97 protein-coding genes, 3 tRNA genes, 2 pseudogenes and 3 riboswitches (1 of these 105 only partly in view) are annotated in these 114,483 nt (G+C 72.1%); of the genes and pseudogenes, 50 read left to right on the top strand and 52 right to left on the bottom strand.

The window, feature by feature from the left end:
* The 3 genes from FLL47_RS30075 to FLL47_RS30065 form a co-directional block, all read right to left on the bottom strand.
* Positions 1-1,101: the 5' portion of a cobyrinic acid a,c-diamide synthase CobB gene (locus FLL47_RS30075; RefSeq protein WP_144125012.1), read on the bottom strand. The gene continues 318 nt to the left of window position 1, outside the view; the window shows 1,101 of its 1,419 coding nt (coding positions 1-1,101); the start codon lies at positions 1,099-1,101; the stop codon falls past the left edge of the window.
* Positions 1,102-1,150: 49 nt separating this feature from the next.
* Positions 1,151-1,765, bottom strand: coding sequence for a cob(I)yrinic acid a,c-diamide adenosyltransferase (gene cobO, locus FLL47_RS30070; RefSeq protein ID WP_144125009.1), 615 nt, complete (start codon positions 1,763-1,765; stop codon positions 1,151-1,153).
* 82 nt (positions 1,766-1,847) lie between these two features.
* A complete protein-coding gene (locus FLL47_RS30065) occupies positions 1,848-4,040 on the bottom strand; it encodes a putative cobaltochelatase (RefSeq protein WP_246158834.1) in 2,193 nt (730 codons plus the stop codon).
* Between the two features lie 148 nt (positions 4,041-4,188).
* A riboswitch (cobalamin riboswitch) is annotated at positions 4,189-4,351 on the bottom strand.
* A gap of 220 nt (positions 4,352-4,571) precedes the next feature.
* On the opposite strand from FLL47_RS30065, the gene FLL47_RS30060 reads away from it, so the two are divergent.
* The 3 genes from FLL47_RS30060 to FLL47_RS30050 all read left to right on the top strand — a co-directional run bounded on the left by FLL47_RS30060 (position 4,572) and on the right by FLL47_RS30050 (position 9,060).
* Positions 4,572-6,020, top strand: a complete 1,449-nt coding sequence (locus tag FLL47_RS30060) for a trypsin-like serine protease (RefSeq protein WP_342780359.1) — start codon at positions 4,572-4,574, stop codon at positions 6,018-6,020.
* A gap of 92 nt (positions 6,021-6,112) precedes the next feature.
* Positions 6,113-8,065, top strand: a complete 1,953-nt coding sequence (locus tag FLL47_RS30055; RefSeq protein ID WP_425457776.1) for a M14 family metallopeptidase — start codon at positions 6,113-6,115, stop codon at positions 8,063-8,065.
* 74 nt (positions 8,066-8,139) lie between these two features.
* Positions 8,140-9,060 carry a GNAT family N-acetyltransferase gene (locus FLL47_RS30050; RefSeq protein WP_144125007.1) on the top strand — a complete coding sequence of 307 codons (921 nt, stop codon included), beginning with the start codon at positions 8,140-8,142 and terminating at the stop codon, positions 9,058-9,060.
* A 9-nt stretch (positions 9,061-9,069) separates the two neighbouring features.
* Here FLL47_RS30050 and FLL47_RS30045 read toward each other — a convergent pair whose 3' ends face one another.
* The 4 genes from FLL47_RS30045 to cobN form a co-directional block, all read right to left on the bottom strand.
* Positions 9,070-9,900 (bottom strand): DUF6585 family protein, encoded by an 831-nt coding sequence (locus FLL47_RS30045; RefSeq protein WP_144125004.1) that lies wholly within the window; start codon positions 9,898-9,900, stop codon positions 9,070-9,072.
* 1 nt (position 9,901) lies between these two features.
* Positions 9,902-10,258 carry a hypothetical protein gene (locus FLL47_RS30040; protein ID WP_144125001.1) on the bottom strand — a complete coding sequence of 119 codons (357 nt, stop codon included), beginning with the start codon at positions 10,256-10,258 and terminating at the stop codon, positions 9,902-9,904.
* 48 nt (positions 10,259-10,306) lie between these two features.
* Positions 10,307-11,164, bottom strand: coding sequence for a DUF6585 family protein (locus tag FLL47_RS30035; protein ID WP_144124998.1), 858 nt, complete (start codon positions 11,162-11,164; stop codon positions 10,307-10,309).
* 97 nt (positions 11,165-11,261) lie between these two features.
* A complete protein-coding gene (gene cobN / locus FLL47_RS30030; protein WP_186315987.1) occupies positions 11,262-14,912 on the bottom strand; it encodes a cobaltochelatase subunit CobN in 3,651 nt (1,216 codons plus the stop codon).
* A 57-nt stretch (positions 14,913-14,969) separates the two neighbouring features.
* Positions 14,970-15,103: riboswitch (cobalamin riboswitch) on the bottom strand.
* A gap of 39 nt (positions 15,104-15,142) precedes the next feature.
* Between cobN and FLL47_RS30025 the strand changes: the two genes are divergently transcribed.
* The 6 genes from FLL47_RS30025 (at position 15,143) to FLL47_RS30000 (ending at position 20,272) form a co-directional block, all read left to right on the top strand.
* Positions 15,143-15,508 (top strand): DUF2784 domain-containing protein, encoded by a 366-nt coding sequence (locus FLL47_RS30025; protein ID WP_144124996.1) that lies wholly within the window; start codon positions 15,143-15,145, stop codon positions 15,506-15,508.
* A gap of 91 nt (positions 15,509-15,599) precedes the next feature.
* A riboswitch (guanidine-I (ykkC/yxkD leader) is annotated at positions 15,600-15,729 on the top strand.
* Between the two features lie 52 nt (positions 15,730-15,781).
* Complete coding sequence (locus tag FLL47_RS30020) at positions 15,782-16,954, top strand: agmatinase family protein (RefSeq protein ID WP_144124993.1); 1,173 nt, start codon at positions 15,782-15,784, stop codon at positions 16,952-16,954.
* A 26-nt stretch (positions 16,955-16,980) separates the two neighbouring features.
* Positions 16,981-17,988, top strand: a complete 1,008-nt coding sequence (locus FLL47_RS30015) for an ABC transporter substrate-binding protein (RefSeq protein WP_144124990.1) — start codon at positions 16,981-16,983, stop codon at positions 17,986-17,988.
* The gene (locus FLL47_RS30010; protein ID WP_144124987.1) at positions 17,985-18,905 is read left to right on the top strand and encodes an ABC transporter permease; all 921 of its coding nucleotides are present in this window, start codon (positions 17,985-17,987) and stop codon (positions 18,903-18,905) included. The genes FLL47_RS30015 and FLL47_RS30010 overlap by 4 nt, the downstream gene beginning before the upstream one ends.
* 46 nt (positions 18,906-18,951) lie before the next feature.
* Positions 18,952-19,731 (top strand): ABC transporter ATP-binding protein, encoded by a 780-nt coding sequence (locus FLL47_RS30005; protein ID WP_144124984.1) that lies wholly within the window; start codon positions 18,952-18,954, stop codon positions 19,729-19,731.
* 67 nt (positions 19,732-19,798) lie between these two features.
* On the top strand, positions 19,799-20,272 hold the full coding sequence (locus FLL47_RS30000; protein ID WP_144124981.1) for an NUDIX hydrolase: 474 nt from the start codon (positions 19,799-19,801) through the stop codon (positions 20,270-20,272).
* Between the two features lie 120 nt (positions 20,273-20,392).
* On the opposite strand, the gene FLL47_RS29995 is transcribed toward FLL47_RS30000, so the two are convergent.
* From FLL47_RS29995 to FLL47_RS29970, 6 genes are all read right to left on the bottom strand, one after another.
* Positions 20,393-20,734 carry an HIT family protein gene (locus FLL47_RS29995; protein WP_144124978.1) on the bottom strand — a complete coding sequence of 114 codons (342 nt, stop codon included), beginning with the start codon at positions 20,732-20,734 and terminating at the stop codon, positions 20,393-20,395.
* On the bottom strand, positions 20,731-21,438 hold the full coding sequence (locus FLL47_RS29990; RefSeq protein WP_144124975.1) for a class I SAM-dependent DNA methyltransferase: 708 nt from the start codon (positions 21,436-21,438) through the stop codon (positions 20,731-20,733). Before FLL47_RS29990 ends, FLL47_RS29995 begins: the two co-directional genes overlap by 4 nt.
* A 97-nt stretch (positions 21,439-21,535) precedes the next feature.
* Positions 21,536-22,066, bottom strand: a complete 531-nt coding sequence (locus FLL47_RS29985; RefSeq protein ID WP_144124972.1) for a hypothetical protein — start codon at positions 22,064-22,066, stop codon at positions 21,536-21,538.
* A gap of 92 nt (positions 22,067-22,158) precedes the next feature.
* Positions 22,159-23,793: a nickel/cobalt transporter gene (locus tag FLL47_RS29980; RefSeq protein ID WP_144124969.1), complete on the bottom strand. Its 1,635-nt coding sequence runs from the start codon at positions 23,791-23,793 to the stop codon at positions 22,159-22,161.
* Complete coding sequence (locus tag FLL47_RS29975) at positions 23,790-25,094, bottom strand: tetratricopeptide repeat protein (protein ID WP_144124966.1); 1,305 nt, start codon at positions 25,092-25,094, stop codon at positions 23,790-23,792. Before FLL47_RS29975 ends, FLL47_RS29980 begins: the two co-directional genes overlap by 4 nt.
* 111 nt (positions 25,095-25,205) lie before the next feature.
* A complete protein-coding gene (locus tag FLL47_RS29970; protein WP_144124963.1) occupies positions 25,206-26,864 on the bottom strand; it encodes a DUF4331 domain-containing protein in 1,659 nt (552 codons plus the stop codon).
* A 247-nt stretch (positions 26,865-27,111) separates the two neighbouring features.
* Here FLL47_RS29970 and FLL47_RS29965 point away from each other — a divergent pair, with 247 nt between their 5' ends.
* The 3 genes from FLL47_RS29965 (at position 27,112) to FLL47_RS29955 (ending at position 30,426) form a co-directional block, all read left to right on the top strand.
* A complete protein-coding gene (locus FLL47_RS29965; RefSeq protein ID WP_144124960.1) occupies positions 27,112-28,461 on the top strand; it encodes an efflux RND transporter periplasmic adaptor subunit in 1,350 nt (449 codons plus the stop codon).
* Entirely contained in the window at positions 28,458-29,180 is a 723-nt protein-coding gene (locus FLL47_RS29960; RefSeq protein WP_144124957.1) for an ABC transporter ATP-binding protein, read from the top strand. The genes FLL47_RS29965 and FLL47_RS29960 overlap by 4 nt, the downstream gene beginning before the upstream one ends.
* A gap of 64 nt (positions 29,181-29,244) precedes the next feature.
* Positions 29,245-30,426, top strand: a complete 1,182-nt coding sequence (locus FLL47_RS29955) for an ABC transporter permease (protein ID WP_144124954.1) — start codon at positions 29,245-29,247, stop codon at positions 30,424-30,426.
* A 109-nt stretch (positions 30,427-30,535) separates the two neighbouring features.
* Here the strand turns inward: FLL47_RS29955 and FLL47_RS29950 are convergent, their stop codons facing one another.
* From FLL47_RS29950 to FLL47_RS29930, 5 genes are all read right to left on the bottom strand, one after another.
* Complete coding sequence (locus FLL47_RS29950) at positions 30,536-30,928, bottom strand: PPOX class F420-dependent oxidoreductase (RefSeq protein ID WP_144124951.1); 393 nt, start codon at positions 30,926-30,928, stop codon at positions 30,536-30,538.
* A 36-nt stretch (positions 30,929-30,964) separates the two neighbouring features.
* Complete coding sequence (locus tag FLL47_RS29945; RefSeq protein ID WP_144124948.1) at positions 30,965-31,243, bottom strand: DUF6510 family protein; 279 nt, start codon at positions 31,241-31,243, stop codon at positions 30,965-30,967.
* Positions 31,244-31,259: 16 nt separating this feature from the next.
* Positions 31,260-32,024: a ferredoxin reductase gene (locus tag FLL47_RS29940; protein ID WP_144124944.1), complete on the bottom strand. Its 765-nt coding sequence runs from the start codon at positions 32,022-32,024 to the stop codon at positions 31,260-31,262.
* Positions 31,994-32,590 carry a molybdopterin-dependent oxidoreductase gene (locus tag FLL47_RS29935; RefSeq protein WP_222106274.1) on the bottom strand — a complete coding sequence of 199 codons (597 nt, stop codon included), beginning with the start codon at positions 32,588-32,590 and terminating at the stop codon, positions 31,994-31,996. The genes FLL47_RS29940 and FLL47_RS29935 overlap by 31 nt, the downstream gene beginning before the upstream one ends.
* Positions 32,591-32,815: 225 nt before the next feature.
* Positions 32,816-34,099, bottom strand: coding sequence for a citrate synthase (locus tag FLL47_RS29930; RefSeq protein ID WP_144124938.1), 1,284 nt, complete (start codon positions 34,097-34,099; stop codon positions 32,816-32,818).
* Positions 34,100-34,308: 209 nt separating this feature from the next.
* Here FLL47_RS29930 and FLL47_RS29925 point away from each other — a divergent pair, with 209 nt between their 5' ends.
* Positions 34,309-34,824 (top strand): nucleoside deaminase, encoded by a 516-nt coding sequence (locus FLL47_RS29925; RefSeq protein WP_222106269.1) that lies wholly within the window; start codon positions 34,309-34,311, stop codon positions 34,822-34,824.
* 158 nt (positions 34,825-34,982) lie between these two features.
* On the opposite strand, the gene FLL47_RS29920 is transcribed toward FLL47_RS29925, so the two are convergent.
* The 3 genes from FLL47_RS29920 to FLL47_RS29910 form a co-directional block, all read right to left on the bottom strand.
* The gene (locus FLL47_RS29920; RefSeq protein WP_144124935.1) at positions 34,983-35,984 is read right to left on the bottom strand and encodes an NAD-dependent epimerase/dehydratase family protein; all 1,002 of its coding nucleotides are present in this window, start codon (positions 35,982-35,984) and stop codon (positions 34,983-34,985) included.
* 64 nt (positions 35,985-36,048) lie between these two features.
* Positions 36,049-38,307 (bottom strand): SF1B family DNA helicase RecD2, encoded by a 2,259-nt coding sequence (recD2, locus tag FLL47_RS29915; RefSeq protein WP_144125341.1) that lies wholly within the window; start codon positions 38,305-38,307, stop codon positions 36,049-36,051.
* A 63-nt stretch (positions 38,308-38,370) separates the two neighbouring features.
* On the bottom strand, positions 38,371-39,750 hold the full coding sequence (locus FLL47_RS29910; RefSeq protein ID WP_144124932.1) for an FAD-binding oxidoreductase: 1,380 nt from the start codon (positions 39,748-39,750) through the stop codon (positions 38,371-38,373).
* A gap of 171 nt (positions 39,751-39,921) precedes the next feature.
* Between FLL47_RS29910 and FLL47_RS29905 the strand changes: the two genes are divergently transcribed.
* Positions 39,922-40,620, top strand: a complete 699-nt coding sequence (locus FLL47_RS29905; protein ID WP_144124929.1) for a hypothetical protein — start codon at positions 39,922-39,924, stop codon at positions 40,618-40,620.
* Positions 40,621-40,626: 6 nt separating this feature from the next.
* Here the strand turns inward: FLL47_RS29905 and FLL47_RS29900 are convergent, their stop codons facing one another.
* The 3 genes from FLL47_RS29900 to FLL47_RS29890 all read right to left on the bottom strand — a co-directional run bounded on the left by FLL47_RS29900 (position 40,627) and on the right by FLL47_RS29890 (position 42,536).
* On the bottom strand, positions 40,627-40,911 hold the full coding sequence (locus FLL47_RS29900; protein ID WP_144124926.1) for a hypothetical protein: 285 nt from the start codon (positions 40,909-40,911) through the stop codon (positions 40,627-40,629).
* Positions 40,905-41,213, bottom strand: a complete 309-nt coding sequence (locus tag FLL47_RS29895; RefSeq protein WP_246158832.1) for a hypothetical protein — start codon at positions 41,211-41,213, stop codon at positions 40,905-40,907. The genes FLL47_RS29900 and FLL47_RS29895 overlap by 7 nt, the downstream gene beginning before the upstream one ends.
* 126 nt (positions 41,214-41,339) lie before the next feature.
* Positions 41,340-42,536: an LCP family protein gene (locus FLL47_RS29890; protein ID WP_186315986.1), complete on the bottom strand. Its 1,197-nt coding sequence runs from the start codon at positions 42,534-42,536 to the stop codon at positions 41,340-41,342.
* Positions 42,537-42,696: 160 nt separating this feature from the next.
* On the opposite strand from FLL47_RS29890, the gene FLL47_RS29885 reads away from it, so the two are divergent.
* Complete coding sequence (locus FLL47_RS29885; RefSeq protein ID WP_144124920.1) at positions 42,697-42,903, top strand: CsbD family protein; 207 nt, start codon at positions 42,697-42,699, stop codon at positions 42,901-42,903.
* 88 nt (positions 42,904-42,991) lie between these two features.
* Here FLL47_RS29885 and FLL47_RS29880 read toward each other — a convergent pair whose 3' ends face one another.
* Positions 42,992-43,174 carry a hypothetical protein gene (locus FLL47_RS29880; protein WP_144124918.1) on the bottom strand — a complete coding sequence of 61 codons (183 nt, stop codon included), beginning with the start codon at positions 43,172-43,174 and terminating at the stop codon, positions 42,992-42,994.
* A gap of 131 nt (positions 43,175-43,305) precedes the next feature.
* On the opposite strand from FLL47_RS29880, the gene FLL47_RS29875 reads away from it, so the two are divergent.
* Positions 43,306-43,707, top strand: a complete 402-nt coding sequence (locus FLL47_RS29875) for a hypothetical protein (RefSeq protein WP_144124915.1) — start codon at positions 43,306-43,308, stop codon at positions 43,705-43,707.
* 75 nt (positions 43,708-43,782) lie between these two features.
* Positions 43,783-43,938, top strand: coding sequence for a DUF6131 family protein (locus FLL47_RS43185; RefSeq protein WP_186315985.1), 156 nt, complete (start codon positions 43,783-43,785; stop codon positions 43,936-43,938).
* Positions 43,939-43,997: 59 nt separating this feature from the next.
* Here the strand turns inward: FLL47_RS43185 and FLL47_RS29870 are convergent, their stop codons facing one another.
* Both FLL47_RS29870 and FLL47_RS29865 read right to left on the bottom strand, forming a co-directional pair.
* Positions 43,998-45,098, bottom strand: coding sequence for a hypothetical protein (locus FLL47_RS29870; RefSeq protein ID WP_144124912.1), 1,101 nt, complete (start codon positions 45,096-45,098; stop codon positions 43,998-44,000).
* Positions 45,099-45,280: 182 nt separating this feature from the next.
* Positions 45,281-45,736 (bottom strand): hypothetical protein, encoded by a 456-nt coding sequence (locus FLL47_RS29865; protein WP_144124909.1) that lies wholly within the window; start codon positions 45,734-45,736, stop codon positions 45,281-45,283.
* A 114-nt stretch (positions 45,737-45,850) separates the two neighbouring features.
* Here FLL47_RS29865 and FLL47_RS29860 point away from each other — a divergent pair, with 114 nt between their 5' ends.
* On the top strand, positions 45,851-46,495 hold the full coding sequence (locus FLL47_RS29860; protein ID WP_144124906.1) for a TetR/AcrR family transcriptional regulator: 645 nt from the start codon (positions 45,851-45,853) through the stop codon (positions 46,493-46,495).
* A 127-nt stretch (positions 46,496-46,622) separates the two neighbouring features.
* Here the strand turns inward: FLL47_RS29860 and FLL47_RS29855 are convergent, their stop codons facing one another.
* Both FLL47_RS29855 and FLL47_RS29850 read right to left on the bottom strand, forming a co-directional pair.
* Positions 46,623-47,504 (bottom strand): diacylglycerol/lipid kinase family protein, encoded by an 882-nt coding sequence (locus FLL47_RS29855; protein WP_144124903.1) that lies wholly within the window; start codon positions 47,502-47,504, stop codon positions 46,623-46,625.
* Complete coding sequence (locus tag FLL47_RS29850) at positions 47,504-49,072, bottom strand: FAD-binding oxidoreductase (protein WP_144125335.1); 1,569 nt, start codon at positions 49,070-49,072, stop codon at positions 47,504-47,506. The genes FLL47_RS29855 and FLL47_RS29850 overlap by 1 nt, the downstream gene beginning before the upstream one ends.
* Positions 49,073-49,128: 56 nt before the next feature.
* Between FLL47_RS29850 and FLL47_RS29845 the strand changes: the two genes are divergently transcribed.
* From FLL47_RS29845 to glsA, 5 genes are all read left to right on the top strand, one after another.
* Positions 49,129-50,658 (top strand): glycerol-3-phosphate dehydrogenase/oxidase, encoded by a 1,530-nt coding sequence (locus FLL47_RS29845; protein WP_222106268.1) that lies wholly within the window; start codon positions 49,129-49,131, stop codon positions 50,656-50,658.
* Between the two features lie 109 nt (positions 50,659-50,767).
* Positions 50,768-52,333 (top strand): FAD-binding oxidoreductase, encoded by a 1,566-nt coding sequence (locus FLL47_RS29840; RefSeq protein ID WP_144124900.1) that lies wholly within the window; start codon positions 50,768-50,770, stop codon positions 52,331-52,333.
* A 155-nt stretch (positions 52,334-52,488) separates the two neighbouring features.
* Positions 52,489-53,367 (top strand): DUF4132 domain-containing protein, encoded by an 879-nt coding sequence (locus FLL47_RS29835; RefSeq protein ID WP_144124898.1) that lies wholly within the window; start codon positions 52,489-52,491, stop codon positions 53,365-53,367.
* A gap of 11 nt (positions 53,368-53,378) precedes the next feature.
* Positions 53,379-58,208: a hypothetical protein gene (locus tag FLL47_RS29830; RefSeq protein WP_144124895.1), complete on the top strand. Its 4,830-nt coding sequence runs from the start codon at positions 53,379-53,381 to the stop codon at positions 58,206-58,208.
* Positions 58,209-58,374: 166 nt separating this feature from the next.
* Positions 58,375-59,715, top strand: a complete 1,341-nt coding sequence (gene glsA, locus FLL47_RS29825; RefSeq protein WP_144124893.1) for a glutaminase A — start codon at positions 58,375-58,377, stop codon at positions 59,713-59,715.
* 44 nt (positions 59,716-59,759) lie between these two features.
* On the opposite strand, the gene FLL47_RS29820 is transcribed toward glsA, so the two are convergent.
* The 3 genes from FLL47_RS29820 to FLL47_RS29810 are packed head-to-tail and all read right to left on the bottom strand — an operon-like array spanning position 59,760 to position 64,844.
* Positions 59,760-61,619 carry an SLC13 family permease gene (locus tag FLL47_RS29820; protein ID WP_144124890.1) on the bottom strand — a complete coding sequence of 620 codons (1,860 nt, stop codon included), beginning with the start codon at positions 61,617-61,619 and terminating at the stop codon, positions 59,760-59,762.
* Between the two features lie 7 nt (positions 61,620-61,626).
* Positions 61,627-63,312, bottom strand: coding sequence for an AbgT family transporter (locus FLL47_RS29815; RefSeq protein ID WP_144124887.1), 1,686 nt, complete (start codon positions 63,310-63,312; stop codon positions 61,627-61,629).
* Entirely contained in the window at positions 63,309-64,844 is a 1,536-nt protein-coding gene (locus tag FLL47_RS29810) for a leucyl aminopeptidase (RefSeq protein WP_144124884.1), read from the bottom strand. Before FLL47_RS29810 ends, FLL47_RS29815 begins: the two co-directional genes overlap by 4 nt.
* A gap of 135 nt (positions 64,845-64,979) precedes the next feature.
* Between FLL47_RS29810 and speB the strand changes: the two genes are divergently transcribed.
* The 4 genes from speB to FLL47_RS29785 all read left to right on the top strand — a co-directional run bounded on the left by speB (position 64,980) and on the right by FLL47_RS29785 (position 70,854).
* A complete protein-coding gene (gene speB, locus FLL47_RS29805) occupies positions 64,980-66,014 on the top strand; it encodes an agmatinase (RefSeq protein WP_144124881.1) in 1,035 nt (344 codons plus the stop codon).
* A 213-nt stretch (positions 66,015-66,227) separates the two neighbouring features.
* Complete coding sequence (locus tag FLL47_RS29800) at positions 66,228-66,845, top strand: class I SAM-dependent methyltransferase (RefSeq protein ID WP_144124878.1); 618 nt, start codon at positions 66,228-66,230, stop codon at positions 66,843-66,845.
* A gap of 340 nt (positions 66,846-67,185) precedes the next feature.
* Positions 67,186-69,525 carry a glycoside hydrolase family 6 protein gene (locus FLL47_RS43180; RefSeq protein ID WP_246158830.1) on the top strand — a complete coding sequence of 780 codons (2,340 nt, stop codon included), beginning with the start codon at positions 67,186-67,188 and terminating at the stop codon, positions 69,523-69,525.
* 396 nt (positions 69,526-69,921) lie between these two features.
* Positions 69,922-70,854, top strand: a complete 933-nt coding sequence (locus FLL47_RS29785) for an MEDS domain-containing protein (RefSeq protein ID WP_144124875.1) — start codon at positions 69,922-69,924, stop codon at positions 70,852-70,854.
* Between the two features lie 44 nt (positions 70,855-70,898).
* On the opposite strand, the gene FLL47_RS29780 is transcribed toward FLL47_RS29785, so the two are convergent.
* The gene (locus tag FLL47_RS29780) at positions 70,899-71,945 is read right to left on the bottom strand and encodes a LacI family DNA-binding transcriptional regulator (RefSeq protein ID WP_144124872.1); all 1,047 of its coding nucleotides are present in this window, start codon (positions 71,943-71,945) and stop codon (positions 70,899-70,901) included.
* An 80-nt stretch (positions 71,946-72,025) separates the two neighbouring features.
* On the bottom strand, positions 72,026-72,529 hold the full coding sequence (locus FLL47_RS29775) for a hypothetical protein (protein ID WP_144124869.1): 504 nt from the start codon (positions 72,527-72,529) through the stop codon (positions 72,026-72,028).
* A 129-nt stretch (positions 72,530-72,658) separates the two neighbouring features.
* Between FLL47_RS29775 and FLL47_RS29770 the strand changes: the two genes are divergently transcribed.
* The 3 genes from FLL47_RS29770 (at position 72,659) to thpR (ending at position 74,973) form a co-directional block, all read left to right on the top strand.
* A complete protein-coding gene (locus tag FLL47_RS29770) occupies positions 72,659-73,915 on the top strand; it encodes an MFS transporter (RefSeq protein WP_144124866.1) in 1,257 nt (418 codons plus the stop codon).
* Between the two features lie 85 nt (positions 73,916-74,000).
* Positions 74,001-74,300, top strand: a complete 300-nt coding sequence (locus tag FLL47_RS43175; RefSeq protein WP_186315984.1) for a DUF2795 domain-containing protein — start codon at positions 74,001-74,003, stop codon at positions 74,298-74,300.
* An 85-nt stretch (positions 74,301-74,385) separates the two neighbouring features.
* A complete protein-coding gene (gene thpR, locus FLL47_RS43170) occupies positions 74,386-74,973 on the top strand; it encodes an RNA 2',3'-cyclic phosphodiesterase (RefSeq protein ID WP_186315983.1) in 588 nt (195 codons plus the stop codon).
* 155 nt (positions 74,974-75,128) lie between these two features.
* On the opposite strand, the gene FLL47_RS29760 is transcribed toward thpR, so the two are convergent.
* On the bottom strand, positions 75,129-77,600 hold the full coding sequence (locus FLL47_RS29760) for a hypothetical protein (RefSeq protein ID WP_144124864.1): 2,472 nt from the start codon (positions 77,598-77,600) through the stop codon (positions 75,129-75,131).
* 276 nt (positions 77,601-77,876) lie between these two features.
* Between FLL47_RS29760 and FLL47_RS29755 the strand changes: the two genes are divergently transcribed.
* Both FLL47_RS29755 and FLL47_RS29750 read left to right on the top strand, forming a co-directional pair.
* On the top strand, positions 77,877-78,386 hold the full coding sequence (locus FLL47_RS29755; protein ID WP_144124861.1) for a SigE family RNA polymerase sigma factor: 510 nt from the start codon (positions 77,877-77,879) through the stop codon (positions 78,384-78,386).
* Positions 78,383-79,192, top strand: coding sequence for a hypothetical protein (locus FLL47_RS29750; RefSeq protein WP_144124858.1), 810 nt, complete (start codon positions 78,383-78,385; stop codon positions 79,190-79,192). The genes FLL47_RS29755 and FLL47_RS29750 overlap by 4 nt, the downstream gene beginning before the upstream one ends.
* A gap of 67 nt (positions 79,193-79,259) precedes the next feature.
* Here FLL47_RS29750 and FLL47_RS29745 read toward each other — a convergent pair whose 3' ends face one another.
* From FLL47_RS29745 to FLL47_RS29725, 3 genes are all read right to left on the bottom strand, one after another.
* Positions 79,260-79,844 carry a hypothetical protein gene (locus tag FLL47_RS29745; protein ID WP_144124856.1) on the bottom strand — a complete coding sequence of 195 codons (585 nt, stop codon included), beginning with the start codon at positions 79,842-79,844 and terminating at the stop codon, positions 79,260-79,262.
* A gap of 554 nt (positions 79,845-80,398) precedes the next feature.
* Positions 80,399-81,010, bottom strand: a complete 612-nt coding sequence (locus FLL47_RS29730; protein WP_144124849.1) for a hypothetical protein — start codon at positions 81,008-81,010, stop codon at positions 80,399-80,401.
* 254 nt (positions 81,011-81,264) lie between these two features.
* Positions 81,265-81,609, bottom strand: coding sequence for a hypothetical protein (locus tag FLL47_RS29725; RefSeq protein ID WP_144124846.1), 345 nt, complete (start codon positions 81,607-81,609; stop codon positions 81,265-81,267).
* A 331-nt stretch (positions 81,610-81,940) separates the two neighbouring features.
* Here FLL47_RS29725 and FLL47_RS29720 point away from each other — a divergent pair, with 331 nt between their 5' ends.
* Complete coding sequence (locus FLL47_RS29720) at positions 81,941-82,249, top strand: hypothetical protein (protein WP_144124843.1); 309 nt, start codon at positions 81,941-81,943, stop codon at positions 82,247-82,249.
* 1,121 nt (positions 82,250-83,370) lie between these two features.
* Here FLL47_RS29720 and FLL47_RS29715 read toward each other — a convergent pair.
* Positions 83,371-83,446, bottom strand: a tRNA-Lys gene (locus FLL47_RS29715).
* A gap of 313 nt (positions 83,447-83,759) precedes the next feature.
* Here FLL47_RS29715 and FLL47_RS29710 point away from each other — a divergent pair.
* Both FLL47_RS29710 and FLL47_RS29705 read left to right on the top strand, forming a co-directional pair.
* Positions 83,760-85,031, top strand: coding sequence for a L,D-transpeptidase (locus FLL47_RS29710; RefSeq protein ID WP_144124840.1), 1,272 nt, complete (start codon positions 83,760-83,762; stop codon positions 85,029-85,031).
* 160 nt (positions 85,032-85,191) lie between these two features.
* On the top strand, positions 85,192-86,499 hold the full coding sequence (locus tag FLL47_RS29705) for an Ig-like domain-containing protein (protein ID WP_425457777.1): 1,308 nt from the start codon (positions 85,192-85,194) through the stop codon (positions 86,497-86,499).
* 45 nt (positions 86,500-86,544) lie between these two features.
* On the opposite strand, the gene FLL47_RS29700 is transcribed toward FLL47_RS29705, so the two are convergent.
* Together FLL47_RS29700 and orn are read right to left on the bottom strand one after the other, a co-directional pair.
* A tRNA-His gene (locus FLL47_RS29700) sits at positions 86,545-86,620 on the bottom strand.
* A gap of 97 nt (positions 86,621-86,717) precedes the next feature.
* On the bottom strand, positions 86,718-87,323 hold the full coding sequence (orn, locus tag FLL47_RS29695) for an oligoribonuclease (protein WP_144125320.1): 606 nt from the start codon (positions 87,321-87,323) through the stop codon (positions 86,718-86,720).
* Between the two features lie 105 nt (positions 87,324-87,428).
* Between orn and FLL47_RS29690 the strand changes: the two genes are divergently transcribed.
* Positions 87,429-88,643 (top strand): glycosyltransferase 87 family protein, encoded by a 1,215-nt coding sequence (locus FLL47_RS29690; protein ID WP_144124838.1) that lies wholly within the window; start codon positions 87,429-87,431, stop codon positions 88,641-88,643.
* A gap of 148 nt (positions 88,644-88,791) precedes the next feature.
* Here FLL47_RS29690 and FLL47_RS29685 read toward each other — a convergent pair whose 3' ends face one another.
* From FLL47_RS29685 to FLL47_RS29670, 4 genes are all read right to left on the bottom strand, one after another.
* Positions 88,792-89,997: a hypothetical protein gene (locus FLL47_RS29685; protein ID WP_144124835.1), complete on the bottom strand. Its 1,206-nt coding sequence runs from the start codon at positions 89,995-89,997 to the stop codon at positions 88,792-88,794.
* Between the two features lie 136 nt (positions 89,998-90,133).
* Entirely contained in the window at positions 90,134-90,835 is a 702-nt protein-coding gene (locus FLL47_RS29680) for a YcnI family copper-binding membrane protein (RefSeq protein WP_144124832.1), read from the bottom strand.
* Between the two features lie 32 nt (positions 90,836-90,867).
* On the bottom strand, positions 90,868-92,523 hold the full coding sequence (locus tag FLL47_RS29675; protein ID WP_144125317.1) for a copper resistance CopC/CopD family protein: 1,656 nt from the start codon (positions 92,521-92,523) through the stop codon (positions 90,868-90,870).
* Between the two features lie 113 nt (positions 92,524-92,636).
* The gene (locus FLL47_RS29670) at positions 92,637-93,353 is read right to left on the bottom strand and encodes a hypothetical protein (protein ID WP_186315982.1); all 717 of its coding nucleotides are present in this window, start codon (positions 93,351-93,353) and stop codon (positions 92,637-92,639) included.
* Positions 93,354-93,534: 181 nt separating this feature from the next.
* Here FLL47_RS29670 and FLL47_RS29660 point away from each other — a divergent pair, with 181 nt between their 5' ends.
* From FLL47_RS29660 to FLL47_RS29645, 4 genes are all read left to right on the top strand, one after another.
* Positions 93,535-94,128, top strand: a complete 594-nt coding sequence (locus FLL47_RS29660; RefSeq protein WP_144125314.1) for a sigma factor-like helix-turn-helix DNA-binding protein — start codon at positions 93,535-93,537, stop codon at positions 94,126-94,128.
* 30 nt (positions 94,129-94,158) lie between these two features.
* Positions 94,159-94,731 (top strand): DoxX family protein, encoded by a 573-nt coding sequence (locus FLL47_RS29655; protein ID WP_144124823.1) that lies wholly within the window; start codon positions 94,159-94,161, stop codon positions 94,729-94,731.
* 99 nt (positions 94,732-94,830) lie between these two features.
* Positions 94,831-95,565: a thioredoxin domain-containing protein gene (locus FLL47_RS29650; RefSeq protein WP_144124821.1), complete on the top strand. Its 735-nt coding sequence runs from the start codon at positions 94,831-94,833 to the stop codon at positions 95,563-95,565.
* 20 nt (positions 95,566-95,585) lie between these two features.
* Complete coding sequence (locus tag FLL47_RS29645; protein ID WP_186315981.1) at positions 95,586-96,746, top strand: hypothetical protein; 1,161 nt, start codon at positions 95,586-95,588, stop codon at positions 96,744-96,746.
* Between the two features lie 207 nt (positions 96,747-96,953).
* Here FLL47_RS29645 and FLL47_RS29640 read toward each other — a convergent pair whose 3' ends face one another.
* The 4 genes and pseudogenes from FLL47_RS29640 to FLL47_RS43710 all read right to left on the bottom strand — a co-directional run.
* The gene (locus FLL47_RS29640) at positions 96,954-97,715 is read right to left on the bottom strand and encodes an energy-coupling factor ABC transporter ATP-binding protein (RefSeq protein ID WP_144124818.1); all 762 of its coding nucleotides are present in this window, start codon (positions 97,713-97,715) and stop codon (positions 96,954-96,956) included.
* A complete protein-coding gene (cbiQ, locus tag FLL47_RS29635) occupies positions 97,712-98,482 on the bottom strand; it encodes a cobalt ECF transporter T component CbiQ (protein ID WP_144124815.1) in 771 nt (256 codons plus the stop codon). Before cbiQ ends, FLL47_RS29640 begins: the two co-directional genes overlap by 4 nt.
* A 2-nt stretch (positions 98,483-98,484) precedes the next feature.
* Positions 98,485-98,862 (bottom strand): PDGLE domain-containing protein, encoded by a 378-nt coding sequence (locus FLL47_RS43715; RefSeq protein WP_246158865.1) that lies wholly within the window; start codon positions 98,860-98,862, stop codon positions 98,485-98,487.
* An 18-nt stretch (positions 98,863-98,880) separates the two neighbouring features.
* Positions 98,881-99,558, bottom strand: a pseudogene (locus FLL47_RS43710) (energy-coupling factor ABC transporter permease); the annotation flags it as partial.
* Positions 99,559-99,665: 107 nt separating this feature from the next.
* Between FLL47_RS43710 and bcp the strand changes: the two are divergent.
* The gene (bcp, locus tag FLL47_RS29625; RefSeq protein ID WP_144124812.1) at positions 99,666-100,142 is read left to right on the top strand and encodes a thioredoxin-dependent thiol peroxidase; all 477 of its coding nucleotides are present in this window, start codon (positions 99,666-99,668) and stop codon (positions 100,140-100,142) included.
* Positions 100,143-100,211: 69 nt separating this feature from the next.
* Positions 100,212-100,284: transfer RNA gene (locus FLL47_RS29620), tRNA-Leu, on the top strand.
* Positions 100,285-100,295: 11 nt separating this feature from the next.
* Here FLL47_RS29620 and FLL47_RS29615 read toward each other — a convergent pair.
* Complete coding sequence (locus tag FLL47_RS29615) at positions 100,296-100,646, bottom strand: MmcQ/YjbR family DNA-binding protein (protein WP_144124809.1); 351 nt, start codon at positions 100,644-100,646, stop codon at positions 100,296-100,298.
* Positions 100,647-100,827: 181 nt separating this feature from the next.
* Between FLL47_RS29615 and FLL47_RS29610 the strand changes: the two genes are divergently transcribed.
* Complete coding sequence (locus tag FLL47_RS29610; RefSeq protein WP_144124806.1) at positions 100,828-103,935, top strand: M14 family metallopeptidase; 3,108 nt, start codon at positions 100,828-100,830, stop codon at positions 103,933-103,935.
* 77 nt (positions 103,936-104,012) lie between these two features.
* Positions 104,013-104,528: a GNAT family N-acetyltransferase gene (locus FLL47_RS29605; RefSeq protein WP_144124803.1), complete on the top strand. Its 516-nt coding sequence runs from the start codon at positions 104,013-104,015 to the stop codon at positions 104,526-104,528.
* Positions 104,529-104,558: 30 nt separating this feature from the next.
* Here the strand turns inward: FLL47_RS29605 and FLL47_RS29600 are convergent, their stop codons facing one another.
* Together FLL47_RS29600 and FLL47_RS29595 are read right to left on the bottom strand one after the other, a co-directional pair.
* On the bottom strand, positions 104,559-105,392 hold the full coding sequence (locus FLL47_RS29600) for an MOSC domain-containing protein (protein ID WP_144124800.1): 834 nt from the start codon (positions 105,390-105,392) through the stop codon (positions 104,559-104,561).
* Between the two features lie 74 nt (positions 105,393-105,466).
* On the bottom strand, positions 105,467-106,309 hold the full coding sequence (locus tag FLL47_RS29595; RefSeq protein WP_144124797.1) for a class I SAM-dependent methyltransferase: 843 nt from the start codon (positions 106,307-106,309) through the stop codon (positions 105,467-105,469).
* Positions 106,310-106,447: 138 nt separating this feature from the next.
* Between FLL47_RS29595 and FLL47_RS29590 the strand changes: the two genes are divergently transcribed.
* The 6 genes and pseudogenes from FLL47_RS29590 (at position 106,448) to hutH (ending at position 114,440) form a co-directional block, all read left to right on the top strand.
* Positions 106,448-107,299, top strand: coding sequence for a MurR/RpiR family transcriptional regulator (locus FLL47_RS29590; protein ID WP_144125309.1), 852 nt, complete (start codon positions 106,448-106,450; stop codon positions 107,297-107,299).
* 12 nt (positions 107,300-107,311) lie between these two features.
* Positions 107,312-108,961 carry a urocanate hydratase gene (gene hutU / locus FLL47_RS29585; RefSeq protein ID WP_144124794.1) on the top strand — a complete coding sequence of 550 codons (1,650 nt, stop codon included), beginning with the start codon at positions 107,312-107,314 and terminating at the stop codon, positions 108,959-108,961.
* Positions 108,962-109,118: 157 nt separating this feature from the next.
* Positions 109,119-110,318, top strand: coding sequence for an allantoate amidohydrolase (locus FLL47_RS29580; protein WP_144124791.1), 1,200 nt, complete (start codon positions 109,119-109,121; stop codon positions 110,316-110,318).
* Positions 110,312-111,703, top strand: coding sequence for a formimidoylglutamate deiminase (locus FLL47_RS29575; RefSeq protein WP_246158824.1), 1,392 nt, complete (start codon positions 110,312-110,314; stop codon positions 111,701-111,703). The genes FLL47_RS29580 and FLL47_RS29575 overlap by 7 nt, the downstream gene beginning before the upstream one ends.
* A pseudogene (gene hutI, locus FLL47_RS29570) lies at positions 111,691-112,815 on the top strand (imidazolonepropionase); the annotation flags it as partial. The gene FLL47_RS29575 and the pseudogene hutI, both read left to right, overlap by 13 nt.
* Before the next feature lie 89 nt (positions 112,816-112,904).
* Positions 112,905-114,440 carry a histidine ammonia-lyase gene (hutH, locus tag FLL47_RS29565; RefSeq protein ID WP_144124786.1) on the top strand — a complete coding sequence of 512 codons (1,536 nt, stop codon included), beginning with the start codon at positions 112,905-112,907 and terminating at the stop codon, positions 114,438-114,440.
* Positions 114,441-114,483: the final 43 nt, after the last annotated feature.

Below are 114,483 nucleotides of genomic sequence, written 5' to 3'. Positions count from 1 at the left end.
CAGCCACAGCAGCCCCGCGCACTCGGCGGTGACCGGCGCGCCCGTGGCGGCGAGTTCGCGTACCGCGTCGCGCAGCGGCTTGTTGGCGGCCAGCTCGTCGCCGTACACCTCGGGGAAGCCGCCGCCCACCACCAGCCCGGCGGTGCCCCGCGGCAGTGCCTCGTCGCGGAGCGGGTCGACGTGCACGACCTCGGCCCCGGCGGCGCGCAGCAACTCGGCCTGCTCGGCGTAGCCGAACGTGAACGCCGGACCGCCCGCGACCGCGATCACCGGACGGTCACCGGCCGTCTCATCCGGCGTTCCGACCGCTTCCCTCCCGACCTTGCCCGCCCCGTTCGCCTGCGCTGCGGCCGCCTGCGCTGCGGCCCGGACGGCGTCGGCCGCCGACCACGGCGTCACCGCCAGCGGCGGTGCACTGTGCGCCGCGGCGAGCACCTCGCCGAGGTCTACACCGTCCTCCACCAGCGCTCCCATCGCCCGCACCGCGTCCACCGCCGCGCCGCTGCGCTCGGCCGCGGGCACCAACCCCAGATGCCGGGACGGCACCACCACCGCGCCGGCGCGCCGCAACACGCCCAGCACCGGCGTGCCGACCTCCTCGCAGGCCTCGCGCAGGATCTGCTCGTGCCGGTCGGAACCGACCCGGTTGAGCACCACCCCGGCCAGCCGAGCCGAGCCGAAGGAACGGAAGCCGTGCAGCAGCGCGGCGACCGAACGGCCCTGGCCGGTCGCGTCCACCACGAACACCACGGGCGCGTCCAGCAGCCGCGCCACGTGCGCGGTCGAGCCGAAGTCGCCCTCCCCGGACCGGCCGTCGTAGAGGCCCATCACGCCCTCCACGACCGCCACCTGCGCGCCGGTCGCCCCGTGTGCGAACAGCGGCGCGACCAGGTCCTCGCCGACCAGCGACGGGTCCAGGTTGCGGCCGGGCCGCCCGCAGGCCAGCGAGTGGTACGTCGGGTCGATGTAGTCCGGACCGACCTTGAACCCGGCCGCGGTCATGCCCCGCGCCGTCAACGCCGCCAGCAGCCCCGTCGCCACGGTCGTCTTCCCGTGCCCGGACGCCGCCGCAGCGATCACGACCCTGGGCACCCTCACCATGATCTATCCGTTCGCGACTGCGGGGCTCGCTCCGCTCGCTCCTCGCGCTTCACCATTCGATCCCCGCCTGGCCCTTGCGTCCCGCGTCCATCGGGTGCTTCACCTTGCCCATCTCGGTGACCAGGTCGGCCAGCTCCAGCAGCGGCGGCGCGGCGTACCGGCCGGTGATGACGACGTGCTGGGAGCCGGGCCGCACGCGCAGCGTCTCGACCACGTCGGCGGTGTCCACCCAGCCCCAGTGCATGGGGTAGGTGAACTCGTCCAGCACGTAGAAGCCGTACCGCTGCGCCGCCAGGTCGCGCTTGACCTGGGCCCAGCCCTCGGCCGCCTCGGCGGCGTGGTCGCGCTCGTCGCCGGGGCGGGCCAGCCACGACCAGCCCTCGCCCATCTTGTGCCAGGTCACCGGCGCGCCCGCGCCGGACTCGTCGTGCGCGCGGCCCAGCTCCCGGAACGCCGCCTCCTCGCCGACCCGCCACTTGGGACTCTTCACGAACTGGAAGACCGCGATCGGCCAGCCCACGTTCCAGGCCCGCAGCGCCATCCCGAACGCCGCGGTGGACTTGCCCTTGCCGATCCCGGTGTGCACGGCCAGCACCGGCGCCTTCCGGCGCTGCCGCGTGGTCAACCCGTCGTCGGGTACCGTCTCCGGCTTGCCCTGCGGCATCAGCGGCCTCCCGTCGTCTGCGGTCCGGCACCCGGCGCATCTCGTCCGGTGCCTCGGTGTGCTGCTCGCGGTGCCGGGGGCATCAGGCCGCCCTGCGCCGGTCGCGCCGGGCGACCCCGGCCAGTCCTTGCGCGGTCACCTCGGCCAGTGGCACGTGCTCCGCGCCGAGCCTCGCGGCCAGGCGGGCGGCGAGCCCGAGCCGCACCACCCCCGACTCGCAGTCCACCACCACGGCCGACACACCACCCGCGGCGAGCCCGTCGGCGATCCGCATGGCCTCGCCGACCGGGTCGGTCCCGGCGGTGGCCCGGCCGTCGGTCACCACCACCAGCAGCGCCCGCCGGTACGGGTCACGCAGCCGCTCCACGCGCAGCGTGTGGGCCGCGCGGCGCAGGCCGGCAGCCAGCGGGGTGCGCCCACCGGTGGGCAGCTCGCGCAGCCGTGCCGCACCCGCCTCCACGCTGGACGTCGGCGGCAGCGCCAGCTCCGCGTCGCTGCCGCGGAAGGTGACCAGGCCGACCTTGTCGCGCCGCTGGTACGCGTCGAGCAGCAGCGACAGCACCGCGCCCTTCACCGCGCCCATCCGCCGCCGGGCCGCCATCGAGCCGGACGCGTCCACGCAGAACAGCACCAGGTTGGACTCCCGTCCCTGCCGCACGGGTTCGCGCAGATCAGCCGCGACCAGCCGCAGCGGGCCGCCGGGGACCCGGCCACGGGCATGCTGCTGCCGAGCCGCGGCCCGCACGGTCGCCGCGAGGTGCAGTGCGGCCAGTGCACCGCCGGGCGCCCGCGCGCCGACGGTCCGGCCCATCCGGGTGTACGCGGGCGAGCGCCGCCCCGCCGCGCCCTCCCCCACCCCGGCCACCGCGAACAGCCGGGCCCGCCGTGGCGTGGCCGCCTCGGCGTGCTGCTGCCCCGCCGTGGCGTAACGCCCCTCGTCGGCCCGGTCCCGCTGCTGCTGCGTCTCACCGTGCGCCACCGGCCGGGGCGGCGCGCCGTCCCCGCCCGGGGCCGCGCCGCCGGGACCGCCCGGCCCCGGACCGTCGTCGTCCGGCCCGTCGTCCGGCCCGGAGCCGTCAGGCCCGTCGCCGTCCAGATCGCCGTCCCCGTCGAGATCGCCGTCCGGACCGGTGTCACGACCGCCGTCGCCGCGCGTTTCGCGGTCACGCGCGCCGGAGGCTCCGGAGCTGTCCTGCTCGCCCGGGTCGCCGTCGGCACGGGAACCGCCGCCGCCGGGGTCCGCGGGCGGTGGCGCGCTGTTCAGCGCGTCCTCCAGGGACTGCTCGTCCAGGTCGGGAGCGTCGAACGGGTCGCGGCGGCGGCGGTGCGGCAGGGCCAGCCGGGCCGCGTCGCGCACGTCCTGCGCGGTGACCCGGTCGCGGCCGTGCCAGGCGGCCAGGGCCAGTGCGGCACGGGCCACCACCAGGTCGGCGCGCAGCCCGTCCACCTCGAAGGTGGCGCACACGTGCGCGATGCGGGTCAGCTCCGCGTCGGGCAGCGTCACCGCGGGCAGCCGCCGCCGGGCGGTGTCGATGCGTTCGGCCAGCTCGGCGTCGGCATCGGCCCAGCGTGCGGCGAAACCGGCCGGGTCGGCCTCGTACGCCAGCCGCCGCCGCACCACCTCCACCCGCTCGGCCGGCTCGCGCGGGGCGCGCACCTGCACCGCGAGCCCGAACCGGTCCAGCAGCTGCGGGCGCAGCTCGCCCTCCTCCGGGTTCATGGTGCCCACGAGCAGGAACCGGGCGGCGTGGCGCACCGAGACTCCGTCGCGCTCGACGTACGCCTCGCCCATGGCCGCGGCGTCGAGCAGCAGGTCGACCAGGTGGTCGTGGAGCAGGTTCACCTCGTCGACGTAGAGCACGCCGCGGTGTGCCCCGGCCAGCAGGCCCGGCGAGTACGCGGCCTGCCCGGCGGTGAGCGCGCGTTCCAGGTCGAGCGCGCCGACGAGCCGGTCCTCGGTCGCCCCGACGGGCAGTTCGACGAGCTTGGCGCGCCGCACGACGGCGTCCTGTCCGGCCTCGTGCGGCCCGTCCGGGCACGCGCCGTAGGGCGACGCCGGATCGCAGCCGAACCGGCAGCCGGCGACGACGTCCACCCGCGGCAGCAGCCCGGCCAGCGCCCGTACGACGGTGGATTTGGCGGTGCCCTTCTCGCCGCGCACCAGCACCCCGCCGATGGCGGGCGAGACGGCGTTGAGCAGCAGGGCGAGCCTCAGGTCGGCCAGGCCGACGACGGCGGAGAACGGGTACAGCGGGGTCAAATCCCGCTCAGGCACGAGCCCATGCGCGAGTCCTCTCCGCGGGTTTCCTCGCCCGCGAACTCCGCCGGCGGCTCGTCCGGGCGGCACGCCGCGACGGCGCACCACCGAGGACCGCCCTCCGGCGTCGGTGACGTGCGACGCCGTGTGGCGTCGCGAGCGGCCGGAGTGTCCTGGCTCCCGGATCGACGCTTCCCCTCGGCCTTCCAACCGTGTCAACGGCCGTGGCCTGGTGCCGAAACGGCACGCGTCGTGAGACGGCGCCGTTCGGGAGGGTTCGCTCCCCGGTGACAGTGGCGGGACCGCCCCGGATTCGCACCGGGTTCCTCCACTGCCGCTCACCGGCCATCGTGACGGACGCGATGCTCCGCGTCAAAGCGGGTCGCCCGTACGGAGGCCTGTGTCACGGCCGCGGCGTGCCCGACATCTGCACGTAACAATCAACTTCGATATTGCTATGTATCGTTGTCTTCCGCTAGCTTCCAGGGAAACTCTCCGGCGATCCGGCGCCAGAAGCGCTCGGCGCCGGGTGGACCTTGGGAGGATCCTGTGCGGAATTCACTACGAACGGCACTGCGTGCCGGCGCCGTGGCGCTGGCCGGTGCCATGATCGCTGCAGTCTCGGCGGCGGTCCCGGCGCAGGCCGCGCCGACCGGCCCCGGCCTCGTCGACCCCGGCCAGATCGGGCCGCAGGTCGTGGGCGGCACCCCGGCCGCACAGGGCGAGTTCCCGTGGATGGTGCGCCTGTCCATGGGCTGCGGCGGCGCGATGTACACGCCGAGCCTGGTGCTCACCGCGGCACACTGCGTCGGCGCCACCGGCAACAACACCTCGATCACCGCCACCTGGGGCGTGGTCGACCTGCAGGATCCGACCCGGACCACCCGCACCTCCAACTACGTCTACCGCGCGCCGGGCTACAACGGCGACGGCAAGGACTGGGCGCTGATCCGCCTGTCCAGCCCGATCACCGCCGCCCCGCTGCTGAAGATCGCCACGGACACGTCGCTGCACAGCGGCAGCTTCGCGGTGATGGGCTGGGGCGCCGCGGTGCAGGGCGGCGGCCAGCAGCGGTACATGCTCAAGGCGACGGTGCCGTTCATCACGGACACCCAGTGCCAGAGCGCGGGCGGCAGCTACGCGGGCCTGATCTTCAACGAGGAGATCTGCGCCGGCAACTGGGCCTCCGGCGGTGTGGACACCTGCCAGGGCGACTCCGGCGGCCCGATGGTCAAGCGCAACGCGGCCAACGAGTGGATCCAGGTCGGCATCGTCAGCTGGGGCATCGGCTGCGCCCAGGCGCAGAAGCCGGGCGTGTACAGCGAGGTCCGCTACTTCTCCACCGACATCTACAACGCGGCGGTCTCCCTGGGCGGGGCACCGGGCGGCGTGTCCGTCACCGGCCCCGGCAACCAGTCCACCGTCGTCGGCACCGCGGTCACCCTGAACAGCACCGCGTCCGGCGGCACCGCGCCGTACAGCTGGTCGGCCAGCGGCCTGCCCGCCGGCACGTCGATCAACTCGTCCACCGGTCAGATCACCGGCACGCCGAGCACCGCGGGCACCTACTCGGTGACCGTCACCGCCACCGACAGCGCCTCCAAGACCGGCACCGCCTCCTTCAGCTGGACGGTCAACCCGGTCGGCAGCTGCGCAGCGGCCACCAACGGCACCGACGTCAGCATCCCCGACAACAACACCACCGGCGTGTACAGCAACATCACGATCGCGGGCTGCACCGGCAACGCCTCGTCCACCGCCAAGGTCGAGGTCCACATCGTGCACACCTACAAGGGTGACCTGATCGTGGACCTGGTCGCGCCGGACGGCTCGGTCTACAACCTGCACAACCGCACCGGCAGCAGCACCGACAACATCGACACGATCTACACGGTGAACCTCTCCACCGAGGTCAAGAACGGCACCTGGCGCCTGCGCGCCCGCGACGCCGCCTCGATCGACACCGGCTACATCAACTCTTGGACGCTCACCCTCTGATCCCACCGCGCCACCCGGGCCCGGCTCCGCAACCAGCGGGGCCGGGCCTGCTCCAGACCCAGCGCCTCCACCTACCCCCTCGGAGGTAACCCGTGCGCAGACTCGCGCTCATCCTCACCACCCTGGCCACCGGCATCGCGCTGACCGTGCCCGGACCCGCCGGCGGTGCGCCCGCCGACGACCTCACGCTCGCCGGATCCCAGCAGTACCGGGTCACCGGTCCGCAGACCTTCGCCGACCGCGACGCGGTCGCCCGCACCGGAGCGGCGATCGACCTCATCGAGCACGGCACGATCTACATCACCGCGAACACGGCCGAGGCCGATCGCATCCGCCGCCTCGGCTTCGGCCTGGAGCTGCTGCCACCGCCGTCGTCGCGGGTCACCGGGCCGAACGCGGTCCCGCTCGACTTCCCGTCGGCCGACGGGGGCTACCACAACTACGCCGAGATGAACACGGAGCTCAACCAGATCGTCGCCGACCATCCGACGCTGGTCCGCAAGAGCGTCATCGGCACCTCGTACGAGGGCCGCCAGATCGTCGCGCTGAAGATCTCCGACAACGTCGCCACCGACGAGAACGAGCCCGAGATCCTCTTCAACGCGCACCTGCACGCCCGCGAGCACCTCACCGTCGAGATGGCGCTCTACCTGGCCAACCTCTTCACCGACGCGTACACCACGGACAGCCGGGTGCGCGCCGTGGTCGACTCGCGCGAGATCTGGATCGTGCCGGACCTCAACCCCGACGGCGGCGAGTACGACATCGCCACCGGCTCCTACCGCTCCTGGCGCAAGAACCGCCAGCCCAACTCGGGCTCCTCGGCGGTCGGCACCGACATCAACCGCAACTTCGGGTACAAGTGGGGCTGCTGCGGCGGCTCCTCCGGCAGCCCGTCGTCGGAGACCTACCGGGGCCCGTCGGCGTTCTCCACCCCGGAGGCGGCCGTGCTGCGCGACTTCGTGCTGTCCCGGCGGGTCGGCGGCGTGCAGCAGATCAAGGCGAACATCGACTTCCACACCTACGGCGAGCTCATCCTGTGGCCATTCGGGTACACCACCGCGGACACCGTGAACCCGGGCATGACCACCGACGAGCGCAACACCTTCGCCAACATCGGCCAGCAGATGTCGGCCACCAACTCCTACACCGCCGAGCAGGGCAGCGACCTGTACGTCACCGACGGCGACATCACCGACTGGCTGTGGGGCGACCAGCGGGTGTGGACGTACACCTTCGAGATGTACCCGAAGTCGTCCAGCCCCGGCTTCTACCCGCCGGACGAGGTCATCGCGGCGCAGACGTCGCGCAACAAGACGGCCGTCCTGATCCTGTCCGAGTACGCCGACTGCCCGTTCCGGGCCATCGGCAAGCAGGCGCAGTACTGCGCCGCGGCGAACGACTTCTCCATCACCGCCGCCCCGGCCGCCGGCTCGGTCAACCCGGGCAGCTCGCTGACCTCGACCGTCAGCACCGCCGTCACCGCGGGCAGCGCGCAGACGGTGAACCTGTCCGCGAGCGGCCTGCCCTCGGGCGCGACCGCCACCTTCAGCCCGGCGTCGGTCACCACCGGCGGATCGTCGACGCTGACGATCGCCACCAGCGCGTCGACCCCGGCGGGCAGCTACCCGGTCACGGTGACCGGCACGGGCACCGGGGCCACCCGGACCGCCACCTACACGCTGACCGTGAACGGCGCGCCCGGCTGCACCGGCAGCAACCCGACCGATGTGACCATCGCCGACGTGGCCACGGTCTACAGCAACATCACCATCGCGGGCTGCAACCGCAACGCGTCGTCGACGTCGACGGCGGAGGTGCACATCGTGCACACGTACAAGGGTGACCTCGTGGTGTCGCTGCTGGCGCCGGACGGCACCGCGTACACGCTGCACAACCGGTCGGGCGGCAGCACCGACAACATCGACACGACCTACACCGTGAACCTGTCGAGCGAGGCGGCCAACGGCACCTGGCGGCTGCGGGTGCAGGACGCGGCCTCCGGTGACGTCGGCTACGTCAACAGCTGGACCCTGACCCTCTAGGGACCCCCGGTGGCGCCCGCAACGGCGCGGGCGCCACCGGCTAAATCGCTTGCCCCCGCTGTTAGACAGGCAGGGTGACGAGTGAACTGCTGATCCGCGAGATGACCATCGAAGACGTGCCGGAGCAGGCGCGCATCCGCTACGCCTCGTTCGGCTGGTTCATCTCCAGCGTGGCGCAGCAGGAGGTGTGGTGGCGCACCACCCGCCCGGAGGCCCGCGTGCAACGGCTGCTGGCCCTGCGCGACGGCCGGGCCGTGGGCTGCGCCGTCGGCGGGTTCAACATCTCCACCTCGGAACCGGGCGCGAGCTACGTGCAGGTCGAGGTGCATCCCGACCATCGCGGCCGGGGAGTCGGCACGGCCCTCTACGAGCGGATCGAGGAGCACCTGCGCGCCATCGGCGCCCGCCGGGTGCGCGCCTACGCCACCGAGGACCCGGCCGATCAGCGCTGGGCCGAGACACGGGGCTACACGCAGGGTGCCCACGACCGCTACGCCCGGCTGGACACCGCCCAGCTGCCGCCCGTGCCGCCGCTGCCGTCCGGCGTGACCACGGTCAGCCTCCGCGAGGCGGGCCCGAAGACGGTGTACGACCTGGACCTGGCCGCCTCGGTCGACGAGCCGGGCGACATGTCGTTCGACGGCATCCCGTTCGACACCTGGCTGGGCCGCTACTGGGACAGCCCCGACCAGCAGCTCGACGTCGGCACGGTGGTGCTGGTCGACGGCGTGGCCGCCTGCGCCACGTTCCTGGAGGCCAACCTCGAACTCGGCAAGGGCGTCTCCACCGGCACCTGCACGCTGCGCGAGTACCGCGGCCGGGGCCTGGCGAAGATCGCCAAGTCGGTCGCGCTGCGCAAGGCCGCGCAAGCCGGTATCCACACCGCGGTCACCTGCAACGACTACACCAACGTGCCGATGATCGCGGTCAACGACTGGCTCGGCTACCAGCCCTTCGCCAGCGAGTACGCCTACCTCAAGCAGCTCGCCGACTGACGGCCGGAGCTACTGGCCGACGCCGCGCAGTTTCGTGAGGATCGCCTCGACCATCAGCACGAACGTGTACCCGTTCGCCATCAGGCCGAAGTTCACCCGCGCTCCCCGGCGTCGGTACTGGCGGTCCACCAGCGACAGGTAACTCTGGTCGGTGTGGTCGATCTCGACGCCGCCGATCTCCGACCAGGGCGTCAGGATGCCCTGGAAGGCCACGCCGTCGTCCGTCACCGTCAGATCGCCGAAGGTGACCGGGTTGCCCTTGTCGAAGTACGCCATCGCCTTGGGCAGCTGCGCCTGCGCGACGCGTGCCGTAAGCAGCCGGCCGAACCGCGCCATGTCGACGTGGACCTGCCAGATCTCCATCCGGCGGCCGTCGACCGCGGCGATCCGGATGCCGTAGGGCGTCCTGCTACCGACCTCCGCGGTGAAGACGGCCAGGTTGGCGAACAGCGCCTGCACCTCGTCCCAGCGGTACGCCTCCGTGCCGCTGCGGCGGGCCCACACCCAGCCGTGCTCGAACACGTGCACCCGGAACTGCCGGGCCCGTCTCGACACGGCCGGGCTGCGCAGCAGCACCCACAGGAAGCCCAGCAGGCACGGTGCGGTGATCGCCCAGAGGATGGTGGCGGCGATCCACACGGCCGGGTCGCCGACGATCGCGCCCCAGGTCGCGCCACCGGCGAGCACCCCGAACAGCACCGCGAACATCCCCGAGGCGAGCATCAGCGGCTTGGGGGTCACCGCCGGATAGCTCTCGCGGTGCTCGCCCAGGTTGCGCATCGAGGCCGCCACGGTGACGTCGGGGGCGAGCCCGAGCGCGGATTCGACCAGCAGCGTCATGTCAGCCCGCCCGCATCCACGCCGCCGCGGCCTCGATCTGCGCCTGATCCTTCTTGTTCTCCCGCGAGCCCGCCACGAGGAATCCGCCCGCGGCCAGCACGAACAACCCGCCGATCCCGCCCAGGGCACCGAGCAGGACCGGACGGCGGGCGTCCTGCTCGGCCTTGAGCTCCGCGAAGTTGTGATAGGTCTTGCGGCCGTCCTTGGCCACTTCCAGGCACACGTCGCTCGGCCGCATCGTCTTGCCGTCGCAGGTCACCTCGCCACCGGAGCTGAACGCGGCGACGACGAAGAAGACCACGCCGATCATGGCCAGCACGGACGCGCCGACGACGACGCCTGCCTTGGGCTTTGCCACGTTCTTCCGCCCCTTCCGGGCTGTCGGACCTGTCGCGGACGGCGCGCGCTACGCCTGCGCGGCGCGCAGCTTGCCGAGGATGGTCTCCATCATCAGCAGGAACGTGTACCCGTTGGGGATCTTGCCGAGCAGCGTCTGCGGCGAGATCCGCTTGCCCGCCCGGTCGGCGATGCTGACGTGGCCGTTGTCCAGCCGCACCCCGCCGATCTCCGACCAGGCCAGCACCTTGCCGCGCCTGGTCTGCACGCCGTCATCGGTGATCGTGAAGTCGCCGAAGGCCACCGGGTTGCCCTCGTCGAAGAACGACATCGCCTTCGGCAGCTGCGCCCTGGCGACCTCGGCCGACAGCAGCGGGCCGAAGCGCGCCATGTCGGTGTGGACCTCGCGGATCCGCGTCCGGCGGTTGTCCGTGCACACGATCCGGTAGTCGTACGTCGTGGTGACGATGCCGGTGTTGTTGACGACGGTGATGGCCGCGTGCAGCGTCTGCACCTCGTCCCATCGGTACACCTCAGTGCCCTTGCGGCGCACCCACACGAAGCCGCGCTCGAACACGTGCACCTGGAACCGCCGCGCCTGCTTCGACACGGCGGGGCTGCGCAGCAGCGCCCACACGAAACCGCCGATCGACGGCACAGCGAGCGCCCACATGATGATCGCGGGAGTCGCGCCGACCTCGTTCTCGCCGGGTGCCGCGCCGGCCGTCACCACGGTCATGATGACGGCGAGGGCCCCGAAGATCACCGCGAGCGTGCCGAGGGCGAGCAGGATCACCTTGACCGTCTTGGCCGGGTAGCTCTCCCGGTGCGCGCCCAGGTCGCGGGCGGCGGCCGCCGCAGCGACGTCGGCCGGCACCGCGGCCGCGGCCGCGGCGTCGATGTTCTCCGTCAGGTCAGGTCTCGCCACGTCGGATCTCCCCGTTCAGCAAGGTGTCGCCGCCACGGTAGTGACCCGAGGGATCTTCGTGAATCACCCGATCACCCGACGGCTCGACACTGCCCGGTCAACCTTCCAGGTCGCCCTCCGCCTCCAGATAGGCCTGCCGCAGCGCGTCCAACATGGCCGGGTCCGGGTCGGACCACAGGCCGCGATCGGCGGCCTCGATCAGGCGCTCGCTGATGCCGCGCAGCGCCCACGGGTTCGACCGCTCCAGGAACTCGCGCACCTGCGGGTCGAAGACGTACGCCTGCGCCAGCTTCTCGTACATCCAGTCGTCCACGACCCCGGCCGTGGCGTCGTAGCCGAACAGGTAGTCCACGGTCGCGGCCAGCTCGAACGCGCCCTTGTAGCCGTGGCGCATCATCGCGGAGATCCAGCGCGGGTTGACCACCCGGGCCCGGAACACGCGTTTGGTCTCCTCGCCCAGGGTGCGCGTCTTCACGCTGTCGGGCAGGTGCGAGTCGCCGATCACCGCCGTCGGGGACGCACCGGTCAGCGAACGCACCATCGCGATCATGCCGCCGTGGTACTGGAAGTAGTCGTCGGAGTCGACGATGTCGTGCTCGCGGGTGTCCACGTTCTTCGCCGCCACGCTGACCCGGCGGTAGACCCGCTCCAGGTCCGCGCGGGCCGCCCGGCCGTCCAGGTCGCGGCCGTACGCGTAGCCGCCCCAGACCGCGTACACCTCGGCCAGGTCCCTGTCGTCGCGCCAGTTCCGGGCGTCGATGAGCGGGAGCAGCCCGGCCCCGTACGCCCCCGGCTTGGAACCGAAGATGCGGGCGGTGGCCCGCCGCCGGTCGCCGTGTTCGGCCTCGTCGGCGCGGACGTGCGCGCGCACGAAGTTGTCCTCGTCCGACTCGTCCAGGTCGGCCACGGCCCGCACCGCGTCGTCGATCAGCGCGACCGCGTGCGGGAACGCGTCGCGGAAGAAGCCGGAGATGCGCACCGTCACGTCGACCCGCGGCCGGCCCAGCCCGGACAGCGGCACCACCGCGAACCCGGTGACCCGGCGCGAGGCGTCGTCCCAGGTCGGACGGCAGCCCAGCAGGGCCAGCACCTCGGCGATGTCGTCGCCCTGGGTGCGCATCGCCGACGTGCCCCACACGGTCAGCCCGACCGTGCGCGGCCACTCGCCGGTCTCCTGCCGGTGCCGGGCCAGCAGCGAATCGGCCAGCGCCAGGCCCACGTCCCAGGCGTTGCGCGACGGGATCGCCTTCGGGTCGACGGAGTAGAAGTTGCGTCCGGTCGGCAGCACGTTGACCAGGCCGCGGGTCGGCGAGCCGGACGGCCCCGCCGGCACGTAGCGCCCGTCCAGCGCCTTCAGCACCGCGGTCACCTCGTCCACGGTGGCGTCCAGCCGGGGCACCACCTCGGTCGCGGCGAAGCGCAGCACCGCCTCGACGGCGTCGTCCGGGCCGCCCAGCACCTCGGCGACGATCGCCGGAACCTTCGACGGCTCCCAGCCCAGCGTCTCGTTGCCGACGACGAGCCGCCGGGCCACGCCCTCGATCAGGTCGACGGCGTCCGCGCCGGTGCGGGCCGGACCGTCGGCCACCTCGGTCAGGTCGGCGGGCACGGCCACCGCGGCTCCCGGCTCGGCCAGCAGCGCCCGCTCGTCCAGCCCGTACCGGCGGCACAGCGCCGCCCGCAGGCCCGGCAGCGCCCCGCGCACGCCGCCCCACACCTGGTTCGCGCGCAGCACCGCGAGCACCAGGTTGATCCGCGCCTCACCCTCCGGCGCGCCGCCGAGGATGTGCAGGCCGTCGCGGATCTGCGAGTCCTTGACCTCGCACAGGTATCCGTCGACGTGCAGGATGAAGTCGTCGAAGTCGTCGACGCCGGGCATGTCGGCCTGGTGCAGGTCGTGGTGCAGCTGCGCGGCCTGGATCAGGGTCCAGATCTGGGCGCGCACCGCGGGCAGCTTCGTCGGGTCGAGGGCCTGCACGGTGGCGTACTCGTCGAGCAGCTGCTCCAGCTTCGCCATCTCGCCGTACGTTTCCGCGCGGGCCATCGGCGGCACCAGGTGGTCCACGATCACCGCGTGCCCGCGCCGCTTGGCCTGGGTGCCCTCGCCCGGGTCGTTGACGATGAACGGGTACACCAGCGGCACGTCACCGAGCACCGCGTCCGGCGCGCACTCGCGGGACAGGCCCAGCCCTTTGCCCGGCAGCCATTCGAGGGTGCCGTGCTTGCCCAGGTGCACCACCGCGTCCGCGCCGAACGACTCGTCCAGCCACCGGTACGCGGCCAGGTAGTGGTGGCTCGGCGCGAGGTCCGGGTCGTGGTAGATGGCGACCGGGTTCTCCCCGAAACCGCGCGGCGGCTGGATCATCAGCAGCACGTTGCCGAAGCGCAGCGCGGCCAGCACGATCTCGCCCCGATCGACGTACAGCTCGCCCGGCGGCTCGCCCCACGCCTGCACGATGCCGTCGCGCAGGCTCGCGGGCAGCGCGTCCAGCCAGCGGGTGTGCTCGCGCAGCGGCACCCGGGCCGGGGCCGCGGCCAGCTGCTCCTCGGTCAGCCACTCGACATCGTGTCCGCCCGCCGCGATCAGCGTATGGATCAGCGCGTCGCCGTCCTCGGGGAAGCCTTCGCCCAGGTCGTACCCGGCCTCGCGCAGTGCCCGCAGCAGCACCACGGCACTGGCCGGGGTGTCCAGGCCGACGGCGTTGCCGACCCGCGAGTGCCGGGTCGGGTAGCTGGACAGCACGATCGCGAGCCGCTTGCGCTCGTTGGGCACGTGCCGGAGCCGGGCCTGGCGCACCGCGATGCCCGCGACCCGGGCCGCCCGCTCCGGGTCGGCGGCGTACACCGGGATGCCGTCCGGGCCGGGCTCCTTGAACGAGAACGGCACCGTGATCAGGCGGCCGTCGAACTCCGGGATCGCCACCTGCATCGCCGCGTCCATGGGGCTCAGCGCCGCGTCCGAGTCCTGCCACACCGCCCGCGACGAGGTCAGGCAGAGCGCCTGCAGCACCGGCACGTCCAGCTCGGCCAGCGCCGCCACCGACCAGGCCTCGTCGTCCCCGCCGCCGCTCGCGTCCGCCGCGACGGTGCCGCCCGCGGCCAGCACCGTGACGACCAGCGCGTCGCAGCCGCGCAGCAGGTCTCGCAGCCCGTCGGGCACGCCGCGCAGCGAGCCGCAGTACACCGGCAGCGCGTTCGCGCCCGCGTCGTGCAGCGCCCCGGCGAGGGTGTCCACGAACGCGGTGTTCCCGGCCAGCTCGTGCGCCCGGTAGTAGACGATCCCGACGGTCGGCCGTCCGGCCTCGTGCGCCGGGGCGGGGCGTACGCCGTACTCGGGCGCGGTCTGCGGCGCGTCGAAGCCCTCGCCGGTCATCAGCAGCGTGTCCGACAGGAACCGGTGCAGCTCGCGCAGGTTGTCCGCACCGCCCTCGACCAGGTAGGCCAGCGCCTCCCCGGCCACCCCGGCGGGCACGGTCGACTCGGCCTGCAGCGTCGCGTCGGGCACCGCCTCCCCGCCCAGCACCACCACCGGCAGTCCCGCGGCGAGCACCGCGGCGAGCCCTTCCGGCCAGGTGCGGCGGCCGCCGAGCAGGCGCACCACCCCGAAGGCGACGTCTTGCAGCAGCTCGGGGACATCGCCGGCGTCGAGGCGGGCAGGGTTGGCGATGCGCCAGGGCGCGCCCGACGCCCGGGCGGCGAGCAGCTCGGTGTCCGCAGTGGACAGCAGCAGACCTTGGACAGCCGTCATGGCCGCGTACCTCCTGTCGGGGTCCGCGCCCCGGTAGCAGAGTCGATGCGGCGGCCGGAGTCTCCTGACTCCCGGATCTACGCCCGGCCCCGGGCCTTCCCTTGCGGTGGCCTCGACAGTGTGTCGACGGGGTGGGGACGGGCTCCCCGGTCACAGTGGCGGGACCGTCTCGGCTCTTCCCCGAGTTCCTCCCTGCCGCCGAGTGCGATCCTAGCGGCAGATAATGGAGCATGGCCTATCAGTGGCTCGCCGACGCCACCATGGTGGTGCACTTCGCGTTCCTCGCGTACGTCGTCGCCGGCGGTTTCCTCGCCTGGTGGCGGCCCTGGCTGATCTTGCCCCACCTGTTCGCCGTCGGCTGGGGCCTGGCCACCGTGCTCCTCGGCATCGACTGCCCGCTGACGTACGTCGAGGACTGGGCCCGCCGCGAGGCCGGCGAGCAGGGCCTGAGCCGGGGGTTCATCGACACCTACCTGACCGGCGTGGTCTACCCCGAGCGGTACACCGTGCTGCTGCAGGTCCTGGCGGGCCTGGTCGTGCTGATCTCCTGGACCGGCTTCCTGCTCCGTCGCCGGACCGCTCACGATCGTCCCTGAGGTAACCCCGGCACGGCGGTCACGGGGTGGCAACGGGGACGACATCGAGCGGAAACCATGCGCCGATGTAATCCACGGTGACTCACCGAAGGTGAGGCGCGCCTAGGGTTCCGCCGTTCCGGCCCTGTCGTCACGGGTCGCCGGACGGGCCTGGTCCGAGAGGCGCAGGCGGCCCGCGCAGCGGCGTGGCCGTTCCACGGCGGGACAAAAGCCCGGGAGACAGCCGAACACCTGGCTGTTTCACGGCCAGGCTCCTCGTCTCGGAGGCGCCCCATGGGCTTCGCCCACCACCATCACCGCCACGGCTCGCCCGACGACAACGCGCTGCGCGAGCAGCACGGCCTGCACGAGCACTACGGCCCCGAGGCGGCGTACGCCGTCGCGCGCGAGGCCGAGCTGCCCACCACGAAGTGGGAGGAGGAGATCGCCCGCGGGCTGGAGTACGGCCTGCCCGGCGCGGACTCCATCGTCGACAGGCGCATCCCGACGTTCTCCCGTGGCGAGCTGCCGCACTTCGCGGGCATCAACACCTTCCTCAAGGCCCCGTACCTGGAGGACGTACGCCGGTGCGGTGAGTACGACGTCGCCGTGCTGGGTGCGCCGTTCGACGGCGGCACGACCTACCGCCCCGGCACCCGGTTCGGCCCGCAGGGCATCCGGCGCATCTCCGCGCTGTACGGCCCGTACAGCTTCGAGCTGGGCGTGGACCTGCGAGAGTCGATCACGATCGCGGACCTGGGTGACGTGTTCACCATCCCCGCCAACATCGAGAAGACGTTCGACCAGATCTCCAAGGCCGTCGGCCACGTGTACGCCTCGGGCGCGTTCCCGGTCGTGCTCGGCGGCGACCACTCCATCGGCTACCCCACGGTGCGCGGCGTCGCCGAGCACCTCCAGGGCAACCTCGGCATCATCCACTTCGACCGCCACGTCGACACCCAGGAGACCGACCTCGACGAGCGGATGCACACCACCCCGTGGTTCCACGCCACGGACATCCCCAACGTGCCCCCGAAGAACCTGGTCCAGATCGGCATCGGCGGCTGGCAGGCCCCGCGGCCCGGCGTCAAGGTCGGCCGGGAACGCGGCACCACGATCATGACGGTCACCGACTGCGTGGAGATGGGCATCGAGGCCGCCGCCGAACGCGCCCTGGAAGTGGCCTGGGACGGGGCCGAGGCGGTGTGGCTGTCCTTCGACGTGGACTGCCTGGACGCCGCGTTCGTGCCCGGCACCGGCTGGCCCGAGCCGGGCGGCTTCCTGCCCCGCGAGGTGCTCAAGTTCATCCAGCTCATCGCGGAGCGTCCGCTGGCGGGCATCGAGATCGTGGAGTGCTCCCCGCCGTACGACAACGCCGACATCACGTCGCTCATCGCGACCCGCGTCATCTGCGACACGCTCGGCTGCCTGGTGCGCGCCGGCCATCTGCCCCGCCGCACCTCCTGACCTCTCGACTCACCCAGGAGACATACATGAACCGTCGTTTCCTCCACCGCCTGGCGGCCGTCACGGCCGTCGCCGCACTGGTTTTGCCCGCCACCGCCTGCGGCGAGGACGAGCCCGCGCCGGGCGCGCCCGCCACCGTCGTGCTCGGCTTCAGCGCCTGGCCCGGCTGGTTCCCCTGGCAGGTCGCCCAGGAGCAGGACCTGTTCGCCAAGAACGGCGTCACCGTCGAGCTGAAGTACTTCGACAGCTACACCGACAGCCTCACCGCGCTGGCCACCGGCAATCTCAGCGCCAACAGCCAGACCCTCGGCGATACGCTGACCTCGATCAGCGGCGGCGCACAGCAGACCATCGTGCTGGTCAACGACAACTCCACCGGCAACGACCAGATCATCGCCAAGCCCGGCATCAACACGCTCGCCGACCTGAAGGGCAAGCGGGTCGCCGTCGAGCAGGGCACCGTCGACCACTACCTGCTGCTGCTGGCGCTGAAGACGGCCGGGCTGAGCGAGGCCGACATCCAGCTCAAGCCGATGCTGACCGACGCCGCCGCGGCCGCGTTCACCACCGGCGAGGTCGACGCGGTGGGCGCGTTCGCCCCGTTCACCACCACCGCGCTCGGCCTGCCCGGCAGCAAGGCCATCGCCACCAGTGCCGACTTCCCCGGTGCGATCCCTGACCACCTGGTGTTCACGGCCGCGTTCGTCAAGGACCACCCGACCGAGGTGCAGGCCGTGGTCAAGACCTGGTTCGACACCCTGGCCTGGATCAAGGCGAACCCGGACGCCGCGATCGCCATCATGGCGAAGAAGGCCGGCGTCAGCGCCGCCGACTACAAGTCGTACGACGCCGGTACGACGATCTTCACCCGCGAGCAGAACCTGGCCGCGTTCACGCCCGGCTCCACCCCCGCCAACCTCGACTTCCAGGCGAAGTCGATCGCCGAGTTCATGGTCTCCGCCAAGCTCGTCGACACCGCGCCACCGCTGGACGGCCTGCTCGAACCGAAGTTCGTCCAGGCGGTGTCCCCATGAACCTGAGCGCGGCGGACATGGACCTGACCGGTGGCACCGCCACAGCCGACGGCGCGGCCGTCGCGGTGCACGCCGGTCCGGGAGCCGGGGCGGCGGCGTTCGCGCCGCTGCCCCGGCGGCAGCCGCCGCGCCGGGTGCCGCGCGTGCTCGGGGTACGCGCCCCGATCCCGCGCCCGTCCCGGCTGGTGCTGACCGCGCTGTCCGTGCTCGTGCCGCTCGCGCTGTGGCAGCTGCTCAGCGCCGCCATCGACGGCCGCCCCGACTACCTGCCGTCCCCCGCGCAGGCGTGGGCGGCCGGGCTGGACCTGGCCCGCGACGGGCTGCTGCTCGGCGACACCCTGGCCAGCATCCGGCGGGTGCTGCTCGGTTTCGGGCTGGCCGTGGCGGTCTCGGTGCCGCTCGGCATCGCGATGGGCGCGTTCCAGGCCGGGCGGGCCGCGTTCGAGCCGGTCATCGGCCTGCTGCGCTACCTGCCCGCGAGCGCGTTCATTCCGCTGCTGGCACTCTGGCTGGGCATCGACGAGATGTCGAAGGTGGCGCTGCTGTTCCTCGGCACCGTCTTCTTCAACACCCTGATGACCGCCGACGCGGTACGCCGGGTGCCCGGCGCGCTCGTCGACGTGTCGTACACGCTCGGCGCCCGGCGCGGGGAGGTGCTGCGCAAGGTCGTCATCCCGTTCTCGCTGCCCGGCATCCTCGACGCGATCCGGGTCAACGCGGCCGCGGCCTGGAACTTCGTGGTCGTCGCCGAGCTGTTCGCGGCCGAGGAGGGCCTCGGCTACCGCATCGTGCGGTCGCAGCGCTTCAACCAGATCGACCGCATCTTCGCGGTCCTCGTGGTCATCGCGCTGATCGGCCTCACCATCGACGTCGCGCTGCGGCTGCTGCGCGACCGGGTCGGAAGGTGGACCTCGTGACGCAGACGCGTCAGCTGCCGCGCGAGCGGCCCGAAGGGCGGACCCCGTGACGGCGTCGCTGAGCCTGCGGGCCGTCGGCAAGGACTTCACCCGCGGCCGGGAGCAGGTGCGCGCGCTGGCGGACATCGACCTGGAGGTCGCCCGGGGCGCGTTCGTATGCGTGGTCGGCGCGTCCGGCTCCGGCAAGTCCACCCTGCTCTCCCTGATCGCGGGCCTGTCCCGGCCCACCACGGGCGAGGTGCTGCTCGACGGCATACCCGTCACCGGGCCCGGACCCGACCGCGGCCTGGTCTTCCAGACCGGCGCCGTCTACCCCTGGCGCACCGTGGAACGCAACGTCGCGTTCGGACTGGAACTGCTGCCCCTCAGCCGCGGCGAGCGGGCCGCCCGCGTCGACCACTACCTCGCCGCGACCGGCCTGACGAAGTTGCGCCACGCGCTGCCCCGGCAGCTGTCCGGCGGCCAGTGCCAGCGCGTCGCCATCGCCCGCGCGCTGGCCTGCGAACCCGAGGTGCTGCTGCTCGACGAGCCGTTCGGCGCGCTCGACGTGCAGACCAAGGAGGACATGCAGCTGTTCGTCCACCGGCTGTGGCGCGACAGCGGAACCACGATCCTGATGGTCACCCACGATGTCGAGGAGGCCGTCTTCCTCGGCGAGCGGGTCGTCACCCTGGCCAGCAACCCCGGCCGCGTCGCCGCCGACGTGACCGTCCCGCTGCCCGGCGAACGCGACCTCATCGTCAAGCGCGACGCCGCCTTCCTGGGCGTACGCGCGCAGATCGAGGACCTGGTCCGGCACTACCACCGCGACCACGCCGACACCTGATCCCACCCAGCGGTGGCGTCGCCGACCGAACCCGCGGTGACGCCACCGCTCCCGTAGAGTCCCGCGGATGACCGAGGAATGGCTCACCACGGGCGGGCGGCCCGCGTTCGTCGTCAACGTCGAGGTCCACCTGCACCAGGACGGGCGCTGGCTGCTGATCAGGCGCAGCGAGCAGGAGGCGCACGCGGCGGGCCTGCTGTCCGGGGTGGGCGGCAAGGCCGAGCCGGGCACCGGCGAGATGACCGACATCCTGGAGGAGACCGCGCGCCGCGAGGTCGCCGAGGAGATCGCCGTGGACCTGACCGGCGTGCCGCTGACCTATGTGGAGAGCTCGCTGTTCACCGCCGACGACGGCGACCTGGTGGTCAACGTCGTGTTCGCCGCAGACCTGCCCGCCGACGCCCGGCCTGTGGTGGCCGCCCCGGACGAGGTCGCCGCGATCCAGCTGATGACCGTCGAGGAGGCCGAGGACGACCCGAAGTGCCCGTACTGGATCTCCCGCAGCCTGCGCCGCGCGGCGGCCGCCCTCGCCACCGTCTAGTCAGGCCTCGCGGCAGGCGGAGACGACTGCCCCGGGAAGGCTCTCGTCGAGGTCGAGCAGCACGTGCCGAGATCGAGGACCTGGTCCGGCTCTACGGCCACGACCAGGCCGGTTGCCCGGTCAGCTGGTCTCCGGTCGCAGCGGCGCGCCGCTGTTCACGTGAAAGTGCAGATGTCTGGAGTCCTGGTACCGCCCGAGGTTGGTGAGCACCCGGCAGGCCCCGTGCTCACGAGTGACGTCGGCGGCGACCTGCCTGACCACCGCCAGCACCTCGTGCAGCACCGGTTCGCCGGCATCGCCGAGATCGACGAGGGAAGGCACGTGCCGCTTCGGCACGACCACGATGTGCACCGGCCAGTACGGGCGGGTGTGGTGGAACGCCAGCACCTCGTCGGTCTCGGCGACCACGCGCACCGGCGTGCGCCCGCTCAGCGCCTCGTCGCAGTAGAAGTCGTCGGTCATGGCGTCCCCGCCTCGCGACAGGCGAAGACGACCGCCCCGGGAAGGCTCTCGTCGAGACCGAGCAGCAACTGGGCCTTGACCGTGAAACCGGCGTCGCGCAGCCAGTCCGCCACCCGGTCCGGCCGGCGGCGGTGCACGTGGAGCCGCATCGGGTGGCCGCCATAGCCCTCCGTCTTCAGGCGCGACTCGTCGCCGGCGTGGAAACCGACCAGCAGCGGCCCGCCGGGGCGCAGCACCCGGTGGAAGTGGCCGAGAACCGCGGGGACCGCGTCGTCCGGGATGTGGATCAGCGACCAGAAGGCGAGCAGGGCGGCGACCGAGGCGTCGGCCAGCGGCAGGTCCGTCATCGAGCCCACCTCGAACCGCAGGTGCGGGTGCTCGCGCCGAGCCAAGTCGACCATCGCGGGTGAGAGGTCGATGCCGGAGACGTCGACGCCCAGCCGGTGGAGGTGGGCGGTGACGTGTCCCGGCCCGCAGCCCACGTCCGCCACCGGCCCGCCGCCCGCGGTCTGCACCAGGTCGGCGAACAGCGCCAGCGCGGCGCGCAGGTAGGGCTCCCCACCCAGGGCGTCGCGGGTGAGGTCGGAGTAGCTGCGGGCGACCGTGTCATAGGAGGTCCGGGTGTCCGCCAGCCAGTCGTCGACGCCGTCGCCCCGTGTCCCGGCCGCACCGGCTTCCTTCGGCGCTGTCTCGGTTCCCGTCATCGAAATCCTCCTCGAGGGCTGGTGCGGACCATCCGATCACAAGAAGGCCGTTCCGAAATAATAGATCATCTTGGCTCGAAAGTGTCGTACAGGTGTTCTAAAAGAGCCATGGCCGTCCCTCCCGGCCCGGAACGATGACCTCGGCGAAGGCGCGATCGCCACGCGCCTCGTTCCGGCGCGGATGCCAGCCGGTCACCAGCCGCGCCGCCAGTATCGGCACGCGATACCACGTCTCGGCGTCACGCACCGGGCTGACCGCTGCCGCCAATCGCTCCAGGTCAAACGGAATGTTGGCACTCGCGGTGGGGCGTTCGTCGAGTTCCTCCTCGAACGACACCTCCCATGCCACGACCCCGTCGATCCACACCGTCGCGTGGCTGAACCGCTCCCGCTCGATCACGTCCAGGCGCACCACCCGGCCCGCCGACGACCACCGGCTCAGGAGGCTGTCCGCATCTCCGTAGGCGAAGTGCGGATCGACCAGCACCGTCCAGCCCGCACCACCGGACCCCACCGACGGGTTCGGCACCGACTGGGCGGCGGCGTCCCGTTCTGATCTGACGACCGCGGACAGCCGGCCACCCAGCAGCGCCGCCACCTCCGCAGGCGTCCGGTTCTCCAGCAGCACGTAGCAGCAGGCCCAACTTCCTGTGTCCACGACGTCGATGTTGCCGTCTCCGTTGCCGCGCCACGAGTGAGTTGTCGCTTGCGAAGCCGCGATCAGACCACCAGCGTCGCGGCGCGCGCGGCCAGCCCGACGCCGACGAGCAGCACCATGGCGCTCGCGGCGTACGGCCCGGCCAGCCGGAGCCGGCGGAACCGGTCGAACCGGCCCGCCCAGCGGTCACGGACCTTGAGCAGCAGCAGTCCTGCCGCGGTGAGCGTGGCCGCCATGCCCAGTCCGTACGCGAGCACGAGCAGGATGCCGAAACCGGTCCGGCCCAATGCGATCGCGCCCAGCAGCACGACCAGGGCAGACGGGCTCGGCACCAGTCCTGCCGCCACCCCGATCGCACCGAGCCCGAACCGCCCGCGCCCTGTGTGCTCATGCGCATGGCCGCCCTCGTGGGAATGGGCGTGGCCGAACAGGCCGTGGCGATGCCCATGCCCATGCGAGCCGAGTGGATCCGAGTCATGCGTGTGCGCTCCGTACCCATGGGAACCATGCCCGTGCGAGCGGTGTGGGTGTCCGTGCGGGTGCGCACCGAGGTTACGCAGGCCCTGGCCGGGTGGACTGTGCTCGGTCGCGTCGTGGGTGTGGCTGTGGGCTGGGCGGCGCAGGCTCGACAGCAGCATCGCGAGGCCTACGGTGATCACGATGGCGCCGCTGGCCAGGCCGAGCCAGCCCAGGACGGTCTGGCCGGTCAGCCCGGAGACTGCGGTGAGCAGAAGGCCGAGGGCGATGACACCACCGGTGTGGGTGGCGGTGACGGTCGCGCCGACGGTCACCGCGTCGCGGGGACGACCCGCACGGCCGGCCAGGTATACCGCCATCACGGTCTTGCCGTGCCCGGGAAGCAGCGCGTGACCTGCCCCGAGCACCAGTGCGAGCAGGACCGCGAGCAGCCCGACGAGCGGGGTCAGCCGGTCCGCGCCGACGGTGTCGAGGACCTGCTGCTGCGCCCGGGCGGCCCACCGCAGCGGGGCAGGGTCGTCAGGTGTCGCGGGCGCGCCCAGGTCAGGTGTCGATCCGGACGCGAGGCCGTCCGTCGGGCTTCCGGCTGATGCCGGGCGGGTGGACAGGCGGGCGTCGCGGACGTCGAGCGGGGAGCCGAGCAGGTCGACGGGGTAGTCGCGCAGCTCGTTCGTGGTGCTGCGGGCGGGGACCGGCGAGTCGGGCAGTGCCACGCCGAGGCCGGCGGCGGTGATCTCGCGCCAGCCGACGTGGTCGGCGCGGTGGCCGTTGTGGACGGTGAGTGTGGCGGCCCGGTCCAGCCGGGCGGGGGCGCTCAGGGTGCAGGTGATCCGGCTGGTGGGCAGGCCCGCCGAGCCCGGTTCGACGGTCATCGCGGCCTGGTGGACGGCCCAGCGCAGGGGGTGCCCGTCGACGCGTGCGGCCAGGTCCCGAGCGAAGGCGTCGCATGCGGCCGCGGCGTGCGCATCCAGCTCCGATGCGTCGGCGACGCCGTCACCGGAGGTGTCGACGATGCTCCGCTGCTGCAGCGTGGGCAGTTCGGCGACGTCGAGGACCGTGGTGGCCTCGACGGCGGCGGGCCGCAGCGTCAACGCGACCAGTTGGTTGATGGAGAGGTTGCCGAGCGGGTGCGCCGAGGCGGGCGTCGGAAGCAGCGCGAGCACCGCTCCTGCCAGCGCCGCGACCGGCAGCGCCCGTCGGATCGTCGTCCTGCGGTTCATCGGGCACCTGCCGAGGCCAGGGCGCGCGCCGCGGCGGGCGCGTCGACCGGAGAGAAGTGGGGGTTGATTTGCAGGGCACGGGCTAGATCGCGCCGGGCGGCCGCGCGGTCGCCGAGGGCAAGTTCGATCATTCCCAGGTGGTACGCGTGGAGCGCGCTGCGCGCGCCGAGCGCCGCCGCGGCCCGCGCGAGGGGCAGCGCCTCGGCGGAGCGCCCGGCCTGGTGCAGGGCCCAGGCGAGGGTGTCGGCGACGTCGGTGTGCTTGCGCCGCCGCCACTCGCCCGTGGCCAGGCGCACCGCGGTGGCATGGTCGCCGCGGGCCAGGGCCAGTTCCGCGGCGGCGAGGTCGTCCCCGCCTCCCCCGGCCGCCAGCAGGTCGAGCGCGGCCTGTGCCAACGTCAGTTGCGCCTCGGCTTCGGCGGCGCGGCCGAGCGAGCGCAGCAGCAGCGCGTGCTCGACCAGCAGCGACGGTGTCGGTGCGGCGGCGGTCAGCGCCGTGTACCCGGCCAGCGCCTCGGCGGTGCGGCCGCTCGCCGCGTCGAGGCGGGCGAGCCCGTGGCGCAGCGGCAGGTAACCGGCGTCCGCGGCCAGCCCGGCCCGGTACGCGGTACGGGCCGCGACGAGGTCGCCGCCGTGCCAGGCCAGATCGCCGAGCTGGTGGTGGACGTAGGCCAGGTCGGCGGGCGCGATCGCGGTGGCGAGCGCCTGTGTCCACAGCTCCCGGGCCTCGTCGACCCGGCCGTGCTGTTCGAGGTCGTACGCCGCCCGGGACAGCGCGGGCAGACCCGGCCGCAGGTCGAGCATGCGCTGCGCCGCCTCCGTCGCCTCGGCGGGGCGGCCGAGCTGGGTCAGCGCGTCGGTCAGCACGCCGTACGCGTCGGCGCTGAACGGGTTGCCCGCGATCGCCTGCCGGGCCAGCCGCTCGGCCTGCGCGAAGTCGTGCCGCGCGTTGGCCAGCGCACCGAGCCCGGCGAGCGCCGCATCAGCAGGCGGGCCGGGGTGCAGGCGCAGCGACTCGTGCAGCGCGCCCTCGGCCCGGGGGTAGTAGCCGGGGTCACCGGTGATCCGGGCCCGCTCGACGTACGCGCTGCCCAGCGCCGCCCAGGTGGTCCAGTCGCCGGGCACGTCCCGCAGCCGCGCCTGGGCCTGCTCGATCGACCTGACCAGCGGATCGCCTTGCGCGTACACGGGTTCGGCCTGCCACGGCTCGGGTGCGGCGCCGAACGCGCCCCCGAGCCCGAACAGCGCCGCGGCGGTGACGCCCACCGCGATGCTGCGTCGCCACATGCTCCGTCGCCACATGGTTGCTCCCCTTTCGCGAGTCAGCGATGGGAAGGGCACCTTCTACAACGCATAGCGATGCGCCGAGCTGCTGCTCGTCTCGCTACGCGAGCCGACGATGCCCTTCCTTTCTCAGTGGGTGTGGGCGGGTTCGTCTGGGCCGTGGGTGTGGTCGTCGGTGCGGTTGCGGCGGCGCATCCACCAGCCGGCGAAGAGGAGCAGGCCCAGGCCGCCGGCTACGGATGAGCCGACCACCGTCATGGTGTCGCCGGTGGACATGCCCTCCTCGACGGTGGAGGAGGCGGATGCCGGGGACGGGTCGGCCGAGGCCGGTGCGGCCGGGCCCGCGCCGGCCGCGTTGACCGCGGTCGCGTTGGGCAGGGCCACGTACGGGAAGGTGTCGCCGAAGGCGTTCTCGTTGGCGTCGACCGCGTCCCCGGCGGCCAGCGCGTCCACGATCTTGCCGGTCTGCGCCGCCCCGACCAGGGCCTGCAGTTCGATGTCGACGACGTCGTCGGCCAGCCGCCGCCCGTTCGGGAAGCCCTGCAGGTCTCCGCCGATGACGCCGAGCCGGTTCGGGTCGGCGGTGACCGGCACGGACAGGTTCAGCCGCAGCATCTCCGATGGGCGGAACTTCGCCGGGTTCACGTCGGCGTTGTTCAGCTGCGAGTTGAGGTCCGCCTTGATCGGGCCGTCGGCCTTGGTGGTGATGCCGGTCAGGAAGATCTCGACCAGGTCGTTGCGCGGGGTGGCCGGTGCGGGGATGTTGTAGATCGCCTCGATCAGCTTGGGCACCTCGGGTTCGGTGACCCGCTTGACCAGCTGCGGGATCTTCGCGTCGCCGTCGGGCCGGGAGGCGTTGAACGCGTCCTTGAGCCCGGCGGGCACGACGACCTCGTTGACCAGCGGGTTGCCCAGCCGTGAGACCTGCACCCGGTCACCGCTGCGCGGGTCGCCGGTGCGTCCGGTGATACGCACCCGGGGCCGCTCGGTGGTGGTCCAGACGCCGATCACGGGGTTGCGCTCGCCGTCGCCGCGCAGGGCGACGTCCTTGAAAGGCACCTCCAGCGCGATGGTGTTGACGTTGTATCCGGCGAGCGTGTCCTGCCCGGTCTCGCTGAGGTCGCCGCCGTAGAGCAGGTCGAACACCCGCAGGTCCAGGAAGAACGGGTCGTCGGCCTGCCCGGCGAAGACGCGCCAGCCGCCGGGCAGCTTGACGGTGGCCTGCTCGCGCAGCGCGCCGTAGTCCGGCATGGACGCCGGGCCGACCCGCGAGGGCGCGACCGCGACGTTGCTGGCGCGGGTGCGGAAGGCCTCGCCGTTGAACGAGGACTCCAGCGTGTACGTCTGCTTGAACAGCAGGTTCTCGTCGTCGAGCGAGGTCACCGGCCCGTTGTTTAGCAGGAAGGTGGAGTTGCCGCGCTTGTCGACGTTCTTGAACGTCCACCGGAAGCGGGCGTCGGGCCGCGCGTCCCCGTCGCTGTCCACATTGATCATGTACTGCGCGTCGGTGGCGAACGGGTGGAAGTTGGGGCCGCCGTTCGGCTCCTGGAACGGAACCCAGTTCGCCACGAACGTGACGTAGCCGGGACGGTCCGGGCTGACGAAGGCGTACAGGTCCGTCGCGTCGACGGCGGGGTCCTGCGCGATCAGGGGCGCCTCGCGGTGGCTGGACGCGCCGGCCGCGCCGGGTCCGAGCGCGTACAGGCCACCGGAGACGGCCACGCAGGCCGCCAGGGCGACCGCCAGGCCGGTGCGGCGGCGGGCCCGTCGGCGAAGGGTGAGTCTCATGGTCGGGTCCTCCCCGGTTCTGAGGGGCAGACGCGCGAACCGCGCCTGTTGCCGGAACTTCGGACCCGGACTCACGTATAGATGGCTACCTGTCCACTTGCCGTCACCGGGCCATCCGTATGCCCGCCGGCTTCGAAGCACCTCCTCGGCGCTCCGAACACGAGCCATGAAATGCGCGATTCGTTCATTTGCCCAGACACCGGTCAAACATCATTGAATGTGGTATTACCCGCCATAGGATGTCGCGGTGACCCGAACCTTCTCCTCCCGCCGCGCCCTCGTCGGCCTGACCGTCGTGGCGCTGCCGCTGACCCTCGCCGCCGCGGCCGTGGAGGAGCCGGACCCCGCCATCACCGTCGACGACGTACGGCGGGCCAGCGTGTCCGACGTCATCGACGTTCCCGCGCAGGTAAACGCCCGCAACGCGGCGACGCTGCGGGCCCCGGCCCGGGGTGTGCTGGTCGATCTGAAGGTCGAGCCCGGACAGCTCGTGGAGGCCGGTGACCTCATCGGCGTCATCGATTCGCCGATCGCGCAGCAGCGGCTGGCCCGCGCCGGCCAGGCGGCCAAGCGGGTCAAGGACATCAAGAAGATCGATCCCGCCAGCCTGGACGACCTCATCGACGACCAGCGGGATGCGGGCAACGAGCAGTACGACGCCGCACGCGACAACGCGAAACTGATCCCGTTCCCGCAGCTGCGGCAGCAGACGATCGACCAGATCAACGAGCAGCAGAACACCTTCAACGACACCATCGACGACCTCGAGGACTTCACCGACGACGTCGACGACAACCTGGAGAAGATCGACAAGATCCTGGTCGGGCTCAACGCGGTGACCCGCTTGCTGACCCAGTCGGCACTGGACTCCGCGCAGGCGACCGTCGACGCGCTGACCCTGCGCGCGCCGATCAACGGCACGGTGCAGCTCGGCGGGCCGGAGAGCAACGCGGTCATCTCGTCGCTGCTGGCCGACCGGCTGCCGTCCGGCCCGCTGGCCACCCTGCTGCCGGGCCTGACCGGGATCGACATCGGTGCGGGCGGCGCCGGCGATCCCGGCGTGAACGCCGCCCCGGAGGTGGGCGACCCGGTCTCCGCGGGCAAGGCGATCGTGACCATCGTGGACCTGAGCGAGCTGTCCGTGGTGGGGCAACTCGACGAGACCGACGTGCTCTCGGTACGCCCGGGCGACGTGGCCGACGTGTCGCTGGAGGCCACGCCGGGTACCTCGTACAGCGCGACCGTGACCTCGATCGACGTGCTGCCCACCCCGGCGGCCCGCGGCGGGGTGTCCTACCGCACCACGTTCAAGCTGGAGGGGCCGCTGGACCCGGCGCCGCTGCCCGGCATGACCGGCACGGCACACCTGCCTCTGGGCGACACGAGCGCGGCGCTGTCGGTGCCGCTGGGGGCGCTCTTCCAGCAGGCCGGCAAGGACTTCGTCTGGCTGGTCCGGGCCGGCAAGGCGATCAAGCAGCTGGTCACGGCCGGTTCGGCCGGGCCCGACCGCCGTGAGATCCTCCAGGGCCTGGTCGACGGCGACCGCGTCGTCGTCAGCGGGCTCGAGCAGATCCTCGAGGGGATGACGGTCGAGTGACCGCGGCCATCGAGGTGCGCCAGGCCGCCCGGACGTACCGGGTGGGCCAGACGGAGGTGGCCGCGCTGCGCGGGGTGAGCCTGACCGTGCGCCGCGGCGACCACATCGCCGTGGTGGGCCCGTCCGGATCGGGCAAGTCGACGCTGCTCCAGTTGCTGGGCGGGCTCGACCGGCCGACCGCCGGCAGCGTCGTCATCGACGGCCACGACACGACGACAGTCGGCGAGGCCGAGCTGGCCCGCATCCGCAACCGGGTCGTCGGCTTCGTGTTCCAGGGCTTCCACCTGCAGCCCCGGACGTCGGCACTGGACAACGTGGCACTGCCCCTGGTCTACCGCGGCGTGCGCCGCGCCGAGCGGCGGCGGCGCGCGGCCGAGCTGCTGGACCGGGTCGGGCTCGGCGCGCGGGCGCGGCACCTGCCCGGCCAGCTTTCCGGTGGCGAGCAGCAGCGGGTGGCGATCGCCCGCGCGCTGGTGACCGAGCCTGCGGTGCTGCTGGCCGACGAGCCCACCGGCAACCTCGACTCCGCCTCCGGCGGGCACCTGCTCGACCTGCTGGAGCAGCTCAACGCCGAACACGGCGTGGCGCTGGCGGTCGTCACCCACGACCACGATGTCGCCGCCCGCGCCCGACGGCGGATCGTGATGCGCGACGGCCGCATCATCACCGACACCGAGCACGACATCACGGCGGCCCCGACCGGTCCGGCACGGGCATGAGGACGACCCACGCGGCACGGGTGGACTGCGGTCCGGCCGCGACGCGGGATGGACGGGGACGGGCATGAGGATCGGCGAAGCGGCGCGGGTCGCGGTCGGCGCGCTGGTGGCCGCGCGGCTGCGGACCGGGCTCACCGTGCTGGGCGTGATGATCGGGGTCAGCTCGGTGATGGTGCTGATCGCGATCGGCGACGGCACCCGCCGCGAGGTGGCCGGGCGCGTCGACCAGCTGGGCTCGAACCTGCTGCTGGTGGTGCCGGGCAAGTTGGAGATCGGTATGCCGACCGTCTCCCGCATGCAGCTGTCCGACGTGGAGGCGGTGGCTCGTGTCGTGGGGGACCCGAAGCGGGTCGCGGCGTCCGTCGCGTCCGGCGAGATGGTGCAGGCCGGCACGGCCAAGACCTTCACCACGGTGGCCGGCGTGCTGGAGAACAACCGCACCGTGCTGGTGCGCGACATCGCCCGCGGCGGGTACCTCAGCCGCACCGACGTGGACAGCGCCCGGCGGGTCGCCGTGCTCGGTGCCACCGTGGCACGGGTGCTCTACGGCGACGCCGACCCGGTGGGCCGTCAGATCACCGTCGCGGGGGTGCGGTTCCGGGTGGCCGGGGTGTTCGCGCCACTCGGGCAGAGTCTCGGCGTCGACCGCGACGACGAGGTGCACATCCCGCTCACCACGGCGCAGCGGCTGTTCGCCACGACCCGGGTGGACGGCCTCGCGGTGCGCGCCGACGACCCCGCGGGCATGGCCGCGCTCGGCGACCGGATCGTCGCCGAGCTGGCCGAACGCCACCCGGACAGCGCCTTCAGCGTGGTCACCCAGGACCAGATCCTCAGCGTGCTCGGCGACATCCTGGACGTGCTGACCGGCGTGCTCGGCGCCACGGCCGGCATCTCGCTGCTGGTGAGCGGCGTCGGCGTCGCCAACATCATGCTGGTGTCGGTGCGTGAGCGCACCCGCGAGATCGGCCTGCGCAAGGCCGTCGGCGCCCGCCCCGCCGACATCGCCGCCCAGTTCCTGGCCGAAGCGGTCCTGCTGACCAGCGTCGGCGGCGTGCTCGGCATCGCTCTGGGCGCGGCCGCCACGGTCGCCGTCGAGCGCCTGACCCCGCTGCCGACCCTGCTCACCGGCTGGTGCATCGCCCTGTCCTTCGGCGTCGCCGCAGCCGTCGGCATCATCTTCGGCGTCCTGCCCGCCCTGCGCGCCGCCCGCCTCGACCCCGCCCCCGCCCTCCGCACCGAATGAAAGGAAGGGCACCGTCGGCTCGCGTCAGCGAGCAGCAGCTCGGCACAACGCTTTGCGTGGCAGAAGGTGCCCTTCTTACCGCTCAACGGGGCGGTGACCAGGGCCGCGATCAGGCCTGGGCGAGCTTCACGGTCGGGGTGACCTTGACGATCACGCGCACCTCGTCGGCCTTGCGCCACGGGTAGGTGTCCTTGCCCAGGTACTTGTACGCGAGCTTGTCGATGTGCGCGTCCGCGCCCTCCTCGACGAACTCGACGTCGCCCTTCACCCACAGGGTGCGGTAGTCGTTCGCCTTGTCCACGATGGAGATCCCGACCCGCGGATCGCGGACCAGGCTGTTGTACTTCACCCGGCCCTTGGCGGTGTTGAAGAGGATGTGCTCGCCGTCGGTGTCGACCCAGACCGGAGTCACGTGCGGCGAGCCGTCGAAGTCGATCACGCCGACATGGGCCAGTTGGGGCTCGTTGAGCAGCGCGATGTCATCGTCGGTCAAAATAGTCATAGGACGCAATCTACCCGTTATCTCCGGCGGAGACGGCTACTCCGCGGGCATCGGAATGCGCAGCGACATGGTGCCGCGCAGGTCGAGCCAGGCGCTGCTCGGGCCGCGGACCAGCCGCATCACCACCTCCTGGCAGGACGGGCAGCGTGCGACCAGGCCGGGCGCGTGCGCGTACACCTTCATGCCCGCCACCGGTCCCTCGTCACCGCAGCTGACGCAGCGCCCCATGGCACTGGTCATGTCCACCGCGAAGATCTCGCGCAGCGGTCCTGCCAGCGCGTTGCCGTCGGTGAAGTCGTCGGAGAAGAGATCCATCACGGTATGCCTTCCGTCAGGTCCCGCTGGGTCCGAAGCGCTCGGTCTTCACCCGGCGCGCGTCGTGGCCGAGCGCGATCAGGATGTCCGCGACCGCCTCGACGAAACCGGTCGGTCCGCACACGAAGCAGGCCGGCTGGAAGTCCGGCGGCCAGCCGCCGTTGTTGACATCGGCCACGCCCAGCCGCCGCGGCGGCAGCGGCCAGCCCTCGGGCGTCTTGCGGGTGTACACGTAGCTGACGTCCAGCCCGAAGTCGTCGCGGACCCGGGTGCGCAGCTCGTCGGCGTAGTAGCGGTCCTCCGGCGTGCGCGCCGAGTAGATGAGGCGGAACAGGGCCTTGCTGCCCGCCGCGCGCCGGGCCCGGATCATCGCCATCAGCGGCACGATGCCCGACCCGCCGCCGATCAGCAGCACCGGCGCCGGGTCCGCGGACCGCCAGACGAACCACCCGCCCACCGGCCCCCGCAGCTCGATCACGTCGCCGACCGACAGGGTCTCGGTGAGGTACGGCGACACCTCCCCGTCCTCGACCAGCTGCACGGTCAGCACCACGCGCGAGCCGTCGGCGGGCGTGGCGATGGAGTAGCTGCGCTGCGTGCTGTACCCGTCGTCGGCCGTCAGCCGCACGTCGACGTGCTGGCCGGGCAGGTGCCCCGGCCAGTCGGGCACGTCGAACACCAGCGTGCGCGCGCTGGGCGTCTCGTCCCGGAACTCGACCAGCCTGGCCGCCCGCCAGACCAGCCGCGGGCTCAGTCCCCCTGGTACCGCTGCTCGCGCCATGGGTCACCGTAGTCGTGGTAGCCGGCGCTCTCCCAGAACCCCGGGCTGTCCTCGTCCGTCAGCGTGATGCCGCGCACCCACTTCGCCGACTTCCACAGGTACAGGTGCGGCACCAGCAGCCGGGCCGGGCCGCCGTGCTCGGGCGTCAGATCCTCCCCGTCGAACTTGTACGCGATCCAGGCCTGCCCGTTCCGCAGGTCCTCGTACGGCAGGTTCGTGGTGTAGCCGCCGTACGAGTGGACCATCGCGTAGTCGGCGGCCGTGTCCACGCCATCCAGCAGCACATCCAGGCTGACGCCCTGCCAGTCCGTGCGCAGTTTCGACCACTTGGTGACGCAGTGCAGGTCGACCGTCGGCCGCTCACTGGGCAGCGCCATCAGCTGCTTCCAGTCCCACCGGTGCTTCTCCCCGGCCTCCGTGATGATCACGAACTCCCAGGTGTCCGTCGGCACCCGCAGCGTCGGCCCCGCCGTCAGCACCGGGAAGTCCTCGGTCAGATACTGCCCCGGCGGCAGCCGCACCCCGCCGCCCTCAACTCCCCGCCGTCCCCGGAACCCCGGCGACACAATCCCACCCATCCCCCACAACTACCACCCCGCACCCCCGCCCACCCCCGCTCTTCCGCGTTGATCATGAACTTATGGCACGGCTCGACGGCGTGTCGCCGCCACAACTTCATGATCACCGGAGTGGCGGGCGCGTCCGGCGGGCACGTGCGGGCCGGGGGCGGAATGCGGAAAGGCGCGCCCGCAGTGCGGACGCGCCTTTCCGGTGGTGAGCTGAGGCTGGGGTCAGCGCTCGGTGACCGGGACGAAGTTGCGCTCCGGGGCACCGGTGTAGACCTGGCGCGGACGGCCGATCTTGGTGGCCGGGTCGCTCATCATCTCGCGCCACTGGGCGATCCAGCCGGGCAGGCGGCCCAGCGCGAACAGCACCGTGAACATCTTCGTGGGGAAGCCCATGGCCTTGTAGATCAGGCCGGTGTAGAAGTCCACGTTCGGGTAGAGCTTGCGCGAGACGAAGAAGTCGTCGGCCAGCGCGATCTCCTCGAGCTGCATCGCGAGGTCCAGCAGCGGGTCCGGCTTGGCCATCCGGCCGAGCACGTCCTGCGCCATGTTCTTCACGATCGCCGCGCGGGGGTCGTAGTTCTTGTACACCCGGTGGCCGAAGCCCATCAGGCGTACGCCGTCCTCGCGGTCCTTGACCTTGCGGACGAAGGCCTGCACGTCGCCGCCCTCGGCGCGGATGCGCTCGAGCATCGACAGCACGGCCTCGTTGGCGCCGCCGTGCAGCGGGCCGGACAGCGCGTTCACGCCGGACGACACCGAGGCGAACAGGCTGGCCTGGGCCGAGCCGACCAGGCGCACGGTCGACGTGGAGCAGTTCTGCTCGTGGTCGGCGTGCAGGATCAGCAGCAGGTCCAGCGCCTTGGCGAAGACCGGATCGATCTCGTAGCCGGTGGCCGGCACGCCGAAGGTCATGCGCAGGAAGTTCTCCACGTACCCGAGGGAGTTGTCCGGGTACAGCATCGGCTGGCCGATGGACTTCTTGTACGCGTACGACGCGATGGTCGGCAGCTTGGCGAGCATGCGCACGGTCGAGATCTCGACCTGCTCGTTGTCGAACGGGTCCTGGCTGTCCTGGTAGAACGTGCCCAGGGCGCTCACCGCGGCGGACAGCACGGCCATCGGGTGGGCGTCGCGCGGGAAGCCCTCGAAGAACCGCTTCATGTCCTCGTGCAGCAGCGTGTGCATGCGCACCCGGTCGGTGAACTCCGACAGCTGCGTAGCGCTCGGCAGCTCGCCGTACATCAGCAGGTACGAGACCTCCAGGAAGGTGGAGTGCTCGGCCAGCTGCTCGATGGGGTAACCGCGGTAACGAAGGATTCCCTCGTCGCCGTCGATGTAAGTGATCGCGGAAGTGCAGGCCGCGGTGTTGACGAAGCCCGGGTCGTACGTGACGTACCCGGTTTCCTTCAGCACCTTGCCGATGTCGAGCCCGGATGGGCCCTCGACGGCCGGCTGCACTTCCAGGGAGAGGTGTCCACCCGGGGTTTCCAGGTTCACGTCCGCCACGACTTCCCTCGCTTTATCGGGAGCTTCTTTTACCAAAGTTAAGTTTCAGGGTAAGCACTCGGCGGCGGCATCCGCCCCATCCGGGGCTGAGGGGAGAATCACGGTGCCCGGCTCGCTTTAAGCCGACTTACCCTCTTTTCTGTCGAATTAACAGGGGTTGTGTGTCCAGAGCGACTGCCTCGCGCGAGCCCGCGCCTTAGGCTGGACCCGTGGCGACGGAGCCCCTGGCGAGCGTGGACATGCCGGGCGAGGAAGCCGAACGTTGGCTGGCCCTCGCGGTGAAGTTCGCTGTCGCCAACGTGGAGTCGGGCGGCGGCGGACCCTTCGCGTCGATCATCGTACGCAGCGGCGAGGTCATCGGCCGCGGCGTCAACCGGGTCATCCGCGACCTGGACCCCACCGCGCACTCCGAGATCGTGGCCATCCGCGCCGCCTGCCGCCAGGCCCTGCACTTCCGCCTGCCCGGGGCCGTGCTGGTCTCCACGTGTGAGCCGTGCCCGATGTGCCTGACCGCGGCGCTGTGGGCCGAGGTCGGCCGCATCGTGTACGCCGTCGACCGCCACGAGGCCGCCGCGGCCGGATTCCCGCAGGTCGAGCTGTACGACCTGTTCGAGGACCCGCAGCACAAATGGACCGTGCCGGTCGGCAAGATCTCCATCGCGCAGGCCCAGGACCCCTTCGAGGCCTGGCAGCGCACCAAGCCCCAACGCCAAGCCCGCCCCTGAACCCGCGCCCCGCGCCCCGCGCCCCGCGCCCCGCGCCCCGCGCCCCGCGCCTGCAGTTTCGGGGAAACTGCGCCCATCCTCGACCGGATTCATGCACTTTCCCCGAACCTGCATGACGAGCCGGCCCGAGGCCGCACACCGGGCGTGAGGCTGGCCGGTCAGGCGGGGTGGGCCACTTTCCAGGCGGTGAGGAGCTGGGCCTCGTCGTCGCGGGTGATGCCGGCCCAGGGCTTGCGGGTCGGGCCGGTGGCGAGCCAGGCCAGGGTGTCGCGGGCGGTGTCGGCGAGCGGGCGCGGCGTGAGCCCCGCGGCAAGCGCGTCGGTGACGTCGCGGGACAGGAACCCGGCGCCCTCCGGCAGCGGCAGCCACATCGGCAGCGACCGCTCCCCGGCCCATGGCTCGACTCCCTGCGCCGCGAGGAACTCCTGGTCGACCCAGGTCACCTGGGGTGTGGCGCCGACGCCCTGCGCGATGCCGGCGAGGAAGTCCCCCCGGCCGATCGGGGCGCCGGTGCCGTCGTACACCCCGGAGAGCCGTTGCTCAGCGGCCTGCACCAGCCAGGCGGCCAGGTCGCGCACGTCGATCCACTGCACGGCGTCGCCGGGCGTGCCCGGGGCCAGCACCTCGCCGCCCTCGGCCACCCGCGCCACCCAGTAGTCGAAGCGGCCCGTCGGGTCCTCCGGGCCGACGATGAGCCCGGCCCGGCACAGCATCGCCCGGTCCGGCCCGACGGCGTCGAGCAGCGCCTGCTCGCAGGCGACCTTGGCCGGGCCGTAGTTCTCGCCGGTCGCGTCGTCGGTCTCCAGCGGCAGCGGGGCCAGCACCGGGGCCTCGGTCGCGCGCTGGCCCGGAGTGCTCTGGTCGCCGTAGACGGAGCAACTGGACACGTACACCCAGTGTGGGACGCGCGCGCCGAGCGCGGCGACCGCGTGGCGGACGTGGCTCGGCCGCCGGGCCACGTCGATCACCGCGTCGAAGTCCCCGTCGAGCCCGGCGAGCCCGCCCGGGGCGTCCCGGTCGGCGGTCACCAGCGTGGCCCCTGCCGGGACCTCGCCGGATGTGCCGCGGGCGACGCAGGTCACGTCATGGCCCGCGGCCACCGCGTGGGCGGCCACGGCGCGCCCGAGGAAGACAGTGCCGCCGAGTACCAGGAGTCGCATGGCCGCAAGCATCGCCGACCCGCCCGCCAATCGCACACCCGTTCGCCCTCGGCGTACCCGGCGCTCAGCCGGGTGGGATGAGGCGGTGGTCGAGGGCGGTGTGGCGGCGGCCCGCGCCGAGGGTGCGCACGGCGACCGCGAGGGCCCGGGTCGACCCGGCGAGCACGACCAGCTTCTTGGCCCGGGTGATCGCGGTGTAGAGCAGGTTGCGCTGCAGCATCATCCAGGCGCTGGTGGTCAGCGGCACGACCACGGCGGGATACTCCGAGCCCTGCGACCGGTGGATGCTGATGGCGTACGCGTGGACCAGCTCGTCGAGTTCGTCGAAGCCGTACTCGACGTCCTCGTCCTCGTCGGTGCGCACGATCAGCTTGTGGTCGTCGGGGGCCATGCCGGTGACCACGCCGACGGTGCCGTTGAACACCCCGGCCGTGCCCTTGTCGTAGTTGTTGCGGATCTGGGTGACCTTGTCGCCGACCCGGTAGACCCGCCCGCCGTAGCGGCGCTCGGGCCGGCCTTCGACCGCCGGGGTCAGCGCCTGCTGGAGCAGCTGGTTGAGGTTGCCCGCGCCGGCCGGGCCCCGGTGCATCGGGGTGAGCACCTGGATGTCGCGGCGCGCGTCGAGGCCGAACTTCTTCGGGATGCGCTGCGAGACCAGGTCGACCACCAGCGGCGCGGTCGCCTCGCTGTCGTCGCACTCGAAGAAGAAGAAATCAGGGAAGCCCTTGACCTGTGGGAACTCGCCGGCGTTGACCCGGTGCGCGTTGACCACCACGCCGGACTGCTGCGCCTGGCGGAAGATCTGGGTCAGCCGTACGCGGGGCACGACGTCGGCGTTGAGCAGGTCCCGCAGCACCTCGCCCGCGCCGACCGAGGGCAGCTGGTCGACGTCGCCGACGAGCAGCAGGTGCGCCCCGGGCGCGACGGCCTTGACCAGTTTGTTGGCCAGGATCAGGTCCAGCATCGAGGCCTCGTCGACCACCACCAGGTCCGCATCGAGCGGGTTGTCCCGGTCGTAGCTCGGGTCGCCGCCGGGCTGGAGCTTCAGCAACCGGTGCACCGTGGTCGCCTCGTGGCCGGTCAGCTCGGCGAGCCGCTTGGCGGCCCGGCCGGTCGGCGCGGCCAGCACGATCTTCGCGCGCTTGGCGCGGGCCAGCTCGACGATCGAGCGTACGGTGAAGCTCTTGCCGCAGCCCGGACCGCCGGTCAGCACCGCGACCTTCTCGGTCAGCGCGAGCCGCACCGCCTGCTCCTGCTCGGGGGCCAGCTCGTGGCCGGTGCGGGCCTTCAGCCAGACCAGCGCCTTGGCCCAGTCGACGCCGTCGAACGCGGACAGCCGGTCCCGCGAGGTGTTGAGCAGGGTCAGCAGGCTGCCCGCGAGACCGCGCTCGGCGCGGTGGAACGGCACCAGGTAGATCGCGGGCACCGAACCGTCGGCACCGGGCACGTCCTCCCGGACCACGCCCTCCTCGTCGATCAGCTCGTGCAGGCAGTTCGTGATGAGGTCGGCGGGCACGCTCAGGTCGGCGCCGTCGGAGTCGGTGACGGCGAGGATCTTCGCGGCGGCGGTGGTGAGGTTCGGGGCAGGCAGGAAGCAGTGGCCGTTGTCGGCGGCCTCGCTGAGCGTGTGCTGCAGGCCCGCCTTGACGCGCTGCGGGCTGTCGTACGCGATGCCGACCGCACGGGCGATGGTGTCGGCGGTGCGGAACCCGATCCCCCACACGTCGGCGGCCAGCCGGTACGGCTCCTCGCGCACCACCGTGATGGAGCCGTCGCCGTACTGCTTGTAGATGCGCACGGCGAGCGAGGTGGACACGCCCACGCCCTGCAGGAAGATCATGACTTCCTTGATGGCCTGCTGCTCCAGCCAGGCCGCGGCGATCAGCTTGGTGCGCTTCGGGCCGAGTTTCGGCACCTCGATCAGGCGCTGCGGCTCCTCCTCGATGACCCGCAGCGTGTCCACGCCGAAGTGGCCCACGATGCGCTCGGCGAGCTTCGGGCCGATGCCTTTGACCAGCCCGGAGCCGAGATATCGCTCGATGCCGACGATGGTCGCGGGCAGCACGGTGGTGTAGTTCCACACCTCGAACTGGCGGCCGTAGCGCGGATGCGAGGTCCAGCGGCCGGTCAGCCGCAGGCTCTCCCCCGGCTGCGCGCCGAGCAGCGCGCCGACCACGGTGAGCAGGTCGTTGCCGGACTTCTCGGTCGCCACCCGGGCGATGGTGTAGCCGGTCTCCTCGTTGGCGTAGGTGATGCGCTCCAGCACCGCCTCCAGCACGACACCCGGCGGGCGGTTCGGCGCGGCGGCCGGGGGCGAGGACAACGCGGTCACCCCGACATGGTGCCGTACCGGTGTGTCGAAACGCAGGCCGCGCCCCGGCGGGGCTCAGCGTTCGGGGCGGATGTTGGGGTTGAGATGGAAGGCGTTGTCCGGGTCGTAGGCGGCCTTGATTCTGGCGAGGCGGCGGTAGTTGTCGAGGCCGTAGCCTGCGACGACGCGCTCCTGGCCCTCCTGGCCGATGAAGTTGCTGTAGACCGCACCGGTGGACCACGGTTTGACGTCCGCGCGCAGATCGCGGGCCCAGCGCACGGCGCGCTCGTCGTCCTCGGCTTCGGTCCACAGGCCCAGCGGGTGCACCACCCACGGGGCGCGCCGCCACGGGACCGGGTATCCGGTCGGGCCCGCGGCCACCGCGCCGCCGTACGGGAAGAGCACGTGCTGCGACGGCGACGGGACGACCATGTCGTACGCCCGCGCGCAGAACAGCTCGATCGCCCTGTCGGGCAGCGAGTCCAGGTGCTCGGCGGACCAGTAGTTGCGGTAGCCGGGCGGGTCGTCGAACATGCACTGCAGCTCGGCGTAGGGCACCTCGGCGAGCAGCTCGCCCTCGTGGCCCAGCTTCAGCAGCGGCCCGATCACCTTGCGCGCCTGCGCCAGGTCACCGGCGTACGTGACGAGCATGGCGCAGGTCAGCTTGCCGACCAGGTGCGCGGGCACGAACGGCTCGGCGGGCCCGGTCAGGTAGATCACGCCGCCGCCGACCTCCTCGGGCGCGTTCTCCATGAAGTCGCGGTAGGCGCGGGTCACCTCGGGTCCCGCCTCCGGCCGCCACAGCAGCAGCGCCACCGAGGCCGTCGGCAGAGGGTGCAGGCGCAGCGTCAGGGAGGTGACGACGCCGAAGTTGCCGCCGCCGCCGTGCAGCGCCCAGAACAGGTCCGGATGGCTCTCCTCGCTGGCCACCACGGTGTTGCCGTCGGCGGTGACCAGCTCGGCGGCGACCAGATTGTCGCAGGCCAGGCCGAACTTGCGCTCCAGCCAGCCGGAGCCGCCGCCGAGCGTGAAGCCGCCGACGCCGGTCGTGGACACCCGGCCGCCGGTGGTGGCCAGGTCGAAGGGCTGGGTGGCCCGGTCCAGGTGGCTCATCGTCGCGCCGCCGGCGATGCGTACCACGCGCCGCTGCGGGTCGACCGTCGCCTGGTTCATCCGGCGCAGATCGATGACGATGCCGCCCTCGGTCGACGCGGTGCCCGCCACGCCGTGCCCGCCCCCGCGCACCGCGATCTCCAGGCCCTGCTCGCGCCCGAACTCGATGGCCCGGGACACGTCCGCCGCCGTGGCGCACTGGGCGATCACACTCGGCCGCTTGGTGATCATCGAGTTGAACAGGGCGCGCGCTTCGGCGTACGGCGCATCCGCCGGCCCGAGCACCGACCCGGCGAAGCCGGCCCGCAGGTCGGCCACCACCGTCTCACCGAGGACCGTCATCGGAACTCCCCCCGCAGGCGCATGGCTGGGCCAGTCCGGGCTGGCAACGCCGGGATCCGCAGATCAGCCTAGTCAGGCCGGGGACATGTCACCGCAAAAAGCTACTTCTTCCCACATACCAGCTCGAAGGCGCGGCACGGCTGGGAAAGTCTGTGATCAGGGGTGGCTCTGATGGCTGCGGTCGGCACGGGACCACATCGCCGGGCGGCGTATCTGGCGACGGCGATGGGCATGCTGCACGCCCTGCTGGCACTGCTGTCGTTCTGGCTGCTGCACGACGTGCCGAAGCCCGGTTCATCGGACGCCGACCTGGTCGCTTACTACAGCGGCAGCGGCGGCCGCACGGTGCTGATCGTGGGCATCTACCTGCTGCCGGTGTCGGCCATCGCGTTCATCTGGTTCACCGTGGCGCTGCGCATGTGGATCTCCCAGCACGGCCATCCGGAGCATTTCCTCTTCTCGAACCTGCAACTCGTCGCCGGCATCGTGTACGCGGCACTGCTGCTGGTCGCGGCGGCGGCGTTCAGCGTCGACTCGGCGGTGGCCCGGCTGACCGAGGGCCCGGTGAACCCGCAGAGCGCCCGCGCCTTCCCGCAGTTCGGCCGGATGCTGGCGGTCATGCTCGACTCGCGTATGGCGGCCATCTTCGTGATGACGACGGCCGGCATCGGCCGGTCGACGAAGGTGCTGCCGTCCTGGTTCGTCTGGCTGAGCTACCCGCTGGGCCTGCTGCTGCTGTTCGGGGCCAGCTTGGAGACCGAGTTCGCCCTGGTCTTCCCGGCCTGGATCACGGTGCTCGCGGTGCTGCTCATCCTGCGGGTGCGGCGGTCCGCCGAGTCACGCCCCGGTGATCCGGTCACCGGGGCGTGACGCAGGTCAGCAGAACCAGCCGTCCTGCACCCAGCCGTTGCGGTTGACGTGGCCGTAGGCGAAGCCGTAGACGTAGCCGCCCTGCCTGGGGCCCTTGACGAGGAACGTCTGGCCCGCGTATAGCGTGCCCATCCAGGCGCCGAGCGGCTCGGTGCGCACGAACAGGGAATCGGCGCACACGGTCTCCCGCACGCCGACGGTGCCGTTGGCCGCCTGCGCCGCGGACGGCACGGCCAGCAGGGCGAGTCCGGTCACGATCGCGGCCGCCGCCCGGAGGGTCCTGGTCACCATGAGTCGTACCCTCCGATGCACTCGATCCGCATGAAGCCCCAGTCGTTGGGCCCGAAGTCGAAGGTCGCCGCCCAGCCGTTGTAGACCGGGTGCGCGCCCGGGGTGTGACCGATCTTGTTGCCGTACTCGAGCACCCGCTTGAGCCCGTGCGGCCCGGAAGCCGAGTCGTAGTTGTCGTAGAAGCTGGCGCTCTGGCAGACGTTGATCGCGTGCCGGGGTACGACGACTGCCTGGGCGGGGCTCGCGGTGGCGAGCGCACCCACGACCACCAGGGACGCGACGATTCTCGTGGAGATTCGCATATCCACCCTCTTCACTTGATGGTGATCGCGCCAAGCTATCAGGACTGTAGTTTCTGCACAAGGATCAAGGAAGCGATGAAACTTTCCTTTGCAGGACACGGTCCGGGGCGGGCGGACGGCGGCAGTTCACCGCCGGTTCGCGGCAGCCGGGCCGTCGGCCGGAAGTTGCGCGTCCGCCGCGTCGCCGATGACGGACTCGGGGTGGGCCGCGACGTACTCGTCGAGCGTGCCGGCCGCGGCCGCCTGGAACATCAACAGGGTCTGCGGGCTGATCGCCTGGGTGCCCTTGACCTTGGCGCGGTTGTACATGCCGTTGTTGGTCTTGAGCATGACCAGGTCGGCGGTGGCGAGACCGCGCAGCGTCCAGATGTAGTCGAACAGGTCGGCGTGCCCGGTGTCGAGCTTCAGCGTGCTGCCCGCGGCCTGGAGCAGAGAATTGATCTTGATCGGGTTGGTGATGACCCCGGCCGAGGTGACCTTGTCGCCGACCGCCTTCAGCAGCTGCTGCTGGTGGCGCTGCCGGTCGTAGTCGCCGTACGGACCGCTCTTGCGCTGGCGCACGTAGTCCAGCGCCTCCCAGCCCGCCATGTCGCGGCAGCCGACGTGGTGCACGTAGGTGTTGGGCAGGAACACCCCGGACTTCTTGCCGTAGGCGTACTGCGGTTTGCCGTCCACCACGACGAAGTGATCCGAGCGGGTCTCCTGGTCGACGCACATGTGCACGCCGTCCAGCTCGTCGACCACGTTCTTGAACGCGTCGAAGTCGACGACCGCCACGCCGTCGAACTTCAGCCCGGTCAGCTCGTGCACCATGTTCGCGGTCAGCGCGGCCCCGCCCTGCCAGCCCTGCCCGTTGCGCGAGCCGTAGGTGTAGGCCGCATTGGCCCGGGTCCGTGCGCCGTGGAAGTTCGCCTTCGGGTACGCCGGAATGTGCACCAGGGCGTCGCGCGGGATGGACATCAGGTATGCCCGGTCGTGCCCGGCCGGCACGTGCAGCATGATGATCGTGTCGGCCCGTCCGCTGCCCTCGACCCAGCCGTCGCGCGTGTCCAACCCCAGCAGCAGCAGGTCGATCGCACCGCGCAGGGTGCGGCCCTCGACCGTCGGCTCCTTGCGCGCCTCCCCCTCCAGCACCGAGCCGGTCTCCACCGCGCTGGTCAGGCTGTGCAGGTAGGACTGGGTGACCAGGGCGCCGCCGAAGCCCAGCGCCAGCACGAGCACCATCATGCCGAGCATCAGCACCGCCCACACCGGCAGTCGCCGCCGGCGGGGCCGGAGCGGGGGGATGTCGGGCAGGCCGCGGGGGCTCTCGAGCGGGGTCATCAGTCTCTCCGTGCCGGGGGTCTCCTGGCGAAGGACCATACCAGCCGTTAACTGATCATTAGCGTGTTTTGTCTCGTTCGCTGGGCTTGGCAGGTTTCAGAAGATCCGTACCGGGTACCTCGGAGGCAAGAGATATCCGCTATCTCGGAGGAGTTCGGACATGGGTATCAAGGACAAGATCAGCAACGAAGCCGAGAACGTCACGGGCAAGGCCAAAGAGGCCACCGGCAAGATGACCGACAACGAGAGCCTCGAGGCCGAGGGCAAGATGGACCAGGCTTCGGCGAAGGTGAAGAAGGCCGGCGAGAAGGCCAAGGACTCGATGAGCGACGCCAAGGACGCGGCCAAGGACGCCATTCGCCGGTAGTCGTCGCCGCCCATGATTGCGCCGCCCCTGCGGAAGATCGCAGGGGCGGCGCGTTCGGCTGCTCGATGCCGACCGTCGAGTCGGCGGTTCAGTGCTCGGAGCCGGAGAACGGCTCGGGCGGGTTGCGCGGGTCGCGGCGCTCCTCGGTGAGGCGCTCGGTGTCCTCGTGCCGGCGTTGCTCGTCGCGGTGCGCCTCGTCCCGGGTGTGCTCCAGGTCGGAACCGGCCGCCGGTTCGATCGGCTCGTACTCCTCCGGGCTGTGATCGGTCATGTTTTACCGCATACCCGCGCCACGGCCTGCACAAACGCTTGCGCGGAGGGGGTCGGGTGTATCCTGATCATCTCGGCGACATCCCGTGTTGTGCCCGCCGCGGGCCCGTCGCGACCCTATGATCTGTTGACATGACAGTCAGTGAACAGCTCATCACGGCGAGCAACGAGGAGCGGGCGGACCTTCGCGCCGAGCTGATCACTCTGCTCGACCGCTGGCAGGCCTGGCGCAACGACCCGGCGTACCCGGGCACCGGCCGGGTGGGACCGGCCTGGCAGGCGGGCCTCGACCGGGCCATCGCCGACACCCGGCAGTCCGTGGACGCGCTGCCGCCCGATCACGATCCCAGTGCGCTGGCCGACCTGACCCAGCCCCTGCTGAGCACCTTCTGGGCACACCGGCCGGGCCCGATGGCCGAGGTCGTCACCCAGGTGGCACTGCTGCGGCTGCGGGCCGTGGCGATGCACGGCCGGGTCGCCCGACAGCTCGCACAGGAACTCGCGCAGCAACCCGTGGGCACCGCCGCGAATTGATCGTCCGGTTTAGCCCCGCCGAGGGACGGGTACCTCATCGGCGATGGGGAGTGTTCCTCGAGTGGGGAGATCGAAGTGCTTGTTCTAGGCCTGATTCTGTTGCTGCTGGGGTATTTCCTCAACATCAGCATCCTCTGGACCATCGGTCTGATCCTGCTGATCGTAGGTGCGATCCTCTGGATCCTGGGCGCGGTGGGACGCCCCGTGGGCGGACGACGGCATTATTGGTGACAGGATCTCAACGACGAAAAGGGGCGCCCGCGGGCGCCCCTTTTCCTGCTCCAGCGGCGCTATCGCCGCTCGTCCGCGGCGGCCGGTCGGGTCGACGCGGCCAGCACGACCGCGATCAGCAGCCCGGCCACCGCCTGCACCACCGGGATGCCCGTGTAGAGCTCGGGCAGCGCCTGCGCCGCGATGCGCGTGCCCGACGGGTCGAGCATCTCCGGCGTGAACAGGAAGCCGATCGCCAGGTAGACCGACCAGGTGAACAGCCCGGCCAGCGCGGCCAGGGCCCACAGGCCGCCGCGGCGTGCGGGCGACGGACGCAGCCACAGCACGGCCAGGTCGGCGAGCACACCGGCGACCAGCAGGCCCCCGATGAGTTCGAGGTTGCCGAAGCCGGTGATCGCCGCGCAGAGCGCGCCGATGACCGCGTAGACGACCGTGACGCTGCCGGGCGGCAGCGTCCAGCGCCGGGCCAGCGTCAGGATCGGAATGATCAGCACCAGGTTGGTGACCAGGATCGAGGTCGCCATGTCCGAGCTGAGCCGCTCGTCGAGGTTGGTCAGCGCCATCATGATCCGGCCCGGGGTGTACACCAGCGCGTTGGCGTACTGCAGGAACAGCAGGACCAGCGTGGCGCCCAGGGCGATGGACAGCACCGCAGGCAGCAGCCCCAGCAGCCCGGGGGCCGGGTCGGTGCGGCGCGCCCACGCCGTGCGCAGCGGCGTGGTCACGATGATCATCATCGCGGTGACCAGGCCCAGATGGGTGGGGCTGAACAGGATGTCGATGGTCTGCTCGACGCCGAACACGACGTGCCAGAGCATGTCCCCGAGGCCCGCCAGGGCGAACCCGCCGATCGCCAGCACCGCCGCCGGGTAACCGGCCGGCATGGCCCGCAGGTCGGGCAGCCGCCCGCCGCGGAACGCGGCCCGGCAGGTCCACAGGATCCAGCCCGCGGTCACGATGAAGCCCCAGTAGAACACCGCGTGCCACGGCGTGAAGAACGTCTCCAGCTGCGGCACGTTGTTGTGCGCCCAGGCGTCGACCATCAGGCCGATGGTGAACCACGTGCCCAGCAGCACGGTCACCAGGTCGGTGCGGTATGAGGTCACCGGCCGGTCCGGATCGGACGCCACGGCGACCTGTTCGGGTGCGGTGCTGACCATGTGGATCCCCATCCTGCCGTGAGCCGGTTCCGTGGCGGACAAAGGATATCGCCGACGATCACCGTCTGCCGACCGCAGGAGTGGCCACCAACGGCGGCCCACCGATCTACGCAGGTCAGAGCAGCGTACGGGAGGCGGCTTCCGATTCGGCGAGCCGGAAGCCGCCTGCCCGCCGCGCAGGATCAGGGGGTCGTGGTAGGCGCGGCCGAGGCGGTGGGCGCGGCCGGAGGCACGGGCAGCGGGGCGCCGCCGTCGGGCAGCGTGTTCGGCGGGAACGGCCAGGGCATCGGCTGCCCGTCGAAGTCCCGCTTGCGCAGCCGCTCCAGCAGCTGGCGCTTCAGCTCCTGGTCGCGCAGCCGCTGCTCGGGGCGCACCCGCTCCTCACGGTCCCGCATACCGCCCCAGGGACCGCGCTCGTGCCGGTCGAACTCGTGGTGGCCGCGGTGGTGCCCCGCCATCAGGCCCGCCGCGAGGCCGAGGCCACCGCAGACCACTCCGCCCAGCAGGAACGCGATCAGCAGCGCGGCCAGCGTTCCCACGGACGGCCGGGACCAGGTGCGGGCGGGCGGCGCGGGCCGTGGCTCCGGAGCCGGCTCGGGGGTGGTGTCGTCGACCGGCTGCTGCGGCTCGGTGGTCATACGGGCTCCCAGGCTGAGGGGGTACGGCAGGACGCCGGCGCTGCCGCGCGGGCCGGGTACCACTGTGACACCGTGCGGCGCTGCGCGGAAGCCGGGCGTGGTACACATGGGCCGGTGGACGCTGAGGAGGAGCCGGGCGGACGGCGCGTGGAGGACCTCGTGCTCGACGCCGCCCGTGACTGCGTGCTGGCGTACGGGGTGCGCCGGACGACGGTGACGGACGTGGCGCGCCGGGCCGGGGTGTCCCGGATGTCGGTGTACCGCCGCTGGCCCGACGTGCAGAGCCTGGTCGGCGACCTGATGAGTCGCGAGTGGCACCGCGTGATCGTGGACGCGGCCCGGCAGGCCGCCGCGGCCGACGGGCCCTTGCGCTCCCGGCTCGTGGCGCAGTCCGTGGCCGCCGCGGCGACGCTGCGGGCCCATCCGCTGCTCCGCAAGATCATGGAAGTGGATCCCGAGATCCTGCTGCCGTACATGCTGGACCGGCGCGGCGCGGGACAGGAGGAGATGCTCGGCTTCCTGGTCGAGATGATCGCGGCGGGGCAGGCCGAGGGCTCGGTGCGCGCCGGTGACCCGGCCCGCCTGGCCCGGGCCGTGCTGCTGACCGCGCAGTCCTTCGTGCTGTCCGTGGCCACCGTCTCCGACGGGCACACCCCGGCCGAACTCGACGACGAGCTGGGCCTGCTCCTGGACCGCTACCTGTCCCCCGCCCCCACGACCGGCAGCCGCGGACGAACCGCCTCCAGCTCACCGCGCTAGCACCAGGCGTCCACCGCGCCGCATCGCACCACCCGCCCTGTCATCGACGTTGGCCTATCACATCGAATTCAGGTCACCTGGAATCGATGTGATAGGCCAACGTCTATGAAAGTCGAGGGGCCGGCGTCTATGGCAGGGTGGGGGCCAGGATGGACAGGGCGGCGGGCAGGGCGCGGATGCGGAGTTCGCCGAGCACGGTGAGCGGGTCGCCGTCGGCGTACGCGGGCACCCGGCGGTCGGTGGCCACGGTGACCGTCGTCCCGCGCAGCACGGTGACCTCGGGGCGGCGCACGTGTGCGCCGGTCCGCATCTCGCGGAGGATCAGCGGGAACAGCATTTTGGACGCGTCGCCGAGCACGATCACGTCGAGCAGCCCGTCGTCGACGGCGGCGTCGGGCGCGACGTGCAGTCCGCCGCCGTAGTAGCCGGAGTTCGCCACCACCACGGAGTACGCCCGCACCGGAGTGAGCCGCTCGCCGTCGACGGTGAGCCGGTAGACCGTGGGCCGCCAGCCGACCAGCGCACGTGCCGCGGCCAGCGGGTATACCAGCCCCGCCGGGGTGAACCGGGCCTGGTTGGCGCGCTCGTTGGCGGCCGCGTCGACCCCGGCGTACACGCTGCCGAGCACGATCTCGCCACCCGCGTCGAGCACGTCGGCGCGGCGCGGCTCGCCGTGCAGCAACAGCGACGCGACCTCCTCGGGACGGCTCGGCAGGCCGAGTTGCCGGGCCAGGTCGTTGCCGCGCCCGGCAGGGACGACGCCCAGCACGCCGTCCGTGCCCGCCAGCGCGGCGCCGAGGCAGCGCAGCGTGCCGTCGCCCCCGGCGGCCAGCACCGTCTCGCCGTCGGCGGCACAGCGCCGGGCGACCTCTCGGGCCTGCCCGACGCCCCCGGTGTACTCGACGCGCACCCGCGCCCCGCCCGCGCGCAGCAGCTGCGCGACCGGCATCAGCCGGGCCAGCCCACGGCGCGCGGCCGGGCCCACCACGGCCGTGAACGACCTGGCCATCAGGGCGCCGGGCGGGGCGCTACGAGGATGCCCGGGTTCAGCACCCCCGCCGGGTCGAGTTCGCGCTTGACGGCGCGCAGCACGTCGACCCCGAGCGGGCCGACCTCCTGGGCGAACCAGTCGCGGTGCTCGGTGCCGACGCCGTGGTGGTGGCTGATCGTGCCGCCGGCCGCGATGATCGCGTCGTTGGCCGCCGCCTTGGCCCGCTGCCAGCGCGCCACCGGCTCGTCGCCGAATGCGGTGACCACGGTGAAGTAGAGGGAGGCCCCGGTCTCGTACACGTGCGACACGTGGCACAGCACCATCGACGGCACGGGCAGCGCCGCGAACAGCGCCTCGCGCACGGCCTCGTACAGGCCGGGCAGCGCGGACCAGAACGCCGCGGTCTCCAGGGTCTCGGCGAACGCGCCCGCGTCGAGCAGCGCGTCGCGCAGGTAGGGCGCGTCGAACCGGTGCGCGGCCCACTGCTCCCCCGGCTCGGTGCCCAGCTCCTGCCCGCCGCATTCGCGCAGCACCGCCGCGGTCTCCGCCACGGCGCGCTCGACGGACGCGCCCTCGTGGCCGACCACGAGCAGGCAGCCCCCGTCGCCGCGGCCCCGGCCGGTCGCCCCGAGCATGGTCTCGACCTCGTCGGACAGCCGCAGCACGGTCGGCCGCGGCCCGTCCTGGGCCAGCCGCCGCGCCGCCGCGACACCGTCGGCGAACGACTCGAACCGCCAGCCCTCGTAGTGGCGCTGCGCGGCGACCGGACGGACCCGCACGGTGACGTCGGTGATGACGCCGAACGCGCCCTCCGAGCCGAGGAACAGGCGGCGCAGGTCGGGCCCGGCCGACGACGCGGGGGCGCGGCCGGTGGTGAGCGTCCCGCGCGGGGTGGCCACGGTCATCCCGACGACCATGTCGTCGAAGCGGCCGTAGCCGGCCGAAGCCTGACCGGAGGAGCGGGTGGCGGCGAAGCCGCCGATGGTGGCGTACTCGTACGACTGCGGGACGTGGCCGAGGGTGAAACCGTGCTCGGCCAGCAGTTCGTCGGCGCGCGGCGCGGGCAGCCCGGCCTGCAGCACCGCGGTGCGCGACACGGGGTCGACCGCGATCAGCCGGTCGAGGCGGCGCAGGTCGAGCGTGAGGTATCCGTCGGCCTCGGGGGTGAGCCCGCCGACGACCGAGGTGCCGCCGCCGAACGGCACCACCGCGAGCCGGTGCTCGGCACAGACCGCCAGCACGGCCAGCACCTGGTCGTGGTCGGCCGGGGCGACGACCGCGGCCGGGAGCGCGGGCAGCTCGCCCGCGCGCTGGTGATAGAGGTCCGGAGTGGACTTGCCCGACGCGTGCAGCGCACGCTCGGCGGCGTCGGTGCTGACGTGCTCCGCACCGACCACGGCGGCCAGGGCGGCGAGGGCGTCCGCGGCCAATGCCGGCGGCGCCGCCACGGCGTCCAGCGCGACGGGCGCGGTCGGCGGCGTCACCTCGAAGACCTGCTTGAGCAGCCCCGCCACGGCCTCCGGCAGCGGCTTCGCGTGCTCCGGTGTGCCCCAGCGCGCCCAGCCCGCGCGCCGCTCTTCCCGCATCGCATCCATGTGTGACAGAGTTACATCTAGTGTCACTTCGGCGCAAGGAGGAGACCGTGTCGGACACCTCTCTCACCGCGGCGCGCCGGGCGCGCGAGCTGGCCGAGCTGACCGGCGAGGTGGTGGACGTGCTGGTGGTCGGGCTCGGCGTCACCGGCGCCGGGGTCGCGCTGGACGCGGCCACCCGCGGGCTGTCGGTCGCCGCCATCGACGCCCACGACCTCGCCTTCGGCACCTCCCGGTGGAGCTCCAAACTGGTCCACGGCGGGCTGCGTTACCTGGCCAAGGGGGAGATCGGGGTGGCGTACGAGAGTGCCGTGGAACGCGGCACGCTGATGGCCCGCACCGCCCCGCACCTGACCCGGGCGCTGGCGATGGTGCTGCCCGCCACGGCGTACACCGCGCCGCTGACCGTCGGGCTGGCCGGGGCCGGCCTGCGCGCCGGTGACCTGCTGCGCGCGGCGGCGGGCACCCGGCGCGCGATCCTGCCCGGCGTACGTTCGCTGTCCGCGGCCGAGGCGCGCGGCATGGTGCCCGCGCTCCGAACGGCCGGGCTGCGCGGGGCTCGGCTGTCCTGGGACGGCCAGCTGTGCGACGACGCCCGCCTGGTCACCGGGCTGGCCCGCGCCGCCGCCGGGGCGGGCGCGAAGGTGCTGACCCGCTGCCGCGCCACCGAACTGACCGGCGACGCGGCCGCCGTGATCGACACCCTCACCGGCACGCGGCACACCGTCCGAGCCCGCGCGGTGGTCAACGCGACCGGCGTGTGGGCCGGGCAGCTCGCCCCCGACATCACCCTGCGGCCGTCCCGCGGCACGCACCTCGTGCTGCCGTCGGCGCTGCTCGGCGGGCTGTGGGCGGGGCTGACCATCCCGGTGCCCGGCGAGCTGTCCCGCTTCGTGATCGTGCTGCCGCAGGCCGACGGCCTGGTGTACGTCGGGCTGACCGACGAACCCGTGGACGGCCCCGTGCCGGACGTGCCCGAGGTCCCCGAGTCGGATGTGGACTTCCTGCTCGACGTGCTCAACTCGGCGCTGGAGACGCCGGTGCGCCGGGCCGACGTGCTCGGCGCGTTCGCCGGGCTGCGGCCGCTGATGGCAGGCCCGCAGGCGCAGCGCGGGCGCACCGCCGACATCTCCCGGCGGCACGCCGTCGTACAGGGCCGCGACGGCGTGGTGACCGTCGTCGGCGGGAAGCTGACCACGTACCGGCGGATGGCGCAGGACACGGTGGACGTGCTGGCCGCGCGGCGGGGCGTGCGCGCCGGACCGTGCCGCACCCGCGACCTGCCGCTGCCCGGCGCGGCGGCGCGCGACCTGCTGGCCCGGGTGCCCGCGCCCGCCCGCCTGATCGCCCGCTACGGCACGGAGGCTTCGGCCGTGCTGGCCGAGGCCCCGGCGGAGCTCCACGGCCCGGTCGCGCCCGGCAGCCCGGTGACCGGCGCGGAACTGCTGTGGGCGGTGCGCCACGAGGGCGCGCTCACCGTCGGCGACCTGCTGGACCGGCGGACGCGGCTGGGGCTGGTGCCGCAGCACCGCGCCGCCGCGCTCCCCGCGGCCGAGCACCTCCTGAAGAACAACCCCTGAAGTGCAAGGAAGGGCACCTTCTTATCGCTATGCGTTGTAGAAGGTGCCCTTCCCATCCACCGTCCGGGTGGGCGGTGCGGTGAGCAGCGACGACGCGAACGGAGGCGGCATGAGCGGCGAAACGGGCCGGGAGCGGTCCTGGTGGGGCTGGGGGTGGGCGGACCAGGCGGTGGACGCCGACGGGTGCGCGAAACTGGCCCGGCGGGTCAGCCCGTTCCTGCCACTGGACGGCGCGCTGACGCCGGTGCCCCCGGTGCCGGAGCTGCCGCCGTCACGGCTGCGCCCGCCCGCGAGCGTCGCCGCGCTGTGCCGCGACGACGCGCGGACCCGGGCCGCGCACGCCTACGGGCGGGCGTACCGCGACGTGGTCCGGCTGCTGCACGGAGCGCTGGACAACCCACCGGACCTGGTCGCCTACCCACGCGACGAGCCGGACGTGATCGCGGTGCTGGACTGGGCCTCGGACGCCGCCGTGCCGGTGGTCCCGTTCGGCGGCGGCACCAGCGTCGTCGGCGGCGTCGAGTATCGCGGCGGCGGGCCGTGGCTGTCGCTGGACCTGACCGGCCTGTCCGGCGTGGTCGAGGTCGACGAGGTCAGCCGGGCCGCGCTGATCCGGGGCGGCACGTTCGGCCCCGACCTGGAGGACGCGCTGCGGCCGTACGGCCTCACCCTGCGGCACTTCCCGCAGAGTTTCGAGTTCTCCACCTTCGGCGGCTGGCTGGCCACCCGCGCGGGCGGGCACTACGCCACCGGGTACACGCACATCGACGACCTGGTCGAGTCGATGCGGGTGGTGACCCCGGCCGGGGTCGCGCAGTCGCTGCGGGTGCCTGCCTCGGGCGCGGGCCCGTCGCCGGACCGGCTCTGGCTGGGCTCGGAGGGCATCCTCGGCGTCATCACCGAGGGCTGGGCCCGGGTGCAGCAGCGCCCGTCGTTCCGCGCCGGGTCCGCACTGCGCTTCGACGGGTACGCCGACGCGGTGCGCGCCGTGCGGGCCGTCGCCCAGTCCGGGCTGCGTCCGGCGAACTGCCGCCTGCTCGACCCGCTCGAAGCCATGCTCGGCGCGGCGGCCGCCGACGGGTCCAGCCGGCTGCTGCTCGGCTTCGAGTCGGCCGACCACCCGGTCGACGCGCTGCTCGCGCGGGCCGTCGAGCTGTGCCGCGACCACGGCGGCATGGTAGAGGAGGCGGCGCAGGACACGACCGGGCGCTGGCGGGACACCTTCGTCGGCGCGCCCTACCTGCGCGACGGGCTGGCCCGGCTCGGCGTGGTGGTGGAGACGTTCGAGACCGCGTGCACGTGGGCCGCGTTCGAGACGCTGCACACCGCGGTGGTCGAGGCGGTCGCGTCGGCGGGCCTGTCCGAGACGGGCAGCCCGGCGCTGGTCACCTGCCGGTTCACGCACGTGTACCCGGACGGCCCGGCGCCCTACTTCACCGTGTACGCGGCCGGTGAGCGCGGCGCGCAGGTGCGGATCTGGGACGCGCTCAAGCAGGCGGCCGGTGACGCGATCGCCGCGCACGGCGGCACCGTCACCCATCACCACGCCGTCGGCCGCGACCATCTGCCCTGGTACACGCGGCAGCGGCCGGACCCGTTCGCACTCGCCCTGCGGGCCGCGAAGTCCGCCGTGGACCCGGCGGGCGTGCTCAACCCGGGGGTCCTGCTGCCCTGATCCGGGCAGTAAGAAGCCCGCTTCGGCGATCACGGGGGAAACCGTCGAAGCGGGCTTGCAAGCGAAGGTACCTCGTTTTCCCGGTTGACGCCATCCCCGTCTTCAGGAATTTCGGCGTACGCAACTGTCGGGCGCGGGTGGCACAATCCCGCGTCGTGAACGGGGAAACGGAACCGGGCTGGCTGCCCGCGGGCACGGGCTACCAGGTGGCGCTGCACGGCGGGCGGGTCGTGGCCCGCAACGCGTCGGGCGTACTGCTCAAGGGCCTGCCCGCCGCGTTGAAGGACGATCCGGTCGTGCTCGACCTGCGGCAGTTGCGCGAATGGCTGGCCCGCCACGAGGCGGAGTGCCTGGCCGAGGTGGAGCGCTGGATGGTGCGCGGGCTGCCGGTGGCCGCCCCGGTGCTGGCCCGGATCTGGGCCGACGAGGCCTGGCGGGCGGCCCTGCGCGATCTGATCGTCGCGCCCTACGGCGGGCACGGGCCGGACCTCGGGCGTGCCGGGTTCCTGCGCGACGTCGACGCGGCGCGCGGCGCGGGAGTGGTCGGCCTCGACGGCGAGTCGGCTTGGCTGGGCCCCGGCCCGTACGCCGTGCCGCACCCCGTACTGCTCGACGACGTCGACGAGCTGCGCGAGTTCGCGGCCGAGCTGGACGTCAGGCAGGGCGTGGCACAGCTGTTCCGGGAGGCGCACCGCCGTCCGGCGGGCCGTGGCGAGCAGGCCGCGCAGCTGCAGGGTTACACCGGGGCGCACTACGCGCAGCTGCGGCACGCGACCTCACGCGCGCTCGCGCTCGGCTACGCGGTGCGCGGCGGCGTCGCCCGCTGCCGGATCGCCGAACACGGCCGCGCGGTCGACGCCTGCGTCTGGCTCGGCGACGGCGACCCGGGCTACGAGACCTGGATCGGCCCGCTCCAGTTCGCCGACCCGTCCGGCCGGGGCGTGTCCGGTGACCAGGTCGGGCCCATCACCTGGTCGGAGGGCGTGCGCCTGGCCGCCGCCCTGCACGCCGGCCGCACGCGGACCAGCGAGTGAGGGAGCAGACCATGACGACGACGGCACCCGGCTCGTCCACGGCGGACGGCCTGCTCGACGCGGGCGCGGTGCTCGACGGCCCGGCGCCGGACGATCCGGCCGTCGCGGCGGTGACCGGGCGGGCGTACGCCCATCCGGCGCTGCCCGGCCGCACCGTGGTGCGACTGGTCAGCGAGCCGGTCGGCGCGGCCGAGGACCTGAGCATGGAGTTCCTCGGCTTCACCGCCGCCGGGGCGGTGCCGGTGGGGCACGGCCGGGTACGCGCGCTGGGCTTCCCCGCGTCTGCGCTGGTGCAGGACCCGGCCCACGGCCGCGAGGCGCTGGCCCTGGTCAAGGAGATGGAGAAGCTGGCCCGGCTGGCCCGGTCGAAGCCGGGCAACGCCCGCGACGGCTACCTCGCCGTGGCGAACCGCCTCGCCAGAACCGTCCCGCACTTCCTGCCGGGCTTCTGGGAGCAGGCCGGGCGGGCGTACATCGAGGCGGAGAACCTGCGCCGGGCCGCGGTCTGCTTCGGCGACGCGCGGCGCGCCGAGCAGACGTACGCGCTGCCCGTCGACGAGGCCCGGCTGCGTGACACGCACCTGGAGTTCGCGCTGGCGGGCGCGCTGACCGCGAAGTCGTTCCGCGACTACGCGCGCGATGCGCTCACCCGGGTACCGTCCGCGCAGGCGTACCCGCTGGTCCGCTCGGTCGCGGTGCGGCGGGTCGCGGGCGGGCTGCCGCCCGGCCCGGGACTGGCCGCCGACCTGCGGCGGCTGGCCAAAGCCGCGGGACTCGACGTGGCGGCCGAGGACGAATCCCTCGTCGCCGAACTGCTGATGCTGCCCGCGGTCGTACGCGCCGACGCGGGCTTCTGGACCGCCTATCGCAAGACGCTGCAGCGGCTGGCCCGCCGCGACCCGGCGGTGGCGGCACGGCTGCTGGAACTGCTGCCCGAGCCGCCGGGCTGGAAGGCCGACGTGTCCGAGGAGTGGCTCGACCTCATCCTCGACGCCGGCGTGCTGGACACGGCGGACGCCGACGTCGCCGCCTGGCTCGAACGCTTCGCCTGGTATCGGGCAAACCACCGCTGGGCCGTCGGCGCCGTCAGTCCGCGGCTGCTCGACCTGGTCACCAGGCTCGCGCCGCGGCTGCGGGCGGCGGGACGGCCGCTGCGGCTGCGCCCTACCGACGGCTCCGGCCCGGTCGACCTCAACCTCGTGGACGCCTGCCTCGCCCAAGGCGTGCCGGTGTCGATCGATCCGACACCCGAGGGGCTGCCGGTTACCCGCTGGGGCGACCTGGTCGGCGAGGGCCGCCGCGACCTGCGTGCGGTCGCCGCCGACCCGGACCTGCTGCCCGACCTCGTACGCGGCCTGTGGCGGCTGCTCGACCGGCACTCGCAGCTCGACCCGGAGGGCGCCGACGCCGCCAACCTGATCGCGACGCTGACCGCGGCGCCCGGCCTGCTCGTCGCGCTCCGGCAGGGCATCGAACGGCAGCGGCTGGACGGCAGCACGGTCGCCGGGCTGGAGGCGACCCTGCGCTCGCTGTACCCGCTGTGGTCGGCGGCCGGCGTCCGGCTCGCGGCCGGCGAGCTGCGCCGGGTCGCCGCGCTCGACGCCGCCGAGGTGCTGGCGGGCTCGCTGCGCGCGGGCCTGGTCGACGAGCTGGGCTGGCCCGCGTACGAGACGGCGGTCGCCGAGATCAAGCGGCTGGGCCTGTCTCCGAGCTGGCCGGCGCTGGCCGTGAGCGACGCCACCCGGGCGGTGACCGTCTCCCCCGACGGCACGTGCACGCAGCACGTGGTGCGCTCGCCCGCGAACAACTGGCACACCGAGGCCGCCTGCCACGAGCTCGGCGGACGGATGCTGGTGACCGGGAGTTCGCACTACGGCGACGGCTGGGCCTACTGGTCCGATCGTCCGGATCAGATGCTCAAGCTGCCGCACGACCCGTCGGCCCGAGCGGAGCGGACGGGGCACTCCGGACCGCCCATGCCCTACCTGCCGCTGCCCGGCGGAGGGGTCACCGGCGGCGACCGCCCCTGGCTGCCCGGCGAGCACACCCCACCGCCGCCCGGCCTGGTGAGCAGCGACGGTGTCACGTACTGGCGCTGCGAGCAGCAGCCCGAGGGGTGGCGCTGGCGGGAGTACGACCCGTTTACCGGTCGGCCCGGTCGGCACAGCATGCCCGCGTTCTTCACCGACGGCGTGCCGCACGAGTCCCGGCTGCTGCCCGAGTGGTCGTGGCTGCGTCCTGGCCCGGATGCGTTCGCCGGTTCTCCGCTGGGCGCCGCGGACGGTCTGCTCGGCTGGCGGGTGCACGTGCTGCCCGACGGCACCCAGCTCGGCACTTCGGTCGGCGGCCGCACCGTGCGGTGGCAGCCGACCGTGCCCGGCGAGGTGCTGGTGGGCGCGTTGCGGCTGCCCGGCGACGACCGTCTCCGCCCGGTCACCACCCGTGCCGACGACCGGTCTCGGGCCGCTGACCTCGCCGTCACCGTCTGGGCGCCCGACGGCGGCGGACCGCTGCAGGAATGCCTCGCCTCGCACAGCCGCCCACCGTTCCCGCACTGGCACGCGCTGCGGCCCCGCGACGCGGCGGCCTCGGCGGCCCTGCGCGCGGTGACCACGCCGCTCGCCGCCGCGCTGCTGGCCGACGCCCGGGGCGGCAGCGCCGCGACGGCCGACTCGATCGATCAGGCGATCGCCCGGCATCTGCCCGAGGTCACCGATCCGACGCTGCTGCGGGCACTGCGCGCCATCGTGCGCACCACGGTGCGGCTGGCGGCCAGGCTGGAGAAGTTGCGCGAGCTGCTCACCGCGAACGAGGCCGAGCAGGCCGCGGCGGGCCTGGCACGCAGCTCGTCCGGTGGGCCGCAGCCGGGACCGGACGGTGCGGTATTCGCCGGGCCGCGGGCGGGAGTGGAGGGCACCACGCCCGCTGCCCCGCCGGTCTCGGAGAAAGGTGCGCCGTCCGGCGAGCCGCCGCAGCCTGTCCTCGACGATGACCTGTCCCGTGCGCTGGCCGCCCTGGTCACGTGGCGGGGGCGGTACTTCTACGGCTCGAAGCACTCCCGCACCGCGGTGATGGGCCAACTCGCGGCGTTGACCCGGTTGTTCGCCGACCCGCCGGAGCAGGTGCCGCCGCCGGACGCCGAGTCGTCCTGGCCCTGGCTGCTGCGCGGGCTGGGTTCGGTGCTCATGGTCGCCGCCTCCCCGACCACCGCGCCGGAGTCGCGGCCGGTCCTGGCCAGGCTGCTGCGCGCGTTCGCGGCCTCGCCGTTCGCCGCGCCCGACCCGAGGATCCGCTTCGTCGAACTCGCGGTCTCCACCGCGCACAGCGCAGCCGAGGCGGGCGAGGGCGGGCGGCGCATCGTGTTCCTCTCCGGCGGTCACCGCCTGCACTCCGTCGGCCCGCGCTTCTCGCGGTACGCCGTGGACCGCTGCGCCGAGGCCGAGTTCGCGCCGATCGCGGGCATCGACGTGCACACCGCCATCCACCGGGGCGGCTGGGGCGACGCCGCCGCGCTCAACGCCGCGGCCGACCTGCTCGACGGCGAAGGTCCGGTGCCGTGGCGGGCGGACGGCCCGCGGCGGCTGGCCGAGCTGACCGGGCTGACCCGGGCCGAGGCGACGATGCTGCTGGCCGGGCTGCCGATCGGCGGCTGGAGCGAGCACAACCTCGACACCGCGCAGCGCAAGGCGATCGGCCTGTCCGCCGCCGAGGCGCGCCTGGCGGCGCAGCACTGGCACGGGATCGCGCGGCAGCACCGGATCGCGCTGCTCGACGCGGCCGTGCCGCCCGACCCGGCGGACCTGTGGCGGCACGGGCCGGACGTGGACGCGGTGGCGGCCCGGTGGATCACCCTGTTCGGACGGCGTACGCCGCTGCCCGAGGAGCTGCTGATCGAGGCGAAGCGGGTGGTCCCCGGCGGGATGGGGCAGGAGGTGCTGCGCATCATCGCCCAGCCGCAGCCCCGCACCTGGCTGTGCACCGACGGGGTGACCGACGCGGACTCGTGGGACCTGGAGACACACGCGAGCGGCGGCGACGCGTTCGACGAGGGCTGGCTGAAGGCGGCCGCGGCGGCGCTGGCCTGGCTGGCCTACCGGCTGCCCGCGGGCGACCCGCTGCGCGTCGCGCTGCCGCGTGCGCTGGACCTGGTCCGGCAGCGGCTGGACAACCCGAAGCTGGCCGTGGGCACCACGATCCGGCGCCTCGGCCTGGTGCCCGACGGACTGCCCGGAGTGTGGTGCAGCGCCGAGAACGGCGGTCACGGCACGTACCACCTGCTGCCCGCCGCGATCACGACCCCGGACGACCCGGCGCTGGCGCTCGGCGAGCCCGGTGTCGCGGACGCCCTGCGGCTGCTGCGCGACCCGTCCCTGGCCGCGGCACTCGCCGAAGCGGACGCGCTGCCCGCGGGGGCCTGGCCGCAGGACCCCCGGCACAGCGCGCCCGACCTTGTTGCGGCCGTGACCGCCGCACACGGGCTGGCGCCGGAGGCCGCCGCGTACTACCTGCAGCTGCTGGCGCTGCCCGACCCGAGCGACGCCAACGTGGCCCGCTGGCTGGGCGTCACCACGGCGCGACTGAAGCCGTCGCGGACGGCGCTGATCGCGGCCGGCCTGGTCGTCGGGGCGCGACGCGAACGGGCCGGACGCGCGGTGTTCCTGCCGGGCGGATGGCTGAACCTCAAGGCCCCGGCGCTGCCCGTCGAATCGTGGAAGGCCCCGCTGCTGGGCCTGCGTGCCGACACCGCACCGCCGCTGGGCACGGCCCTGCTCGGCCGCCCGGTCGCCGACCTGTTCCGCGCCGCGTGGACGCGGATCGAGGCGGGTGAGCGCCCCGCATGATCACTTGTTTCGGGTCGGAAAGTGCGGTCGGGCCGCAAGTTCCGACCCGAAACGGGGACCATCGACGCCGCTGAGCGGCTACGGCAGCGCGCCGTGCGGCGGAATCGCAGGTGGACGGGATGCGGGTCCCATACGCTGGCGTCGGACGGACGACGGGTGGTGGGCCGTGGCGGCGGTGGGGGCGGTCTCGCGGGCGCTGGCCGAGCTGCACGCGCGGCTGGCGACCGTGGACGAGGGCGCGGTCGCCGACTACATCCCGCAGCTGGCGCTCGCCGACCCGGCCACGTTCGGCCTGGCGCTGGCCAGCATGGACGGTCACCGGTACGCCGCAGGCGACGCGCTGGTCCCGTTCACCATCCAGTCGGTCTCGAAGCCGTTCGTGTACGCCCTCGCGCTGGCCGGACTCGGCCTGGACGCGGTCACGGCACGTGTCGGCGCGGAGCCCAGCGGGGAGGGCTTCAACGCGATCAGCCTGGAGCCGGGCACCGGCCGGCCGGCCAACCCGATGATCAACGCGGGCGCGATCGTCACCACGTCGCTGATCCCCGCCAGCGGCCCGGCGGAACGCTTCGACCGCATCCTGACCTGCTTGTCCGCGTTCGCAGGCCGCCCCCTGGACGTCGACGAGGCCGTGTACGCCTCGGAGTCGCGGACCGGTGACCGCAACCGGGCGCTGGCCTACCTGATGCGTGGCGCCGGTTCGCTGACCGAGGACGTCGAGGAGGTGGTGGACGTCTACTTCCGGCAGTGCGCGGTGCGGGTGACCACCGCCGACCTGGCGGTGATGGCGGCGACGCTGGCCAACGGCGGGGTGAACCCGGTGACCGGCGAGCCGGTGGTGCCGGAGCTGACGGCCGAGCGGGTGCTGGCGGTGATGGCGACGTCCGGCATGTACGACGCGGCCGGCGACTGGCTGCTGCGGGTGGGCCTGCCGGCCAAGGGCGGCGTGTCCGGTGCGCTGATCGCGTGCAGCCCGGCCCGGTTCGGCATCGCCGCGTACAGCCCGCCGCTGGACGCGGTCGGCAACCCCGTGCGCGGCGTGCTGGCGCTGCGCGAACTGTCCGAACGCTACGCCCTGCACCTGATGCACCACCCCGGTACGGCTCCGGTGACCGCCGCCTGGGACATGCACGGTGAGGCCGTGGCGCTGGTGATCGCCCAGGGCCCGCTGGAGTTCACCGCGACCGAGCGGCTGCTGTCCATGCTGGCGGAAGCGGTCGCGCCGCTGCCCGCGGCCGGCGGCGTGGTGCTGGACCTCGACCGGGTGTCCCGCGTCGACCGCGCCTCGGCGGCGATGGCACGCGAGGAGCTGACCGCGCTCCGGCGGCGCGGGCTCACCGTCGCCGCCGTGGGCGAGGCCGGGGCGGCCGTGCTCGACGACCCCGACCACGTGTTCGCCACCCGCGAGCGGGCCCTGGCCTGGTGCGAGCAGCAGGTCGGCGCGTCCGAACCGCCGGACGGGCAGCAGCAGACCGGCGCGTCACCTCCCGACAACCGGCACTGGTAGCGGGCCGGAGTGCCCGAAGCCCGGCACCGGTGGCAGGCCGGGTGTCAGAAGCGCCAGAAGAGCGGGACCACCAGCACGGCGACGACGCCGAACCAGGCCAGCATCACCGAGCCGAGCGGCCAGTAGTCGCCGAAGCGGTAGCCACCGGGACCGAGCACCATCATGTTCGCGGGGGTGGCCACCGGGGTCAGGAACGCCGCGGCGGCGGCCACCGTCACGCACATGATCACGGGCCGCACCGAGACGCCGAGCTCCGCGGCGGCCGACACCGCGATCGGGATGACGATCAGCGCCGTCGCGGTGTTGCTGACCAGCTGCCCGAGCACCGAGGTGAGCAGGAACAACCCGAACAGCAGGGCGTACGGGCCGCCGTCGCCGACCGCCGTGACGAGCCCGTGCGCGACCAGTTCGGCCGCGCCGGAGCGCTGGATGGCGACCGACAGCGGGATCATCGCGCCGATGATGACGATGGTCGTCCACGAGACGGCCCGGTAGGCCTGCGCCACGGTGACCACCCGCAGCACGATCATCGCCCCCGCGGCCAGCATGCCGGCCACCGCCGCCGGGACGATGCCGGTGGCCAGCAGCAGCACCATCGCGGCGAGCACGGCGACGGCCCGGTAGGCACCGGGGCCCAGCGGCACGGCCTGGCGGCGCACCAGCGCGGGCGAGTCCACCACGAGCACGTCGGGGTCGGCGTCGACGTTGCGCTCCAGCGCGGCCCAGTCGCCCTGGACCAGCAGCGTGTCCCCGGCGGCCAGCTCCGTCCGGCCGGGACCCTGGTGGTGGCCCCTGCGCTGCACGGCGAGCACGACCAGGTCGCCGCTGTCGGTGACCATGCCCGGGAACGCGGTCGCGCCGACCAGGCCGGAGCGCGGGCCGACCACCACCTCGGCGACGCCGAACTCCCGGTTGAGCAGCGCGCCCACCACATGCTCGGCGGCCGCGCCGGGCAGGATCTCCAGTCCGTGCTCGGCCGCGAACCGGCCGGCGGTGTCCCCGTCGCCGCTGAGCACCAGTACGTCGCCCGGTCCCGCCGGACCGGCCGAGCGCGGCACGCCGTCGGCGGTCTGCACCCCGAGCAGCACCAGCCCCGGATAGCGGACCGGATCCGGCGGCAACGGGGCAGCGCGCCCACCGTGGCCCGGGGCACCCGGCCCGACCGGCCCGGTTTCGGCCGTGCCCACCGGCACCGGCGGCGGGACCAGCAGGCGGTGGGCGTCCTGGTCGAGGCGATACTGCTTGGCCAGGGTGCGGGCGTGGCGGCTGAGGTCGCGCGGCATCGTCTCGGCGGTGCGCCGGGGCAGCAGCCGGTGCCCGGCCAGCACCGCGATGGCGATCACACCGACCACCAGCGGCACCCCGGCCAGCGCGAACTCGAAGTATCCGAAGTCGCGCCCGCTCGCCTCCTGGGCCGCCTCCGACGCGATCACGTTGATCGGCGTACCGGTCAGCGCCAGCATCGACCCGGCGTGGGCGCCGAAGGCCAGCGGCATGGCCAGCTCCGACGGCGCATGTCCGGTGCGCACGGCGAGGATGACCACCATCGGCAGCAGCGCCGCCACCGCCCCGTTGACGGTGATCAGCGCGGTGAGGCCCGCGACCAGCAGCATCACCAGCACCAGCAGCCGGGTGCGACCGGTGCCCGCGTGCGCCATGAGGGTCTGCCCGGCCCAGGTCGTGACGCCGGTGGCATCGAGGCCCTCGCTGACCACGAACAGGCTCGCCACGAAGATCACCACGGGGTCGCCGAACCCGGCGAAGATCTCCGCCGGCCCGAGCAGCCCGGTGAAGTAGAGGCTCAGCGCCGCGCCGAGCGCCACCACCTCGACGGGCAGCCGGTTCCAGGCGAACAGGACGACCACCGCGCCGAGGATCGCGAACGCGACCGCCGCCTGGCTCACCGGCGGACTACCCCAGCTCGACCGGCGCGCCCGGACCGAGCGGGATGCCCAGCAGGTACCAGACCACGAAGAACAGCGTCCAGGCCACCGCGATGATCAGCATGTACGGGATCATCAGCGAGATCACCGTGCCGACGCCGGCCTCCTTCTTGTACTTCTGCGCCAGCAGCACGATGAACGGCAGGTACACCATGAGCGGGGTGACCACGTTCATCGGCGAGTCGGCCACCCGGTAGGCGGCCAGCACGGTCTGCGGCGCCACGCCCAGGCGCAGGAACAGCGGGACGAAGATGGGCGCGAAGATGGCCCACTTCGGGATGACGCCCGGGATGATGATGTCCAGCAGCAGCACCACCAGGATGAAGCCGATGAGCAGCCACAGCGGCCCGATGTTGGCGCGTTCCAGCCCGTCGGCCATCTTCACCGCGGCGACGGTGGCCATGTTGGTGTAGTTGAAGTACGCGATGAACTGGGCGATCACCAGCAGCATGAAGATCAGACCGCCGAGCCCGGCGAACGTCTTCGTGATCGCGTCCATCGCCGCGGCGCTGCCCTTGAGCGTGCCCGCGCCCGCGCCATAGCACAGGCCGCAGACCAGGAAGACCAGCATGATGATGAAGATCAGGCTGTCCATCAGCGGCGAGTTCTCGACCAGGCTGCCGGTGACCTGGTTGCGCAGGATGCCCCACGGTTTGGGCGGAACGGACAGCAGCAGCAGCACGGCCAGCACGGCGAGCAGGCCCCAGAAGGCGTAGCGCAGCCCGCGGGCCTGCGCGGCCGGGGCCGCGTCGCCCTCCACCGGTGCGGCCTCCGGCACGTCGGTGGCCTCGTGCGACACCGCTCCGGTGTACTTGCCCAGCCGCGGCTCGATGACCTTCTCGGTGATGAAGGTGATCAGGAAGGCCAGGAAGATGGTCGAGCCGATGGCGAAGAACATGTTCGCGGTGAGGCTGATCTTCCTGGCCGGGTCGGCCAGCGCGACCGCCTCGTTGGTGATCTCGGTGATGATGCCGTCGACCGGCGTGATGAGCACGTTCACCATGAACGTGCCGCCCACCGCGCCGAACGCGGCGGCGAGCCCGGCCAGCGGATGCCGTCCGACGCTCATGAAGGCGACCGCGCCGAGCGGGATCAGCACCAGGTATCCGGCGTCGGAGGCGATCGACGACAGGATGCCGACGAGCACGATGATGAAGGTCAGCGACCACGGCGGGGCGGTCGAGACCAGCTTGCGGATCAGCGCGCCGATGAGCCCGGCCCGCTCGGCCAGGCCCACGCCGATCATGGCGACCAGGATGACGCCGACCACGCCGAAGTTGGTGAAGTTGGTGACCGCCGAGGTGAAGATGAACCGGATGCCGTCCGCGGTGAGCAGGCTCTTGATCGCGGTGGTCTCGGTGTGGGTCTTGACCTCGGGGTGGTAGAACTCCTCGGGCGGGATCTCCAGCGAGGGTTGCTGGGTGCCGCCGGGATAGGTCTCCTGCGCCACCACCGGCGCGGGCGCGGCCGTCTCGTAGGTGACCTGCACACCGATCGCGGCGAAGACCGCCGAAAGCACGATGATCAGGCCGATCAGGATCAGGAAGATCATCACCGGGTGCGGCACCTTGTTGCCGACCTTCTCCACCCCGTCCAGCATCCGCTGGGTGAACGGGCGCTTCCCGGCCGGCGCCGTCGCTGCTGCTGCACTCATGCGCACTCCTTGGCGGACAGTGGGGCCGGCTGCGGGCGTTGGAAGGCCAGCGCCAGGTCCAGCAGCAGGCGCGCCCCGAAGCCGGTGCAGCCCTGCGGGTACCAGGTGCGCGGCTTGTCGTTCTGCGCGGTGCCGGCGATGTCGATGTGCGCCCACGGGGTGCCGGTGACGAACTGCTCCAGGAACAGCGCGGCGTGGATCGCTGCCGCGTTCGCGCCGCCCATGTTCTTGATGTCGGCGACGTCGGAGTCCATCTCGCCGCGGTAGCGGTGTGCCATCGGCAGCTGCCAGACCTGCTCGTCGACCCGCGCGGCCGCGGCCCGCACCTGGTCCACCAGGCCCTGGTCGTTGCCGAACACCCCGGCGATCTGCGCGCCGAGCGCCCGCAGGCAGGCCCCGGTCAGCGTGGCGATGTCCACGATCGCGTCCACCGGCTCCTCGGTGGCCAGCACCAGCGCGTCGGCCATCACCAGGCGGCCCTCGGCGTCGGCGTTGACCACCTCGACCGTGGTCCCGCCGCGCATCGTGAGCACGTCGCCGAGCTTGACCGCGGTGCCCGAGGGCATGTTGTCGGTGCACATCAGGTAGCCGGTGACCGCCACGGGGCAGTCCAGCTCGCGCAGCAGCATCATCGCGGCGAGGATCGCGGCCGCGCCGGACATGTCGTTCTTCATGGTCGCGTGGACCGCGTCGGCGGGCTTGAGGCTGATGCCGCCGGAGTCGTACATGATGCCCTTGCCCACCAGCGTCAACCGGGGCACGTCGGGGTCGCCCTCCGGACGGTAGCGCAGCTTGATCATGCGCGGCTCGTCGGCGCTGCCCGCGTTCACCCCGAGCAGCCCACCGCAGCCCAGTTCGGTGAGCGCATCCCGGTCGTACACCTCGACGGTCAGCCCGCTGTCCGCGCCGAGCTGCGCGGCGACCCCGCCCAGCCGCTCCGCGGTGAGCAGACTCGGCGGCGAGTTGGCCAGGTCGCGGGCCAGCGCGGCGGCCCTGGCGTACGCGAGCCCGCGGCCCACCCCGCGCCGCACCGCCTGCACGTCGTCCGGCGCGGCCACCACGGTCAGCGCGTCGACCGGCGGCGCGGGTTCCTTCTTGAGCACCTCGAAGCGATACCGGGCGAGCAGCATGCCCTCGACCGCGGCCTGTCCGGCCGTCTCGGGCGGCACGCCCGTCACCCCGTCCAGCGCGAGCACCAGCCGTCCGGCGGTGCCGACCGCGCGGGCGTACGCGGCGGCCGCGTCCCGCAGCCGGTCGCCGTCGAGTTCCGCTGGGTCGCCGACGCCGACCGCGACCAGCGCCGGCCCGCCCGGCTGCGGCAATGCCAGTGTCTGCCCGAGCTTGCCGGTGAACTCGGCCTCGGCCAGGTCGCCCCGGTCCACGCCCAGCGCCTCGGGCACCGGGCCCGAGGCGGCCACCAGCACGCCCATCGGCGCGTTGCCCACATCAAGGTCCCCGGCCGCGACCACGGCCACCTCGGGCACCCGCGTCCAGGAGGGGACGGGGTCGAAACCTGTCGCCGTCGCTGTCATTCCACCGCTCCTTCTTGCCGACGGCACCCCACCGATTCGTGCAGCCCTGAAGCACAGCATCGCGGCTCTTCGGTGAATTTGCGGACGTTTTGCGAGGATTGGTCCGCCGGCCCGGCCACCGGCGAAAATGGAGGCGTGACCCGCTACGGCACGCAGTACGGCCCGGACTTCACGTTCCTCGGGGTGCCTCGCTGCGACTGGGCCGACCCGGAGACGTACGCCGACGCCGACGTGGTGATCCTGGGCGCGCCGTTCGACGGCGGCACCTCGCACCGCCCCGGCACCCGCTTCGGTCCCGGCGCCATCCGCGGCACCGACTACCTGCCGCACGACGGCTCCCGGCCGCACCTGGCGCTGCGGGTCGACCCGCTCGGCCCCGACCTGGCCGTACGCGACGCGGGCGACCTCGAGCTCTACAGCGGCGAGGTGCAACGCAGCTGCCGGAGCATCGAGGACGCGGTCGCGTTCCTCGCCGAGCACGGCGTGATCCCGCTGATCCTGGGCGGCGACCACACCGTGACCTGGCCGGACGTCACCGGCCTGGCCCGACATCATGGCTACGGCCGGGTCTCGGTGATCCACTTCGACGCGCACGCCGACACCGGGGACATCACGTTCGGCTCGCTCTACGGCCACGGCCAGCCGATGCGCCGGCTGATCGAGTCCGGCGCAGTGCGCGGGGACCGCTTCCTGCAGCTCGGACTGCGCGGATACTGGCCCGAGCCGCCGACCCTGGACTGGATGGCCGACCAGGGCATGCGCTCGTACCACATGAGCGAGATCGGGGCCCGGGGCCTGGACGCGGTGCTCGACGAGGCGTTCGCGATCGCCCTGGACGGCTGCGACGCGGTCTTCCTGTCCGTCGACATCGACGTCTGCGACCCGGCGCACGCTCCCGGCACCGGCACACCCGAGCCGGGCGGTCTCACCGCCCGGCAGCTGCTCGACGCGGTGTCGCGCATCTGCCGCACGCTGCCCGTGGCGGGCATGGACGTGGTCGAGGTCTCCCCGCCGTACGACCACGCCGAGATCACCGCGATGCTCGGCAACCGGGTCGTCCTGGAGGCACTGTCCGGCCTGGCCCGCCGCCGCCGCGACACCAGCGACGGCACCACCTGGGATCCCACCACCCCACTCCTGGACGGCCGAGGCTCCACCACCTCCGACTGACCGCCCACCCGCCGCATGATCGCTCGACTTGCCCGGCACCTGTGCGTATCTTGACCGTCCTTTCGCCCACCTGCCTGGCAAGTCGGACGATCACGGGACCGGCACGCCCACTTCGCGGCAAGTCGGGCGATCATGCAACCGGCATGCCCGCCGCCGGGCAAGTCCGGCGATCATGCGACGGGTGGGCGGCCGGGGGCGGTATGGTCGGCGGCGATGGACGCCGAGGACTGGAACCGCCGCTACGCCGCCGCCGACCTGGTATGGAGCGCCGAACCCAACCGCTTCGTGGCGGCCGCGCTCGACGGGCTGCCGCCGGGCCGGGCGCTGGATCTCGCGTCGGGCGAGGGGCGCAACGCGCTGTGGCTGGCCGGCAAGGGCTGGCGGGTGACCGCGATCGACTACGCGCAGATCGCGGTCGACAAGGGACGCGAGCGGGCCCGGCAGGACCGGCTCGACGTGGACTGGACGGTCGGCGACGTGCTGGCGTACCTGCCGCCAGCGGAGGGTTTCGACCTGGTCCTGATCGCCTACCTGCACCTGCCGCCGGGCCAGATGGCACAGGTGTGGGCGCTGGCCACACGGGCGGTCGCGCCCGGCGGCACGCTGTTCGCGATCGGCCACGACCGGACCAACCCCACCCACGGCACCGGCGGACCGCAGGACCCGGACCTGCTCTGGGTGCCCGAGGAGCTGACCCGGACCCTGGTCGCGGACGGCCTCACCGTGGACCGGGCCGAGCGGGTGCAGCGCGAGGTCGCCACCGACGAGGGCCCCCGCCAGGCCGTCGACACCCTGCTGCAGGCCCACGCCCCGGTGCCCGACCTACCCTGACCCGCAGCGCTCGTTGGAACGACATCAGACGTATGAGGCCAGGTCATCATACGTCTTAGTTGGACGACCCGACTTTGTGCCACATTCATCGACACTCATTGCAGTCCTGTTGCGACGGTGTGAAACTGCCAACACGCGCGCAGGGAGCCACGCCGCGCGACACGGCGCCAAGGGCCCCGGTTCTCCGGGAGGTGCCGCGCACCGCCGCAACAGTCTGTCCGGGCTGTCCATTCCTTCCTGCGCTCGAACGCGCCGCCCGCCCGGTGGCCGCGTCCCCGCGCAGGCCCCGCACCGGTCCTGAGGCAAACGGACCGGTCCGGCCTGGCTCAAGGAGTACCCAGTGAGGATTCCGATCAGATCCGCCGCGCGCCGCCTCACGGCGATGCTCGGCGCGAGCGCGCTGGCCACCATGGGGCTCGTCGCCGTGGCCACGCCCGCGCAGGCCGCCGTGTCCTGCCAGGTGACCTATACCAAGGCCTGGGACAACGGCAGCGGCTTCGGCGCGAACATCAACATCACCAACACCGGCGACCCGCTGACCAGCTGGTCGCTCACCTGGACCTGGCCCGGCAACCAGGGCGGCATCCAGGGCTGGTCGGCCAACTACGCCCAGTCCGGCCAGAACGTCACCGCGACGAGCCTGTCCTACAACGGCAGCCTGGCCACCGGCGCGTCGACCGGCATCGGGTTCAACGCCTCCTACAGCGGCACGAACACCAACCCGACCAACTTCGCGATCAACGGCACCGCCTGCAACGGCGGGGGCGGCGGCGGCAACACCGCGCCGACGGTCAGCCTGAACAGCCCCACCAGCGGGCAGTCCTTCTCCGCCGGGGCGAGCGTCCCGCTCGCCGCGACCGCCAGTGACAACAGCGGCGTGGCCCGGGTCGAGTTCCGCGTCGACGGCAACCTGGTCGGCACCGACACCAGCTCGCCGTACAGCTTCACCGCGACCGGGCTGGCGTCCGGCAGCCACAGCGCCACCGCCACCGCGGTCGACAACGGCAGCCCCGCGCTGTCCACCACGTCGGCTGCGGTCCCGTTCACCATCGGCGGCGGGGGCACCACCCCGGTGCTGAGCGCGAGCAGCACCTCGATCTCGGTACCCGAGGGCGGCTCCACCACGGTGACCTACCGCCTGTCCGCGGCGCCGTCGAGCAACGTGGCGGTGACGCTGGCCAAGTCCGGTGACACCAACGTCACCATCTCGACGACCAGCCTCACCCTGACCCCGTCGAACTGGAGCACCGGCGTCGCGGTCACCGTGTCGGCGTCGGAGGACAGCGACACCACCGCCGGCACCGCCACCATCGCTGCCACCTCGTCGGCGGGCAACGTGACGGTCACCGCCACCGAGGCCGACAACGACGGCGGCACCCCCGGCGGACCGCGGGCCGACAACCCGTACTCGGGTGCAGGTGTCTACGTGAACCCGCAGTGGCGTGCCGCGGCGATGGCCGAGACCGGCGGCAGCCGGATCGCGAACCAGCCCACCGGTGTCTGGTTCGACCGCATCAGCGCGCTGACCGGCAACGGCAGCCCGACCACGGGCACCATGGGCCTGGCCGACCACCTCGACCAGGCGGTCATCCAGGACGCGGCCAACGGCTCCGCGCCGATGGTGATCCAGATCGTCGTCTACAACCTGCCCGGCCGTGACTGTGCCGCGCTGGCGTCCAACGGCGAGCTGGGCCCGACCGAGCTGCCGCGGTACAAGTCCGAGTACATCGACCCGATGGCGGCGATCCTGGCCCGCCCGGCGTACGCGAACCTGCGCATCGTGGCGATCATCGAGATCGACTCGCTGCCGAACCTGGTGACCAACGTCGGCGGCCGGGCGACCGCGACCGCGATGTGCGACACCATGCTCGCCAACCGCGGTTACGTCGACGGTGTCGGTTACGCGCTGAGCAAGCTCGGCGCGGTCCCGAACGTCTACAACTACATCGACGCGGCGCACCACGGCTGGGTCGGCTGGGACGACAACTTCGGGGCGACCGCGAACATGATGTTCACGGCTGCGACCGCGTCCGGCAGCACCGCTGCCAACGTGCACGGCTTCATCACCAACACCGCGAACACCTCGGCGCTGACCGAGCCGTACGTGGGCTCGATCACCGAGCAGCTGCGCCAGACCACCTGGATCGACTGGAACCGGTACAACGACGAGCTGACGTTCGCGCAGGCGTTCCGCTCGCGGCTCGTCCAGTCCGGCTTCCCGTCGAACATCGGCATGCTGATCGACACCTCCCGCAACGGCTGGGGCAACTGCGTCCGTACGCCGTGCCAGCCGACGCAGGCCACCCGGCCCACGGCGGCGAGCACGTCGACCGACCCGAACACGTTCGTGAACCAGTCGCGCATCGACCGCCGCATCCACAAGGGCAACTGGTGCAACCAGGCAGGCGCCGGCCTCGGCGAGCGCCCGCGTGCCGCGCCCGCGACGGGCATCGACGCGTACGTCTGGATCAAGCCGCCGGGCGAGTCCGACGGCTCCAGCAGCCTGATCCCGAACGACGAGGGCAAGGGCTTCGACCGGATGTGCGACCCGACCTACGGCGGCAACGCCCGTAACGGCAACAGCATGTCCGGCGCGCTGCCCAACGCCCCCGTGTCGGGGCACTGGTTCTCCGCTCAGTTCCAGCAGCTGATGGCGAACGCGTACCCGCCGTTGAGCTGACCGCTACCGAGTGACGGTCCCGCATCCGCGTGGGTGCTCAGGATCGGGGCCGTCCTCGCGCCGGCCGGGCATCGCCTTCGCGGCTGCCCGGTCGGCGGGAACCCCGCCGGCCGGGCGCACCGGCACGGCGGGGCTGTAGGGAGTGCCGCTGGGGCGGAAACTTGGGCCCCGCCGGCAGCGGCACGGCCGCCGGCGTCGTGAGAGCGACGCCGGCGGTCCGCTGCCGAACAGGGCGTACGCCGCGTTGAGGACTTGACGAATCTTTTTCTGCGAAGCGGTGTTTAATCGCATGCCCGATCGGGTACCGCCCCCGCTATGGCATGGCAACAGGTGCCCTCATGGCTCGTGCCCCGCGAAGGCATGTCCGCCGCACCACCGCTCCCGGCCGCGTGACGCATGTCCGAACCTGCACCACGCGAACACGTCGGCTTCCCGTACCGCGGGGTCGCCGAGTACGTCAGCGGCACCCTGGCCTTCATCCACACCGCCCTCGACGCCGGAAACCCGGTGCTGGTCGCCGTGCCCAGCGCGAAGTTGGAGATCCTGCGCGACTGCCTCGGCTCGTTCGCCGAGCGGGTGCGCTTCACCGACCTCACCGTCGCCGGCCGCAACCCCGGCCGCATCCTGCCCGGCGTGCTGCTGGCCTTCGCCGACGAGTTCCCCGGCCGCCGCACGGCGATCGTCGCCGAGCCGCTGTGGCCGGGCCGCAGCGCGCTGGAGTATCCGGCGTGCGTCGCGCACGAGGCGCTGGTCAACCTCGCGTTTGCGGGCCGCGACGTGGCGCTGCTGTGCCCGTGCGACGCGGCCAATCTGGACCCGCACATGGTCTCCGACGTCCACCGCACGCACCCCGAGCTGCTGCTGCGCGGCGAGCGCCGGCCGAGCCCCGCGTACGGCGATCCGCGCCAGACCGCGGCCTCGTTCCATCCGCCGCTGCCCGCGCCCCCGCCCCACGCGGCGACGATGCGCTACGACGCCGTGCACGACCTGGCCGGGCTGCGCACCTTCGTGACCGGCCACGCGGCCACCGCCGGGCTGAAGCCGGAGCGGCGCGACACGCTTGCCGACGTCGTGTCGGAGCTGGCCGGCGGCACGCTCGCGCACACCGGCGGACCCGGCGCGGTGAGCGTGTGGCCGGAACGCGACCTGGTGGTGTGCCAGCTGCGTGACTCCGGCCAGTTCTCCGACCCGCTGGCCGGGCAGGTCCCGCCCTCCGTGCAGCGCGGCGCGGGTGCGCTGTTGGCCGCCCACCTGCACTGCGACCTGGTACGCGTGCACGCCCGCCCCGGCACGACCACCATCCGCCTGCACATGGCCGTGCACGACTGACCCGACGGCTGCCGCACCGATCGGGCAGCGCGGTGGTGTGCTCTTCAGGCCGAGTCGCGGACGATGAGTTCGGTGGGCAGGACGGTGGCGTGCTCCCCCGGCGGTTCGCCCGCGGCGGCCGCGAGCAGGCCCCGCACTGCCGTCGCGCCCATCAGCTCGACGGGCTGGCGCACCGTGGTCAGCGCCGGGCGCACCTGCGCGGCCAGCGCGTGGTCGTCGAACCCGACCACGGCCACGTCGTCGGGGATGCGCCGGCCGGCCTGGCGCAGGTAGCGCACCGCGCCCGCGGCCATCACGTCGGATGCGGCGAACACCGCGTCGAGCTGCGGACGCTGGTCGAGCAGCCGCTGCATGGCGTGCGCCGCGGAGGCCTGGCTCCAGTCGCCGTACGCCACGGGCAGGTCGGTGAGCCCGGACGCCTGGATCGCGTCCCGGTAACCGGCCAGCCGGTCGGCACCGGGGCCGGTGTCCGGCGGCGCGGCGATGTGGCCGATCGACCGGTACCCCTTGCCGAGCAGGTGTTCCACCGCCGCGCGGGCGCCGCCGCGGTTGTCTGCGTCCACATAGGGCAGCTGGTACGGATGCAGCGGCCGGCCGACCACGGTGATCGGCAGCCCGAGCGCGGCCAGCGAGCCGGACAGCGGCAGCGGGCCGTGATCCGACACGATGATCACTCCGGCCACGTTGCCGGCCCGCAGGTAGCGCCCGACGGTCTCGGCCAGCGTGCCGGACACGTTGGTCACCAGCAGCGGCAGGTCGTAGCGGGCCAGCTCGGTCTCCACCGCGCCGAGGAAGCGGGCGAAGAACGGCTCGGTGTAGACCAGCCGGTGCCCGGCGTGCACCACCGCGGCGACGGCCCGCGCACCGGCGGACGTGCGCCCCCATGCCGCGCGCCGCCTGCGGTAGCCGAGCCGGCTCGCCGCGTCGCAGACTCGCTGGTACGCCTCGGCGCTGACCTGGCTGGAGTTGTTGAGCACGCGCGAGGCGGTCGCGATGGAGACACCGGCCGCGCGGGCGACCTCGGCCAGCGTGGCCGGGGACGCCGCCCCGGCGGGTCCCGGGTGCGGCGTGGAAGCGCTCCCGTACGTCATTGGTGCACCATAGCCCGCTGTTCCGGGACGGCGGTAGGGTTCGCGTACGCCATCGTCCGCAGTGGCCGGACGGCACCGGCTCACCCCGCGTAGACCAGGTCCATCGTGTCGGTGTGGCCCGGCCAGCTCAGCTCCAGCCGCCAGCAGCCCGCCTGCGGCAGGTCGATGATGGACGGACCCGGCCCGGGTGTGACCTCGCGGAGCACCGGCTCGCCCGTGCCGTCCCGCCGCGCCTTGATGGTCAGCGTGCCCGGCTCGCTCACCTCCCGCGACACCCAAAGGATCTTGTTGCTCGCGCCGTCCTTGCGGTCGACCGTCAGCGGGTGCCCGAACAGCACCGCGGCGATGTCGCCCCGCACGCCGATCACATGCATGGCGATCGCGTCCCCGCTGAACCCCGCGTCCGCCCAGTCCGGCAGCCGCCCGGTTTCGATCTTGGTCGCGGCACACCCCGGCGCGAGGGACACGGCCGCCGCCGACGGGCTCGGCGCGGCGGACGGCGGATCCTGCCCCGTGCAGCCGGCGGCGAGCGCGGCACAGGCGGCCAGGACGACGGCGGCGGGATGCCTCAGCAGTGCGGTCATGAAATTCTCCCGGATACGGGGGGGCGGTCATCCGGGACGAGTCGTGACACCCTTGCCCGGTTCCGCCGGACAGCGACCTGGGCCACGGCACCTTGACCTCAAGCCTGGTTGAACTGGCAGGCTGTGCCGATGCGTGTGACGAATCGCCTGGTCCCGGCCGCCTATCGGGACGTGTTGCAGGTGCCGGGGTTCCGCCGCCTGCTGTCCGGCGAGGCTGTCTCGTACCTCGGCGACGGCCTGAGCGTGGTCGCGATCTCACTGCTGGCCATCCGCATCGCCGCCCCGGACCACGCCGCCCTCGTCGTCGGCGCGGCCGTCGCCGCGTACACGCTGCCCGCCGCGCTCGGCGCGCTCGCGCTGGCCCCGTGGCTGCGCCGCCTCGACGCCCGCACCCTGGTCACCGCCAACGCGCTGCTGCGGGCCGGCGGCCTGGGCGCGGCGGCCGTGCTGCACCTGCTCGGGCTGCTCTCCCCCGCCGGATACGTCGCCCTGCTCGCGGTCTCGTCGCTGCTCGTCGCGTGGGGGTCGGCCGGCACCTACACCCTGGTCAGCAGGCTCGTACCGGCCGAGCACCGGCTGCCCGCCAACACGCTGCTGGGCACCAGCCAGACCACCGCCATCATCGTCGGGCCGCCGCTGGCCGGGCTGCTGGTCGCGACCACCGGCCCGGGTGTGGCACTGGCCGTCGATGCGCTGACCTACCTCGTGCTGGCCGCACAGCTGCGGCGCATCCCCGCCGCGGCCGCGCCGGCCGAGCCCGAGGCGAACCGCACGACCAGCGGCTTCCGCCTGCTGGCCCGGCGACCCGAGCTGCTGGGCCTGCTCGCGCTCACCGCGATCTTCTTCTTCCTGTACGGCCCCGTCGAGGTCGCGCTGCCGCTGTTCGTGGTCGACACGCTCGACCGATCCGCGGGCTTCCTGGGCGTCTACTGGGCCGTCTTCGGCGTCGGCGCGCTGCTCGGCGGCCTGCTCGCGGGCGCGCTGCGGCGGGTGACGCCGTGGCCGTTCACCATCGTGGTCATCGCGGGCTGGGGCGCCGCACTGCTGCCGTTCGGCTTCACCACCTCGACCTGGATCACCCTGGTCGGGCTGGCCGCCGGCGGTGTGATCTACGGGCCGTTCCCCGCTTTCAACATCACGCTGTTCCAGTCCGCGGCCGGCCCCGCCGACCTGCCCGCGGTGCTCGCCGCCCGGGGTTCCATCACGGTGGCGGCGGCCCCGATCGGGGCCGCGTTCGGCGGGCCGCTGGTCGCCTGGCTCGGACCGGGCGGCACGCTGCTGGCCTCGGGCGCGGCGACGGTGGCGCTGGCCGTGGTCGCGGCCACCGTGCGGCTGGCGAGCACGGCGCGGCGGCGGCCGGTGCCGGCCGCCGCTCCCACCGGCTGAACCGGCCGCGGCTGGGCCGAGCGCCGGTCGCAGGAGTTTTCCGGAACAGCTCGTGCGGTGCGCGGCGACGGCTCAGAGTCGAATCATGGAGAACCAAGCCTGGCTGCAGATGCAGCAAGCATTACGTGATATCGACTTTCCGGCTGATAAGCACGCAATCTTCTCACACGTCATCGAATACACCAGCGACGGTGACGTGCTCAAACTGGCGCGGACGCTGCCGCCCGAGGTCTACCGGAACATGTCCGAGGTGCGCAGCTCGGTCCGGCTCGACCCGTCGGTCGAGGAGGGCACCACGGCCACCCAGCGGGCCGCGCAGGCGCGTTCGCACAACAAGAAGGTCGCCTCCTACCTGCGCGAGGTCCCGAACACCGAGCTCAGCTGAACGTCCGCGGTCACGCGGCGCAGCCGGGGCGGGCGGACCCGCCCCGGCAGGCGGGCCGGGCGGCGGCTCGATACCGTGGTCTGCCGTGCCACCACCTACGCAACGCCTCTTCATCGCGGTCTACCCGCCCGCCCCGGCGATCACCGACCTGGCCGGGCTGGTGTCGCGGCTCGCCTTCACCAGGCCGCACCCCGAGGGCCTGTCGCTGCGGCCGGTGCCGCCGGAGCAGTGGCACGTCACCGTCGCCTTCCTGGGCGAACTCGACCCCGCGCAGGTCGGCGCGACGACCGCGGCACTGAGCGACGCCGCGGGCGCCACCGCGTGTGCCCCGCGCCTGCGCCTGGCCGGCGGCGGGCGCTTCGAGAACGGGCGGGCGGCGGCGATCTGGGCCGGGCTGCACGGCGACCTCGACGGGCTGCACGAGCTCGCCGACCGGCTGCGCGCCGCGCTGACCGCCGCGCGTATTCCCTTCGACCCGCGCCCCTACCAGCCGCACCTGACCCTGGCCCGGCCCGGCGACCGGCTCGGCCCCGACGAGCTCTGCGAGATCATGGAACAGCTCGACGCGTACGCCGGACCGGTCTGGCCCGCGCCCGCCCTGGTGCTCATGCGCAGCGACCACCCGGTGAGCAACCACTACACCGAGGTGTTCCGCGCACCCCTGCCCGGTTGACCCGAAAACCCAGGCCGCTACTTGATCAGCTCCCAGGGGCTGTGTGCCACGGCCACGCCGTCGTCGGCGCTGCGCGCCGAGACGCGCAGTGACGACAGACCGCGGCACGGCCGGCCGATCGGGAGACCGGCCGGCCGTGCCGCGTGCTGACGTCCTCAGGCCGCCGGCGTGCTGGCGTCCCGATGCGTCACCAGGTAGGTGGCGTCGACCGGGTCGGCCTCCAGCAGCACGGTCAGCGGGCCCGCGGGAAGGGTGCAGGTGAAGGTGCGATCCGTGGAGGGGAACGACAACGAGCCGCAGTACACGATGCCGCTCGTCGTGAGTACGACCATCTGCGCGTCACCCGTGCCCGACGTACGGCGGAAGGTGAAGGTCTCCCTGGCGGCGTGCTGATCCGCGGGGACCGAGAAGCAGACGGCGAACCGGTCCGCCCCCGTGGTGACCTGGGTCCCCTCCGCGGTGCGCGGGAGGGCTGCGCACCCGCTGTCGCCGCTGACCCGCGGGAAGGCCTGCGCGTACGCGCCGACGCCGGAACCCGAGGACGCGGTGGAGATCGCGAAGAACGGGGCGGTGCCGGTCAGCTCGCACGAGTACTGGCGCAGCGAGTACGTGGAGTCGCAGATGTAAGCCCCGGTGGCGTCCACCACGAACACCGCGGGACGGCCGGCCCCGGTGGCGTTCCCGGGCAGCAGCTCAAGGATCCTCGTGCCGGCCGGGCTGGCGAGCTGGACGCAGTCGAACTGCCCCGCCGTCTGGAACAGCCCCGAGTGGAACGCCAGGTTCGCCGGGTCGTCGGAGACCTGCGGGCACCCGGACGGCAGCTCCGGCAGCAGCGCCAGGGTGTACTCGAAGTCGTTGTCGAGCACCGCGCTGGACTCGGACCCCCTCAGCACCATGGTGTATCGGCCCGCGCTCGGGAATTCGCACAGCTGGCTGCCGCAGACCTTGATTCCTGCGACGTCGTAGACCTGTGCGTAGCTCTCGTAGTTGGTCGAGCTCACCGCCTTGAGCCGGTATCGGCCGGCCGCCGGGATGTCGAGGATCCGGCACCGGATCCCGCCGAGCGCGCCCGCCGGAGCCGCGTTGTAGTTGACCGGAATGACGACCGGGCAGCCCTCGGCCGAGGACAGCCGTTTGACCTGCAGCTTGTACGTAGCGTCAGTGGCGGCCTCGTCCCACTGCCACAGCCGGGAGATCACCCGATACGTTCCGCTCGCCGGCAGGACGCAGCCGTCCTGCTCGGAGTAGCCCGGGCAGACCTCGGTTCCGGCGCCGTCCACCAGCTGCGTGAACACGTTGTTGTACCTGGTCGGCGCCGCATAGGCCACGATGCGGTCACCGGCTTCGCCATGGAACGGCTGGCAGTTCACCTGCACGCCGGAGGTCTGGTGCAGCAGCAGCGCGGGCAGCTCCCAGGACGTGCCGGTCGCGGGCGCGCAGCCGGCGTCGGCGTGGAGCGCGGTGACCGCGAGCCGGTAGTCGATCGGCTCGCCGAAGTCGCTCCGGTTCAGCACGAGCACCGTGTAGTCGCCGACCGCGGGCAGCGGGCAGGCGTGCTGGTTCGTGTACTTCTCGCAGACCGGCGAACCGGCGTCGTCGTACACGGTCCACCAGAGGCTCTGGTCGGGTTCGAACCGGATGGCGACGTTGCCGGCGACGGTGGTCTGCAGTTTCGCGCAGGTCGCGCGGGACGGCGTCACGGTGCCGGCGAAGACGGCCGCACCTTGGTCGCCGAACGCACCCGGGGTCACCGTCGCCGGGCAGCCGGCAGAGGTGGAGATCCGGGGCATGCGCAGCGTGAAGGCCACCTGCGCGCCATAGGGCTCGTACACGTAAAGGTGATACGGGCCAGGCTGGCCGAGCGTGCAGGCCCCGCCGTACTGGATCACACAGACCGGCTCGAACCGGGCGTCCACCAGCAGGCCTTGCACGCCGCCGTAGGCACTGCCCGTCTCAGGAAGCAGAACCGCCCCCTGGGGCTGCTGGAAGGACAGGCACCGGCTTGCCGAGCCGAAGGGAAGCTTCACCGAGAGGCCCGCGTACGCGAACGAGAAGAACGACTCCGTCAGCTTCTTGCAGTCCGACGCGGTGCGCATCGAATCCGCCGAGACCGTGTAGTCGCCACTGCCCGTCCCATGCGAGAGGGACAGGTGCAGCTCGTAGACACCGGCCGGGCCGAGCTTGCAGGTGCCGGCGTCGACGCGCCAGGAGCAGACGTAGTTGCCGTCCCGGTCGACGACGGAACCCTGCACCCAGTCACCGGAAGACCGGGTGAGCATGGTGAACAACGTGTCGTCGTCCACCGTGGACGTGATGCGGAAGACATCCGCACGGTCGCCGGTGATCGACCCGCAGCTGATGATCTGACCCAGCTCGAGCCGACCGCCGCCACAGCGTGTCGTCGCCGACATCGGCGTGTCGAGTTCGGTCGCGGCGGCGACGGCGGGCGCGCCGCTCATGGCGGCCGGCGCCGCCGTGGAAGCGGGCGCCTCCTTCACCACGGCGACGGGCGCCGTCCGTGCCGGGGCCGCCGTCGCGGCGGCGGCAGGAGCCCCACCGAGGACGACTGCCAACACGCCCGTGACGAGTCCGAATGTTCTTAAACGCGCGAAAGCGCTGAGATTCATGGTGGCTCCCCGTTGAATGCTCGACCGCGGACGCGGGAGCGACAGGATGCTGCCATACTCCGGCAACCGCCGGACACCACCTTTCTGTCCACGCTTGCGACACCCCCGTGACACGGCGGCTGACATCGGTGCATGACCCGTGCGGCCGCGGCCGACAGCGGCTGCCGAAGCCCAGATCGTCGAGTCGACACACGACCGTCCTCATGCAACCGGCGCGGTATGCCGTTCCGTGTCATACCCGTACCGACGAACGAACCAGAACAGGATCGGGGCGAGATGGATCGTGACGGCGAGTTCGCGGCCTACTACGCGGCGCGCGGTGCTGCGCTGCGCAACACCGCATACCTGCTCTGCGGCGACTGGCACCTGGCCCACGACCTCACCCAGACCGCCTTGATCAAGCTGTACCTGGTCTGGTCGCGGGTGAACCGGCACGGAGCGCTCGACGCCTACGCACGCCAGGTGCTGGTACGGGTCTTCCTGGACGAGCGCCGCCGCCCCTGGCGACGCGAACGCGGCACCGCCGACCAGGCAGTGTTCGACCGACCGGTGCACGATCCCGCGGTCGAGGAACGGCTGGCCGTGCGTGCCGCGCTGGCCGAGGTGCCACCGCGCCAGCGGGCCGCGATCGTGCTGCGGTTCTGGCTGGACCTGTCAGTCGACCAGGCGGCCGAGGCGCTGCGATGCTCGCCCGGCACCGTGAAGAGCCAGACCGCCCGCGGCCTGGCGACGCTGCGGGCCGCGCTGGAGCGGACGCCCGAACTCGCGGAAGGACAGCGCAGATGAACGACGTCAGGGAGGCGTTCGGGAGGCTGCTCGAGGAGCCGGGGCCGCCGCCGGCCACGGCCGAGCAGTTGCTCGGAGCCGCGCACCGGGCTCGGACGCGGCGGCGACGCACCCGCGGCGTGACCGGGGCGGCGCTCGCGGTGCTCGCCGTAATCGGCGCGGCATGGCTGGTACCAGCCGAAAAGACGTCTCCCGCACCGACGACGGCCAGTCCCTCCAGCGTGCCGCACCTCTCGGATGCTGCGGCGCAGCTCGTCGCGCAGCGGATGGAGACGACGCTGGGCGAGATCCTCCCGGCGGGTGTCGAGTCCGTCGGCGGCGCCTCCTCGACGTGGGACGGCGGCGTCAGCAGCCTGCCGAACGGGATCACCACCGTGGGCGCGTTCACCGATGTCCTCGTAGGCCCGCGACACGGGCCGCTCGCGGGCGGGCAACTGCTGGCATACCTACTGGCCGGCTCCGAGACGGGTGCTGGCGATCTCTGCGCGCTCACACCGGGCCGCGGCTTGCTGACCGGCACGGAAATCGGCTGCGAGGTGCTGACCGTCCGCGGTGGCAAAGTGCGGGTGGGACGGATGCGCGAGGCCGTCGCACCGGCCCGGGTCGCGAGCGGGTATGTCGAGTTCCACTACGCCGTCCGCTACGTCGACGGGTGGCTGATCATGGTGTGGGAGCTTCCATACACCAGGCAGCCGCTCAACAACCCGGTCGCCGACGGGGCGGTGCCGATGCTCGACCGGCCGGTCTTCACCCCACGGCGACTGGCGGAGCTGACCCTGGAACCGGGATTCGCCCCACCTGCATGACGCTCGCAGGATGCCGCTCGGCGACCCGGGAACCGGGCCGCCGAGCGGCATCGGCGAATTCGTTCGATCAGGACGGCTCCGGGCACAGCGCGCAGCCAGGTCCGGCCGGTCCGCCGGTGGGCACGGTCATGTCGGTGCGGGCCGGTACGGCGACCAACGGCGAGTCGACAGCCAGCGGCCCGGTCACGGTGGGCCTCGCCACGCCGTCGACGACGGCCCAGCTGAGCGACACGCAGCCAAGGCGGGTGGTCTCGTCGGCGATGACGCATACGGCGTGCGCGCCCTGGTAGACGCGGATGGCCGTCAAGAGCGTGTACACCGGCGGGACGTTGCGAGGGAACGGGCGCGGTGAGCCATAGGCACCGGTGCTGCTGTACGCCGCCAGCCCGAGCACCTCGTACTCGGTCATCCACGTCCGGCAGGGAGCGACGGTGCCGGCGATGTGGACGAAGTAGACATCGACAAACTCGAAGTATTGTTCGATCCAGGTGCTGTCAATGGTGGCGGTGGTGCTGGTGCCCGCCGGGCAGGACAGCCATCTGTACTTGGCGTCCTTCGGCAGGTCCTGCGCCGAGGCGGGCGCCCCGGCGGGCGCTACGGCCAGCAGCACCGATGCCGCTGCCGCGCACACAGCACGGACGATTTTATTCATGGTTGCAGCTCCTGGTGTCCTGTCGTGCGATTGAGGAGAAACTGCGCGTACACAACGACGAACCGAACCCGTTCGTGTGGACCGCCACCGCGGAATCGGTCCTGGCCAAGGTCCGCCGTGGACGCTTCGCCTTCGAACAAGTGGCTAGTCAAAACTGAGACGGAACACTAGGAACGTCCACACCCCGGCACTCAACACAACGCCGGAGATTACCTGAGCTGTCAAACAACCTGGTTAGGGACGAACGCCAGGCCGAGCCTTCGGGCGTAGCGACTCTGCCCACTTGTTTGGACGGCCGCCGAAGTGGTCGCGGAGGCGGTCCTCGACATGCTCAGGGCTCCAGATGGCCTCCCGTTCGAGGCTCTCGCATTCCTCGGCCGTCGCCGGACTTCTGCTGAAGTACACCGATGGCGGGCACGACCGGGAGTTGATGCTGATGGCTCCGCCAGTCACGTCCTGCTGGAACTTCACGTCCAGGCGCAGCTGTTCTCGCTCCAGCAGCGGCACCGTGTCGAGGAGAGTCCAGCCGCCGTTCGTCCCAGATCCGGCACCGTTCAAGCCGACTTGGCCGAGCCGATCACGTAGAAGACGGCATCGGTGACGTCGCCCTTGACGGTCGGCTGGAAGGTGTACGGCGGCGACGTAAGCGGCTTTCCGTCGTAACTGCTGACGAGTCCGACCCCTGGTCCAATGATCCCGTCACAGGCGATCGTCACCGATGTGTCGATGTCGTCCCTGCTGTCGACCGCGACAGTCAGACCGCCCTGGCCGACACAGGCCGCAAAGAGGGTGAAGTCGGCGAAGGGGGTGTCCGCCCGGATGACAAGTGGTTCTACCGCATCGTTCAAGTGCCATTCCACGGCGACGTTCGCGCTCGCCGACCCGGTCTCGCGGAGGAAGCGCTCCCGCTCGGGAAGCCGGACGATCTCTCCGGTCGCCTGCCCGGCGTTGGAACAGGCCTGGCCCGTGCAGGCCGGGCTCGCCTCAGGAAGTTCGGTGCGGCTGCGGTCCGGCCGTTGCCATGCGACCGCGATGATAAGCAAGGTAGCCGCGAGCGCCGGTGCCAGCCATAACCCCGCCCCGTCGAGCCAGGATCCCTCAGCCTTCCCCTCGGGCGGCTGCTCGTCCTGGTGGCCTGATGTGTCCTCGGTGCCGTGCTCGGTCATCGCGATCCCCGCATCCACGATTCGCTCGCGCCCAACCCGGGCAGGCAGCACTGAGACTAGGCGATCGCGACAAACGGGGCCACAACCCATGGAGCGATGAGCGGATCCGTGCCGTAGTTGCGCTTCGCGACGCCTGGGTGGCGGTTGCCGCCGCGCTTTGAGTCTGGGCACGGCTGCCACGATCGAGTGTCCATGATGCACCGCACACTCCCCAGGATCGCCGGGCGCCAATCGCACGTGGATCGCACGCAAGATCACGCGTTCCGCCCGTCGTTCTGCTCCAGGCGCAGACGGTCATGCAGAATGCGGGCACCTTCGTCACCCGCCTCAGCGCGGCGCGCGAGATTACCGCGTTGACCGGTCTCGTACAGGTGGCGGTTGAGCCGCCTTCGCGCATGCACGTCGTCACGGCCCAGTAACGCAAGCTCGTCCAGACGTCCCGCCTTCACAAGGAGGTCCAAGTGCCACAGGTGCGCGTTGTGGCGCTCGTGGTCGACGCTGTAGCACTGCGCATGGGGTTCTACCGTCGCTATCGCCAGGTCCCAGTCGCCGCGTTCATGGGCGACACGTCCCGCTCCGATCCAGCCATAGCCGCCCATAAACAAGATCGTACGGCCGATACGGGCCGTGAGCTGAGCGTGTCGACTCGTCCGTCCCCGTAAAGCTCTCCGGAACAAGCCGGGTTCTGACCTGGGGGACGTCGGGCAGTCTCAGTCGTCAACCGTCATCGCTGGTCGTCATTTGACGGCCCGGGGACGGCCCACGGCCCGTCTGGCGGCCCCAGTACGGCCCGACCCGGCCTGCGAAATCGAAGGCTACTGCCCGATCGTGCTCACTGGTCGGCTATCGGCTCTGGGCGACGAGTACGCGGTAGGTCTGAAGATCGTGAGGCAAGGCCGCCATCACGTCCCGCTCGATATGCTGACCAGCATGAGCGAAGTCGGTGCGTACACCGTGGATCTTACGTTCGAGGTGACCACGACTGACTACGATCCCGACCGGCTCGCCCGAATGGTGGCAAGGTTTGCCAAGCAGCTCCCTGAGGGATCCCAGACCTTGCGCGCCAGCGCAGCGGATGAGGCCGGAGTGGCCAGGGTGGCCGCGAAGGTGCCGGCGACCAGCCTGGCCCGAGCGTTACACGCCGTGGCTACCGCGCTGGAGTTGGCCGCCTCACAGGAACCGGCAGGGATGGCCTCGCTCGGCCACATGTGCCGCGCCGTCATTACCTTGGAGCAGTAAGCCAAGGGTCGAGCCCCAGGCGAAGTAGTGCTGAACGAGCCGGGTAAGGGTGGCGAGACTGACGCGGTTGCTGTCAGGCGACCACGAACGCATCAGGGCGTTTGCCGTTTCCGGTAAACGCCCTGATGCCTGCTGGTGCGCCGCCAGGGACTTGAACCCCGAACCCGCGGATTACGAGGGCTCCCTCCCGATCACGATCGGGCACCCTGATCCCGATCAGCCAACCGAGCGTGCTGGCTTCGCTGGATTTGCGGAACGACCGCCATGTGCCAGCGCACGGCCATCTCAAGGGTGAGGGTTTCGATATCCAAGCGGCCAGAGTGGAAAGCCCCTCGACCCCAAGGTTCAGCTCACAAGGGCACAGCAAACCGTCATCAATGATAATCTCGGGCCTATAGATCCAGGGTTCGCAAGAAAATGGCTGAATACAATCAGACTCATCCCAAAGACCCTGAAACAGGGAAGAGGCGTAGAATTTGACTAGTCCGGTCCTGGCTCTTGCTGCCTGTCTTGGCAAGCTCGTAGACACAACCGATGGCAACGAACCAGCTCAGCTCTACAACGATGCCATCGGATCAGAGTCCTGTGCCTCATTGCTAAAAGCGGCTATTGCGGCGGAGCCGGATGCAAACCTTGCCCTGAGTGTTGTGCTCAAAGTATTTCATTCGGTAGTCGATGCGGAGCGCGATTCATGGTTGGAGTGCCTGTCGTATCCGAAAAGCTACAGCTACGCAGAACGCAGACTGTCTGAGCTTAGATTGCTAGAGTCGCGATCGTTATCCGACCTAATTACAAGCGGAGGGGAACTGGCGTGGTCAAATTGGTTACAGGACAGCCTGGCGATTTCCTCGCCAGAGCCTCGTGTTTTGGAGTGGTTGGCACGGAGCGGCGCGACGAAGCGGATACGCCATACGGCGGCGACACGGCTTCGCGCTCAGGGGCCAAGAGGCAAATCTGTCCGCGGTTAACCGCTGGAGGCCTCACCAGTTGATCTACGTGAAGGTGACCCGGCGGCCCAGCTGTCGACGAGTGACAAGGTCGGCTTTCTGCTCGAGAGCTGAGCGAGGGGTCAAGAAACGGGTCAGGGCCGGTCTGAGAAGACCGGCCCTGAGTGTTACTGCTGGTGCGCCGCCAGGGACTTGAACCCCGAACCCGCGGATTAAGAGTCCGCTGCTCTGCCAATTGAGCTAGCGGCGCTCGTTGGCAACGGAGAGAACTTTAGCATGACGATCCGGGGGATCTCCAATCGGTTGACGGACTCGCGGTCCGCACCTCCAAATCCGGACAAACCACCCACGAGAACGCCTCATAACCTCCCACAACGGCATGCTCCCGGGCTCCAAAACCCGACCACGGAGCGTCACAACCGCGCCGTGTGACCACGCTCACGCAAAGATCATCCGCCCGCCACGCCCGTATCCCGAGATTCCGTCGGAACCGCCCACACGCCCCAGCCGCCTGCGGCAGTATGTGAACCGGGACATAACGGTGGTAATGGGTAGGTGGCGTCATGAGTGCTCTCCGCAGGTTCGGCCTCGCCGCGGCAACGGCCGTGGTCCTCGTACCGCTCACCTCCTGCGACACCGGTGATCCCGGCGTCAAACCGGGTGCCGCGCCGCAGCCGGCCCCGCCCGCGCAGACGCTGGAACTGACGCCCGCGGCGGACCAGAAGGACCTACCCGTCAGCGCCGAGATCGGCATCAGCGTCACGAACGCCTCCGTCCGCTCGGTGGCCCTGGCCGACGCGAAGGGCCGGCTGATCCCGGGCCGGATGCGGCCCGGCGGCACGTCCTGGGTGCCGGACAAGCCGCTGGACTACAAGGGCCGCTACTCAGTCACCGTGACGGCCACCGACGGGCGGCGGGCGATCACGAAGTCGACCTCGTTCAGCACGATGGCGGAGCCGCAGCGGCAGGTCGGCACGGGCATGTACCTGTTCGACGACCACACGTACGGCGTGGCGATGCCGGTGGTGGTGGAGTTCTCGGAACTGATCCCGGAGTCGGCGCGGGCGCAGGTGGAGTCGCGGCTGTTCGTGACGACGACGCCGGCCCAGCTCGGGGTGTGGCACTGGATGAGCGGGCGGCAGGTGACCTACCGGGCGCCGGAGTACTGGAAGCCGGGCACGGTGCTCAGCGTGCGGGCGGCCCTGAAGGGCGTGCCGATGGGCGAGGGCCGGTACGGCGACGACGACCGGCGCGCCACCGCGAAGATCGCGGACGAGAAGCTGGAGCTGATCGTCAAGAACTCGAACAAGCACATCGACGTCTTCCGCAACGGCAAGAAGGTCAAGTCGATGCCGGTGAGCCTGGGCAAGGCGAGCACGCCGTCGTCCTCCGGCACCATGGTGATCATGGACAAGCAGGAGTCCACCATCTTCGACACCACCGGCGAGCCGGGCGACCAGTACCGGGTGGCGATCCAGTACGCGCAGCGGCTGACCTGGGGCGGGGAATTCATCCACTCGGCTCCGTGGAGCGTCGGCGACCAGGGCAACCGCAACGTGTCGCACGGCTGCCTGAACGTCTCGTACGGCAACGCGGTGTGGCTGTTCCAGAACACGCACGTCGGCGACCCGGTGACGGTCAAGGGCACGGGGGTGAAGCTGGAACGCGGCAACGGCTTCACCGCGTGGGACCTGAGCTGGAAGGAGTTCGTCAAGGGCAGCGCGCTGCCGGTTCCGGAGGAGCTGCGGGAGCCGATCCCGGCGGCGGCACCCTCGCCGTCCCCGAGCGTCACGCCCGCGATCGTGACCCCGTCCCCCTCGGATCCGACAAACTAGTCCGTTTTATGCTCGGATGTAGCGGTGTGAAGGCTCACTGGGTGCAACGCATACCCTCTGTGTGAGCGTTGTTGAGGCAGTATGGACAGGCGCATCGCGCACACCCCTCGATCTTGGTGAGGAGCCTATGCCCACCCCCGATCTCCCGACCCCCATGTCCATGACCCGGCGGCGCGTACTCACCGCGCTCGGCCTGGCCGGCGCGGGTGTCGCCGGAGTGGCCGGCCTGGCTGCCTGCACGGGCGACAAGTCGCCGGTCTGGAACGGCGCGAACGGCGACGGCGACGGCGACAAGCCGGCCGAGACGCCGCCGAAGGCGACCGTCTCCATCACCGGCCCGGCCGTCGACGCCAAGAACGTGCCGGCCAGCGCGGAGCTCGTGTTCGCCGCGACCGAAGCCGTGGAGACCACGGTCTCGCTGAAGGACGCCAACGGCGCCGAGGTGAAGGGTGCCATGCACCCCGACGGCAAGGGCTGGCTGCCGGAGAAGGCGCTGGCCTTCGGCACGGCCTACACCGCGACGGTGACCGCGACCGGTGACGACGGCAAGGCCGCCACCGCCACCACCACGTTCACCACCATGGCCAAGCCGACCAAACTGGTCGGGATCAGCAGCTTCCTGGCCGACAACGCCGTCATCGGCGTCGGCATGGTGCTGATCTTCAGGACCAGCCGGGACATCGCGCGGGCCGACCGGGCCGCGGTCCAGCGCCGCCTGATGGTGCAGACCGAGCCGTTCCAGGAAGGCATCTGGACCTGGTACACCGCCCGCGAGCTGCACTGGCGACCGAAGGCGTTCTGGAAGGCCGGCACGACGATCTCCGTCGACGTGCGGGCCGGCGGTCTGCCGATGGGCGGCGGCTACTACGGCCGCCGGGACTCCACCCTGGTCTGCAAGGTCGGGCCGGACCTGCAGCTGCGGGTCGACGACAAGACCCACAAGATGACGGCGTACAAGGACGGCAAGGCGATCAGGACGATCCCGGTCAGCCTGGGCCGTGCCAGCATGCCGTCCTCCAGCGGGACGATGATCATCATGGAGAAGAAGCGGAACACCGTCTTCGACACCATGGACGCCCCGAACCCGGCCAACCGCTACCGCACCCCGGTGGAGTACGCGCAGCGGATGACCTGGGGCGGCGAGTTCATCCACGCCGCGCCGTGGTCGGCGCAGCACCAGGGCCGGCGCAACGTGTCGCACGGCTGCGTGAACGTGTCCATCGCCAACGCCGCCTGGCTGTTCGCGAACACCCTGATCGGTACGCCGATCACCACCAAGGGCACGCCCCGCAGGCTCGACTACGGCAACGGCTGGACCGACTGGGACAAGACCTGGGAGCAGTACGTGAAGGGCAGCGCCATTCCGTACGTCGCCCCGGCCGAGCCCACGCCCGACCCGTCGACGGCGCCGTCCACCGGCCCGTCCGGCACCCCCTCCGCGGGCCCCTCGGGCACACCGAGCGCCTGACGAGCAGCGAAAAGCCCCGGCGGGATTCCCGCCGGGGCTTTCGTATGGGGTGATCGACGGGACTTGAACCCGCGACCCCCGGGACCACAACCCGGTGCTCTACCAGCTGAGCTACGACCACCATCACACGCCGACGACCTTTCGGCCGCGGCGACTGACCAATGATAGCGGTACCCCCCGGCTCCACGTCGAGCGGGTATCGCTGTGTCCCCCGCTACTCAGGGAAGGATCATGGTCGCTGCGATGCGCTTGGCCTCGTCGACGTCCGGGCCGGGCTGCGGCACGAAGATCGCCTCGCGGTAGTAGCGCAGCTCCCGGATGCTCTCCCGGATGTCGGCCAGGGCCCGGTGGGCCAGCCCCTTCTCCGGCTGGCCGAAGTAAACCCGGGGGTACCAGCGGCGGCACAGCTCCTTCACCGAGGACACGTCGATCATGCGGTAGTGCAGGTGCGTGTCGAGGCGGGGCATGTCCCGGACGATGAAGCCGCGGTCGGTGGCGATCGAGTTGCCGCACAGCGGCGCGGTGCGCGGCTCGGTGACGTACTTGGTGACGTACTCCAGCACCATGTCCTCGGCCTGCTCGACGGTGACCGTGGACCGGCGCACCGCCTCGGTCAGGCCCGATTTCTCGTGCATCTGCTTCACCACCTCGACCATGCCGTCGAGGGCGGCGTCGTCGGTGTGGATCACGACGTCCACCCCGTCGCCCAGCACGTTCAGGTCGGCATCGGTGACCAGGGCGGCGACCTCGATCAAGGCGTCGCTGCCCAGGTTCAGGCCGGTCATCTCACAGTCGATCCATACCAGATGGTCGGCGCTTCGCAGATCTCCCACCGGCACAGCGTACGCCGTAAGGACGCACTGTCAGTGCCGCCACCGTCGCGCCGGGGCCATGCCCCGGTGACCCGCCCGGCGGATAGGGTGGCGACCATGTCCCAGGTCCGCACCCGCACCCCGCTCGTGCGGGTGATCACCGTGATCGCCGTGCTCGCACTCTCCGCGTTCGCCTTCCAGCAGCTGATGGTGTGGCACGACAGCTTCTTCGACCTGCGCATCTACATGTCCGCGGTGAACTGGTGGGGCGACGGCCACGACCTGTACGACTACGCCCAGCGCGACCGGGTGCAGGGCGCGCTGTACTTCACCTACCCGCCGTTCGCGGCGCTGCTGCTGTTCCCCTTCGGCCTGCTGCCGCTGGGCGTGACCCAGGCGCTGTTCACGCTGGGCACGGTCGCCGCCGTGGTGGTCACCACCTACTGGCTGGTGGCTCCGCTGGCCCGGCGGCAGGGCTGGCCGGCCTGGTACGCGGTGGGCATCGCGGCGCCGCTGGTGCTGGCCATCGAGCCGCTGCGCGAGACCATCACGTTCGGCCAGATCAACATGCTGCTGATCCTGCTGATCCTGATGGACCTGCTGGTGCTCGGGCCGCGCGGCTCGAAGTGGACCGGCATCGGCATCGGCGTGGCCACCGCGCTGAAGCTGATCCCCGGCCTGTTCATCGTGTACCTGCTGGTCACCAGACAGTGGCGGGCGGCGTTCACGGCGATGGGCGCGGCCGCGGGCGTGACCCTGCTGGCCGCCGCGATCGCGCCCCGGGCCTCGTGGGACTTCTGGACCTCGGCGCTGTGGGACACCGCGCGGGTGGGCCGCCTCGACTACACCGGCAACCAGTCGCTGCAGGGCCTGCTGGCCCGGCTGGTCGCGCCTGAGCAGCCCGCGAAGTGGCTCTGGCTGCTGGCGGCCCTGGCGGTGCTGGGGTTCGGCATGTGGCGGGCGGCGCGGGCGGGCCTGGCCGGCGACGCGGTGACCGGGCTGGCACTGACCGGCCTGGTCTCGGGGCTGATCAGCCCGATCACCTGGCCGCACCACCTGTACTGGTTCGTGCCCGCGATCGTGACCCTGCTCGCCGCCGCGCAGCGGGCGGGTGACTGCCGCCGCTGGGGCTGGCTCGCCTTCGCGGCCGGGACGTACACCGTCTGTGTGATCGGCGTGGTCTCGGTGGTGGACTGGGGCGTGGCCGCGGTGCCCACGGACACCGCCGGATTGTTCCTGGCCCGCAACGCCTACGTCCTGCTCAGCCTGGTCCTGCTGGTCTTCCTGCCGATCAATCGACCAGGGGATTATCCCACGTCAAGGCCTATATAGCCAGTCTTGTCCGTTCTGACGGTTTTACCGTAACGTGAACGGCAGGGACAACGTCTCCCCCGGGACAGGTCCCCAAGTGGTGACACACCGTTCCCCCGGTGAGAGCGGCCCGTACGCCAGTACGTGCGGGCCGCTCGTCGTGTCAGCCTCAGACCCGCTGCCGCGGGCGGTCCAGCCGCAGCTGACAGCCCGGTCGGGGCAGCCACTCCCGCACGAACTCCTCGGTGGCCACTTCCCGGACCGGCTCGGTCGCGGGCAGCGTGCCGCGCGGCGGCGGCCAGGGCAGCTCGGGCGCGGCGACGGCCCGCATCGCGGGCACGACCGGCGCGACGAACGTGGTCGCATCGAACGTGGCGACCGCGGCCACCGTGTCGTCGAGCCGCGCGGCGGTCCCGGTGCCGGGAGCGGTGGCGGCGGCCTGCAGGCAGGTCACGATCGGCGCGGCGGTCGGGCCCGTGTACGGCGCGCCCGCCCACGGGACGGTCAGCGGGGCGCGGTCGCCCCGCTGGTCGCCCTGCGGAACGCGTACTCCCGGCTCGTCGCCCTGCGGCGCACGCTGCTCGGGTGCCGGCGGCAGAACGACCGCCCCGGTCTCCCCGGACAGCACCGGCCGGGTGTCGGTGGACAGCAGCGCGGTCAGCGCGCCGTCGGTGTCGGTGTCGAGGTCGGTGTCCGGCTGCTCACGCGTCCGGGCGGGCCAGGACAGCGTCACGAACGCCAGGATCAGCAGCACCATGCCGAGGATGAGCAGTCCCCAGGAGGCCGAGCCGAGCCAGCTCGCGCCGAGCGCCACGTCCAGGGTCGCCGCGTCCGACGGCAGCGCGGGCCCGGCGACCACCGGGGTGTCCCGCAGCACCACGACCAGGGCCAGGTGCTGTCCCCGGTCCAGCTGTGGGTTCCAGGACAGCGAACCCAGCCCCTGCCGCAACCAGAACCCCTGGGACAGGGGGTCGCGCGGATCCCGGCCGGGCGCGTCCATCCGGTTGGTGCGCAGCACGACTGGCCCCGTCCCGACGACGGTCTGCGCCACCTCGGTGTACCGGATGCCCGCCAGGTAGGCGGCGACCTCGTCGGGCGCGGCGACGCCGATGAACGCGGGCGTGTTCGCCGAACTCGCCGACAGGCGCACCGTGGTCGCGCCGATCCGCGCGTACGGGACGTCGCGTTGCAGCAGCGCGTCGAGGTCGGGCACCACCAGCACCCGGTTGGGGTCCTTGGGCGGAGCGATCGCGGCGTGGAACGCCCCGTCGGGGCTGTCGTGCCCGGCCAGCCAGGCCGCGCCGCCGCCCGCGGCCAGCGCGGGCACCGCGACGAGCAGGGCCAGCAGACCAACGAGAACACGAACAGCGCGCATCGGGTGTCCTCCCAGGGCTCGCCGGTGGGGTGGCGAGGCTCTCCGCGCGCCGGTGATCGAGGCGCGCTCTCCCGGGACAACGCGGCCGGGCACCCGGCAGATGCGGGCACCCGGCCGATAGCGACCGTGCGGATGACTAGCGCGCGGGCTCCTTGCGGGTACGCGCCAGCGCCAGGCCCGCCAGGATCAGCGCCAGCACACCGGCGATCAGACCGGCCACCCCGAACCAGTCCGTGCTGCTGCTCTCGGCGTCGCCGACGGCGAGGGTGTTGTCCGTCGCCGGGGTCGCCGCCGCACCCGCCGCCGCAGGCAGCAGCGTCAGCACCGGGGCCGGGCTCTCCGGCTCGGCACCGTCGTTGGCCGGCGGGTCGATCCAGCGCACCACCGCGCCGTCGGAGTAGGTCTGCAGCGTCTTGAAGACCATCTTGTCGACCTTGGGCAGTGGGCCCATGGACACCGGGAACTCCTGGAACTGGCCGGGTTTGACCGCCGCGTCGGGCGAGGTCGCGGTCCAGGTCAGCGTGGAGACGACCTCGCTCACCGGGCTGCCGTGCACCTCGATCGGCGTGGCCAGCTTGCGCTTGGCCACGGTCACCGTCCAGCCGGGCACCGGCATCGTGGTGACCGAGGCGACCGGGGCGTCCTCCGGCAGGTACACCTCGACCTTCGTGGTGTTCGTGTCGTCGGACTCGTTCGGCACCCGGAACGCCACACGGGCGTAGCCGCCCTGCACGGCCTCCTTCGGGTTGACCGTGACGTGGGCCGACGCGGGCACGGCGACGGCCAGCAGGCCGAGCACCGTCACTGCGACCACACCGAAACGGCGCGTCATCTTCATGCCTGGACCTTTCGTACGGCTCGAGTGGAGCGCTATGAGATCGGCACCGTCGCGGTGACCGAATCCTGGTCGATCTCGGAGAGGCGAAGGGTGAAGCGCAGCTGCCAGTCCCCGGGCGTGGGCAGGGTGACCTGCCCGCTGGCGTGGTTGTCGGTGAGCTGGAGCACGGGGAACGTGATCGGCTCGATGCCGGCGGAGGGCAGCGCCGCGGTGGCCTTCCACTCCACCACCGGCAGCGGCGAGCCGTCGGCCTTGTACGCGTACAGGTGCACCGCGTTGTCGCCGAGCTTGGCCGGGTCGACCTCCACCTGCAGCGTGTACAACGAGCTGGTCAGGGTCGAGGAGTAGATGACCGGCTGGGCGGGCAGCTGCGCGGTCTCCTGCGCGGTGCGCGCCGGGGTGGTCTGCGTCAGCGCGCCGGTCACGGCCAGCACCACGGCCGCGATGGCCAGCTCGGTGGTGACGATCCGGCGCAGCGGCCGCGGGTTGTCGGCGGCTCCGTTGTTCGTCCACCGCCGCGCGAGGAACGCCGCGACCAGGATCAGGCCCACCAGCACGATCTTGGCGATCATGAGCTGGCCGTACGTCGTGTCGACCAGCGCCCGCGGGGTGCCGATCTGGATCAGCCCGGACACCACCCCGGCCAGCAGCACGGTCGACACGGCCAGCGCCGCCCAGCGCGACCAGATCGGCAGGATCGCGCCCAGCTCGCGGTTGTCGGCCTGGCGAAGCAGGAACAGCGCCAGCATGAGCAGGCCGCCCAGCCAGACCGCCGCCCCGGCCAGATGCAGCGCGTCGACGACCACGGACACGGCGGGCACCGGCGAGGCGGCCGGGTGCCCGGCCAGCGGCCAGGTCAGCGCGGCCCCGGCGGCGACCGCGAGCAGCAGCACCCGGTCCACGATCCCGTCGCGCCCGGCCAGCAGCGGACGCACCAGGATCGCGGCCACCGCCAGCAGCGCCAGCCGTACCAGCAGCGCGATGCCGTACTGGCTGCCCAGCACGTCACCCAGGTCGCTGCCGGTGACCCCGGTCAGGCTGCTCCCGGTCGAGTACGGGGCCTGCAGGTACAGGCCCGCCAGGGTGGCCAGCGCGACCACGCCGAAGCCGGTCCACATGACGCGGCGCGGGCCGCGCTGGCTGAGCCGGGCCGGCCACAGCAGCGTCAGCACCAGCACCGGGCCGACCAGCAGCACGAGCCCGGCGTACCCGATCGCCTTGCCGATCGCGATCAGGTTGCGGATCGTCGTGTCGACCTTCTCCTCCGGCAGCGCCGCCGGGGTGGCCGAGGGCGCGCCGACCGAGAACGTGAACCCGCCCGGGATCGGGTGGCTGTCCGCGGAGATCACCCGGTAGCTGACCAGGTACGTGCCGCGCGGGGCGTCCTCGCGCAGCCCGATGCTCAGCACGTTGCCCTCGACCGTGGGCTCGCCGCGGTCGGCCCGCTGCCCGTCCGGCCCGATGATCCGGATCTTGTCGGCGACCGGCGACACCGGCTCGCTGAACGTCAGGGTCACGTCCCTGGGCGCCTCGGGCACCACCGAGCCGGCGGGCGGGCTGGTGCGCAGCAGCGCCGCGTGCGCGTACGCCGGCGAGGCGGGCAGCAGCGTCAGCGCGAGGAACGCCACCACCGCCAGCAGCGCCCGCACCCGCACCCGCCGCACCCGCGCGCCTCGCGCGCCGTCCATGATCGTCGGACTTGCCTGGCACACGTGGGTATCTTGACCACTCATTCGCACACCTGCCGGGCAAGTCGAGTGATCATGGGGCGCGGGGGCGCGGAGGGGCGCAGTCATGTGACTCACGGGGCGACCGTAACGGGGCGGGCCGGTTCGCGCGAGACGGTGGTGTCGCGGCTGAGCGCCCACAGGAGTCCGGCCTGCACGAGCGCCGCGGCGTGGCCGATCTCGTGGGCCAGCGCGGTCACGCCCTCGGCGACGTCGAAGGCACTGGTCGTGATCAGGCAGGCGGCGAGCACGAAGGCCACCGGCACGAACGCGCGGGCCCGGTCCGGCCGCCACGCGGCCAGCGCGAAACCGACCGCCAGCGCGATGTCGAACGAGGCCGCCTCCCGGCCGGTGTGCAGCTCACCGCCGCCCGCGAACAGCACCGGCAGCGCCAGCAGCACCTGGATTACGGCGGTCACCCCGAGCGCGACGCGCAGGATCTGCCGCTGTCCCTCCGCCTGCCGCCGGGCGGCCCGTGCCGCGTCGGCACGTTCGGCCGCGACCGCGGCGAGGATCGGGGCCGTCAGGTCGGGCACCGTCACCGACCGCATCCGCACCGCGCGGGTGAGCTGCTCGGCGGCCCGTGACCAGGTGCGGCAGTCCGGACACCCGGCCAGGTGCCCGTCGAGCGCGTCCGGCGCGAACCCGGCCTGCGCCGCCCATGCCTGGACCTCGCCGTCCAGCCGCGCGGACAGCCCGACCCGCACCTCGTCGCAGTTCGTCATGGGCGGGTAGTCGCCCGCCGCCCCGGTTCGGTTCCCGCCGGTGTCCCAGGACACGCGTGTCGTCACCGCCCGGAGTGAGCCCGACCGGCGGTTAGGCTTGCTCCCCGTGCCCCCCGTGCCACGAGACGACACGCTCCCGGACGACGGTGTCCCCGTCGCCCGCGATGGCGGGCGCGCGGAGCCGACCCCGCCGACGGAGGCCCAGGAGCCGTCGGGCCGTGGACATGCGGCATCGCACTTCGTGGCGATGGCCGCGGGCCCGCCGGCCCCGCGGCGCGGTCACGGCCTGCTGTCCGAGCTGCCGGCCACCGCCGTCGACCCGGCCACCGAATGGGCACTGGCTGCCCGCACCGGTGATCCCGTCGCGCAGGCCGCGTTCGTCCGGTCCACCCAGGCCGAGGTATGGCGGTTCGTCGCCGCCCTGGTCGACCCGGGCAGCGCGGACGACCTCACCCAGGAGACGTACCTGCGGGCGTTTCGGGCGCTGCCCGCGTTCGAGGGCCGCTCTACGGTGCGCACCTGGCTGCTCGGCATCGCCCGGCGCACCTGCGCCGACCATCTGCGTACGGTGGTAAGGCAGCGCCGGCTGGGCGTGCGCCTGGCCGCACAGGTGCTGACGAGCGGGCCGCACCCGGACCCGGCGGGCCAGGTCGGGGCGGCGTTGCTGCTCGACCGGCTGTCCCCGGAGCGCCGGGAGGCGTTCGTGCTGACCCAGCTGCTGGGGTTGTCGTACGAGCAGGCGGCGGCGGTGCAGGAGGTGCCGGTCGGCACGATCCGGTCCCGGGTCGCGCGTGCCCGCGCCGAACTGGTGGACGACGTCGTTAGCGCCTTAGCCGCCTGAGGCGACGCGCGGGGGCGAAGGAGGAAAGCGATGGACGAGCGCACCGGCTGGAACAGGGTCCAGCCGTGGGTCAGCCTGCTGGCCAGGCTAGGCCTGGCCGGGATCTTCCTGGTCGCGGGCGGGCTCAAGGTCACCGACCTGGCCGCCAACGGCCGCGCCGTGAACGCGTACCAGATCATGTCCTACGACGCCGCCATGGTCGTCGGCGCGATCCAGCCCTTCGTGGAGATCGTCGTCGGCCTGCTGCTCCTGGTGGGCCTCGCCACCCGGCTCGCGGCATGGCTGTCGGCGGGCATGATGGTCGCCTTCATCGCGGGCATCAGCTCGGCCTGGGCCCGCGGCCTGAACATCGACTGCGGGTGCTTCAGCAAGGGCGGCCAGCTGCCGCCCGGGGTGACGCCCAACTATCTTCCGGAGATCTTCCGGGATGTGGCCTTCCTGGCGATGGCCATCTTTTTGATCATCTACCCGGTCAGCCGTTTCTCCCTCGACGCACGACTGGATCGACCGTTCTCCGCCGGGGTGCCGGCGGACGACGACGTGCTGGAGGAAGACAGTGACGAATCGAGCGAGCACGCCCCGCCCCGCCGGGAGCGGGCCTGAGCACGGCACCGGCGAGGTGCGGGCAACGAGCGGCCGTAGTGAGCGGGTCAACGGGCTCGGTGCAGCTCTGGCCGGCGACGAGCGCGGCGAGGAGCAGGCATGAGCAGCCGTAAGGACCAGAATGCGGCGGCCCGGATGGTCCGGGAGCAGATCGCCAAGGAACAGCGCCGCAAGCGCACCATGTGGATCTCCATCGCCGCGGTGTCCGCGCTGGTCATCGCCGGCCTGATCGGCTGGGGCATCTACGCGGGCTCCAAGACGGCGGAATACACCGCCCCGAAGGGGGCCAACGCCGCCGGGAACGGCATCACCACCGGCAGCGGGCCGGTCGTCGTCGACGAGTACGTCGACTACCTCTGCCCGCACTGCAAGAGCTTCCACGACGAGGCCTCCGCCTCGATCGCGCAGCTCGCCGCCGACGGCAAGATCACCCTGGTGACCCACCCGGTGGCATACCTCGACGGCGCGTCCACCAACCGGTACTCCACCCGCTCGTCGGCCGCCGCGGGCTGCGCCGCCGAGTACGGCAAGTTCACCGAGTTCTCCGACGTGCTGTTCGACAACCAGCCCGCCGAGGGCGGGGCCGGACCCACCGACGATGATCTGATCGTGCTCGGCCGGCAGGCCGGGCTCGGTGACGACTTCGCGCAGTGCGTACGCGACAAGCGCTTCCTCAACTGGACCAACCACGTCAGCGAGGAGGCCGGCCGCGCCGGGGTCACCGGCACCCCGACCGTCCTGGTCAACGGCAAGCCCACCCAGGCGAGCTCGGCGGCGATCGCCGCCGCGGTCGCCACGGCCACCGGCGCCAACCCGTCCGCGAGCACCAGCTGACATGAGCTGAGCAGGAGCAGATGACACCCCTCACGGCACAGCGGGTGGGCGCGGTCCTCGGGACCGCGCTCACCCTGCTGCTCACCCTCGCCACCCCCGCCGCCGCGCACGGGGCCGACGCCCCCGACGCCACGAACTACCGCACCGCCATCACCGGCACCCCGGACCTGCCCGGCCTCGAGGTGATCACGATCGAGGCGGGCGCCCGCCTGCAGCTGACCAACCACAGCGGCAAGCCGGTCGAGGTGCTCGGCTACCACAACGAGCCCTACCTGGAGGTACGCCCCGACGGGGTGTACGAGAACATCCACTCCCCCGCCACGTACCTGAACATCACCATCGCGCACGTCGACCCGCCCGCGCACGCCGACCCGACGGTGCCCCCGGAGTGGCGCAAGGTCAGCGACGAGCCGGTCTACCGCTGGCACGACCAGCGCGCCATCTGGACCGGCACCGCCGAGCCGCCCGCCGTCGCCGCCGCGCCCGACCAGCCCCACCGCATCCGCGAGTGGACCGTGCCGATGCGCACCGAGGTGACCGCGCTGCAGGTCACCGGCGTGCTCGACTGGGTGCCGCCGCCGAACCCGGTGATCTGGTGGGTCGCCGCCGTCGCCGGGGCGCTCGCCGTCGCCCTGCTCGGCCTGGTCCGCGGCCGCCCTCGCCCGATCACCGTCGCGCTCGCCCTGGGCGCGATCGCCGCCGGGGTGCTGGCGCTGGCCTACGCGGTCGCGCGCGAGATCGACGCGGGCAACCACACACTCGGCCCGATCCTGCTCGAACTGCTCACGGTCCAGCTGTGGCCGCTGGTCAGCGCGCTGGCCGCGATCGCCGCCGGGGCGTACTCGCTGTCCCGCCGCGCCGCGGGCGACTTCGCGCTGGCACTCGGCGCGGCGGCGGTCGGCCTGTTCGCCGGCATGGTCAACGCGGCGGTCTTCCACCGCTCGATCGCCCCGGTCCCGTGGGGCGACACCGCGGCCCGCGTCGCCGTCGCCACCGTGATCGCCCTCGGCGTGGGCGTGGCCGCCGCCGGGATGCTCCGCCTGCGCGGCACCACCTCCGGCACGACCGCACCCGACCCGGCCACCACGAACGTGACCGAGTCCGGCCCGCCCGAGTCCGGCGCGGCCACGGCCGCCACCACGCCCGGCCAGAGCAGGCACGACCTCACACCGCCCGCCTGACCCGGCGGCGCGAGCCGCTTGCTGGGCCCTCCGCGGGGCGCGAGCCGTCCGCTTTTCAATAGACGTTGGCCTATCACATCGACTATTCGCGAGTCGGAATCGATGCAATAGGCCAACGTCTATGCGAGGGGGCGGTGGCACCGCGGGACGGAGTGTCGGACGCGGGAACGTGTCGGACGCGGGAACGTGTCGGACGCGGGGGTCCGGTCAGGTCGTGGCGGGGACGGCGAAGCCGTACGGGAGTTCCAGCCGGTGCCGGGCCAGCAGCTCCGCGTCGGACAGCAGCTCACGGGTTGGGCCGTCGGCCACGATGCGGCCCTCGTCCAGGATCACCGAGCGCGGGCACAGCTGCATCGCGTACGGCAGGTCATGGGTGACCATCAGCAGCGTCACGTCCAGCCCGAGCACGATCTCGGCCAGCTCGCGCCGCGCCTGCGGGTCCAGGTTGGACGAAGGCTCGTCCATCACCAGCAGGTCGGGGCGCATGGCCAGCACCGTGGCGACGGCGACCCGGCGGCGCTGGCCCAGCGACAGGTGATGCGGGGCCCGCTCCTTGACGTCGCTCATGCCGACCGCGGCCAGCGCCTCGTCGACGCGCCGGGTCAGCTCCGCCCCGCGCAGGCCCAGGTTGGCCGGGCCGAACGCCACGTCCTCGGCGACCGTGGGGAGGAAGAGCTGGTCGTCGGGGTCCTGGAAGACCAGGCCGACGCGGCGGCGGATCTCGGCGAGGCCGGGCCGGTCCTTCGGATCGACGGTGCGGTCGCCGACCGAGACCGTGCCGGACGAGCCGGTCAGGCCGGACACCGGCAGGATGCCGTTGAGGTGCAGCACCAGCGTGGTCTTGCCCGCCCCGTTGGGGCCGAGCAGGGCGACCCGCTCGCCGGGCTCGATATGCAGGCTCACGCCGTGCAGCGCCTGGTGGCCGTCGGGATAGGCGTATCGCACATCGTCGAGCAGCAGCGCGGTCATACCAGGAACCTATCCGTCAGCAGGACCACGACGGCGAGCACGGGCACCGCGGCCCCGACCGCCCACTGCCGGGCGGTGGCCCGGGTGTGCTCCTGCAGTGCGGCGGGCAGCCGCCCGGTGTAGCCGCGCGAGCGCATGGCCAGGAAGACCCGCTCGCCGCGCTCGAACGCACGCAGGAACAGGGTGCCGAGTCCAGCCGCGAAGCCGCGCACCTGCCACAGGAAGCGCGGGTCGTCGAGCCGGGACAGCCGGGCGATGCGCATGCGCCGCGCCTCGTCGGCGAGCACGTCCAGGTAGCGCAGCATGAACAGGGCGATCTGGGTGATCGCCTGCGGGGTGCGCAGCCGGTCCAGGCCGATCAGCACGTCGCGGGCCGGGGTCGTGCCGGCCAGCAGCAGCGCGATGAGCACGCCGAGCGTGCCCTTGACCAGGATGTTCCAGCCGGCCCACAGTCCTTCGACGGCGACGGACAGCCCGAGCACGTCGGTGCGGGGGCCCGCCGCGAAGAACGGCAGCAGCACCGCGGTGGCCACGAACGGCAGCTCGATCAGGCTGCGCCGGGCCAGCCATCCCGCGGGGACCCGGGCCAGCACCGCGAGCACCGCCACGATCACGGCGTACGCCCCGAAGGCGGGCAGCAGCTCGCGCGGCGTCGCCACCACCACAACGGTGAACAGCACCGATGCGGCGATCTTGACCTCGGGTGCGAGGTGGTGCACGGGCGAGTGCCCGTGCACGTACATCGGATGGGTGTGCCCGGCGCCCACGGCTACTTCTCCGCGGACACGGCGGCCGGGGTCCCGGCGGCGGGGAGCTGCTCGCCCGCCGCGGACTCGGCGGCCGCGTTCCGGCGGCGGCGCACCGCCCAGAAGATCGCCAGGCCGACCGCGAACGTCAGCGCCACGCCGATGAGCCCGGCCAGGCCGGTCGCGTCGTCCACGCCCTTGATGCCGTAGTCGGCCAGGAACGAACCGCCGAGTTCGTGGTCCTGCGCGCGCTGCGCGATGCAGCTCCCGCCGGTGATCACTCCGTCGGCATCGACGGTGCAGCCGGTCAGGGTGGTCGCGTCCAGACCGTCCGGCGAGCCCGAGGCCAGGTAGCTGGCACCACCGGCCAGCAGCGCGGCGACGGCCAGGCCGCCGAGCACGAAGACCCGGGTAGGCAGGCCGCCGGTCGCGGGCTGCGCCAGCCGCGCGCCGCGCAGCGCGTACACCAGGTCGGGGCGCACCTTCGCCACGGTGGTGACGGTGACGGCCGCGATGAGGCCCTCGCCGATGCCGATCAGCGCGTGCACACCGGCCATGGTCGCGGAGATCTGCCCGTAGCCGATGGTCAGCGGCACCTCGCCGCCGAGCACGAACTGCAGCACGAAGCCCTGCGAGGCGAGCACCACGGAGACGATCGAGGCGAGGAACACGGCCAGGCCGACACCCGCGGCGGTACGCGGCAGCAGCTTCATCAGGCCGACCAGCACCAGGTAGCCGACGGCGGTGCCGAGCAGCGCCATGTTGGAGATGTTGAGGCCCAGCGCGCTGATGCCGCCGTCGGCGAAGACCAGCGCCTGCACGATCAGGACCACCGAGACGCACAGCGCGCCGACCCACGGACCGACCAGCGCGGCGGCCAGCGCGCCGCCCAGCAGGTGTCCGCTGACGCCGGGCAGCACCGGGAAGTTGAGCATCTGCACCGCGAAGATGAACGCGGCGACCAGGCCCGCCATGGGCGCCAGCCGGTCGTTGAGATCCTGGCGCGCGCGACCGAGGCAGAGGGCCAGCAGCGCCACGGCGACCACGCCGTAGGCCAGCGAGATCGGCCCGCCGATGATGCCGTTGGAGATGTGCATCGCGATATTCACTCAGCCAGACTAAGGTTGTTGCAAAAGACTTGCAATAAGGTGCGTCGGTCTCGCCCTCGCCTGCCGCGGCGGACGGCCCGGATATGGTGTCCGGTGTGACGGAGAACGTACGACTCGCGCCCGGCGACGCCGCCCCCGACTTCAGCCTGCCGACCGCCGACGGCGGCACGCTCAGCCTGTCCGACCTGCGCGGCAAGAAGGTCGTCCTGTACGCCTACCCGGCCGCGATGACCCCCGGCTGCACCACCCAGGCCTGCGACTTCCGCGACTCGCTCGCCTCGCTCACCGCCAAGGGATACGCCGTCGTCGGCATCTCCCCCGACGCGCCCGCGAAGCTGGCCAAGTTCGTCGAGCGCGACGCGATCACCTTCCCGCTCGTCAGCGACCAGGACAAGGCCGTGCTCACCGGCTACGGCGCGTTCGGCGAGAAGAAGAACTACGGCAAGGTCGTGCAGGGCGTCATCCGGTCCACCTTCGTCATCGACGAGAAGGGCCTGATCGAGCACGCCTTCTACAACGTCAAGGCCACCGGCCACGTCGCCAAACTCCGCCGCGACCTCAAGATCGACTAAAATCGCCGGGACCTGGATCACGATCACGGGCGGGGATGAGCGAGAATACGGCGGGCATCTGATGCCCCTGGGGCCGTAGCCCAACGGCAGAGGCACGCGGTTTAGGTCCGCGCCAGTGCGGGTTCGAATCCCGCCGGCCCTACTCACTCCCCGTCAGCTCCCGAGCACCCGCAGGTGGTCGGCGGCGACGCGTTTGGGTACGCACATGCGCCAGGCGTCGATGATCAGCTCGCGCATCTCGTCCTCGTCGAGCGCGGCCAAACGCGCCTGCACCCAGTGGTAGCGCAGGTCGGACGCGCGCGGCAGGAAGAACTTGTCCGGCTCCGCCGCCACCAGCGCGTCGCGGGCCTCCTTCGGATAACCGAAGCCCAGCTCCGTCTCGTCGGCGGAGAAGGCAGCGAACACGATCCGCCCCACCCGGAACTTGACCCGGTCGCGCACCAGTGCCTCGTACGCCCGCGGTAGCGACAGCGCAACCTGCCGCACCTGTTCCACCGTGGCCATTCGCGCCTCCCCCGTTGCCGGCCGGTGCCGTTTTAGCCTGTGCCCGGCGCCGCACCCACCAGTCTGCTCCGCACCGGCGACATTTCGCGCGCGTCTCCGCATAAGACAGCATGTCTATTGACATATTTAACGGTGTTCCGAAAGGCTCGGTGCGCGAGTCCTTCGACACCCTGGAGGGGCAGTGAGGAAACTACGAGTCGTGGCGGTGTGCCTCGGCATGGTCAGCGCCATCGCGCTGGTCGCGCCGGCGAGCGCGAAACCCGTCGGTGACGGCGATCGGGCGAGAAATCCGCTCGACGTTTATGTCGGCGAGCTCGATCAGAGCCAGCTGGAACAGTTCCGCAAGCTCGGCATCGACAACGAGGAGCTGCGGACCGCGCCGCTGCCCGGCGGCAAGGTGAAGGTCGAGGCGGTGCTCTCCGAAGTGGAGGCGTCACGGCTGGCCGGTCGCGGTGTGTCGCTGTCGGTGAAGATGATCCGCGGCCAGAAGGCCTCGGACGCGCTGCGCAAGCAGGCCCTGGCCGGCAACGTGGTGTACCGGCCGTACAGCGGGCCTGGCGGCCTGCGCGAGGAGCTGGAGAAGCTCGCGGCGGAGCACCCGTCGATCACCAAGCTGGTGACGATCGGGCACTCGGTGCAGGGCAAGCCGATCAAGGGCATCAAGCTGAGCCTGGGTGCGCGCGTGCTGCCCGACGGGCTCAAGCCGTCGGTGGTCTACAACGGGGCCCAGCACGCCCGTGAGTGGATCACACCGGAGATGGTGCGCCGGCTGCTGCACCACTTCGTCGACGGGTACGGCAGCAACGCCGAGCTGACCAACCTGATCAAGACGCGGGAGCTGTACTTCTTCCCGGTGGTCAACCCGGACGGCTACGACTTCACGTTCACCGAGGGCAACCGCCTGTGGCGCAAGAACCTGCGCGACAACAACGGTGACGGCGAGATCACGGCCGGCGACGGCGTCGACCCGAACCGCAACTACGCCTTCAAGTGGGGTTACGACAACGAGGGTTCCTCACCTGACCCGGCGAGTGAGACCTACCGGGGCAGCGGCCCGAACTCCGAGCCGGAGAGCAAGGCGCTCGACTCGTTCTTCAAGCGGGTGCGCCCGGACTACTACGTCAACTACCACTCGGCCGCGGAGCTGCTGCTCTACGGCACGGGCTGGCAGGTCAGCACACCGACGCCGGACGACACCATCTACACGGCGCTGGCCGGCGACGACGCGAACTCGGCGGTGCCCGGCTACGACCCGGACATCTCGGCGGAGCTGTACACCACCAACGGCGACGTCGACTCGCACATGCAGGCCAGGTACGGCACGCTCGGCTTCACCCCCGAGATGACCACCTGTGAGACGGTGTCGAACTCCATTCCGGACGACGAGTGGCTGGCCGAGGACTGCGCCAGCGGCTTCAACTTCCCGGACGACGAAGAGCTGATCCAGGCGGAGTTCGCCAAGAACATCCCGTTCGCCCTGTCGCTGGCGAAGTCGGCGGCGCGGCCGGACGACCCGGTGTCCGTGCTGGGCCACGTCACCCCGCACTTCGTCACCGACAACTTCGACGTGTCGTACGGCCGCACCCAGGCCGTCGCCGCGACGATCCGCCGGTCGCTGAAGAACGTGAAGGTGAACTGGAAGATCAACGGTGGGGCGACGAAGTCCGGCTCGGTGAAGGAGTGGAAGGGCGGCGAGCGCTACGGCGGCGAGAACGACGACTTCTACGCCGAGTTCCGCGGCACGGTGACCGGGCAGAAGCCCGGCGACCAGGTCGAGGTGTGGTTCAGCGGGTTCTCCGTGACGCCGGGGCGGATCGGCGCGGTGACCAGCGACCACTTCACCTACCGGGTGAACGGCGACATCGGCGGCAAGGTGCTGGTCCTCGCCGCGGAGGACGTCACCGGCATCAGCCCGGCGCAGGGCGTCACCACGGCGAAGTTCGCCGCGGACTACGCCGCCTCGCTGAGCGCGGCCGGTTACTCCAGCGACGTGTACGACTTCGACGCGCAGGGCCGCAAGGCGCCGCACCACCTGGGCGTGCTGTCGCACTACAAGGCGATCGTCTGGGAGACCGGCGACGACGTCATCCTGCGGTCCACCGGGCAGCCCGGCGGCACCGCCGCGAAGGCCGCGCTCGACATCGAGCTGGCCGTGCGCGACTACCTGAACGAGGGTGGCAAGCTGCTGCTCACCGGGCAGAACGCGCTGTTCGCGCAGTCGGCCGACGGGGCGTACTTCTACCAGCCCGACGCGCCGGCGCAGCCGGAGTGCACGGTGCGCGCGTACCCGTGCCTGCCGCTGCTGAACGATTTCATGCAGTACTACCTCGGCGCGTACACCTACGTCAGCGACGGCGGCACCGATCCGGACGGCGTGCCGTACGGGGTCGGCGGCAGCACGGGCGCGTTCAGCGGCTTCTCGGGCACGCTCAACGCGGCCGGCTCGGCGGGCAACCAGACGCACACCGCGTCGTTCCTGACCACGTCGAGCTTCCTGCCACCGGCCCAGTTCCCGCAGTTCAACAGTGCCGCCCCGGCGGACTGGCTGCGCCCGGGAGCGGCGCCGTTCGACCCGCGCACCGGTGACTGGTACACCTACAGCGACCGGGCGGACACCTCGTACAAGCGGCTCACCCGGACCGTGGACCTGACCGGGAAGACCTCGGGCGAGCTGCGGTTCTGGTCGTCGTACGACACCGAGCCGAACTGGGACTTCATGTTCGTGGAGGCCCACCCGGTCGGTTCGGACACCTGGACCACGCTGCCGGACACCACCGGGCACAGCACCCAGGTGACCGGTGACAGCTGCGCGAGCGGCTGGTCCGACGTGCACCCGTTCCTGGCGCACTACCAGGGCGCGGACTGCTCGCCGACGGGCACGACGGGTTCGTGGCACGCACTGACCGGTCCCTCCGGGGGCTGGACGGAGCTGGCGTACGACCTGACCCCGTACGCGGGCCAGCAGGTGGAGATCTCGATCTCCTACGCGTCCGACTGGGGCACGCAGGGGCTCGGCGTCTTCCTCGACGACGTGACGGTCAGCGCCGACGGCGCGCCGGTCGCGACGACCTCGTTCGAGGACGGCTTCGGCGGCTTCACCGTCGCCGCGGCGCCGGACGGCTCACCGGCCGGCAGCAACACCTGGGTGCGCAGCCAGCAGGCGTTCGAGGAGGGTTCGATCGTGGTCACCCGTGACACGGTGTTCACCGGATTCGGCGCCGAGGGCCTGACCCCGGCGCAGCGCAACGACCTGGTCAAGCGCTCGATGAAACACCTGCTCGGGTACTGACCGAGTTAAGAAGGGCACCTTCTACAACGCATAGCGTTGTAGAAGGTGCCCTTCCTTCTCTTCGTAAGATCGGGATCATGCGGTTTGAGGTGGATCCTGAGCTGACGCACGAGGTGTGCGAGCAGATCGTCGGGTTGTGGACCGACGTCTCGAACGCCGGTGGATCGGTCGGCTTCGTCGGGCAGGTGACGCGGAGCGACGTCGAACCGGTGGCGCGGGCGGCGTTCGACGGGATCGCCGCAGGGATCGACCGGCTGCTCGTCGGCTACGACGAGGACGGTGCCGTCGCGGCCATGCTGATCCTGGTGAGTCAGCGATTCGCGCTGTCGGCGCACTGGCGCACGGTGGGCCGGGTCATGGTGCACCCGCGCCGGCAGGGCCGGGGCGAGGGCGCGGCGCTGATGCGCGAGGGCGCGCGGATCGGCCGCGAGATGGGCCTGGAGGGCCTGCACATCACCGTGCGCGGCGGTATGGGTCTGGAGCGGTTCTACACGCCGCTGGGTTACCGGGAGGTGGGCCGGCTGCCGGGCGCGTTGCGGTTGGCCCCCGGTGACGACCGCGACGAGGTCGTGATGTGGCTCGACCTCGGCTGAGACGACCGTGTCGCCGACCTGGCGGAACTCCTAGACCGGGTCGCCGAACCGGTCGAGCACCTCGACGGGATCGCCGAGCCTGATCTCGCCGAGCGTGTCGGGAATCAGGTTGGTGCCGAAGAGCAGCCGCTGGTCGACGTTGCGGTAGCGGGCCAGGGTGCGCAGCGGTTCGCGACCGCGTACGCCGGTCTCCTGGTCGGTGGTGGTGACCACGCAGCGGCCGCATGCCTTCGCCGCCCGGAACTCGACCGCCCCGATGCGCAGCCGGTATCCGAGCCAGCCGTCCTCGGCGAACGCCGCCGCGCCGTCGACCACCACGTTGGGCCGGAACCGGGCCATCGGCAGCGGCCCCTCGTCGGAGCCGGACTCGGCGATCCAGTCGTTGAGCCTGGCCAGCGAGGCGCTGTTGGCCAGCAGCAGCGGGAAGCCGTCGGCGTAGGAGACGCGGTCGGTGGGCAGCGCGTACTCCGGCGGGACGGGGCGGCGGCTCGCCGGGTCGTCCATCCAGACCAGCCGCACGTCACGGCCGAGTTCCTTGCTGAGCAGCGCGTCGGCCGAGGGACCGGCCGCGGTCGCCGGATAGGGCTTGGTCCACAGGGTGGAGTGCGTCACCGGGTCCGGGACGGGCTGCTCCACCAGCAGCGGCGCCGAGTCGGGGAAGGAGAGTTCGAGGCCGCCGCCGACAGGCACGGCGCGCAGCAGCGCGAGCCGGGCGACCTCACGCTGGGTCACCTCCGAGCCGTCCGGATTGATGATCATCCAGCGGCGGTCGCCTGCCAGGCCCCACGGCTCGACCGTCGCCCGCTGGTGATCCACCCGTCGGCAGCCCTTGATCGGGTACGTGTGCAGCGCACTCACTCGCATGACGCGACGTTATCAGCGCGTCACGCAGCGGGGTGTACGCCTGTCGTCGATGCATCCGGCGCCGGGCGACCGCCTCAGCGCCAGGCTGCCCCGATGCCGTCGCCCGGATACCAGTGCTCCTTCGGCTGCTCCCGGAAGGCCAGGAAGCGGCGGCCGGTCTTCTCCGCGTGCTTGAGCAGCACCGTGGTGATGGTGACGTTGTCGGTGAGCAGCAGCGCCCGCTCGGACAGGTGCGGCTCGACCGCGGTGAACTCGCGCTGCTCGTGCCCCGCGCTGTGATCGCTGTCGTGCAGGAACATGTCCACCGGCCGGTCCAGCGCGTTGAGCGCCGTGATCGAGTCGCCGATGACCAGGTCCACCACGCCGGCCCAGGGCAACGCCTTGGCCAGGTAACCCGCCTCGGGGTTGATGTCCAGCGAGGTGACCCGGCCCGGATGGCCCTCGGCCGTATTGCGCAGCAGCGCGGCGGCCAGCACGCAGGTGCCCAGGCCCTTGTCCACGCCGGTCTCCACCACGTGGCGCGGCTTGCGCGCGCGCACCAGGGCATACCAGCCGACCCGGCGGGCGTAGCGGACCTGCTTGTCGGCCAGGCCGCGGCGGGCGGACTTCGCGGTCGTCTGCTCGATGTGCGCGCGCAGCACGTCGTCCGCGTCGATCTCCGCCATCCAGCCGCGTACGTCGGCGACGGGCGCCTCGGCGACCAGGCTGACGAACCAGGCGAGGTGCTCGCGGTTCAGCGGGGTCAGGTCGTAGGTGTAGTTGTGGTGCTCGCGGGACGTCACCAGCCAGCGCGCGGACTGGCGCAGCACCTTGGCGTCGTGGCGGGCCACCCTGGCCAGCCGCTTCGGCAGCGCGGCCAGCGGAGCGAGCGCGGTGCGCGACACGGCACGCCTGATCCGAGTCTTGCGGTCGGGCATGGGGACGCACCTTCCACGGCGAACATGAATCCGTGTGCGAGTTCTATCATGTCCGACCACTCCCCGGACAGACCCGAGATTGTCACTGAATGAAAGTTTGCATACAGTGTCTCTGTGAATGTGGTGCCTACAACCGATGTGCCGACCGGGGCAGCCACCGGGGCCACCGCCGACGTGCGCTCCCTCGTGCAGGGCGCCCGCCTGACGCCCACCCAGCGGCGCATCGCCCGCGAACTCGTGCACCACGCCGACACCGTCGCCTACCTGTCCGCCGCCGAGGTCGCCGAGCTGGCACAGGTCAGCCAGCCGTCGGTCACCCGGTTCGCGATGGCGCTGGGCTTCGACGGCTACCCCGCGCTGCGCCGCCGCCTGCGCGAACTCACCGCCGGGCAGCGCCCCGGGACCGCCGACGGCGACAACGACCTGCAGCGTGCCGTTCGCGGCGAGATGGCCAACCTGACCCGGCTCGCCGACCACCTGGCCGACCCGGCCGCGGTGCACGCCGCCGCCGGGCTGCTGGCCGCCAGCCGCCCGCTGCCCGTGGTCGGCCTGCGCGCCGCCGCCCCGCTCGCGGGCTACTTCGGCTACTTCGCCGCCAAGATCCACCCTGAGGTACGGGTGCTGGACACCGGCGGCAGCATGCTCGCCGAGCGGCTCGAACAGGCCGCCGACTCCGGCGCGCGGGCCGTGCTGGCGTACGCGCTGCCGCGATACCCCCGGGAGCTGCGCGACGCCCTTGCCGAGGCCCGCGGCCTAGGCCTGAAGATCGTCGTGGTGACCGACTCGCCGGTCAGCCCGGCCACCGACCTCGCCGACGTGACGCTCACCGCCGCGGTCGGCTCCCAGCTCGTGTTCGACCTGCACACCGCGCCCATGGTGCTGACCATGGTGCTGCTGCAGGCCATCAGCGACGTCGACCCGGCGGCCACCCAGCGCCGGCTCGAACACTTCGAGAGCTCGGCCACCCGCCGCAGCGTCTTCATGGAATAGGTAGGGGAAGCGATGGAGCAGATCATCCGTGCCGCGACCGGCACCACCCGCACCGCGCTGGGCTGGCCGCAGGAGGCGGCGATCCGGATGCTGTGCAACAACCTCGACCCGGACGTCGCCGAGCGTCCGCAGGACCTGGTGGTGTACGGCGGCACCGGCAAGGCGGCCCGCGACTGGCCGAGCTTCCACGCGCTGATCCGCACCCTGACCACGCTCAAGGACGACGAGACCATGCTGGTCCAGTCGGGCCGCCCGGTCGGCGTGTTCCGCACCCACGAGTGGGCCCCGCGTGTGCTGCTGGCCAACTCGAACCTGGTCGGCGACTGGGCCACCTGGCCCGAGTTCCGCCGCCTGGAGCAGCTCGGCCTGACCATGTACGGCCAGATGACCGCCGGGTCCTGGATCTACATCGGCACCCAGGGCATCCTGCAGGGCACCTACGAGACGTTCGCGGCCGTGGGCGAGAAGAAGTTCGGCGGGACGCTCGCGGGCACGCTGACGCTGACCGGCGGCTGCGGCGGTATGGGCGGCGCGCAGCCGCTCGCGGTCACCATGAACGGCGGCGCGTGCCTGATCGTCGACGTCGACAAGACCCGCCTGGACCGCCGGGTGCAGACCCGCTACCTCGACGTGGTCGCCGACTCCCTCGACCACGGCATCGAACTGGCGCTGGCCGCCAAGCGCGAGCGCCGGCCGCTGTCGGTCGGCGTGGTCGGCAACGCTGCGACGATCTTCCCGGAGCTGCTGCGCCGCGGCGTCGAGATCGACATCGTGACCGACCAGACCAGCGCCCACGACCCGCTGTCCTACCTGCCCGAGGGCGTCTCCATGGAGGAGTGGCAGACCTTCGCGGCCGACAAGCCGGAGGAGTTCACCGAGCGGGCCCGCGCCAGCATGGTCAAGCACGCCGAGGCCATGGTCGGCTTCATGGACGCCGGGGCCGAGGTGTTCGACTACGGCAACTCCATCCGCGGCGAGGCGCAGCTCGGCGGGTACGACCGGGCGTTCGCGTTCCCGGGCTTCGTGCCCGCGTACATCCGGCCGCTGTTCGAGGAGGGCAAGGGACCCTTCCGCTGGGCCGCGCTGTCCGGCGACCCGGCCGACATCGCCGCCACCGACAAGGCCGTGCTCGACCTGTTCCCGCAGAACGAGTCCCTGTCCCGCTGGATCAAAATGGCCCAGGAGAAGGTCGCCTTCCAGGGCCTGCCCGCCCGCATCTGCTGGCTCGGCTACGGCGAGCGCGACAAGGCCGGCGTCCGGTTCAACGAGATGGTCGCCGACGGCACGCTGAAGGCCCCGATCGTCATCGGCCGCGACCACCTCGACTGCGGCAGCGTCGCCTCGCCGTACCGGGAGACCGAGGCGATGCTCGACGGCTCCGACGCGATCGCCGACTGGCCGCTGCTCAACGCCCTGGTCAACACCGCCTCCGGCGCATCGTGGGTGTCCATCCACCACGGCGGCGGCGTCGGCATCGGCCGCTCCATCCACGCCGGCCAGGTCACCGTCGCCGACGGCACCGCCCTCGCCGCCCAGAAGATCGAACGAGTCCTCACCAACGACCCCGGCATGGGCGTCATCCGCCACGTCGACGCCGGCTACGACCTCGCCGCCGACGTCGCCACCGACCGCAACGTCCGCATCCCCATGCGCGAGTCCTGATGAGCGAGCACAGCGAGTTCGGCAGTTTCGGGGAAACTGCGGGAATCCGGGCCGGTTTTCGTGCAGTTTCCCCGAAACTGCACTTCCACCTGCGGACCCGGCGGTCGGAGATCGCGGGGAGCGGGGCGTGGGTGCGGGTCGGCGTGGAGGTGGCGGCATGAGCGCGTTCGCGGAGCTCTGGGCGCAGCTCGCGCCGGTCGGGCGGGACGCGGAGACCGGCGGTTACCTGCGCTACGCCTTCGGACCGGCCGAGATGACGATGCGGGGGTGGTTCCTCGAGCAGGCCAGGGCACGTGATCTGGTGATCGAGGAGGACGGCAACGGCAACATGTTCGCGTGGTGGGGCGACCCCGCCGCCGGAGACGCCGTACTGACCGGCTCGCACCTGGACTCGGTGCCGCACGGCGGGGCGTACGACGGACCGCTCGGTGTGGTCAGCGCCCTGCTCGCCATCGACGAGCTGCGGGCCCGGGGTGTCACCCCGGCCCGCCCGATCGGCATCGCGGTGTTCGCCGAGGAGGAGGGCTCCCGGTTCGGGCTGGCCTGCCTCGGCTCGCGCCTGCTCGCCGGGCTGGTCGACCCGGCCGCCGCGGCGGCGCTGACCGACCGGGACGGCGTCACGCTGGACACGGCCATGCGCGCCACGCTCGGCGCAGGCCCCGCCGGTGCTCGGCCGGACCTGCTCGGCCGCATCGGCTGCTACGTCGAGCTGCACGTGGAGCAGGGCCGCGCCCTGGTGAACCTGGACCGGCCGGTAGCCGTGGCCAGCGCGATCTGGCCGCACGGCCGCTGGCGGCTGGACTTCCTCGGCGAGGCCAACCACGCCGGGACCACGCTGATGGCCGACCGCCGCGACCCGATGCTGACCTTCGCGGCCACCGTACTGGCCGCCAACGACGAGGCCAGGCGGCTCGGCGCACACGCCACCATCGGTCGCGTCCAGGTCTACCCGAACGCCACCAACGCCATCCCCGCCAAGGTCAGCGCATGGCTCGACGCGCGCGCCGACTCCCCCGACACGATGGAGCAGGTCGTCGCCGGAATCCACCTGCAGGCCCAGAACCGGGCCCTGGCGGACGGCACCAAGGTCAGCCTGACCGCCGAGTCGGTGTCCCCGGAGACGGAGTTCCACGGCGGCCTGCGCGACCGCCTCGCCAAGCTCCTCGACGACGCCCCCGTCCTGCCGACGGGCGCGGGCCACGACGCGGGTGTCCTCAGCGCCTTCGTGCCCACCGCCATGCTCTTCGTCCGCAACCCGACGGGCATCTCCCACTCCCCCGCCGAGCACGCCCCCGACGCCGACTGCGAATCCGGCATCCAGGCCCTCGCCACCGCCCTCCAGGACCTGGCGTGCTGATCCACTGCCAGTACGCCTGGCTCCCCGACGGCGTCTTCCCGGACACCGTCCTGGAGCTCCACGAAAACCGCCTCACCCGGGTAACCCGCCCCCAAGATCGCGACGATCTTGCGCGAACTGTTAGGGATACGCCCGATTCAGGCGTGTCGTCTCCACAGTCCCCGCAAGATCGTCGTCCCGGCGGCGCGGCGACGGGTGAGGGGGTGGTTTATCGGGCTGGGTTGACCATGGCGGGGTTTGCCAATGCGCACTCGCATGCGTTTCACCGGGCGTTGCGGGGGCGGACGCACGGGGACCGGGGGTCGTTCTGGACCTGGCGGGAGCAGATGTACCGGGTGGCGGCTGCGCTGGATCCGGACTCGTACTACCGGCTCGCGCGGGGGGTCTACGGGGAGATGGCGCTGGCGGGGATCACGTCCGTGGGCGAGTTCCACTACCTGCATCACGGGGCGGGTGGGACGCCTTATGCCGATCCGAACGCGATGGGCCACGCGCTCGTCGCCGCCGCGCAGGACGCGGGGCTGCGGATCACGCTGCTGGACACGCTGTACCTGACCGCGTCCGTGGACGGCAAGCCGCTGGAAGGGCCGCAGTCGCGGTTCGGGGACGGGGACGCGCTGCGCTGGGCGGACCGGGTCGACGCCCTGCCCGACGCGCCGCACCTGGTCGTCGGGGCGGCGATCCACTCGGTGCGGGCGGTGCCGCTGCCGCAGATGGCGACCGTGGCCGCGTGGGCTGCCGGACGTCCGCTGCACGCGCACGTGTCCGAGCAGCGCGCCGAGAACGAGGCCTGCCTGGCCGAGCACGGGCGTACGCCGACCGAGGTCCTCGCCGACTTCGGGGCGGTGCACGAGACCTTCACGGCGGTACACGCCACGCACCTGACGCATGGGGACATGGCGCTGCTGTCGGACTCGTACGCCTGCTTCTGCCCGACCACCGAACGCGACCTGGGCGACGGCATCGGCCCGGCGCGCACGCTGGCCGACGCGGGCACCCGGCTGACCTTGGGCAGCGACAGCCACGCGGTCATAGACTTCTTCGAGGAGTCGCGGGCCCTGGAGCTGGACGAACGTCTCGCCACCGAGCAGCGCGGGCACTTCACGGCGGCCGAACTGCGGGCCGCGGCGACGGCGACCGGGCACACCAGCCTGGGCTGGCCCGACGCCGGGCGCCTCGAGGTCGGGGCACGCGCCGACCTGGTGACCGTGGCGCTGGACAGCCCGCGCACCGCGGGGATCGACCCCGAGGGTGTGCTGTTCGCGGCGAGCGCCGCCGACGTCACCCACGTGCTGGCCGACGGCCGGGAGATCGTCCGGGACGGGCGGCACGTCTCCGTCGACGTGGCCCGCGAGCTACAGGAGGCGATCTCATGTCTCTACTGATCACCAACATCGGCGAGTTGACCACGAACGATCCGGAGCTGGGCATCCTGCGCGACGCCGCGATCGTGGTCGGCCAGCAGGTCGAGTGGGTCGGCCCGGCCGCCGGCGCGCCCGCCGCCGACGAGCGCCTCGACGTACGCGGCGCGGCGGTGCTGCCCGGCTTCGTGGACAGCCACAGCCACCTCGTGTTCGCCGGGGACCGCGCGCCGGAGTTCGCGGCGCGTATGGCCGGGGAGCCCTACACGGGCGGCGGCATCCGCACCACGGTGGCCGCGACCCGCGCCGCGACCGACGACCAGCTGCGCGCCAACGTGGCCCGCCTGGTCGGCGAGGCGCTGCGGCAGGGCACCACCACCATCGAGATCAAGAGTGGGTACGGCCTCAGCACGCTCGACGAGGCCCGCTCGGTCCGGATCGCAGCCGAGTTCACCGACGAGGTCACCTTCCTCGGCGCGCACGTCAAACCCGCCGACTCCCCCGACGGCTACCTGGACCTGGTCACCGGCCCGATGCTGGACGCCTGCGCGAAGTACGCGGGCTGGGTCGACGTGTTCTGCGAGCGGGGTGCGTTCGACGTCACGGAGTCGCGGCGGGTGCTCAAGGCCGGCATCGCGGCCGGGCTGCGCCCGCGCATCCACGCCAACCAGCTCACCATGGGCGGCGGCGTGCAGCTCGCGGTGGAACTCGACTGCGCCAGCGCCGACCACTGCACCCACCTGTCCGACGCCGACGTCGACGCCCTCGCGAACTCGGACACGGTCGCCACCCTGCTCCCGGGCGCCGAGTTCTCCACCCGCGCGCCCTACCCCGACGCGCGCAGGCTGCTCGCCGCCGGGGCGACCGTCGCGCTGGCCTCAGACTGCAACCCCGGCTCGTCGTACACGTCGTCCATGCCCTTCTGCATCGCCCTCGCGGTGCGGGACATGAACATGACCCCCACCGAAGCAGTCTGGGCCGCGACGGCAGGCGGCGCCCGCGCCCTGCGCCGCCCCGACCTGGGCCACCTCGCCCCCGGTGCGTCCGCGGACCTGATCGTCCTCGACGCCCCTTCTCACCTGCACCTGGCCTACCGGCCCGGCGTGCCGCTGATCAGCTCTGTCGCAAGGAAGGGCACCTTCACATCGCTATGCGTAGAGGAAGGGCACCTTCTTAACGCCTCGGGGCCGCACCATCCGGAATCTCCGCACAAGGGAGTGCTCTCATGACCGTCATCGTCGAACCCACCGGCATCGCGCCGAGCGCCGTCGCTGCCGTGGCCCGCGCCGACGCGCAGGTCGCCATCAGCGACACCGCCATCGCCGCGATGCAGGCCAGCCGCGCCATCGTCGATGACATCGAACGCGACGGCCGACCCGTGTACGGCGTCTCCACCGGCTTCGGGGCCCTCGCGAACACCTTCATCGCCCCCGAGCGCCGCTCCGAGCTGCAGCACTCGCTGATCCGCTCGCACGCCGCCGGCATCGGCGCGCCCATGCCGCGCGAGGTGGTGCGGGCCATGATGCTGCTGCGGGTCCGCTCGCTGGCGCTGGGCCACTCCGGCGTACGCCCGCTCGTCGCCCAGGCCCTCGTCGACCTGCTCAACCACGACATCACCCCCTGGGTGCCCGAGCACGGCTCGCTCGGCGCGTCCGGGGACCTGGCCCCGCTGGCCCACTGCGCCCTGGTGCTGATGGGCGAGGGCTGGGTGCTCGGCAAGGACGGCGCGCGGGTGGCCGCCGAGGACGCCCTGCACGCCGCCGGGCTCACCGGGATCTCGCTGAGCTCCAAGGAGGGCCTGGCACTGATCAACGGCACCGACGGCATGCTCGCCATGCTGCTGCTGGCCTGCGACGACCTGGGCCACCTGTGCACCATGGCCGACGTGACCGCGGCGCTGTCGATCGAGGCCATGCTCGGCACCGACCGGCCGTTCCACCCGTCGATCCACGAGATCCGCCCGCACCCGGGCCAGGGCGCGAGCGCCGCCAACATGTACAAGCTGCTCCAGCAGTCGTCGATCATGGACAGTCACCGGGACGACCACGAGCACGCGGTGCAGGACGCGTACTCGATGCGCTGCGCCCCGCAGGTCGCCGGCGCCGCCCGCGACACCCTGGAGTTCGCCCGCACCGTCGCCGCGCGGGAGCTGATCAGCCTCGCCGACAACCCGGTGGTGCTGCCCGACGGCCGGGTCGAGTCGACCGGCAACTTCCACGGCGCACCGCTGGGCTTCGCCGCGGACTTCCTCGCCATCGCCGCCGCCGAGATCGGCTCGATCAGCGAGCGCCGCGTCGACCGGCTCCTCGACATGACCCGCTCGCGGGACCTGCCGCCGTTCCTCAGCCCCGACGCGGGCGTCAACTCCGGCCTGATGATCGCCCAGTACACCGCGGCGGGCATCGTGGCCGAGAACCGCCGGCTGGCCTCGCCCGCCAGCGTCGACACCATCCCGACCTCGGGTATGCAGGAGGACCACGTCAGCATGGGCTGGGCCGCGGCGAAGAAGCTGAGGGTCGTCCTGGACAACCTGACCAGCCTGCTCGCGGTGGAGCTGCTGGCCGCGGTACGCGGTCTCCAGCTGCGCGCCCCGCTGACCCCGTCGCCCGCGGGCCGGGTGGCCATCGAGCAGCTCACCCCCGTCATCGGCATGCCCGGCCCCGACGTCTTCATGGCCCCGATCCTGGAGCAGGTCCGCGCCGCCGTCTCCGGCCCCGACCTCCTCGACGCCATCAAAGCCGAGGTAGGCCCCCTAGCCTGACCCCCCGCGCCGCCCCGCGCCCCACCCCGGCGCGCGGCGCGGC

The organism is Catellatospora sichuanensis (genome assembly GCF_007483665.1).
Lineage (GTDB): Bacteria > Actinomycetota > Actinomycetes > Mycobacteriales > Micromonosporaceae > Catellatospora > Catellatospora sichuanensis.
The sequence above is the reverse complement of the archived record's forward strand: the minus strand, read 5'-3'. Positions and strand labels throughout refer to the sequence as shown.

Excerpts from the sequence above, each read along its gene's own strand:
- hutH (WP_144124786.1), top strand. The coding sequence starts at position 112,905 with ATGACCGTCATCGTCGAACCCACCGGCATCGCGCCGAGCGCCGTCGCT.
- FLL47_RS29830 (WP_144124895.1), top strand. The coding sequence starts at position 53,379 with ATGACGACGACGGCACCCGGCTCGTCCACGGCGGACGGCCTGCTCGAC.
- FLL47_RS29660 (WP_144125314.1), top strand. The coding sequence starts at position 93,535 with ATGGCCGCGGGCCCGCCGGCCCCGCGGCGCGGTCACGGCCTGCTGTCC.
- FLL47_RS29980 (WP_144124969.1), bottom strand. The coding sequence starts at position 23,793 with ATGAACCGCAGGACGACGATCCGACGGGCGCTGCCGGTCGCGGCGCTG.
- FLL47_RS29675 (WP_144125317.1), bottom strand. The coding sequence starts at position 92,523 with ATGGACGGCGCGCGAGGCGCGCGGGTGCGGCGGGTGCGGGTGCGGGCG.
- FLL47_RS29615 (WP_144124809.1), bottom strand. The coding sequence starts at position 100,646 with ATGGCCACGGTGGAACAGGTGCGGCAGGTTGCGCTGTCGCTACCGCGG.
- FLL47_RS29650 (WP_144124821.1), top strand. The coding sequence starts at position 94,831 with ATGAGCAGCCGTAAGGACCAGAATGCGGCGGCCCGGATGGTCCGGGAG.
- FLL47_RS29810 (WP_144124884.1), bottom strand. The coding sequence starts at position 64,844 with ATGACAGCGACGGCGACAGGTTTCGACCCCGTCCCCTCCTGGACGCGG.
- FLL47_RS29710 (WP_144124840.1), top strand. The coding sequence starts at position 83,760 with ATGAGTGCTCTCCGCAGGTTCGGCCTCGCCGCGGCAACGGCCGTGGTC.
- FLL47_RS29910 (WP_144124932.1), bottom strand. The coding sequence starts at position 39,750 with ATGACGGTCCTCGGTGAGACGGTGGTGGCCGACCTGCGGGCCGGCTTC.
- hutU (WP_144124794.1), top strand. The coding sequence starts at position 107,312 with ATGGAGCAGATCATCCGTGCCGCGACCGGCACCACCCGCACCGCGCTG.
- FLL47_RS29840 (WP_144124900.1), top strand. The coding sequence starts at position 50,768 with ATGAGCGGCGAAACGGGCCGGGAGCGGTCCTGGTGGGGCTGGGGGTGG.
- FLL47_RS29880 (WP_144124918.1), bottom strand. The coding sequence starts at position 43,174 with ATGACCGATCACAGCCCGGAGGAGTACGAGCCGATCGAACCGGCGGCC.
- FLL47_RS29975 (WP_144124966.1), bottom strand. The coding sequence starts at position 25,094 with ATGTGGCGACGGAGCATGTGGCGACGCAGCATCGCGGTGGGCGTCACC.
- FLL47_RS29770 (WP_144124866.1), top strand. The coding sequence starts at position 72,659 with ATGCGTGTGACGAATCGCCTGGTCCCGGCCGCCTATCGGGACGTGTTG.
- FLL47_RS29850 (WP_144125335.1), bottom strand. The coding sequence starts at position 49,072 with ATGCGGGAAGAGCGGCGCGCGGGCTGGGCGCGCTGGGGCACACCGGAG.
- FLL47_RS29780 (WP_144124872.1), bottom strand. The coding sequence starts at position 71,945 with ATGACGTACGGGAGCGCTTCCACGCCGCACCCGGGACCCGCCGGGGCG.
- FLL47_RS29750 (WP_144124858.1), top strand. The coding sequence starts at position 78,383 with ATGAACGACGTCAGGGAGGCGTTCGGGAGGCTGCTCGAGGAGCCGGGG.
- FLL47_RS29725 (WP_144124846.1), bottom strand. The coding sequence starts at position 81,609 with ATGGGCGGCTATGGCTGGATCGGAGCGGGACGTGTCGCCCATGAACGC.
- FLL47_RS30010 (WP_144124987.1), top strand. The coding sequence starts at position 17,985 with ATGAACCTGAGCGCGGCGGACATGGACCTGACCGGTGGCACCGCCACA.
- FLL47_RS29600 (WP_144124800.1), bottom strand. The coding sequence starts at position 105,392 with ATGCGAGTGAGTGCGCTGCACACGTACCCGATCAAGGGCTGCCGACGG.
- FLL47_RS29865 (WP_144124909.1), bottom strand. The coding sequence starts at position 45,736 with ATGACCACCGAGCCGCAGCAGCCGGTCGACGACACCACCCCCGAGCCG.
- FLL47_RS29775 (WP_144124869.1), bottom strand. The coding sequence starts at position 72,529 with ATGACCGCACTGCTGAGGCATCCCGCCGCCGTCGTCCTGGCCGCCTGT.
- cobN (WP_186315987.1), bottom strand. The coding sequence starts at position 14,912 with ATGACGGCTGTCCAAGGTCTGCTGCTGTCCACTGCGGACACCGAGCTG.
- FLL47_RS29800 (WP_144124878.1), top strand. The coding sequence starts at position 66,228 with ATGGACGCCGAGGACTGGAACCGCCGCTACGCCGCCGCCGACCTGGTA.
- FLL47_RS43175 (WP_186315984.1), top strand. The coding sequence starts at position 74,001 with ATGGAGAACCAAGCCTGGCTGCAGATGCAGCAAGCATTACGTGATATC.
- FLL47_RS30045 (WP_144125004.1), bottom strand. The coding sequence starts at position 9,900 with ATGACGCTGCTGGTCGAATCCGCGCTCGGGCTCGCCCCCGACGTCACC.
- FLL47_RS29690 (WP_144124838.1), top strand. The coding sequence starts at position 87,429 with ATGTCCCAGGTCCGCACCCGCACCCCGCTCGTGCGGGTGATCACCGTG.
- FLL47_RS29640 (WP_144124818.1), bottom strand. The coding sequence starts at position 97,715 with ATGACCGCGCTGCTGCTCGACGATGTGCGATACGCCTATCCCGACGGC.
- FLL47_RS29760 (WP_144124864.1), bottom strand. The coding sequence starts at position 77,600 with ATGAATCTCAGCGCTTTCGCGCGTTTAAGAACATTCGGACTCGTCACG.
- FLL47_RS29815 (WP_144124887.1), bottom strand. The coding sequence starts at position 63,312 with ATGAGTGCAGCAGCAGCGACGGCGCCGGCCGGGAAGCGCCCGTTCACC.
- FLL47_RS30000 (WP_144124981.1), top strand. The coding sequence starts at position 19,799 with ATGACCGAGGAATGGCTCACCACGGGCGGGCGGCCCGCGTTCGTCGTC.
- FLL47_RS29870 (WP_144124912.1), bottom strand. The coding sequence starts at position 45,098 with ATGGTCAGCACCGCACCCGAACAGGTCGCCGTGGCGTCCGATCCGGAC.
- FLL47_RS29605 (WP_144124803.1), top strand. The coding sequence starts at position 104,013 with ATGCGGTTTGAGGTGGATCCTGAGCTGACGCACGAGGTGTGCGAGCAG.
- FLL47_RS29785 (WP_144124875.1), top strand. The coding sequence starts at position 69,922 with ATGTCCGAACCTGCACCACGCGAACACGTCGGCTTCCCGTACCGCGGG.
- FLL47_RS29595 (WP_144124797.1), bottom strand. The coding sequence starts at position 106,309 with ATGCCCGACCGCAAGACTCGGATCAGGCGTGCCGTGTCGCGCACCGCG.
- FLL47_RS30020 (WP_144124993.1), top strand. The coding sequence starts at position 15,782 with ATGGGCTTCGCCCACCACCATCACCGCCACGGCTCGCCCGACGACAAC.
- FLL47_RS29950 (WP_144124951.1), bottom strand. The coding sequence starts at position 30,928 with ATGACTATTTTGACCGACGATGACATCGCGCTGCTCAACGAGCCCCAA.
- cobO (WP_144125009.1), bottom strand. The coding sequence starts at position 1,765 with ATGCCGCAGGGCAAGCCGGAGACGGTACCCGACGACGGGTTGACCACG.
- FLL47_RS29655 (WP_144124823.1), top strand. The coding sequence starts at position 94,159 with ATGGACGAGCGCACCGGCTGGAACAGGGTCCAGCCGTGGGTCAGCCTG.
- FLL47_RS29900 (WP_144124926.1), bottom strand. The coding sequence starts at position 40,911 with ATGGTGACCAGGACCCTCCGGGCGGCGGCCGCGATCGTGACCGGACTC.
- FLL47_RS29990 (WP_144124975.1), bottom strand. The coding sequence starts at position 21,438 with ATGACGGGAACCGAGACAGCGCCGAAGGAAGCCGGTGCGGCCGGGACA.
- FLL47_RS29730 (WP_144124849.1), bottom strand. The coding sequence starts at position 81,010 with ATGACCGAGCACGGCACCGAGGACACATCAGGCCACCAGGACGAGCAG.
- FLL47_RS29855 (WP_144124903.1), bottom strand. The coding sequence starts at position 47,504 with ATGGCCAGGTCGTTCACGGCCGTGGTGGGCCCGGCCGCGCGCCGTGGG.
- FLL47_RS29895 (WP_246158832.1), bottom strand. The coding sequence starts at position 41,213 with ATGCGAATCTCCACGAGAATCGTCGCGTCCCTGGTGGTCGTGGGTGCG.
- FLL47_RS30025 (WP_144124996.1), top strand. The coding sequence starts at position 15,143 with ATGGCCTATCAGTGGCTCGCCGACGCCACCATGGTGGTGCACTTCGCG.
- FLL47_RS30015 (WP_144124990.1), top strand. The coding sequence starts at position 16,981 with ATGAACCGTCGTTTCCTCCACCGCCTGGCGGCCGTCACGGCCGTCGCC.
- FLL47_RS29685 (WP_144124835.1), bottom strand. The coding sequence starts at position 89,997 with ATGCGCGCTGTTCGTGTTCTCGTTGGTCTGCTGGCCCTGCTCGTCGCG.
- FLL47_RS29955 (WP_144124954.1), top strand. The coding sequence starts at position 29,245 with ATGAGGATCGGCGAAGCGGCGCGGGTCGCGGTCGGCGCGCTGGTGGCC.
- FLL47_RS29890 (WP_186315986.1), bottom strand. The coding sequence starts at position 42,536 with ATGACCCCGCTCGAGAGCCCCCGCGGCCTGCCCGACATCCCCCCGCTC.
- FLL47_RS29885 (WP_144124920.1), top strand. The coding sequence starts at position 42,697 with ATGGGTATCAAGGACAAGATCAGCAACGAAGCCGAGAACGTCACGGGC.
- FLL47_RS29720 (WP_144124843.1), top strand. The coding sequence starts at position 81,941 with ATGAGCGAAGTCGGTGCGTACACCGTGGATCTTACGTTCGAGGTGACC.
- FLL47_RS29755 (WP_144124861.1), top strand. The coding sequence starts at position 77,877 with ATGGATCGTGACGGCGAGTTCGCGGCCTACTACGCGGCGCGCGGTGCT.
- FLL47_RS29905 (WP_144124929.1), top strand. The coding sequence starts at position 39,922 with ATGGCTGCGGTCGGCACGGGACCACATCGCCGGGCGGCGTATCTGGCG.
- FLL47_RS29970 (WP_144124963.1), bottom strand. The coding sequence starts at position 26,864 with ATGAGACTCACCCTTCGCCGACGGGCCCGCCGCCGCACCGGCCTGGCG.
- FLL47_RS29745 (WP_144124856.1), bottom strand. The coding sequence starts at position 79,844 with ATGAATAAAATCGTCCGTGCTGTGTGCGCGGCAGCGGCATCGGTGCTG.
- FLL47_RS29705 (WP_425457777.1), top strand. The coding sequence starts at position 85,192 with ATGACCCGGCGGCGCGTACTCACCGCGCTCGGCCTGGCCGGCGCGGGT.
- FLL47_RS29920 (WP_144124935.1), bottom strand. The coding sequence starts at position 35,984 with ATGCGACTCCTGGTACTCGGCGGCACTGTCTTCCTCGGGCGCGCCGTG.
- FLL47_RS29875 (WP_144124915.1), top strand. The coding sequence starts at position 43,306 with ATGACAGTCAGTGAACAGCTCATCACGGCGAGCAACGAGGAGCGGGCG.
- FLL47_RS29580 (WP_144124791.1), top strand. The coding sequence starts at position 109,119 with ATGAGCGCGTTCGCGGAGCTCTGGGCGCAGCTCGCGCCGGTCGGGCGG.
- FLL47_RS29940 (WP_144124944.1), bottom strand. The coding sequence starts at position 32,024 with ATGGCGCGAGCAGCGGTACCAGGGGGACTGAGCCCGCGGCTGGTCTGG.
- FLL47_RS29945 (WP_144124948.1), bottom strand. The coding sequence starts at position 31,243 with ATGGATCTCTTCTCCGACGACTTCACCGACGGCAACGCGCTGGCAGGA.
- FLL47_RS29645 (WP_186315981.1), top strand. The coding sequence starts at position 95,586 with ATGACACCCCTCACGGCACAGCGGGTGGGCGCGGTCCTCGGGACCGCG.
- FLL47_RS29680 (WP_144124832.1), bottom strand. The coding sequence starts at position 90,835 with ATGAAGATGACGCGCCGTTTCGGTGTGGTCGCAGTGACGGTGCTCGGC.
- FLL47_RS29995 (WP_144124978.1), bottom strand. The coding sequence starts at position 20,734 with ATGACCGACGACTTCTACTGCGACGAGGCGCTGAGCGGGCGCACGCCG.